66 protein-coding genes are annotated in these 88,986 nt (G+C 60.6%); 33 read left to right on the top strand and 33 right to left on the bottom strand.

Annotated features, from left to right (window positions below; translation table 11 throughout):
- The first annotated feature begins 97 nt into the window (after positions 1-97).
- Positions 98-562, top strand: coding sequence for a GIY-YIG nuclease family protein (locus E0486_RS19350; RefSeq protein ID WP_131852193.1), 465 nt, complete (start codon positions 98-100; stop codon positions 560-562).
- A gap of 22 nt (positions 563-584) precedes the next feature.
- On the opposite strand, the gene E0486_RS10810 is transcribed toward E0486_RS19350, so the two are convergent.
- Complete coding sequence (locus tag E0486_RS10810; RefSeq protein ID WP_131852190.1) at positions 585-1,142, bottom strand: NADPH-dependent FMN reductase; 558 nt, start codon at positions 1,140-1,142, stop codon at positions 585-587.
- A gap of 298 nt (positions 1,143-1,440) precedes the next feature.
- Here E0486_RS10810 and E0486_RS10805 point away from each other — a divergent pair, with 298 nt between their 5' ends.
- Positions 1,441-3,888 (top strand): outer membrane beta-barrel family protein, encoded by a 2,448-nt coding sequence (locus tag E0486_RS10805; protein WP_131852189.1) that lies wholly within the window; start codon positions 1,441-1,443, stop codon positions 3,886-3,888.
- A 99-nt stretch (positions 3,889-3,987) separates the two neighbouring features.
- On the opposite strand, the gene E0486_RS10800 is transcribed toward E0486_RS10805, so the two are convergent.
- Positions 3,988-4,551: a hypothetical protein gene (locus tag E0486_RS10800; protein ID WP_131852188.1), complete on the bottom strand. Its 564-nt coding sequence runs from the start codon at positions 4,549-4,551 to the stop codon at positions 3,988-3,990.
- 74 nt (positions 4,552-4,625) lie between these two features.
- Here E0486_RS10800 and E0486_RS10795 point away from each other — a divergent pair, with 74 nt between their 5' ends.
- The 7 genes from E0486_RS10795 to E0486_RS10765 all read left to right on the top strand — a co-directional run bounded on the left by E0486_RS10795 (position 4,626) and on the right by E0486_RS10765 (position 11,799).
- Entirely contained in the window at positions 4,626-4,982 is a 357-nt protein-coding gene (locus E0486_RS10795) for a c-type cytochrome (protein ID WP_131852187.1), read from the top strand.
- 190 nt (positions 4,983-5,172) lie between these two features.
- A complete protein-coding gene (locus E0486_RS10790) occupies positions 5,173-6,216 on the top strand; it encodes an NAD(P)-dependent alcohol dehydrogenase (RefSeq protein ID WP_131852186.1) in 1,044 nt (347 codons plus the stop codon).
- A 73-nt stretch (positions 6,217-6,289) separates the two neighbouring features.
- A complete protein-coding gene (locus tag E0486_RS10785; protein WP_243697423.1) occupies positions 6,290-6,865 on the top strand; it encodes an RNA polymerase sigma factor in 576 nt (191 codons plus the stop codon).
- Positions 6,849-8,312 carry a porin family protein gene (locus E0486_RS10780; protein ID WP_131852185.1) on the top strand — a complete coding sequence of 488 codons (1,464 nt, stop codon included), beginning with the start codon at positions 6,849-6,851 and terminating at the stop codon, positions 8,310-8,312. The genes E0486_RS10785 and E0486_RS10780 overlap by 17 nt, the downstream gene beginning before the upstream one ends.
- A gap of 49 nt (positions 8,313-8,361) precedes the next feature.
- The gene (locus tag E0486_RS10775) at positions 8,362-9,081 is read left to right on the top strand and encodes a sugar transferase (protein ID WP_131852184.1); all 720 of its coding nucleotides are present in this window, start codon (positions 8,362-8,364) and stop codon (positions 9,079-9,081) included.
- Entirely contained in the window at positions 9,078-10,739 is a 1,662-nt protein-coding gene (locus E0486_RS10770) for an ATP-binding cassette domain-containing protein (protein WP_131852183.1), read from the top strand. Before E0486_RS10775 ends, E0486_RS10770 begins: the two co-directional genes overlap by 4 nt.
- Positions 10,684-11,799, top strand: a complete 1,116-nt coding sequence (locus E0486_RS10765) for a glycosyltransferase family 4 protein (protein WP_131852182.1) — start codon at positions 10,684-10,686, stop codon at positions 11,797-11,799. The genes E0486_RS10770 and E0486_RS10765 overlap by 56 nt, the downstream gene beginning before the upstream one ends.
- Here E0486_RS10765 and E0486_RS10760 read toward each other — a convergent pair.
- Positions 11,703-12,875: a glycosyltransferase family 4 protein gene (locus E0486_RS10760; protein WP_131852181.1), complete on the bottom strand. Its 1,173-nt coding sequence runs from the start codon at positions 12,873-12,875 to the stop codon at positions 11,703-11,705. The two genes, E0486_RS10765 and E0486_RS10760, sit on opposite strands and share 97 nt — an antisense overlap.
- Between E0486_RS10760 and E0486_RS10755 the strand changes: the two genes are divergently transcribed.
- From E0486_RS10755 to E0486_RS10730, 6 genes are read left to right on the top strand one after another with little or no spacing between them, the layout of a single operon-like run.
- Positions 12,868-13,812: a hypothetical protein gene (locus tag E0486_RS10755; protein WP_131852180.1), complete on the top strand. Its 945-nt coding sequence runs from the start codon at positions 12,868-12,870 to the stop codon at positions 13,810-13,812. The genes E0486_RS10760 and E0486_RS10755 overlap by 8 nt on opposite strands.
- A 14-nt stretch (positions 13,813-13,826) precedes the next feature.
- The gene (locus tag E0486_RS10750) at positions 13,827-15,332 is read left to right on the top strand and encodes a B12-binding domain-containing radical SAM protein (protein WP_131852179.1); all 1,506 of its coding nucleotides are present in this window, start codon (positions 13,827-13,829) and stop codon (positions 15,330-15,332) included.
- A 27-nt stretch (positions 15,333-15,359) separates the two neighbouring features.
- On the top strand, positions 15,360-16,034 hold the full coding sequence (locus tag E0486_RS10745) for a methyltransferase (RefSeq protein WP_131852178.1): 675 nt from the start codon (positions 15,360-15,362) through the stop codon (positions 16,032-16,034).
- Entirely contained in the window at positions 16,027-16,722 is a 696-nt protein-coding gene (locus tag E0486_RS10740; protein WP_131852177.1) for a class I SAM-dependent methyltransferase, read from the top strand. The genes E0486_RS10745 and E0486_RS10740 overlap by 8 nt, the downstream gene beginning before the upstream one ends.
- On the top strand, positions 16,719-18,173 hold the full coding sequence (locus E0486_RS10735) for a B12-binding domain-containing radical SAM protein (RefSeq protein ID WP_131852176.1): 1,455 nt from the start codon (positions 16,719-16,721) through the stop codon (positions 18,171-18,173). Before E0486_RS10740 ends, E0486_RS10735 begins: the two co-directional genes overlap by 4 nt.
- Entirely contained in the window at positions 18,170-18,997 is an 828-nt protein-coding gene (locus tag E0486_RS10730) for a class I SAM-dependent methyltransferase (RefSeq protein ID WP_131852175.1), read from the top strand. Before E0486_RS10735 ends, E0486_RS10730 begins: the two co-directional genes overlap by 4 nt.
- On the opposite strand, the gene E0486_RS10725 is transcribed toward E0486_RS10730, so the two are convergent.
- The 10 genes from E0486_RS10725 to E0486_RS10680 form a co-directional block, all read right to left on the bottom strand.
- A complete protein-coding gene (locus E0486_RS10725) occupies positions 18,966-19,814 on the bottom strand; it encodes a glycosyltransferase family 2 protein (RefSeq protein WP_131852174.1) in 849 nt (282 codons plus the stop codon). The genes E0486_RS10730 and E0486_RS10725 overlap by 32 nt on opposite strands.
- Positions 19,814-20,740, bottom strand: a complete 927-nt coding sequence (locus tag E0486_RS10720; protein ID WP_131852173.1) for a nucleotidyltransferase domain-containing protein — start codon at positions 20,738-20,740, stop codon at positions 19,814-19,816. Before E0486_RS10720 ends, E0486_RS10725 begins: the two co-directional genes overlap by 1 nt.
- A complete protein-coding gene (locus E0486_RS10715; protein WP_131852172.1) occupies positions 20,737-22,053 on the bottom strand; it encodes an O-antigen ligase family protein in 1,317 nt (438 codons plus the stop codon). Before E0486_RS10715 ends, E0486_RS10720 begins: the two co-directional genes overlap by 4 nt.
- A complete protein-coding gene (locus E0486_RS10710) occupies positions 22,050-23,204 on the bottom strand; it encodes a DUF1972 domain-containing protein (RefSeq protein ID WP_131852171.1) in 1,155 nt (384 codons plus the stop codon). Before E0486_RS10710 ends, E0486_RS10715 begins: the two co-directional genes overlap by 4 nt.
- The gene (locus tag E0486_RS10705; protein ID WP_131852170.1) at positions 23,201-24,349 is read right to left on the bottom strand and encodes a glycosyltransferase family 4 protein; all 1,149 of its coding nucleotides are present in this window, start codon (positions 24,347-24,349) and stop codon (positions 23,201-23,203) included. The genes E0486_RS10710 and E0486_RS10705 overlap by 4 nt, the downstream gene beginning before the upstream one ends.
- Positions 24,346-25,305: a glycosyltransferase family 2 protein gene (locus tag E0486_RS10700; RefSeq protein ID WP_131852169.1), complete on the bottom strand. Its 960-nt coding sequence runs from the start codon at positions 25,303-25,305 to the stop codon at positions 24,346-24,348. Before E0486_RS10700 ends, E0486_RS10705 begins: the two co-directional genes overlap by 4 nt.
- Positions 25,292-26,854, bottom strand: coding sequence for a hypothetical protein (locus E0486_RS10695; protein ID WP_131852168.1), 1,563 nt, complete (start codon positions 26,852-26,854; stop codon positions 25,292-25,294). The genes E0486_RS10700 and E0486_RS10695 overlap by 14 nt, the downstream gene beginning before the upstream one ends.
- Before the next feature lie 33 nt (positions 26,855-26,887).
- Entirely contained in the window at positions 26,888-28,141 is a 1,254-nt protein-coding gene (locus tag E0486_RS10690) for a lipopolysaccharide biosynthesis protein (RefSeq protein ID WP_131852167.1), read from the bottom strand.
- A 215-nt stretch (positions 28,142-28,356) separates the two neighbouring features.
- Positions 28,357-30,966 carry an MGH1-like glycoside hydrolase domain-containing protein gene (locus E0486_RS10685; protein ID WP_131852166.1) on the bottom strand — a complete coding sequence of 870 codons (2,610 nt, stop codon included), beginning with the start codon at positions 30,964-30,966 and terminating at the stop codon, positions 28,357-28,359.
- The gene (locus tag E0486_RS10680) at positions 30,953-32,128 is read right to left on the bottom strand and encodes an MFS transporter (protein ID WP_131852165.1); all 1,176 of its coding nucleotides are present in this window, start codon (positions 32,126-32,128) and stop codon (positions 30,953-30,955) included. The genes E0486_RS10685 and E0486_RS10680 overlap by 14 nt, the downstream gene beginning before the upstream one ends.
- A 143-nt stretch (positions 32,129-32,271) precedes the next feature.
- Here E0486_RS10680 and E0486_RS10675 point away from each other — a divergent pair, with 143 nt between their 5' ends.
- From E0486_RS10675 to E0486_RS10650, 6 genes are read left to right on the top strand one after another with little or no spacing between them, the layout of a single operon-like run.
- The gene (locus tag E0486_RS10675; RefSeq protein WP_131852164.1) at positions 32,272-33,300 is read left to right on the top strand and encodes a LacI family DNA-binding transcriptional regulator; all 1,029 of its coding nucleotides are present in this window, start codon (positions 32,272-32,274) and stop codon (positions 33,298-33,300) included.
- On the top strand, positions 33,297-34,325 hold the full coding sequence (locus E0486_RS10670; RefSeq protein ID WP_131852163.1) for a glycoside hydrolase family 53 protein: 1,029 nt from the start codon (positions 33,297-33,299) through the stop codon (positions 34,323-34,325). Before E0486_RS10675 ends, E0486_RS10670 begins: the two co-directional genes overlap by 4 nt.
- Positions 34,326-34,333: 8 nt before the next feature.
- Positions 34,334-36,898 (top strand): membrane or secreted protein, encoded by a 2,565-nt coding sequence (locus E0486_RS10665; RefSeq protein WP_131852162.1) that lies wholly within the window; start codon positions 34,334-34,336, stop codon positions 36,896-36,898.
- Between the two features lie 11 nt (positions 36,899-36,909).
- Entirely contained in the window at positions 36,910-40,290 is a 3,381-nt protein-coding gene (gene galA, locus E0486_RS10660; protein WP_131852161.1) for a beta-galactosidase GalA, read from the top strand.
- Between the two features lie 16 nt (positions 40,291-40,306).
- Positions 40,307-41,965: a sodium:solute symporter family protein gene (locus tag E0486_RS10655; RefSeq protein ID WP_131852160.1), complete on the top strand. Its 1,659-nt coding sequence runs from the start codon at positions 40,307-40,309 to the stop codon at positions 41,963-41,965.
- 3 nt (positions 41,966-41,968) lie between these two features.
- Positions 41,969-42,184 (top strand): hypothetical protein, encoded by a 216-nt coding sequence (locus E0486_RS10650; protein WP_131852159.1) that lies wholly within the window; start codon positions 41,969-41,971, stop codon positions 42,182-42,184.
- A gap of 66 nt (positions 42,185-42,250) precedes the next feature.
- Here E0486_RS10650 and E0486_RS10645 read toward each other — a convergent pair whose 3' ends face one another.
- A complete protein-coding gene (locus E0486_RS10645) occupies positions 42,251-43,282 on the bottom strand; it encodes a branched-chain amino acid aminotransferase (RefSeq protein ID WP_165917288.1) in 1,032 nt (343 codons plus the stop codon).
- Between the two features lie 209 nt (positions 43,283-43,491).
- On the opposite strand from E0486_RS10645, the gene E0486_RS10640 reads away from it, so the two are divergent.
- From E0486_RS10640 to E0486_RS18870, 3 genes are all read left to right on the top strand, one after another.
- Positions 43,492-44,931 carry an aminotransferase-like domain-containing protein gene (locus E0486_RS10640; protein WP_131852157.1) on the top strand — a complete coding sequence of 480 codons (1,440 nt, stop codon included), beginning with the start codon at positions 43,492-43,494 and terminating at the stop codon, positions 44,929-44,931.
- 90 nt (positions 44,932-45,021) lie between these two features.
- Positions 45,022-45,171 (top strand): hypothetical protein, encoded by a 150-nt coding sequence (locus tag E0486_RS18875; RefSeq protein WP_165917287.1) that lies wholly within the window; start codon positions 45,022-45,024, stop codon positions 45,169-45,171.
- A 65-nt stretch (positions 45,172-45,236) separates the two neighbouring features.
- Positions 45,237-45,404 carry a DUF6728 family protein gene (locus tag E0486_RS18870; protein WP_165917286.1) on the top strand — a complete coding sequence of 56 codons (168 nt, stop codon included), beginning with the start codon at positions 45,237-45,239 and terminating at the stop codon, positions 45,402-45,404.
- 137 nt (positions 45,405-45,541) lie between these two features.
- Here the strand turns inward: E0486_RS18870 and lpxB are convergent, their stop codons facing one another.
- The 3 genes from lpxB to surE all read right to left on the bottom strand — a co-directional run bounded on the left by lpxB (position 45,542) and on the right by surE (position 47,825).
- On the bottom strand, positions 45,542-46,660 hold the full coding sequence (gene lpxB / locus E0486_RS10635) for a lipid-A-disaccharide synthase (protein ID WP_131852156.1): 1,119 nt from the start codon (positions 46,658-46,660) through the stop codon (positions 45,542-45,544).
- Positions 46,661-46,750: 90 nt separating this feature from the next.
- The gene (locus tag E0486_RS10630; protein WP_131852155.1) at positions 46,751-47,065 is read right to left on the bottom strand and encodes a hypothetical protein; all 315 of its coding nucleotides are present in this window, start codon (positions 47,063-47,065) and stop codon (positions 46,751-46,753) included.
- On the bottom strand, positions 47,037-47,825 hold the full coding sequence (gene surE / locus E0486_RS10625; protein ID WP_131852154.1) for a 5'/3'-nucleotidase SurE: 789 nt from the start codon (positions 47,823-47,825) through the stop codon (positions 47,037-47,039). The genes E0486_RS10630 and surE overlap by 29 nt, the downstream gene beginning before the upstream one ends.
- 260 nt (positions 47,826-48,085) lie before the next feature.
- Between surE and E0486_RS10620 the strand changes: the two genes are divergently transcribed.
- The gene (locus E0486_RS10620; RefSeq protein WP_131852153.1) at positions 48,086-48,835 is read left to right on the top strand and encodes an XRE family transcriptional regulator; all 750 of its coding nucleotides are present in this window, start codon (positions 48,086-48,088) and stop codon (positions 48,833-48,835) included.
- 313 nt (positions 48,836-49,148) lie between these two features.
- Positions 49,149-51,653, top strand: a complete 2,505-nt coding sequence (locus E0486_RS10615) for a DUF5916 domain-containing protein (RefSeq protein WP_131852152.1) — start codon at positions 49,149-49,151, stop codon at positions 51,651-51,653.
- Between the two features lie 22 nt (positions 51,654-51,675).
- Here the strand turns inward: E0486_RS10615 and pdeM are convergent, their stop codons facing one another.
- The 7 genes from pdeM to guaA all read right to left on the bottom strand — a co-directional run bounded on the left by pdeM (position 51,676) and on the right by guaA (position 62,417).
- On the bottom strand, positions 51,676-52,326 hold the full coding sequence (pdeM, locus tag E0486_RS10610) for a ligase-associated DNA damage response endonuclease PdeM (protein WP_131852151.1): 651 nt from the start codon (positions 52,324-52,326) through the stop codon (positions 51,676-51,678).
- A gap of 34 nt (positions 52,327-52,360) precedes the next feature.
- Complete coding sequence (locus E0486_RS10605; RefSeq protein WP_243697422.1) at positions 52,361-54,871, bottom strand: ligase-associated DNA damage response DEXH box helicase; 2,511 nt, start codon at positions 54,869-54,871, stop codon at positions 52,361-52,363.
- Positions 54,868-56,241, bottom strand: coding sequence for a c-type cytochrome (locus tag E0486_RS10600; RefSeq protein WP_131852149.1), 1,374 nt, complete (start codon positions 56,239-56,241; stop codon positions 54,868-54,870). The genes E0486_RS10605 and E0486_RS10600 overlap by 4 nt, the downstream gene beginning before the upstream one ends.
- A 79-nt stretch (positions 56,242-56,320) precedes the next feature.
- Entirely contained in the window at positions 56,321-58,030 is a 1,710-nt protein-coding gene (locus E0486_RS10595) for an ATP-dependent DNA ligase (RefSeq protein ID WP_243697421.1), read from the bottom strand.
- Positions 57,972-59,012 carry a ligase-associated DNA damage response exonuclease gene (locus E0486_RS10590; protein ID WP_131852148.1) on the bottom strand — a complete coding sequence of 347 codons (1,041 nt, stop codon included), beginning with the start codon at positions 59,010-59,012 and terminating at the stop codon, positions 57,972-57,974. The genes E0486_RS10595 and E0486_RS10590 overlap by 59 nt, the downstream gene beginning before the upstream one ends.
- 554 nt (positions 59,013-59,566) lie before the next feature.
- Positions 59,567-60,721 (bottom strand): ABC transporter substrate-binding protein, encoded by a 1,155-nt coding sequence (locus E0486_RS10585; protein WP_131852147.1) that lies wholly within the window; start codon positions 60,719-60,721, stop codon positions 59,567-59,569.
- Positions 60,722-60,884: 163 nt separating this feature from the next.
- The gene (guaA, locus tag E0486_RS10580) at positions 60,885-62,417 is read right to left on the bottom strand and encodes a glutamine-hydrolyzing GMP synthase (protein WP_131852146.1); all 1,533 of its coding nucleotides are present in this window, start codon (positions 62,415-62,417) and stop codon (positions 60,885-60,887) included.
- Between the two features lie 107 nt (positions 62,418-62,524).
- On the opposite strand from guaA, the gene E0486_RS10575 reads away from it, so the two are divergent.
- Positions 62,525-63,241, top strand: coding sequence for a head GIN domain-containing protein (locus E0486_RS10575; protein ID WP_131852145.1), 717 nt, complete (start codon positions 62,525-62,527; stop codon positions 63,239-63,241).
- A 63-nt stretch (positions 63,242-63,304) separates the two neighbouring features.
- Here the strand turns inward: E0486_RS10575 and pbpC are convergent, their stop codons facing one another.
- Positions 63,305-65,566, bottom strand: a complete 2,262-nt coding sequence (gene pbpC, locus E0486_RS10570; RefSeq protein ID WP_243697420.1) for a penicillin-binding protein 1C — start codon at positions 65,564-65,566, stop codon at positions 63,305-63,307.
- Positions 65,567-65,778: 212 nt separating this feature from the next.
- Between pbpC and E0486_RS10565 the strand changes: the two genes are divergently transcribed.
- Both E0486_RS10565 and E0486_RS10560 read left to right on the top strand, forming a co-directional pair.
- Complete coding sequence (locus E0486_RS10565) at positions 65,779-71,202, top strand: alpha-2-macroglobulin family protein (protein WP_131852143.1); 5,424 nt, start codon at positions 65,779-65,781, stop codon at positions 71,200-71,202.
- A gap of 51 nt (positions 71,203-71,253) precedes the next feature.
- Positions 71,254-72,108 carry a diacylglycerol/lipid kinase family protein gene (locus tag E0486_RS10560; RefSeq protein WP_131852142.1) on the top strand — a complete coding sequence of 285 codons (855 nt, stop codon included), beginning with the start codon at positions 71,254-71,256 and terminating at the stop codon, positions 72,106-72,108.
- Here E0486_RS10560 and E0486_RS10555 read toward each other — a convergent pair.
- The 8 genes from E0486_RS10555 to E0486_RS10520 all read right to left on the bottom strand — a co-directional run bounded on the left by E0486_RS10555 (position 72,083) and on the right by E0486_RS10520 (position 78,632).
- The gene (locus tag E0486_RS10555) at positions 72,083-72,871 is read right to left on the bottom strand and encodes a rhomboid family intramembrane serine protease (protein WP_131852141.1); all 789 of its coding nucleotides are present in this window, start codon (positions 72,869-72,871) and stop codon (positions 72,083-72,085) included. The genes E0486_RS10560 and E0486_RS10555 overlap by 26 nt on opposite strands.
- Positions 72,872-73,000: 129 nt before the next feature.
- Positions 73,001-73,399, bottom strand: a complete 399-nt coding sequence (locus tag E0486_RS19290; RefSeq protein WP_131852140.1) for an RNA recognition motif domain-containing protein — start codon at positions 73,397-73,399, stop codon at positions 73,001-73,003.
- A 372-nt stretch (positions 73,400-73,771) separates the two neighbouring features.
- A complete protein-coding gene (locus tag E0486_RS10545) occupies positions 73,772-74,881 on the bottom strand; it encodes a T9SS type A sorting domain-containing protein (protein ID WP_131852139.1) in 1,110 nt (369 codons plus the stop codon).
- A 271-nt stretch (positions 74,882-75,152) separates the two neighbouring features.
- A complete protein-coding gene (gene rplI, locus E0486_RS10540; protein WP_131852138.1) occupies positions 75,153-75,599 on the bottom strand; it encodes a 50S ribosomal protein L9 in 447 nt (148 codons plus the stop codon).
- An 83-nt stretch (positions 75,600-75,682) separates the two neighbouring features.
- Positions 75,683-75,949, bottom strand: coding sequence for a 30S ribosomal protein S18 (rpsR, locus tag E0486_RS10535; RefSeq protein ID WP_131852137.1), 267 nt, complete (start codon positions 75,947-75,949; stop codon positions 75,683-75,685).
- A gap of 2 nt (positions 75,950-75,951) precedes the next feature.
- Positions 75,952-76,308 (bottom strand): 30S ribosomal protein S6, encoded by a 357-nt coding sequence (rpsF, locus tag E0486_RS10530; protein ID WP_131852136.1) that lies wholly within the window; start codon positions 76,306-76,308, stop codon positions 75,952-75,954.
- A 258-nt stretch (positions 76,309-76,566) separates the two neighbouring features.
- Positions 76,567-77,454 (bottom strand): DNA/RNA non-specific endonuclease, encoded by an 888-nt coding sequence (locus E0486_RS10525; protein ID WP_131852135.1) that lies wholly within the window; start codon positions 77,452-77,454, stop codon positions 76,567-76,569.
- A gap of 92 nt (positions 77,455-77,546) precedes the next feature.
- The gene (locus E0486_RS10520) at positions 77,547-78,632 is read right to left on the bottom strand and encodes an endonuclease/exonuclease/phosphatase family protein (protein ID WP_131852134.1); all 1,086 of its coding nucleotides are present in this window, start codon (positions 78,630-78,632) and stop codon (positions 77,547-77,549) included.
- Positions 78,633-78,808: 176 nt separating this feature from the next.
- Here E0486_RS10520 and E0486_RS10515 point away from each other — a divergent pair, with 176 nt between their 5' ends.
- The 4 genes from E0486_RS10515 to E0486_RS10500 all read left to right on the top strand — a co-directional run.
- Positions 78,809-81,409 (top strand): TonB-dependent receptor, encoded by a 2,601-nt coding sequence (locus E0486_RS10515; protein ID WP_131852133.1) that lies wholly within the window; start codon positions 78,809-78,811, stop codon positions 81,407-81,409.
- Between the two features lie 18 nt (positions 81,410-81,427).
- Complete coding sequence (locus tag E0486_RS10510) at positions 81,428-82,858, top strand: DUF5689 domain-containing protein (RefSeq protein WP_131852132.1); 1,431 nt, start codon at positions 81,428-81,430, stop codon at positions 82,856-82,858.
- 45 nt (positions 82,859-82,903) lie between these two features.
- A complete protein-coding gene (locus E0486_RS10505) occupies positions 82,904-84,415 on the top strand; it encodes a DUF5689 domain-containing protein (RefSeq protein ID WP_131852131.1) in 1,512 nt (503 codons plus the stop codon).
- A gap of 72 nt (positions 84,416-84,487) precedes the next feature.
- Positions 84,488-88,986, top strand: a 4,499-nt coding sequence (locus tag E0486_RS10500) for a beta strand repeat-containing protein (RefSeq protein ID WP_131852130.1), incomplete at its 3' end; no start/stop codon positions are given.

Genomic DNA, 88,986 nt, shown 5'->3' with positions numbered 1-88,986 from the left:
GAAGCCTCGCAGAAATGCGGGGTTTTTTTATGCCCCTACCTGAAGGTAGGTTGGCTAGCGCGTCCCGCCTGCGGGCGGGAAGGTCACCGGTTCGACTCTGGTTTCCTCCACCACCGTTCGTGGCGAAGGACGAAGCTTTAAATCGGCCCTACCGAAAGGTGAGGCTTTTTTATGTCCCGTTAAGTCCTTCTGCGGTTACATCATCTATGCCGCGTCGCTCGACCAATACTATCTCGGCTCCACAGGTAACCTGGAAGACCGGCTTTACCGGCATAGGAATTCCGGGAGTAAGGGCACTAAAAAAGCGAAAGACTGGGCGCTTCGTAATACCGAGTCGTGTGCGTGGCGTGCAGAAGCGCTGAACCGGGAAGCGGCATGCCCCTGCAGCATCCGTTCGATACGCGGCCCGGCGACGGCGCCCGGCGGAATAGTATGGGCGCGGATACCCCATTTGCCGGGTTCAATGGAAAGGGTGTTCGTACACCCGATGTTACCCGCTTCGCCCGGGCATAAGGGCTGCGGTTCTCACACCCGAACCAGCCCGCTACCGACGACCTATTGATGATGGCACCGTTCGGCAACCACTATTTTCTGAGGATGGTGGTTACCCAGCCGGCAAACGCCTCCATAAACTTTTTCATGAAGTCACGCGTGGATTCGTTCGTGAGCGTTCCGCTTTCATCGAATAGTTTGGATGCGCCGCCCACGTATGCTTCGGGATGTTGCATCGTGGGTACGTTGATAAAGACGAGCGATTGCCGGAGATGTTGGTTGGCGCCGAAGCCGCCGATGGCACCGGGCGAGACACTTACGACCGCGCCAGGCTTTCCGTTCCACACACTTTTACCATAGGGCCGCGATCCAACATCGATCGCATTTTTCAGTACGGCGGGAACCGAACGGTTGTACTCCGGCGTTACAAACAGGACGCCGTCCATACCTTTTATTTGGTCCCGGAACGAGGTCCAGGCTTCGGGTGCCGACGCATCCAGGTCCTCGTTATAAAGGGGCAATTCGCCGATGCTGATGATCTGGAGCGAAAGGGATGGCGGTGCGAGCTCCTGCAGTGCGCGCGCCATCTTCCGGTTAAAGGACTCCTTGCGTAAACTGCCGACAAGTACGGCGATCTGGTAACGTTCCATGTGCCTGATTATTTGCGGTTATTGCCGGCCGCCACCTTAGGATGGACCTGGTGAAGATGCGGGCGCAGCCATAGATCCTGAAGTTACGGACGTTCCGCACAGTCTGCGATGTCCGTTAACGCTACCGCCGATTTCCCATAGCGCGAAACATCGGTAAGGACGGTCTCGGCATAAGGCGGAGTTCATCATTTGATAAATCGCGCGTTCATACACCGTTTTGCCCAGTCCGGTAAAAAAGTACTTGCCCCGCGCATAACCTACGAGCATCTTCGTTAAAGTAATCACCAAGACCACATTCATGAAGAAAATCACCCTGCTCCTGACCTTGCTGTTCCTGGCAGGAGCCGCCTTCAGCCAATACCGTGTAACCGGCTCCGTGAGCGACAGCAGCCGCAAGGCCCTTCTCCAGGTGAACCTACAGATCAAGAGCGGCGGCAAGGCGGTGTACAGCACCACTTCCGGCGAGTCGGGCGCTTTTTCGTTTGGCGCTGTAGCGGCCGGCAGCTATATCCTGGAAGTTAGCGCAGCGGGCTTCCAAAACTACTCCGAACCCCTGCAGATCGCCACGGGTAGTGGTGAAAAAGCACTGGAGCCCATCCTGCTCGCCGCCGACCGTAAGGAGCTCAGCACCGTAGTCGTTACCGCACAACAGCAGAAGTCGCTCGTGGAAGACAAAGGTGATCGCCTGGTGTACAATGCTTCCGCCGACATCTCGAACGCCGGGGGCACGGCCGCCGACGTGCTGCGCAAAGTGCCGACGCTGACGGTAGACCTCGATGGCAACGTGCAGATGCGCGGCAACGGCAACATCAAAGTGCTCATCAATGGCAAGCCCTCGGCGCTCATGGCGCGCAACCTCGCCGACGCGTTGCGGCAGATGCCGGCCAACATCATCAAGACCGTTGAAGTGATTACCAGCCCGGGCGCGAAGTACGATGCGGAGGGATCGGCGGGCGTCATCAACATCATCACGAAGCGCGGCCTTCGCGGGTTCAACGGCTCGCTCAACGCCACCGCCGGCGACCGCAACCGCAGCATCGGTACGAGCCTAAGCCTCCGCCGGAAGAAGCTCGGGCTCAACTTCTCGGGCAACGTGTACCAGTACCGCAACGTGTCGGAATATTCGGCCGTGCGCACGACGTTGCAGAACGGGCTGCCCGATCGCATCCTGCATACCGGCACCAATGCCGATAACACGGGTACCGGCGCCTACAGCGAGCTCGCGGTCGACTACGACCCCGACTCGATCAACCATATCAACCTCTCCGTGAACATCTGGGGCGGCGACTTTCCGAACAATTCCACCGCCAACATCCGCCTCACCGACGGGGCCGGCAACGTGCTGGAGAATTACCGCAACGAAAGCCACTTCACCAACCCTTACGGCAATGGCCAGATCGACCTCGGCTGGACGCGCTCCTTCAAAAAGCCCGGGCAAGAATTCTCACTGTTGTCGCAGTTCAGCCGCATGCCCGACAACTACTTTTACAACACCGACCGCTTCGCCGGCACGGGCCTGCTCTATCGCGAGGAAAGCGAGAACTACAGCCGCAATAAGGAATACACCTTCCAGGCCGACTACACGCATCCGTTCAAGATCAAGGGCAGGATGGATACGAGCACGCTGAAGCTGGAACTGGGATCGAAAGCCATCATCCGCAACATCGGCAGCGAGGTGCGCGTGAAGACCTCGCCCAACGGCCACGAGGTGCTCACATCCGACCCGTCGCAGAACAACGATTTCGAATACAAGCAGCGCGTATACAGCGGCTACAGCTCGCTGCGGTGGAGCAACAAGAAGCGCTGGAATATCAATGCCGGCCTGCGCCTGGAGCACACCGTCATCGACGGCGCCTTCATTACCAGCAACAGCAGCATCAGCCAGGAATACGACAACCTGATCCCGAGTGCCCTGATCTCCAAAGGCATGGGTAAGCACAGCCTGAAGGTGAGCTACACGCAACGCATCACCCGCCCGCAGATCTGGTACCTCAATCCCTGGATCAACCGCACCAACCCCAAAAGCCTGGTGACGGGCACGCCTGCCCTGCGGCCCGAGCTGAACCACGCCACGGAGCTAAGCCACAGCTACACCACGCCGAAAGGCTTTTCGCTCAACACCGCCTTCTACTGGCGCCAGACCGATAACGCCATCGAATACGTGAGCCGCATCGATTCCACCGGCGCTTATGTCAGCGGCGCCGACAGCGGCAACGTTACGGTCAGCCGCCCGCTAAACGTGGCGCGCCGGGCCGTGCTGGGAGTGAATATGAACGTGTCGGCCAAGCCGAACAAAAACTGGAGCGTCAACGGCGGCGGTGACCTGCGCCATGTAGACATCAACAGCCCCGCAACCGGCCAGCGCAGCGAAGGCTGGACCTGGAACTTCAATACCAACACCAGCTACAAACTGCCCGGCAACTACACGCTGCAGGGCTACGCAGGGGTCTATTCCGGCTGGATCGGGCTCCAGAACCGTAATAATACGGTTGGCTACTGGTATGGCCTTTCGGCGAAGAAAACTTTCTGGAAAGACGCCGGCAGCCTCACTTTTGCCAGCAACATGCCCTTTACGCGCGGCATCCGCCAGCGCAGCGAGGAGCGCGGCATCGGGTTTTATGCCGAATCGCAGAACCTGTGGGTCAACCGCTCCTTCCGCCTCACTTTTGAATGGCGCTTCGGGCAGATGTCGTCGGAAGGCGGCAAGCAGGGGAAGAAGATCGCCAACGATGATAGCGGGCGTTAGGCAGGAGTACGCTTGCTGTAAATAAAAAACCAAAGGCGTCGCTTACGCGACGCCTTTGGCGTCTTTGCAGGCGTCCGCCCATCAGGCGTTCGCTTAAGCTCAGAACCGGATGATGTCGATATGATATTTTCTGCCGATCCGGTACGTGTAGCGTTGCCACTTGTCGATAGCGTAACCCGCTGCAAATACGCCACCGGCGATGGCGAGCTCGGTGCCTTGGCCGGACAGCGAATAGGTTCCTTCCCGAAGCCCGTTGGCCAGGCTCAGTGCGGTGTAGCCCACGGCGCCGATGCGCATCAGCTTGCCGATAAGGTTGCCGCCGTTGCTGATGCCGAACTCGCCATGGCGGAAGTCCACTTCAACACCACGCCGCGGGAAAGCGGTGATGGTATTTTGCGCATAGCCCTGCACCGGAAGGTAAAGCGTGTCGTTGCCGATCTGGTAGTAGCGCACGATATGCGCCTTGATAAAAACGGAGTCGTTGCGCAGGGCGATGAGCTCCCCCTTTTGCCAGGAGCCGTCATTCAATTGAAATGCGATCGTGCCGCCTTCCCAGTACCGGGCCACCGTGCGGTTGCCTCTTTTAAGGAGCAGCAGGTTGCGCTGGGCCTGTGCGGTACACAGGAGGCCGAGCAGGCAGCCGGCAAGCAGGATCGGTTTCATGGTTGCCAAAGTAGCAAAGCCCGCACGGAAGCAGTGCAACGGATTCGTTAAAGTCACGTCCTTATTTTTAGAAAATGAAATCCGTGCTCCTGGTACTTTCCGCGGTTGTATTGATCACCGCCTGTAACAGCAATGGCTCCGGCGCCAACGTTCCTGCCATTCACCGCGCGGGCAGTGATTCCCGTGGCGAGCAGCTCATTGCCCAAAGCGATTGCCTTTCCTGCCACAAGAACGAAGAGCCGCTCGTGGGGCCCTCCTACAAATCGGTAGCCGAACGCTACACCGGGAAGCCGGATGCCGTGCTCCTGCTGGCCGGCAAGATCCTGAAGGGCGGCAGCGGCAACTGGGGACAAACCCCGATGACCCCGCACCCGGACCTGTCGCAGGAAGACGCGGAGGCGATGGCGGAATACATACTGTCGTTGAAATAAATCCGGCAGCGTGTTTGAGCAACAGGTAGATGGCGTTGTCGAAAAGGTGTTTCGCTCCATGCTGCCTCTTTTTTTTAGGAACGTCCAGCGCCCGGCCTTTGCAAAGAAGAGCATCCAATGAAGGTCAGCCGTGCGGATAACACGGTAAACATGCGTTCGGCCGGCCCCTACATTTGCACAAACAGTAAACATGTCCCTGACCAAAGCATACGCCGCCTACGACGCTTCCAGTCCTCTTCGTGATTTTTCGCTCGAACGCCGCGAGCCCGGACCGCACGACGTGCAGATTGAGATTCTGTATTGCGGTGTTTGCCACTCCGACATCCACCAGGTGCGCAACGAGTGGGGCGGATCGATCTACCCGATGGTGCCCGGCCACGAGATCGTGGGTCGTGTGACCGCCGTAGGGGCGCATGTGAAGAAATTCCAGGTAGGCGACCTCGCCGGCGTGGGCTGCCTTGTTGACAGCTGCCGCGAATGCTCCAAGTGTAAAGAAGGCCTCGAGCAATACTGCGAAAACGGCTCGGTGGGTACGTACAATGCTTACGAGCGCGATGGCAAGACCGTCACCTACGGCGGCTACAGCAAGCAGATCGTTACCACCGAAGATTTCGTGCTGAAGGTATCTGATAAGCTCGACCTGAAGGCCGTGGCCCCGCTGCTTTGCGCGGGCATTACTACCTGGTCGCCGCTGCGTCACTGGAAGGTGGGCAAAGGCCACAGGGTGGGCGTGCTCGGTCTCGGCGGCCTCGGCCACATGGCCGTGAAGTTCGCTGCCTCTTTCGGCGCTGAAGTAACGATGCTGAGCCATTCGCCGTCCAAGGAAGCCGACGCCAAACGCCTCGGCGCGCACCGCTTCGCCCTTACCAGCAACCCCGGCACCCTGAAGGAGCTTTCGGGTTATTTCGACTTCATCATCGACACGGTGTCGGCTCCGCACGATTATAATACCTACCTCAACCTGCTCAATACGAGCGGTACGATGATCTGCGTGGGCGCCCCGCCGGCACCGGCACAGATCGCCGTGTTCAACCTCATCATGCAGCGCCGCAGTATCGCCGGCTCGCTCATCGGCGGCATTCCCGAAACCCAGGAGATGCTCGACTACTGCGCCGAGCACGGGATCGTTTCGGATGTGGAAATGATCGACATCAAGAACATCAACGAGGCCTACGAGCGCATGATGAAGGGCGACGTCAAATACCGATTCGTGATCGACCTCGCCACCCTGTAATTTTCCGCTGGCGAGGCAACCTCTGGGGCAAAATCGCGTACTTTATGGGCAACCAACACGAGAATCCGCCCATTTGGACCTGCAATTGACCATAAGAAATTGCCTCGCCCAGAACAGCCGGGAGCAAAAAGCCCTGTACCAGCAGTACTATGGCTATAGCCTCAAGGTCGTGTTCCGCTACATCTTCCACTACGACACCGCCGTGGACGTGGTCAACGACGGCTGGGTAAAGGTGTTCCGCAACCTGGAGCGCTTCCATCCCGAGCCGGGCGTCAACGTGGAAATGATGTTCATGGGCTGGCTCCGTACCATCATGGTCAATACGGCTATCGATCACCTGCGCAAGAACAATTTCCTGCAGGAGATCGGATCGCTGCCCGAGGAAGTATGGCAGCCCGAAGACCCGGGCGCCCGCTCAGACGGGGCGCTGCTGTACAAGGAACTGGTAAAGGAGATCAAGAAGTTGCCGCCGGCCTACCGGGCGGTTTTCAATATGTATGTCATCGACGGCTTCAGCCACCAGGAGATCGCCGACCAGCTCGGGATCGCCGTGGGAACGTCCAAGTCGAACCTGGCCAAAGCCCGGATGTCGCTGCAAAAAATTCTAAAAAAAAATGATTCGGATCTGACCTATGCAATCTGTCAATGACGATATGGACGAATTGTGGCGCAAGGCGGGTAACGAATATCCCCTGAATACCGGTGGCGCCGACTGGGACAAGCTCGCAGCACGCCTCGGACTCCCACCCGAGGAGCCGAAGCGTAAAGACCGCCGCTACCTGTGGCTGCTGCTTCTGCTCCTCGTTCCCGTTGTTTGCATCCGTCCCTTACCGCTAGGCATGGGGACTGCCTCCGACCACGAATCCGCAGGGCCGAAGTCCGCTACGGGAACCGGGGCGCACAATGACCCACAGGATATTCCCGTTACAACTGCCGCACCCGGTCAGGGCGGCGCGCCGGTCCAAACGCCGGACGCTGTTGCCGGTCAAACCACCCCTAGTCGTCAGCACGACGCAGCGACCGGTGATGTACCGGCGCCCAATGCCGGCGCGTCCTCAACCACCCGTGATTCAGCCCCGGACCAACCCGGTGCCGTTCTGCGCGTTGACCGTAGAAATACGGATGGCCGCAACGCGGTAGCGTCGGCTACATCCGCGGCAGCAACGGGCACGCGGACGCAGCAGCGCCCGCGTGTACGGCGCCAAACAGCAGCAACCAATCCACCGATGGCCGGCAGTGCCCGCCAGGCGAGCCGCCACAGCGGCAACGCACCTGTTCCTGTGCGTTCCAATGTAGCCATTGGCGATCCCGTTCCGGTAGACAGTACTTCCCTCGTGAAGTCGGATGTGCCCCCTGCCGAAGTGCCGGTTGTCGTGCCGCCGATCGTAACTGCTCCGGTGCCAACAAAAGATTCGGCTGCGATACAGCGTCCCATGGTTCCTGCCGTTTCCGATTCGGTCCCAAATACTCCGGCGCCGAAAAAGCAGCCATCACAGCGCCGTTCCCACTTTTACGCAGGTATCGTTGGAGGCACGGGCTTTACCACGATCAAGCGCCAGAAGTCGCCGGGACCCGGTTATGATATCGGTATCGCTGTTGGATACCAGCCCAACCGGCACCTGGCCATTGAAGCCGAAGTGCTCTGGAGCCGCAAGCAGTATTTCAGCCATGGTAAATACCTGAAGAACGATCTCAGCTACCTCCCTGCTTATTCGTATGTGCGTGCAGTCAACGGTGATTGCCGGATGATCGAGATCCCGCTCACGCTGCAGTACCATTTTGCGTTCCGCAAAAAAGGGAACTGGTTTGCGGCCGCCGGCTTTTCGAGCTACCTGATGAAGCGCGAGGAATACGGCTATGACGTAAAGAACCTCATGACGACCTATGAAGGTCACTACGACACCACGCTGCGCAATGCCACGCGCGACTGGATGGCCCTGCTGCAGGTGTCGGCCGGTTACCGCTTCGAGCTGCGCCGCCGCTATAGCCTGCGTGTGGAGCCTTACGTGCAATTGCCGGTTGGCGATGCCGGTGCGGGCCGCTTGCCGCTGACGAGCTACGGCCTGCGCGTAGCCCTTTTGAAAAGCCTGTTCTAAGCAACCCGCGCGCCTTTAGCTGCGTATTCATCCGGTGTAAAGCCGCAACATGAAGACAGCATCACTGCCCGCGCGGAAGTCTATCGCACCCTTCACCGAAATACCGGCCGGCGGCTTGCTGAGCCGCCGCCAGCTGGAGCTGGCGCAAGTGCCCTCGCCGCTGGGCCGCCGCCGCAACCGCCTGCTGAAACGCGCAGTGGACGTTGGTGCCACTACCGTATTTATACTGTTGCTCTTCCCGTGGTTCCTGCCGCTGGCTGCGTTGCTCATCTGCATCGATTCGCGCGGTCCCGTTTTTTTCAGGCAGCGCCGGCACAAGCGTAATGGCCGCGAATTCTATTGCCTCAAGCTGCGCACGATGGTGCTCAACCGCGATGCGGACACCTGTGCGGCCTTCGAGGGCGACCGGCGCATCACCCGCGTTGGGCGCCTCTTGCGCCGCACCCATCTCGACGAGCTGCCACAGCTGCTCAACGTGTGGTGGGGCGACATGTCGCTCGTGGGGCCCCGTCCGCATATGCTCAGTGAGAACGAACGCTTCACCCTCGATGTGCCCGGCTACCGCCTCCGGCAACAGGTAAAGCCCGGCATCACCGGTTTGGCGCAGGTGCGCGGCCACGTAGGCGCCACCCACGACCGCGTCGCCATCGAACGCCGTGTGCAATCCGATGTGCAATACATCCGTCATTGGACGCTCGTGCTTGATGCCCGGATCCTGTGGGGCACGGTGGCTTCTTTTTTCACCGGGTCTAAAAACCGGCGCGCATGAGCCTGCTGCGCCGCAGCTGGCGGCTCCTCGAAGGCCCCGAACGGTGGCGCTATGTCCTGCTGTCGCTCGCCGATGCGCTCGTGCAACTCCTCGACATAGCCTTTCTTGCAGCCCTGCTGCTGCTCGTAAAGCGACTGTTGCAAAAGGAAAGCATCGGGCCGTTTCCGGTGCCGCTCCTGTTGCTGCTCTTCTTTGCCGCCTTTCTGGTAAAGAACGGCTGCGGGTTGACGGTCCAACGCGCCCTTCATACACTCGCAGGCCGTGTGTCACTCCGGCTGTCGGGCCGGCAGCTCGAGGCCTGCCAGCAGGCGGCGCACGCCGAGTTCCTGCATAGCGATACATCCGTATTAATACGGAAGGTCAACTTTCACCCTGTGGAGTTCGCGCACTACATCCTGCTCGGCCTGCAGCAGATCGCGGCACAGCTGCTGCTGATCGCCGCATCGGTGGTGGCCGTACTGCTCTACGACCCGGCCCTCTTCGCCCTGGTGGTAGCCGTGCTGCTGCCGCCGGCCTTTTTCCTGTTTCGCGGCATCAAGCGGCGCATCGACCGGAGCAAGGACACCGTAAAAGACGCCAACGAAGCGTCACTGCGCTGCCTGCTGGATGCGCTGAAGGGTCAACCTGAGGCGAAAGTATACGGCCGGCAAGAGTTCTTTCGCGATCGCTACCTCCATGCGCGCCGCCGCTTCAGTAACGCCTATTTCGGGATGATGGGGTGGCAGCAATGGCCGGCCCGCTCCCTGGAAACGGTGGCCGTGCTCGGGCTCCTGTTGCTGCTCGGCTTTTCGCTGCAACGTCCTGACACGGGCGCTTACCTCCTGTTGCGCGCCGGTGCTTTTTTGGCCGCTGCTTACAAGGTAATTCCCGGCCTCGTCAAGATCATCGGGGCGTCGGGCCAGCTTCGCGCCTGGAGCTTTACGCTCGACGACGCGCCGCCGCGGCAGGAGCAGCCGGTCGCTTCGGGTCCGATCAGGAAACTGGAAGTAAGCGGGTTGAGTTATGCCTGGGATCGCAAGCCTCTTTTAGAGAACCTTTCCTTCGAGGCTTTCCCCGGCGACATCGTTTTACTGGAAAGTCCGTCCGGTAGTGGCAAGACGACACTGTTGCATTTGCTGCTTGGCTTCATCGAGCCCCAGGCCGGAGCCGTTCGGATCAACGGGGTGCGGGTGCGTCCCGGCAATGCCGCTGCATTCTGGACGCGGACGGCTTATGTGCGGCAGGATGCATTCCTCATCCAGGATAGCGTGGCGCGCAATATCACGTTGGAAGATGAGCCGCTGGATTCGCAGCGGCTGCAGGTTGTATTGCGCGCTACCGGCCTGTCGCGGATGCTGGCGGCCACCGGTGATACTTTTCACAAGCAGGTGCTGGAGAACGGCCGCAACCTGAGCGGCGGGCAGCAACAGCGGATAGCCCTGGCGCGCGCGCTGTATCGTCGTGCCGACCTGTACCTGCTCGACGAGCCCTTCAATGAACTGGATCGTGCCGCTGTTGACGAGTTGCAGGCATTATTACAGGATGAAGCAGCCGCCGGCAAGATTGTCATCGTAGTTACGCATCAACCGGAAACCATTCCCGGCGCCCGCCGGATACGCATACATGGAAAACAAGCGCAACCTGATCGTACTGATCACGCCCGGCTTCGCAGCCTCTGAAGACGACAGCTCCTGCCTGCCGTTGCAGCAGGCGCTGGTGCGCGCCTGGCTCCGCCTCGCGCCCGGTTGTACCGTGGCGGTACTGGCCCTGCATTACCCGGTCCATGATGGGCGGTACCGGGTTTTCGGAGCAGACGTTTATCCCTTCAACGGACGAAATCGTGGTCATCTTCGCCGCTGGCAACGGGCGCGCTCGGTGTATCGCTGCCTCGACGCACTGCACCAGGAATACCACATCAGGGGCATCGTGTCTTGTTGGTATGGAGAGGCCGCAGCACTGGGCAACCGCTTTGCACATTGCCACGGTTTGCAGCATTTTTGCTGGCTGCTCGGGCAGGACGCGCGTGCCGCAAACCCCTGGCCACGCCGCCTTCGACTGCCGGCAGGTGCGTTAGTGGCGTTGTCAGAATCGTTGCGCGCCACCTTTGCGCAGCATCACGGGATCCGCCCGGCGCATGTTATTTCACCCGGGGTAGAGCCCTTTCAAAGAGTTACGGATACGTCTCGTACGATCGACATACTGGGCGTCGGCTCACTCATCCCGCTAAAGCGATGGACCGTATTTATACGGATCGTCGGCCGGCTGCAGGCAGGGCGGCCCGGACTGCGTGCTGTTATTGCCGGCGCGGGTCCGGAGGAATGTGCGCTGCGCAGGCAGGTGGAGGCGCTCGGCCTTTCTGGTCACTTGCTCTTTGCCGGTGAATTGCCGCACGCCGCCGTGTTGCGCCTGATGGCGCAGGCTCGGGTATTGTTGCATCCATCGGAATACGAGGGCTACTCGGGTGTGTGCCAGGAGGCCCTCACCGTAGGTACACCCGTCGTCAGCTGCTGCAGCCCCGGTGGGGAGGACAGGCGTTTTTGGCAGACCGGCTGCACAGAAGATGCCCTGCAGCAATTGGTGGGAGCTTGGTTGTCGGAAAACGGTATACCGCCGCAACGTTTTTCCATCGACGACACAGCGCATCAATGGATCGCTTTGTTCGCTGCTGGCATCGGTGCGGGATCCTCCACGAATTGGAGTAGTCCCCTTGCGATGGCGGTGAAGGAAAAGTGTTCCTGAAACCGTTCCAGCACAGCGGTTCGCTGTGCCGTTGTATCGAGACGCAATGCCTGACGGAGTGCCTGATGCAGGGCCGCGGCGTCACCCGGTGGAAAGGAAACCCCGCAGGGGCCGGCCAGTTGTCGGAGCGATGGAATGCCCGTGTAGACCGGGATGCAGCCGCAGGAGAGGGCTTCGCAAAAGGCAATACCGCCGCCCTCGTAGTGCGAGGCGCTGACGAAAAAGCCAGCGGCACGGTACCAGGGCTCCAGGTCGCGGTGCGGCAGGGTGCCGAGCAGCTGCACCGCGCCGGAAAGCTTCGGGTCGCCGGCAACAATTGCGCGCAGCTCCGCTTCCAGGGGGCCGCCGCCGAAGGCCATCGCGAGCTTTGCCTGCGGCGCCTCCTGCAGCAGCGCCGAGAAAGCCCGCAGCACCGTATGCGGGTCCTTGTTCGCGTCGAGGCGTCCTACCCAAAGAAACAGGGGCACGTCGATGGGTACGCCGAGCATTTGCCTCGCTTCAGCACGGCTGCCCGGTAGAAATACGGATGACCCATGGAGCAGGTAGTGTACTTTGGAAGCCGGTATGATGCCACGCGCCACCCAGGGCGCCACATTACCGGGTGATGTGAACAGGTAGCCATCCACCGCGCGGTCCGCCATTGCCTGCAGGCGCCCGCGCCAGCCCGGGGCAGGGAGTTCATCGCGGTGCCACAGCAGGATGCGCGGCCCCTGGCCTAACGCCGCCCGCAGCTGCAACACCTGCAGCGGAAAGCTGACGCCATTAACCAGTACAAGGTCGGGGCGCAGGCTGCGGATAAAGCGGTGGCCGGACCAGGGAAAGCGTTGGGACGACAGCGAACGGAAGTGGTAGTGTACGCCCGCTTGCTGCAGACTGGTCCGGGCGTTTATGTGTTCGATGCTGTGCACCTCGTGGTTTGTAGCGAGCGCCTCGAGGATGCCGGTATAGAAATCGATACGCTGCAGCCAGGCTTGCGGGTCGCTGTACGAAAGGGTGGCGTGGTAGCCGCTGCTGAGAATGCGCATGATGGTAATGAATACGGTGGCCGATGGCTGCCGGTTGTCACATATGAACATCGTTTCAAAAATATGGAGACGGGCGGCCCGCCTGCCGTTTGCGCAGGAGTACCTCTGTGTGGATGCGGAGACCTTTGCCGACACACTATTTGTTTACGACGTGCGCGCGGGCCGCGTGCACGCCGATGTCACACGACGCCATAGCCTCGTCGGCTACAGCCCGCTGCTGCTGGCCTTTCCGCCCGGTGCGGATCCGCCGCCGCAGCGCACATTGCTCTTCTGCAACAGACCCTGTGTTCCGGGCGAACGAGCACCCGGTGATGCGGTGCTTGCTACGTTGGAACTGCGGCTCTTTCCGCAAACATCTGATTCCTACTTGCTCTACGAAGGCATCCGCGTGCGGCACCGCCTGCTTCCCTTCTGGAAACGCTACAGTCTCGACGCGTTCAACAACCTCCGCCAAGGTGAAGCCGGCAATGTGCACCTGCCCGGGAATCGTTACCAGCAGGTGCAGGTAACCTATGCTTTGCCGCGCAGCGTTTGTCTCATTTCAGTGTGTAGCGAAGGAGGTTGCAACCTGTTCCCCACCGACCTGCACGGGCCGGTCGGCAACAACCGGTACCTGATTTCACTCCGCATCGGCGGGAAAGCCTGCGCGCAGGTGGAAGAAGCCGGCGGGTTGCTCCTGGCGCAGATGTCGCCCGCGCAGGCCGGGCTCGTCTATAGTTTGGGCAAGAACCACATGCGCTCATTGCGGCCGGCCGAGGAGCTTCCTTTTTCCGGTACCTTTTGCGGGTTGCCGGTACCGGAGGGCGCCGCCTGGTTGCGGCACCTGCGGTTGCGGGAAGCACAGGATGCGGGTATTCATCGCCTGCTTCTCTTCGACGTAGCGGCAGAGCGGTCGGGACACCATCCGGGCCACCTCGCCCATGTGCATGCCGCTTATGCCACCTGGCGCCTGCGCCATGGCCACGCAGGCAACTATTTGACGCGCTGATCGTATGTACCCCTGTGACGCGCCCCAAAGTCCTTTTATTCAATCCCCGCAGTGCCCGCTCAAAGCCCCGCATACCTAACTCGATCCTGAGTATCGCCGCTTCGATCGAAGGTCGCTATGAGTACGTGATCGTGGACGGCAACTGTGAAGCCGATCCGGCAGCGCGCATCTTCGACTACCTGGAAAGGGGCGGCTTTGGGTTCTTCGCCTGCACCGTGATGCCCGGCCCGCAACTCCAGCAAGCCATTCCCATCACGCGCGACATACGCGCGCACTATCCCGGCATCCATACGGTGTGGGGCGGCTACTTTCCGTCCAACCAGCCCCAGGCCGTGCTTGGCTCGGGCTACGTGGATTTCGTGGTGAGCGGCCCCGGCGACAAGTGCTTTCCCGCCCTGCTCGACGCCCTGACAAACGGCAGCTCCTGGGAGCAGGTGCCCAACCTGATCTACGGGAAAGAAGGGGGCATCGTGCGCACCCGCAAAGACGAGCTATACGACCAGGACGCGCTGCCTGACCTGCCCTATGAAAAGCTCGACGGGTATTACCCGCTCGGTCGCTACCTCGGCAAAACTTGCCTCGGCAGCAAGACGATCGCTTACCACTCGAGCATCGGGTGTCCGTTCAAGTGTGCGTTCTGCGCCGTGGTGCCCATTTACAATGCGCGCTGGTCGGGGAAGAGCGCCGAGCGGATCTACGCCGACATCAAGCTGCTCCGCGGGCGCTGGGGCGGCAATGCCATCGAGTTTCACGACAACAACTTTTTTGTATCGGAAAAACGCACGGCCGCTTTCGCGCGCCTCATCGCCCCGGAGGGCATCAGCTGGTGGGGCGAAGGCCGCATCGACACCATTCATCGGTATTCGGACGAGACGCTGGCGCTCATGCGCGACTCCGGCTGCAAGATGATCTTCTTCGGCGCGGAAACCGGAAACGACGAGGTGTTGAAGCGAATGGACAAGGGCGGCACGCAAACGGGGGCGCAGATCAAGGAATTCGCCGCACGCATGGCGCGCTTCGACATCATTCCCGAATACTCATTCGTGCTCGGCACCCCCGGCCCGACGCCGGAGGCAGTGATGAAGCAGATCGATGAAGACATTGCTTTTATCCGGGCTATTAAAGAGATCAACCCGCGCACCGAGATCGTGATCTACGTGTACAGCCCGGTGGCCGTGGAAGGAACGCAATTGTACCGCGAGGCGCAGGCCCAGGGCTTTCGTTTTCCCGAAAAGCTCGAAGACTGGATCGCACCCGCCTGGGCTTCCTTCGACCTCCGCAAGAACCCGCTGACGCCCTGGCTCACCCCGGAGATGATCGACAGGATCAAGGATTTCGAAACCGTGCTGAACGGCTATTATCCCACCGTGTCGGATGTGCGGATGTCTCCGCTGAAGCGACGGGTCATGCGCTCGGTGGCCGCGTTGCGCTACCGATCGGGTCTGTATAAGATGCCCTACGAGCTGAAAGTCCTGCAAAGGCTCTGGAAATACCGCCGGCCCGAAATCGAAGGCTTCTAACCATCAACTCCAAACCCCATACTGATCTTGCGTCGCGTAGTCAAATACCTGGTTTCGATCTCCGTACGGCCCGCACTGGTTCGGTACCTGTCCAGTACGCGCACCTACTGCTACCGCAACATCGTGCTGCAGGTGCCGCCACAGGTATTTCACCCCGGCTTTTTTTCGAGTACGAAAATGCTGCTGCGCTACCTCTGCACGTTGCCCCTGCGCGGACGTACGGCGCTGGAGCTTGGCGCAGGCAGCGGGCTCATTGCGATCGCGCTGGCACAGCAGGGCTCGGAGGTAACGGCGACGGATATCAATGAGATCGCGCTGGGGCAGTTGCAGCGGAATGCAGCTGCCAACGATGTTTCGCTCAACATACGCCGTTCCGATCTCTTCGGCTCGCTGACCGGTGAGCGTTTCAGCCTCATCGCCATCAACCCGCCCTACTACAAGCGCGCAGCACGCAATGAACGTGAGCAGGCCTGGTATTGCGGCCCGAAAGGCGAATACTTTGCCCGCCTGTTTGCGCAGCTGGGCCCACACCTCTTTCCCGACAGCGAGGTGCTGATGGTGCTCAGCGACGACTGCGACCTGGAAATGATCCATCGCCTGGCCGGGCACAACGGCTTCACCCTTCGTTGCGTGCAACGCCGGCGCAACTTCATTGAAACCCATCTTATTTACCGGATTGAAAAAACAGCTGCCGATGCCTGAGTGTGGTTTTGTTGCCGAATACCTGAAGCTGCGCGGAAGCGAAGGCCGTGTGTATCCCGATGAGTGGGTGCGCTGCCTGCCGCATATGCCGCGAGGCGGCGCACATGCTTCCGAATGGCGGTTGCGTGCCCGGTCTGCCCGGCGGTTGCGGCATTACCTGGGGCAGCGCACGCCGTTGCGCCTGCTGGAAGTAGGCTGCGGCAACGGCTGGCTGTCGCACTACCTGTCGCTGCTTCCCGGCACCGAGGTGCTGGGCATCGACATCAACGGTCCCGAGCTCGGGCAGGCCCGGCGTCTCTTCGTGCGCCCGAACCTTTCGTACCGGCAAACAACGCTGGAGGACCTTAGTGCCGGCAGCTTCGATTGCATTCTTTTCGCCGCTTCCTTTCAATATTTCTCCGGCGTGCCGGCGTTGCTGGACGCCTGTTTCCGCCGCCTTGTGCGCGGTGGTTCGGTACACATCATCGATACGCATTTTTACCCGACGCAAAAGCGCGCCGCTGCCCGCGACCGCAGTGCCGCTTATTTTGCCCGCCAGAACGCCGTTACGATGGAGCGCTACTACCAGCATCACAGTTTCGAAGAACTCGACGCCTACCACTTCCGCTTGTGCAATCCGTTCAGCGACCGGCTTCGGCGCCTGGGTGGTACCGTATTTCCATGGATCCAAATCGAACGTCCCTCATGAGCCCGATACTATTCACCCATTCGTACTACCTGCGCCTCGACCCGAAGCAATGGAAGCTGCAGCAGCCCTACGCGCCGCTCGGCACGCTGTACGCGGCGGCGCTGCTGCGCAGCGCGGGCCATGCGGTATCGCTGCACGACGTCACCTTCGAGCAGGGCGTAGGGCGGTTCGGCCAGGTGCTTGCCGACGCCGGCCCGCGTATCGTTGTTTTGTACGACGATGGCTTCAATTACCTCACGAAGATGTGCCTCACCAACATGCGCGCCGCCGCTTTCGAAATGATCGCCGCCGCGCAGGCACAGGGTTGTACGGTGATCGTGCACAGCTCGGATGCGACCGATCATTTCGTGCAATACCTGGAGGCTGGTGCCGATTACGTAATCGTGGGCGAAGGGGAGCAAACCCTCCTCGAGCTGGTCAACGCCCTTCAGGAAGCTGCGCCGGCACTACGCACGATCGCAGGGCTGGTGTTCGGCGACGCGGAAGGCGTGGTGAAAACCGCGCCCCGGCCCGTTCTGCGCGATCTTGACCGCCTGCCTTTCCCCGCCTGGGATCTTGTCGACTTCGCACCTTATCGTTCTGCATGGCTAAAGAGCAGCGGTTATTTTTCAGTCAACATCGCCACCACGAGGGGTTGTCCGTATAAATGCAATTGGTGTGCGAAGCCGATTTATGGGAACCGCTATAACGTGCGCTCACCGCAGCAGGTGGTTGCCGAGATCGCCCGGCTGCGCACCCAGGCAGCGGTGGATCATATCTGGTTCTGCGACGACATCTTCGGTCTCAAGCCCGGGTGGGTTGCGGCTTTTGCCTCGCTCCTGGAACAGGAAGGGCTCCGCATCCCCTTCAAGATACAATCGCGCGCCGACCTGCTGGTGCAACCCGACTACGTGGAGGCACTTGCCCGCGCCGGTTGCGCCACCGTGTGGATGGGTGCCGAAAGCGGTTCGCAGGCGATCCTCGACGCGATGGACAAGGGCATCACCCTGGCACAGATCGCTGCAGCGACGGCACTGCTGCGGCGGCACCGCATCGATCCCTGCTTCTTCCTTCAATTTGGGTACCTCGGTGAACAGAGGGAAGACATCGAAGCTACGATCCGGATGATCGACGAGCTGCAGCCGGCCGAGATCGGGATCTCCGTTTCCTATCCATTGCCGGGTACGTTGTTTTACGAAAAGGTCCGCGCGCAGCTTCGGGAAAAATCCAACTGGCGCGATTCAGACGACCTGTCGCTGATGTACCGCGATGAGCGTACGGCGCTTTTCTATCGCCGCCTGCATCGCTTTGTGCACCATCACTACCGGCAGCAGCGGCACCGTCGCCAGTTAGCAGAAAGCGCGCCGCTGTGGCAACCGGCCAACCTGCGCCGCGTGGCTTCGCTGCTGCGCCTCGCGCCGGCACTGTGGCTCGAACGTATCCGGTTAAACCGCCTGCAGCGCAACCTATGAGCCGGGCAATAACCATATCGGAGCAGCCGGCGGCCGAGGCGTTTAGCCGTCAGGCTCCGCTTTTTGACGGGCTGTACGGCAGCAATCCTATCATCGCCTACAAGCGGGCACGGGTGCGCGCGCAGGTGGAGCGACACCTGGCACCTGCAAGCCGTATCCTGGAACTCAATTGCGGCACCGGAGAGGATGCTCTTTATTTTTCATCGAAAGGTCATTCGGTGCTGGCCACCGATGTGTCGGAAGCTATGCTTGCACAGCTGCGGCAAAAAGCTTTTAGCTTGGACGGTTGCGGGCACCTGGAGGCAAGGCATTGTTCGTATCACGACCTGCGCGCGCTGCCACCCGAAGCCCCGTTCGACCTGGTTTTTTCCAACTTCGGCGGGCTTAACTGCACCGACCGGCTGGCGGATGTTCTGCAATCGGCGGCGGACCTCCTGCGTCCCGGTGGCCTGCTTACGGTCGTGGTCATTCCGCCCTTTTGCCTATGGGAGAGCCTCCTGCTCCTCAAGGGCGAATGGCGAACGGCTACCCGTCGCTGGTTCAGCCGGGGAGGCGCGAGCGCACAGGTAGAAGGGCAGCGTTTCCGGTGCTGGTATTACCGTCCCGTATTTATACGGAAAGCGCTCAGGGCTGAATTCAATGTCTTGGAGCTTGAAGGTTTATGTACGCTGGTGCCCCCGTCTTATCGCGAGCGTTTCCCGAAACGATTCCCGCGTCTCCTGCACCTGTTGCAGCGTTGGGAAGATCGTTGGGCGCATCGTTGGCCCTGGCGCTCGGTCGGCGACTATTTCATTATGACGCTGCAGAAGAGGGGAGGGGCTTGAGTTCTGCGATCATGCAGGCTGCTTCGTCCGGTCCGTTTCGTCCAGGCTGCCGTTCCAGTTTCAATAGACGCTCCCGCTGCCGATGCAGCAACGCATACTTGCGGGCCGTGTACCGGAAGGTTGTCAACGCGAGGCGTGCGCCGATGGCGCCGTCGAGAAAGCCGGCGAGGAGCAAGTAGCTTTTGACCGCGTCAAAGAGCGGCGCTACGAATCGCTTCAACAGCCCGGCCTTCTTTCCCTGCCGCGCATAGGTCAACGCACTCAGCAACGCGTAGTGCTCTTTTTTACGATAATAAAAGTCCGGGTCGGCAATGCCGAAATGCTGAATATTGCCGGGAACGTCCTGTACACGAAAGGCGCCCGTCAGGCGCTCGTGCACGGCGTACCCGTTCCAGCGGGCATCGCCGCGGTGGTATAGGCGCGCAATGCGCTCGAAGCCCAGCGTGCCGAAGCGGATGGGGCGCTCCTCCCAATGATTGCGGCGGCGAAAACGGTACACGCGGCCACGCTCGAGTATCTGGTTTTTCAGTTGGGTGATCAGGTTTTCATCGAGCCGCTCGTCGGCGTCCAGTGCCAGGATCCAGTCGTGGCGCGCCAGCGCGGCGCCGAGGTTGCGGGCGGCGCCGTAGCCCTGCCAGGTATGGATCTGTACCCGGGCCCGGCAGAGTGCGGCCAGCCGCGTGGTGGCGTCGTTGCTTCCACAGTCCACCACAACGATGTCATCGCTCAGCGCGCGCGCTGAGCGCAGGCAGTCCATGATGTTGGCCGCTTCGTTGCGGGTAATGACGACGACAGATATGGGCGTGGCGGCTGGCATCAGGAACGGGCAGGTGAATAGGTTTTCAGCAACGGCGGTTGCAGTTCGCAGATCCGGTTGTCGTAGCGGGCCAGGAGCTGTGCCTGGAAGCGTCGTGGGTCGGGCTTGGCGAAGTGCTTGCCCGCTTCCATGCTGAGCACGATGCCGCGGTTGTTGCGCCGGCCGGCGTCTGTCTTTTTCTTCCAGCGACCGGCGGTGATGCGTTGCAGCGTCGTATCGAGTGCATTGCCGGCCGCGTGGTACAGGCTGCGTTCCAGCAGGCGTGTCCACCACATCGGCTTGCGGTCCTGAACATACGATACGCGCAGGCGGTGGTTGGGCAGGAAGCCGAGGCGCCAGTTGTTGGCGCGGAAAAAGGCATCGAAGGCGGTACTGCCCTGCAGGGGGAGCAGTGTGGCGATCTCGGTTGCCGTGTAAATGTTTTTCTCGCGGATCTCGAGGCCGGCTTCATCGATGAAATAGTTCATGCAGAAATACTGTTCCCGCCCGACGAGAAAGCTCAGTTTTTTCAACCCGTGCAGCAGCGTACGTGCCAGCCAGAGGCGGTTGGGTGCGGTAATGATGAAGAGATCGATGTCGGATCCTTCGTCGGCATAGTTCTTCGACAAGGAACCCGATACAGCGACGCCGCGAACAAAGGGAAAGGCTGAAATGATCCGGGCGACGCGCTTTGCTTTTTGCAGCAGCACCCTTGCTTGCTGGTTGCCTTTGCGGCGACGCGGCACCAGGGCCGGCTCGTCGCGGAGCAGGAAGAGCCCGTCGTAGTGATACACCAGCTTTTCGGTAAGCAGTGCGCGCAGCTCCAGTGCCACGGCCCGTGCCGAATGGGTGCCGGGTGCAAACTGCCGGATTTCCCCCTGCGTTAGCGGGTAGTCGAACAGGTCGAAGTAGGCAAGTGCGGCGATGATGTCCTGGCGTGTATTCACGGGCGGGCGGGTTTGCGGGCTTTCCCAATACGAACGAAAAGGGTGCTGCCCGGGTTGCTCCGTGGTCCGGACGGACCTGGATTTTTATCCCGCGCACCCAGCAGCGTCAGGAAGCAGGCATAAAAGAAAATGCCTTTGTTGACATCCAATATGTTTTCGGACAGGCTGGTGCCGGCAATAAGCAACAGGAAGGCGCCCAGTAGCACATCATGCCGGCGAATGGCTATTTGCGCAAAGTAGCCGAGTGCCAGCATCCAGCAAAGCAAACCTGCGCAGCCATGACGGATCAGTAGGCTCAGGTATTGATTGTGTGCATTGAGCGCATGCAGGTACGAGTCGTACAACCCGTTGCGGAAGTAGGCATCGCGAAGCAGCAGCACTTCTGATCCGCTGCCATGCCCGAGTACCGGCGCCTCACGGCACAGGGCCCAGGCCAGCCTCCAGCGGCTGCCGCGGGGATCGGCCACGAGCCCCGCTCCCCGCTCCGTGCCCAGGTCGGTACCCAGCTCAGTAACGAGCCGTTCATACAGTTCGTGGGCGCGGAAATAGAGGAGGGCAAAGCACGCTGCCGCTGCCAGCCCGGCAAACAGCCACCAGGCTACCCGCTTGCGTCGATCGGCAATGGCGAAGGGCAGCAAGGTTCCGCCGATCAGTAGCTGTGCAATGAGTACGGCCCGGGAAGCCAGTTGCAGCAGTGCGGCGCCGAGGAGCGCTGTTGCCAGCACAAGCAAGAACGACCGCCCTATCGAACGGGGACCGGTCAGTAGTTCAAACAAAGCCGCCGTAATGGAAAGCGCGAAGAAGAGCGAGACGTACGTAGCGTGTATGTCGAGCGGCGCGGAGAAATTATGGCTCAGGTAGGCCGCGGTCCAGAGCATTGCCATGGGCTGCCGGTGATACAAGATGGTGCGCAGGGCATCGCTGTACAGGTAGAGCGCTACAACGGCATTCACCAGCAGGAACAGGTGAAGCAGCAAGCGGCGGTAGCGATGCAGGTCCACAGCGGTGAGCAGCACACAAAGGGGGAACAGGAATAGGGCCAGCTGCCGTTCCCAGAACGGGAAAGCTTCCGTGGTATAGCGACTGCCCGCGGTAAATAAAACCGTCAGCAGCCACGGCACACTGATAGACAGCAGCCAGCGCCAGGGCAACTGCCGGAGGCGTTGTGCGCTAAGTTGAATGGCGGTATGCGCCACCAGGGCAATGAGTAGCAGCTGGCTGTAAAACCGGTCGAAGGGGAGGCTGCCCGCGAAGAGCCCAAGCAATAGTACGCTCACCTTGTTGGCGGTTGTATCGTGGTGCCAGGCTTTCATCGGGGGGCGCGGCAGGTTTGGTAAATGACTTGCTCGTAGAGGTCGATCACCGGCGTCCAGGCATAGTCGCGTTCGATCTTCAGCTGGTGACGCGCGCGCTGTGGTCGGATAGCCGTTTCGTGATGCTCCTTTATCAGTTGCGCTACTTCATCTGCTGTTGTGAAATAGAGACCGTCTTCACCCAAGATCCGGCTGTTGAAGGGGTTGCGGTGTGCCGCGATGAAGGCGCCACTTGCCATCGCTTCCAGCAGCGACGGGTTGGTGCCGCCCACGCTGTGTCCGTGGAAATACAAGGTCGCCTGCGCGCGCAGCTGGTGCACGGTCTCCTGGTCGAACAGCGGGCCGAGAAAGCGGATGCCGGTATGCCGCGAAAATCGTTTTCGCAATATCGAACCATAGCGGTTTGCTGCGTTACCCACCACCAGCATGGACCGGGCGGAGCCGCTGCGTACGTAGCCTTCCAGTATCCCGGCCACGTGGTTTTCGGGTTCCATCCGGGCCATCAGCATGTAGTAGTTGTCGGGCTGGAGGCCATACAACGCGAGCGTTGCCGCATCGTGGTCACGGCGCACTTCGGCGCCATACGGAATGTAAACCGAGTCAATGCCATAACGGGCGTCGAGGTATTCCTTGATCACCGGTGAGTCGGCAATGTGCCGGTGGCTGTAACGCACCGCCCAGGCCTCGGCGCGGCGGAGAAAGCGTCGTACCGGCGCGGCATATTTCGAGCGCTTCCATTCCAGTCCATCCATGTTGGAAAGGATGGCGCAGCCGCGCGGGAACCAGGGACCCCATACGGAACTGCTTGTATAGCCCAAAAACAGCAAGGCATCGTAGCCTTCGCGGGCCGCATGGCGGAGGCAATTGCGGTCGTACAAGAATTGGCCGAAGGTGCCGAGACGCTCTTCGGGGTCGGTGCAAAGCACGCGGCGTACGCCCTGCCAGGATGGGCTTTTGTCGGGGTGTGTGCCGGAGCAATAGACCGTTACCGCATGACCACGGGCGGCGAGGCCTGCCGCCAGCGTTTCGGAGATCTGCTCGAAGCCGCCGTAGCGGTTGGGAATGCCGCGGGTACCCAGCAACGCAATGCGCAGCGGCCCATCTGTGTGAACGGAAAGAACGGTGCGGCCTGTGGTCAGCGCTTCCTTCATAAGTCAACGGTTTGCGCCCGGTGCTGCCGGATCCGGTCCAGGAATAGTTGCGCCGACGACTGCCAGCTGTAGTTTTCGGTAATGAAGTTTGCGCGTTGCTCCAATAGGGCTTCAGGAGTGGGTTGCTGCAACAGCTCGGTCACGCTTTTAGCAAATGCGTTTTCATCAGACGGATCGACAAGGTCGGGGCCGAAGAACCGGAAATCGGAAAGGGCCGTGCGGTCCGAACACAGCACCGGCACGCGGGCCAGGGCCGCTTCGAGGGGCGGGATTCCGAATCCTTCACCAAGCGACGGATACAGGAATAGCTCAGCACCCAGGTACCAATCGCGCAACACATTGCCGGGCACATCCTGCAGCAACAGGATCGCGGCACGTGTGTCTTCGTCCAGGGCGGCAAGGGCTGCATCCAGTTCCGGCACCGGCAGGGAGCGGCTCCCGATCAATACGAGCTGGTAGCCTTGCGGCGCGAGACCGAGCTGGTGAAAGACCTTCACCAGCAGCTGCTGGTTTTTGCGTGGCTCAAGGCGGCTGACGCACAGCAGGTAGCGGCTGGTTCCGTGCTGTGCTTGTAGTCGTTTTCGTGCTGCGCCGCGCAGGTCAGGGGTCCAATCGAAAGGGGTTACTGCGTTGGGTACCAACGTCAGGCTATCGTTGCCGAGGCCGTACCGGCGGGTGATGCTTTCGACGGCATACTGCGATACCGTTGTACGGATGTCGGCCCGCAGCGCCGACCGGCGGAAGAGGTGGCGGCGTAAATGGCGGTACGGACGAGGGAACGCGGCGGGTAGTTCCTCAAACAACAGGTCGTGCGTGGTAACGATGTAGGGACAGGTCCGTAGCAGGGGTGCCACGTATTGGAAATGCGCATAATCGATCTGGTGCCGGCGAAGCAACTGCGGGATCTCCCAGAGCAGGCGTCCGTAACGCGAGCGGCTCCGGTAGGGGAGAAAACCGATTCGGTCGGCGACGGGCGCAAAGGCGCGCCGCAGGGCGCCAATATCCTGCGCGCCGAGGTACACGTCTACTCCGGGTGCTGCGGCCAGCTCTGTATATAAGCCCTGTAAAAAGGTGCGCGTGCCCTGGTACGGCCCGTCAAATACGTGCGCGTCGGCAAAAATTCGTATGGGGGCAGACGGGGTCATCGGCGCCAGTTTTTAAAGGTTTCGTATCCTTTGCGGATCCAGGCCGGCGGCAGGTACGACGCCACGAGCAGCCCGTAGCCCGCGGTGTAAAAGGGGTTGCACGAAAGGGCGCGGCGCAGGCTCGCGCGTGCGCGTTCGGGGTCGTAGTTGTTCCAGAGGTATTTTTTCCCGAGCAGGGCGTGGTATGCGCCTTCCTTCACCAGTGGGTGGCTTTGCCGGCGGATGATCGCGGCGAGTTCGGCAGCGTCTTCCGTAGAAATACGGCCTGCTGCGAGCGCGGCGGCCTTGATCCGGCGAAAGGCGCGCGGGCGCCAGCGTTCGTCGATCGTGACCGACGATACATTAAGACGAACCTGCACCAGCGGCTCTGGGCTGTTGAGGCCCTTGCCGGCCGGGAGCAGGCGCGTCCAGAGCAGGTGGTCTTCGAAGGTATGCGCGCCTTCGGGGTAGCCCCCCGCCGCCAGCACAGCCTCGCGCCGGACGATGACGCTGCTGTGAATAAACGGACAACTGTGGGGCAGCAGGCGTAGCAGCTCGCTGTGTACGTAGGCGGGTGGCTGCCAGCTGAACACCGGCCGCTTGTCGGCATCCACATATTCCACGGCACTGCCGGCGATCACAAGCGCCGGATCCTGTTGCAGCAGGGCCCGCTGCCGCTCGAGGCGCTGCGGGTGACATAGGTCGTCTGCGTCGAAGCGTGCAACGAGCGGCGCTTGTGCTGCGGCAAGGCCACGGTTGAGGGCAGCGGCCACGCCGCCGTTGGGCTGCCGCAGGAGGCGGATGCGCGGGTCGTTGAAGGCGGCGGCAACGGCCGCGGTGTTGTCGGTGGAGCCGTCGTCTATGATCAGCAGTTCAAAATGAGGATAGGTCTGCGCCAGCACGGAGCGGATCGCATCAGCGATGTAGTCGGCAGCGTTGTAGGCCGGCATCAGTACCGTGATCTCAGGCGTTTGCATCAGGCGCAGTCTTTTGAAGGTCCAGGAAAAAAAGGAGCTCGAAGAGCGGCACGATCGACAGTTGCTCCAGCCAATAGTCGGTAGCCAATAGCGCGGCCATCAGTCCAAGCAAGGGCAGTGTGTAGCGCAGCCGGCGCACCTTCCACACCAGGTAGCCCATGTAGGTCATCAGCAGCAGCAGGCCCGGAAGGCCGTATTCACCCAGCAACTGGTCGTACACGGAGTTGGGACTGTGCACCACCGAATGCAGGCGTTCGGAAGCCGCGAAGTAGGAGAGAAACAGTGCGAGGTGTGCTTTTTCAAAATCGGCGCTGCGGTAGGTAAGTCGTTGCGGGTAGTGCCCGGCGATGCCGAGTCCCGCTACCTTGAATGCCATTTTTGAAGAAAAGGCCGCTGGGCCGGCACCCGTAAAAATACGGGCTGGCTTTGCATGCAGGTAGGAGAGCGTCTGTTGAAACGCAACCACTTTTCCCGGGATGCCGCCCTGCTTCCGCGCCGGTGTGGCGCCCACGGCCACAGCAGCGTGGGCCCATTCCTGGTGCCGGGCCCCCGAGTCATCGCGGTGCTGGAACGCGGCCGAGTGAATAGGATCCTGCGGCAGCTCGGGACGCTGAACCTTACGCACGGTGGCCGCCGCCGCGTTTGCCTGGAGCGCGCCCATGCTGTCTATCCAGCGATGGGCGATGACATCGCGCGGGTCTGCGGTGACCGCCCCGGCAATGGAGGCGGACGCTGCTGCAGGCGGCGCTGTTTTCATCCCCAGCACGTTTTCCATGTAGCCTGTATTCTGCGGCGAGATGCGTGCCCAGAAGATCACGAAGGGAAGCGCACAAAGTGCCAGGATGCTTTTTTGCGCGCGGTCGCTGCGGAAGCAGAAGAGCCACAGAAGGCCCGTCAGTACCAGGGCATTAACGAGGTTGCTGGCCGTCAGCACGAGGGTGGCGAGGCAGACGGCCACTACCGCCCAGCGGCGACGTTGCGCGAATAAGAGTATGCCGATGGCGCAAAGGACGGCATTGGTGGTGCAGGTGTCGAAAGAAATGCCTTTGATGTAGTCGCCCGTGTTGATGAAATATTTCTGGTAGTTGCCCTGGTAGCGATAGGGATTGACGGCGCCCGTTTCCTGGATGATGCGGCAAAGCTGCACCCACGAAACAGCGGCGTTCAAAAAGAGAAAGGCTTCGAAGTTGCGTAGGATCTTCGCTTCGTCCGAGCGCCGGGCTTCGGCCCAGAGGCCGATCGAGAGCAGCCCACAGACCATCCAAACGCCTTCACTCCCGGCGAAGGCCCAGGCGTAATGGGGCTCTGAAAAGCGCTTCGTCCATGCGGCGCTGCTCAGGCCCAGCAAGGCAACGGCCGGGTAAAAAAGCGGTAACAGGGGCGGCCGGCGCAGGAGGGTCGGCCAGGCGGTGCGGTGTCGCCAGAGTAGAAGCAGCAGGGCGGCGGCTTTGACGACAAGCTTTACATTGCACAGCAATACGAGGAAGAGCAGAAGCTGCCCGTCGAGCCGGTTTTCCCATCCGCGAAGCCTGCGCCAGAGCGACACCATGATAACGGTCTGATTGAGCTAATGAATACGGACTCAGGAAGTTCCGGTTGCCTCGGGGTGCCAGCGAAGACGGACCCGCCAGCCAGGCTGTGCGTAGTAATGATACAGCCACGTTTGCAGCAGCAGGGCCAGCACAAAAGAAAGTGCCGCCCCTTCCTTATGCCACAAGGGCACCAGCAGCGCGTTGGCTGCCGCGTTAACGGCAAAGGTGAGGGCGAAGAGCCGGAAGATGAGCCCCGTGCGTCCCTGCGCGAAATGCAGCGACCAGAGGAAGTTGTTGTAGTATAGCAGCGGAACGGAAAGTGACAGTATAAATACGGTACCGCGGCAGGCGGCGCCGTACTTGCCCCCGCTGACCCAGTCGGCTACCGGCACCCAGGCGGCATTGAGCAACAGCACGCTGGCGCCGGCAAGCAGGCACTCGGTGCGCAGTAGCTTTTTCAGCGCGCCGGGAGGGGCACCGCCCTGCAGCAACCGGGTAAAGCGTGGCACCAGCAGCGGTGCAATCGCCAGCAGGGGCAGTTGCGCCAGCTCGAAGCCCTTATAGGCAAAGCTGTATTCGGCCACGACGGCCGCGGGGCAGAGAGCTGCCAGGAACAGCCAGTCGAAGCGGGCCAGGGCAGCAGCAAAGACCGTGGTGCCGAATTGCGGCGCCGCTTCGGTCATCAATGTTTTATACCGGCGCGAGACTCCCCGCCAGCGCAAGCGTCCGCCGCCGTGCAGGTACAACCCCACGCAGGAAGCTGCCTCCAGCGCATCGGCGGCGGCGAACACCCACACGGTGTTGGGCAGAGTCAGGTGTCCCTGACGATAGAGCAGCCAGAGACCCAGCGCCTTCACCGTGTTGGCGGCCACCGACATGCCCAGCAGTCGGCGAAAGCGTTCCTGCCCGTTCACGATGCTTTTGAAGGGCTGGCCCAGGAACAGGAGTCCTTTGCCCGCGGCGAGCAGCAGCACTGCGGTTCCGGAGAGCCCGGGCAGCAAATAATAGGAGAGGAGCAGCAGTCCATAAAAAAGTAGTGCCGCTGAGGCATAATGCACAAGCGCTGTCGACAGCCAGGCGTCGCTGTCGGCGCCGGCCGCAGCCTTGCGCACGAGCAGCTGGTCGATGCCAAAGGAAAGAATTCCGAAGCTGAGCAGGAGGAACGCGAGCAGGCCATTGAGGGCGCCAAATTCCGGCTTGCCCAGCTGCCGCGCCAGTAGTAGAAATACGGCCAGGCTGAGCGCCTGGTTCCAAAGTAATTGCCCGGTGTTGGCTGAAAGGGATCTCCACGCGTCGCGCAGCATGGCCTTAAATACGCGAACCCGGCCGGAAAGGTTGCTAGTTGGCCAGGAAGCGCATGACGATAATGGCAATAAGCGTTACCAGAATCAGGAAAAGGGCGAACTGGTACACGGGCCGGTTGTAGCGGCGGCCGTATTTGTCTTTTCTCATAACGGGGGCTAAAGGTAGGGGTTCAAAGGCGGGGCAGGTGTTAATTCAACGTAAACGTACCGGCACCTCATTGCGTGGCCGGCACGGCTACGGTGCGCTCGTTCCATTCCCGGATCAGTTCGGCGATGAGGGCCGTCCAGCCTGTTTGGTGACAAGCGCCGAGGCCCGCCCCGGTGTCGCCGTGGAAATACTCGTAAAACAGCATCAGGTCGCGGTTTTCGTCGACGCTGTAGAAGTCGTTATAGCGTCCGAAGCAGCGCCGCTCGCCCTGCGCGTCACGGGTGAACAGGCTGATCACCCGGCGCGAAAGCTCGTCGGCCACCTGCTCGAGGTTCATCATCCGCCCCGAGCCCACAGGACATTCCACCTGCAAGCTTTCTCCGTAAAAACGACCGTACTTCCGCAGCGACTTGATGATGAGAAAATTGATCGGGATCCACACCGGTCCGCGCCAGTTGGAATTGCCACCGAAAATATCCGAGGTGGAATCGCCCGGGTCGTAGGCGATGCTGTACTCGTTGCCATCGATGTTCACCGAATAGGGATGCTCCTCGTGGTATTTCGACAGGGCACGGATGCCGCCTGGGGAGAGGAACTCTTTTTCGTCGAGCAGGCGTTGCAGCAGGTATACGAGACGCTCGCGCTTTACGAGCGACAGCAGCAGCTCCTCGTGGTCGCCACGCTCTTCGTTGGGCCAGAACTTGTTGTATTTCTTCCGGTAATTCTCAAACCATTCGGTGCGCCGCTTGAAGTCGGGCAACGTATTGAGCGTTTGCCGGCTAACGGTGCTGACGGCAAACAGCGAGGTCAGGCCTACGATCGACTGCACCCGCAGCGGAATGGGCTCCTGCCCCGGCACTGACAGCACATCGTAAAAGAACCGGTCTTCCTTATTCCAGAGGTGGTGCTCGTTGAGCGATTCGGCGATGAGCACGAAGTGTTCGAAGAACTTCGTCGCGGTATCTTCGAAGGATTCATCGTGCAGCGCGATCTCGAGGGCCATGTCCATCATGTTGAGCGCGTAGGTGCCCATCCAGCTCGTGCCATCGGCCTGCTCCAGGCGCATGTGCTCGCCGTAAAAGCTGCGGTTGAACACACCGATGTTGTCGAGCCCGAGGAAGCCGCCTTCAAAGATGTTGTTCCCATTGCGGTCTTTGCGGTTTATCCACCACGTGAAGTTGATCAGCAGTTTTTGAAAGATCTTTTTCAGAAAAAGAATGTCGCCACTGCCTTTTTGTTTTTTCTCGATGCTGTACACTTCCATGGCGGCCCAAGCGTGCACTGGCGGGTTCACGTCACTGAAATTCCACTCGTAGGCAGGCAGCTGTCCATCGGGCTTCATGTACCATTCGCGCATGATCAGCAGGAGCTGTTGCTTGGCGAAGGCCGCATCCACCGGCGCGAAGGCGATACATTGGAAGGCGAGGTCCCAGGCCGCATACCAGGGATACTCCCACTTGTCGGGCATGCAGATGATGTCCTGGTTCTTCAGGTGCTGCCAGTCGTGGTTGCGGCCGTGCAGGCGTTGCGAGGAGGGAATGGTGACGCCGTCGCCGCGCTGCAGCCACTTTTCCACGTCGAAATAATAGAATTGCTTGCTCCAGAGCAGGCCCGCGATCGCCTGGCGAAATACGTTCCGCTGGTCTTCGGAAACGGCTACAGGCAGCAGGCTGCGGTACCAGGCATCTGCCGCATCCTTGCGCTCGGTGAAAACCTCCGTAAAGCCCTCGGGAAAGGGTTGGTCGAGTTCGCGCGTGCTGAGGCGGCAGTAGAGGCTTTTCGTGCCGCCGCCTTTGATCCGCAACAGGTGCAGCGCGCCCAGCTTCGTGCCCGCGCCCCGGGTGCGCAGCTGGCTGATGTTACGCGCATTGACGACGGCGTCGTTGAACGCATCCTTTGCAAACAGGTCGCAGGTTTCCGTTTCGTGCAGCAGCGAGCGGTTGGTAGCGTTATCGGTAAAGAGGAAGACGTCGGAATCGCGGCAGTAGAAATACCAGGCGCCGGTGCGCTCATGCCAGGCCCTTGCGGAATGCGTGCCGGTTGCCGTAATGGCAGGCGACTGGTTCTTTTCCAGCGCAAGCCCCGAGAACCAGAGGCTGGGCAGCACGGTAATGTTGGCCGCGCGGTGGTAGCGGTTGTGAATGTCGATGCGCACCAGCAGGTCGTCGTCTTCGGCACGCGCATAGGTTACGGTTACGTCGAAAAAACGTTGGCCGTCAAACACGCCCGTGTCGAGCAACTCGTACTCGGGTTCCTGCCGCGAGCGCTTCGCGTTTTCGATCTTGAGTTTTTCGTAAGGAAATTCCAGGTGCGGGTATTGGTAGCGAAACGACATGTACGAATGATCGGGCATGTTGTCGAGGTAGTAATAGTGTTCTTTGACGTCCTCACCGTGGTTGCCTTCGTAGTTGTGCAGGCCGAACAGCCGTTCTTTGAGGATCGGGTCTCGGCCGTTCCAGAGCGCGATACCGAAGCACAGGAGCTGCAGCTTGTCGGAGATGCCGGCAAGGCCGTCCTCGCCCCACTGGTATGCGCGGAAGTGTGCATGTTCGAAAGGGAAGTACTGCCAGGCATTGCCGTCGGGGCTATAGTCTTCGCGTACGGTGCCCCATTGGCGCTCGCTCAGGTAAGGGCCCCAAAACGGGTGGTTGTATTCAGTGGGATTATTGCGGTCCATGTGTTTTTGCTTTTGATGAGGCAATGCGCGCCAGCACGAACACCCCGGTGCCCATAACGGCTACGAACAGGAAAGAGGCCCGGAGACTGAAGGCGCCGGCCAGCAGCCCGATGATCGGTGGGCCGGCCAGGAAACCGAGGAATCCGATGCTGGAAACGGCAGCCAGGGCGGCGCCGGTGTTGCGGCTGCCGCGCCCTGCCTCGCTGTATACCAGGGGGACCACGGAAGATACACCGAAACCTACGAGCAGGAAGCCCACCAGGGCGCCGGGCACGGTCGGCCAGGCCACGGCCAGCAAGAGCCCGGCTACCACGAGGCAGGCGCTGGCCTGGATGGTGGGGTAGGTGCCGAAGCGGTGGCTGATGCGGTCGGCCACAAAGCGACCCGTGGCCATCGTGGCCATGAACGCGGTATAGCCCGCGCCGGCCCAGGCGCCGCGGGCATGGACCACCTTTTCAAAGTAGACGTTGCTCCAGTCGAACAGCGCACCCTCGCAGATCATGCTGCAGAAGCAGAGCACGCCGAGCGGCAGTAACTCCTTGCCCGGCAGCACCAGGAGGGGCGTGTCCGCGGTATGCGCGGGCGGTTCCTTGTATAAATACGGGTATACGGCTGCCAGCCCGGCAGCGATGACCAGGGCGATGCCCATGAAGTGTGGTACTGGTGCCAGCTGCGCGCCGATGGCCCAGGTGCCGATGCCCGCGGCCGTAAAGCCGGCCAGGCTCCACAGCCCGTGAAAGGAGGCCAGGATCTTGCGGCCATAGCGCTCTTCCACGCCTACAGCCTGGGTATTCATGGCAATGTTGGTGCTGTTGCCGGCAAAGCCAAAGAGCAGCAATACCGCGCAGAGTGTGGCGACGGACGTGCAGGTGCCGATGAGTAGCAGGACAGCGGCATAGCACAGCAGGCCAATGCCCGAAATGCCGCGGCTGCCGAAGCGCGTCACCAGCCAGCCGGCAAGGAGGAGGCCGAGGAAAGACCCGGCCGGGAGTGCCAGCAGTACCAGGCCCAGAGCGGCATTGCCGAGGCCGAGCGTTTGCTGGATGCTCGGTATGCGCGCCGCCCAGGAGGCGAAGCAAAGACCTTGCAGGAAAAAAAGCCCGCTGACGGCAAGGCGCTGGGCACGAAAGGGAGAAGGTATAGTCGCTGCGATCGGGGGCATAAAAAGACGCGTGTTCCCAAGGGGGATTTTTTTAGAGCAGCAACCGCGGGTTAAAGATAAGGGCGGAGAATCAATGTGTACCAGATACACAAAAACCATTCCATACGCGGACCGGCCCCTACTTTTATGCAAACGATTGCACGTTGGCCCGGAATACGACCCTGCAAGACATTGCCCGCCACCTGAACGTCAACGCCGCCACGGTGTCGCGGGCGCTCAACAACCACCCGGCCATTTCGGCGGAGACCAAGGACGCCGTTCAGCGCGCCGCCCGCCGCCTCCGTTACCAGCCCAACCGGGTCGCCTCCTCGCTCCGCCTCGGCAAAACACGTATTCTCGGCGTCATGATCCCCAGTGCCGAGATCAACTTCTTCGGCTCGGTCATCCACGGCATCGAAAAGGTGGCCAGCGAACAGGGCTACAACGTACTGATCTATCAATCCAATGAATCGGAAGAATGGGAGCGCCGCGGCGTGGATACCTTCCTGCGCTCGCAGGTCGACGGCGTACTCGCTTCCATCGCGAAGCAAACCACCGATAACGCGCACTGGATGGCGCTCCGCGAGCAAAATATCCCGCTCGTGTTGTTCGACCGGGTGAATGCGATGCTGCCGGTGCCCTCCGTTTCCATCGATGACCGGCTCGGTGCGTTCCGCGCCACCAGTCACCTGGCAGAGCAGGGTTACCGGCACATCGCATTCATCGGTGGGCAGGCCCACGTGCCCATCTGGCAGGAGCGCCTCGATGGCTACCGCGCCGCGCTCAAGGCGCACGGCCTCCGCGCCGAAGCGTCCTGGATCAAGCACGGCGACGTGTCGATCGAGTCGGGCGCGGCCTGCATGCAGCAATTATTGAAAGGAAAAAAACGCCCCGATGCCGTGTGCTGCGTGGAAGACTTCACCGCCCTGGGCGCCCTGCAGGTGCTGCGCCAGCACGGCATCTCGGTGCCTGCAGACATGGGCCTGGTGGGGTTCGCCAACGAAACCTTCGGCGCGCACATCACGCCATCGCTTACAACGGTCGACCAGCAAACGATCCGGATGGGCGAGGAGGCCGCGCGCCTCTTTTTCGAAGTGTCGGCCGGTACCGACTTTTATGCGGGCGAACCAAGGCGGCTGGTGCTGGAGCCCCAACTGCTGGTCCGCGAATCAAGTAAACGAAACCCGATATGAAGAAATTCCTGTTGCTGCCGCTGCTGCTTGTGCTGGCCTGTGGTAAGAAAGAAGGCCCCGGCCCCGCACCGGCGCCCACGCCGGCCCCGGCCGATACCTTCCAACTGGTCAAAGGCGCGGACATCAGCTGGGTCACCGAGCTGGAAGCCGCCGGAAAGCATTTTTACGATGCCGCCGGAACCGAGCGCGAAGCCACCGCTCTGATGAAAAGCCTCGGAATGAATACGATCCGTCTCCGCGTGTGGGTGAACCCCGCCAGCGGCTGGAACAACAAAGCCGACGTGCTGGCTAAGGCACAGCGGGCAAAAGCGCTGGGCATGCGCCTGATGGTCGATTTTCACTACAGCGATTCCTGGGCCGATCCGGGCCAGCAGGCAAAGCCCGCCGCCTGGGCCGCCCTGGACCTCGCCGGCCTGAAGACCGCCCTGGCCGCGCATACTACCGATGTATTGTCCACCCTCAAGAACGCAGGCATCGGCGTGGAGTGGGTGCAGGTAGGCAACGAGACCAACAACGGGATGCTCTGGCCTGAAGGAAAGGCGTCCACGAACATGGCCGCGTTTGCACAGCTGGTGACCAGCGGCTACGATGCCGTGAAAGGGGTTTACCCCAACGCCAAAGTGATCGTGCACCTCTCCAACGGCTGGAACAACAGTCTCTTCCGCTGGCTGTTCGACGGACTGAAAGCCAATGGCGCCCGTTGGGACGTGATCGGATTGTCGTTGTACCCGGACATCAGCAGCTGGGGCAACATGAATGTACAGGCGCTGAACAACATGACCGATATGGTGGCCCGCTACGGAAAGGAGGTAATGGTGGTGGAAGCGGGTATGCCCTGGGACAGCCCGGACCGGACTGCGCTTTTCCTGTCGGACCTTCTCCAGAAAGTCCGCTCGGTACCCAACCACCAGGGACTCGGCGTGCTCTATTGGGAGCCCGAAACACCCCCGGGCTGGAACGGCTACACGCTCGGCGCCTTCGACAACAGTGGGCGTCCCACGATCGCTCTGAATGCTTTTCAATAAACAACCTGATGAAACCATTGAAACGGGCCGCGCTCATCCTTTTTGGTCTGCTCCCGCTAGCCGCTTCCGCCCAGAAGAAAGCCGGCAACCTCGTATTCGTCGATGGGCAAGGCGTCATGCGTTATACGAAAGATAATACCGAAGCTGCCTTCTTCGGTGTGAACTATACCGTGCCATTTGCCTATGGCTACCGCTCGCACAAAGCCCTCGGCATCGACCCGGAAAAAGCCATCGATGCCGACGTGGCGCATCTTGCCCGCCTGGGCCTCGACGCCTTTCGGGTGCATATGTGGGACGTGGAAATTTCCGACAGCGCCGGCAACCTGCTGAACAAAGAGCACCTGCGCCTGTTCGATTATTTGCTGATGCGACTCAAAGAGCGGCAGATCAAAATCCTCATAACGCCGATCGCCTTTTGGGGCAATGGTTATCCCGAGCGCGACGAAAAAACACCCGGCTTCGCCACGAAGTATGGGAAAGGCCCGAGTGTAGTAAAGGAAGAAGCGATCCTGGCGCAGGAGCGCTACCTGCAACAGCTGTTTACCCACATCAATCCCTACACGAAGCAAACCTATGGGCAAGACCCCGATGTGATCGCCGTGGAGCTGAACAACGAACCGCACCACAGTGGTCCGCGCGAACGCACTACGGAGTACATCAACCGGCTGGCCGCGGCGCTTCGCGGAACGGGCTGGACGAAGCCCGTGTTTTACAACATCAGCGAATCGCCCTCCTATGCTGGGGCGGTGGCTGCGGCCAACGTGGATGGGCATAGCTTCCAGTGGTACCCGACGGGCCTTGTGGCCAACCGTGAGCTGAGAGGCAACTTTCTCCCGAACGTAGACGAATACCATATTCCGTTCTTCGATTCGATCGCTTCGCTGAAGAAACGCGCGCTGATGGTGTATGAGTTCGACGCCGGCGACGTGCTGCAATCCAATATGTATCCGGCCATGGCGCGGTCCTTCCGCACGGCGGGCTTCCAGTGGGCCACGCAGTTTGCTTACGACCCGGTGTACACGGCCCATGCCAACACCGAGTACCAGACCCACTTTCTCAACCTGCTGTACACACCCGGCAAAGCGATCTCGCTGCTGATTGCCGGCAAAGCCTTTCACCAGTTGCCGCGCGGCAAGAGCTGGGGCACGTTCCCGGCCGACACTTCTTTTGCTGGGTTTCGCGTGAGCTACGTAAACAACCTGAGCGAGTGGAACAGCGATACCGCTTTCTGTTATTCCAACAATACCGGCACGCACCCACGCAATGTGGCCCAGCTGCGGCATGTGGCCGGTGTGGGTTCTTCGCCCGTTGTGCAGTACGAAGGTTCCGGCGCCTACTTCCTCGACCGCTTGCCCAACGGCAACTGGCGCCTGGAGCTGATGCCGGATGCCTTGCAGGTGAACGATCCGTTTGGAAAGGCTTCGCCTGCGCGCGATGTTGTGCGCCTGCTCGCGGCTGCCAACCGCATGGAACTCCTCCTGCCCGGCCTTTCCAGCACATTTAAAGTCGTTGGACTGGACAGCGCGAACCGCGGCGTAACCATCGATGGCGCCGGCGGGTTCTTGCTGAAGCCCGGGGTATACGAGATCGGCGCCGCGCCGAAAGCCGGGCCGGTAGCGCGCTTCGCCGTTCCGAAGATCAGCACCGGCGCTCCCTTCCTGGCTGCCCTGCCGACGGCCGACCGGCCGGCCGGCAAAGCGTTTTCACTTTCTTTCCAGGTTGGTAACGTGGAGGAACGCGACAACGTTTCCGTAGAAATACGGCATTCACTGAACCGCTGGAAAACAGTGCAGCTGCAGCGCCGGGGCAATCATGTTTATACTGCCGATGTTCCGGCCGAGCTCCTGGAGCCGGGCCTCCTGGAATACCGCATCCTGGTGCGCAACGGATCGGGCGACACCTACGTGTTCCCTTCCGGGCAGAAAGAAGATCCCTATTCCTGGGACAATACGAACGACGCCCGCTACACGATCCGGCTCCTCCCCGAAGCGCGTGGACCGGTACTTTTTGACGCTTCCGCCGACCGCAACCGGGTGATGCCCTGGCTTACCGACTGGCGCCGGCAGTCGATCGGGTTTTCGTTTTCCGACGACGGGGGCAACCCGGTGCTCCGGGCCACGATCGCGAAAGCAAAAAGCGGCGAAACGATCCACTGGCGCCTGTTTGCGGGTGACCACGCCATGGATACACCGACGGCTGCGGGGCACTATTTGATCGCTGTTCGCGCCCGCTCGCGGACCGGGCGCTCGCTCACGGTCACACTGGTAGACCGGAATGGAAAGGCAGTGGAAACCAGCATGGCCCTGCGTGATGACCTGGCTACGATCACAGTGCCCCTGACGATGTTTCACCAAACACCGTTTTACCTGCTGCCCCGTCCGTATCCTGGCTTCCAGCCCCTGCAATTCCGGCGCGACGAAGGCACCTTCGATATCCGGCTGCTGGAACACCTGGATTTCAGCTTCGGGGATACCGGCCCGGCCGGCGCCGCCGGAGCCGACCTGGATGTAGAACTGGAACGGGTGCAGCTCCTTTTACCCCGTCCGACACCCCAACCCAACCGGGCAAACTGAAACATATCCATATGCGGAAAATATTTTCGTCCCTCATCCTGATCCTTCTGTATCTGGGATCGGCGGCACAAAGGAGCCACGAATTGCTCGACAACGACTGGCGCTTTCACTTCGGCCATGCAGCCGATCCCGCGAAGGATTTCGGTTTCGGCCTCGAAGCCATCTTTTCGAAATCGGGCCGCACCACCGGCACCGCGCTTGACGCCAAATTCAACGACAGTGGCTGGCGGAAGCTGAACCTGCCGCACGACTGGGCCGTGGAGCTTCCCTTCGACAGCACGGCCAACTTCGACGTACAATCGCACGGCTACAAGCCCGTGGGTGGCCTCTTCCCCGAGACCAGTATCGGCTGGTACCGCAAGCGCTTCACCGTAGCCCGCAAAGACTCGGGTGCCCGTTTCGAGCTGCAGTTCGACGGCATCTTCCGCAACGCGCAGGTGTGGATCAACGGCTTTTACCTCGGCCGGAATGAGAGCGGGTATATTGGGGTGAACTACGACGTCACCGATTACCTGAACTACAACAAGGACAATCTCATCGTGCTGCGCGTGGACGCCACGCAATACGAAGGCTGGTTTTACGAGGGCGCCGGCATCTACCGGCACGTGTGGCTGAACCGATACAACAACCTGCATGTGCCGCAGGGCGGCTCGTTTGTGCACAGCGTGGTCGCCGGAAAGAACGCGGTGCTCACCATGGAGACGGAGCTTCGCAACGACGGCTTCCAGAACGCTTCCGTTACGTTGGACTATTACCTGTTCGACCGCTCCGGTAAGCGCGTCGCCACCGCGAAGGGCGCTGCTGTTAACCTGCCGGCGCGGGGCAGCGGCAGCCGCAAACAAACGATGCGCGTTCCCGGCGTACACCTCTGGGATGTGGACGATCCGTATTTATACCGCCTGCTGACAATCGTGCGCAGTGCCGGCCGCGTGGTGGATTCTTTCGTCACCCGTACCGGGTTCCGCACCCTCCGCTTCGATGGTGCCACCGGCTTTTATCTCAATGGGCGCCATCTCCTGATCAAGGGCACGAACAACCACGGCGACCATGCCGGTGTAGGCGCGGCCCTTCCCGACTACCTGCAGTATTACCGCGTGCGGCTGCTGAAAGACATGGGGGCCAACGCCTACCGCACGAGCCACGGCGCGCCGACGCCCGAGCTGCTCGATGCCTGCGACTCCCTTGGTATGCTGGTGCTCGACGAGCAGCGCCTGCTCAATTCCTCGCCCGAATACGTGGACCAGTTCACGCGCCTGATTAGAAGAGACCGCAATCATCCCTCCGTATTTCTATGGTCGATCGGCAACGAGGAAGGCTGGATCCAGACGCAGGCCTCCGGACGCCGCATTGCACAAAGCCTGCTGGCCCTGCAACAGCAACTCGATCCCACCCGCACCAGTACCTACGCGGCCGATGTGGCCAACGTGTTTTCCGGGGTAAACGAAGTCATCCCGGTGCGCGGATTCAATTACCGCCATGCCGGTGTGGCCGATTACCACCGCGATCATCCCCAGCAGGCGATCATCGGTACCGAGATGGGCAGCACCGTTACCACGCGCGGTGTTTATGTGAAAGACACGATCCGTGCCTACGTGCCCGACCAGGACATCACCGCTCCCTGGTGGGCCTCCACGGCCGAAGCCTGGTGGACGCTGGCAGCCGCCAACCGCTATTGGGCAGGGGGCTTTATCTGGACCGGCTTCGATTACCGCGGCGAGCCCACACCCTACCAGTGGCCCAATGTGTCTTCGCACTTTGGCGTGATGGACGTCTGCGGCTTTCCGAAGAACATCTATTCCTATTATCAAAGCTGGTGGACCGACAAGGACGTGCTCCACATTTCCCCGCACTGGAACTGGAAGGGAAGAGAAGGGCAGCCGATCGACGTATGGGTGAATACGAACGCCGACAACGTCGAATTGTTCCTCAACGGAAGAAGCCTTGGTAAGAAAGATATGCCGCGCGACCGGCACCTGCAGTGGCAGTTTGCCTTCGAGCCGGGGCGGCTCGAAGCCATTGCATACAAACAGGGACGCAAGCTCACCGCGCAGGTGGAAACCACCGGCGCTCCGGTTGAAGTGGTCGTCACGCCCTACAAGACGACGATGCTTGCCGACGGCCGCGACGCTACGGTGATCAATATTTCGGTGGTGGACCGCCAGGGTCGCGAGGTGCCCGATGCGCAACAGCTGGTCCGCTTTTCGGTGAAAGGCGATGCGCGGATCATTGGGGTCGGGAACGGCGATCCGAGCAGCCACGAGCAGGACAAATACAACGACACCGCGGCACAGCGTCACCTGTTTAATGGCAAGGCGCAGGTGATCGTGCAGTCGGGAACCACGCCTTCCTTCGTTTCGTTCGTTGCCCGCGGCGAAGGACTTTGGGACGGTGCCACCGATATACACACGGTGCCGGTTCAGGGCGGCGGCAACGCGGATCCTTCGGCATACCAGCCGCGTCGAGCGCCGGGGCGCATGCTCGGCGCCGACATTTCCTTCCTGCCCGAGCTGGAAGCCCGCGGCATCCGTTTCCGCGACAGCGTGAACGGGCACTTGGCCGAACGCGATGCGATTGCGATCCTGAAAGACCACGGCATCAACTACATCCGCCTCCGGCTCTTCAACGACCCCGCGCGCGACAGCGGCTACTCGCCCCGCAAAGGCTTCTGCGACCTGGCGCACAGCCTCGCCATGGCGAAGCGCATCAAGGCCGCCGGACTCCGCTTCCTGCTCGACTTTCACTACAGCGACTACTGGGCCGACCCCGGCAAGCAATACAAGCCCGCAGCCTGGACGGGACTCCCTTTCCCGCAGCTGCGCGACTCCGTGTATGCCTTTACGAAACGCGCCCTGCTGGCGCTGAAAGCGCAGGGTACCTTGCCCGACATGGTGCAATGCGGCAACGAGATCAACCACGGGATGGTATGGCCCGAAGGGAGCGTGCAGCACCTCGACAGCCTGGCAGCGCTCATCAACGCCGGCAACCGCGCCGTGCGCGAAATAGCTCCCCAATGTCTTCTGATGCTGCACATAGCGCTCGGCGGGCAGAACGACGAGTCGGTGTGGTTCATCCAGAACATGCTGGAGCGCGGCGTGCAGGCGGATGTCCTCGGTCTGTCGTACTACCCCAAATGGCACGGCACCCTCGCCGACCTGCGCTACAACCTGAATGACCTCGCACGCCGCTACAACCGCGACGTTGTTGTGGTGGAATACTCGCAGCTGAAACAAGAAGTGGCCGATATCACCTTCGGGGTGGAGGGTGACCGCGGGCGCGGCACTTTCATCTGGGAGCCGCTCAATACCTGGGAATCGGTGTTCGACAAAGAAGGAAAGCCTACCCCGTACCTGTATTTCTACGACCGCATCCGCCAAAAACATTTCAAACACTAACGCTTTAACCCATCACATGAACCTGACCCTGAAGCCGATCGACTACGGCATTATTGCACTTTACTTTCTCTTCGTGATCGGTATCGGCCTGCTGCTCAAGCGGCGCGTGCGCACCGGAAACGACTTCCTGATGAGCAACCGCTCCATCCCGCTTTGGATCACCTCTCTGGCCTTTATCTCGGCCAACCTCGGTGCGCAGGAAGTGCTCGGAATGGCCGCCAACGGCGCCAAGTACGGCCTCTACACGACACACTTCTACTGGCTGGGCGCCGCCTTCGCCATGGTGTTCCTCGGCATTTACATGATGCCCTTCTACTACGGCAGCCACGCGCGTTCTGTTCCGGAATACCTCAAGCTGCGCTTCGATGAGAAAACCCGCACCTTCAACGCCGTCACCTTCGCGGTGATGACGGTCTTTTCCTCGGGGGTATCGCTATATGCGCTGGCGATCCTGATGCAGACGATCCTCGGATGGGACTTCAACTACTCTATCTGGATCGCGGCGGGCATCGTGCTGGCCTATACGTACCTAGGCGGACTTACCAGCGCCGTGTACAACGAGGTGCTGCAGTTCTTCCTCATCGTGCTGGGCATTGCGCCGCTGGTGTACATCGGCATGCAGCAGGCCGGCGGCTGGGAAGGCATCGTGCACAACGTCGACAACGCAAAGCTGCACCTCTGGAAGGGTATGGGTTCGTCTACTACCAACCCTATGGGCGTGGATGCCTTTTCGATGATCTTCGGCCTCGGCTTTGTGCTGGCCTTCGGTTACTGGTGCACCGACTTCCTCGTGGTGCAGCGGGCGATGATCTCGCGCAACCTCAACGAAGCACGCCGCACACCCATCATCGCCGCCGTGCCCAAGATCCTTATGCCCGCCGTAGTGATCCTGCCCGGCATCATCCTGCTGGCACTGCAGAAAACCGGCGTGGGCTTCGATCTTCCGAAGAACGCCTCGGGCGATACGGACTACAACATGGCCCTGCCGCTGCTGCTGTCGAAGCTGTACCCGAGCGGTATTCTCGGTGTCGGCATCACGGCGCTCATCGCCTCCTTCATGAGCGGTATGGCCGGCAACGTGACGGCCTTCAACACCGTGTGGACCTTCGACATCTACCAGTCGCATATCAGGAAGAACGCTTCCGAAGCGCATTACCTCGCGGTGGGTAAAGCCACTACCGTAGTGGGCATCCTGCTTTCTATTATGACGGCATACGTTGCCCGCGGGTTCAACTCGATCATGGACCTGCTGCAGCTCGTCTTCTCTTTTGTCAATGCACCCCTGTTTGCTACCTTCTTCCTCGGAATGTTCTGGAAGCGTACTACGGGTCATGGGGCGTTCTGGGGACTCATCGCCGGAACCGGTGCTGCCGCGCTCACACACGGCCTTACGGTTGCTGAAGGCAAGGGCGGCTGGATCGCCAACCTGCATACCTTCTACTCGGGCACCTCGCAGGCGTTCAACATCGCCTGGATCGCCTTCGTCGTGTGCCTGCTGGTAACGACGCTCGTGAGCCTGGCCACGAAGCCCGCTGCCGAAAGCGAACTGCGCGGACTTGTATACAGCCTTACCCCCAAACAATACGACCGTGCGAAAGTGTGGTACAAAAACCCGCTCTGGCTCGGCATTGCCGTACTGATCGTTACCCTCATCCTCAACGTAATTTTCTATTAAGCCATGGAAAGACTATTCGACCTCCGATTTGTGATCGGCGCCTTCTTTACGGTGTCCGGCATCTTGCTGCTGATCTACGGATTTTCCGAAGGCGCAGGCATCAACAAGGCGTGTGGCGGCGTATTTCTCGTTTTCGGCCTGCTGATGGTAGCGCTCACCTACCTGCGCCCGCTGCGCGACGCGAACACCGAAGCGGCCGCGGATCAGATCCTGCACTAGGACCGTATTCTCGCAACAAAAAGCCCCCGGCATCAGCGCCGGGGGCTTTTTTCTAAACCGGGAGATCTATACGTCCACGATCGTATTCCAACCGTAGCGGTCGGGCGCCAGTCCGCGGCGCATATCGCCCAAGTAGCGCTTTGCGCGCAGGCAGAAGGCGTTTTCGGAGAGTGGAGGCAACCGGAGCTCTTTTTCTTTCACGGCGATGACCGAGATCGGTGCCACCACGGCCGCGGTACCAAAGCCGAAAGCTTCCTGCAGCTGTCCCCGTTCCTGTGCATCCACCAGTTCCCATGCCGACAACCTGCGCTCTTCTACCGGAACGCCCCAATCGCGGGCAATGGCCAGGAATGAGTCGCGCGTAACGCCATCGAGAATGGTATCGGAAAGAGGCGGAGTGACCAGCGTGCCGTTGATCACAAAGGCCACATTCATCGTGCCCGACTCCTCGATGTTCAGGTCGGGCGTGCCGTCGGTCCACAGTACCTGGTCGTAGCCGGCTGCTTTCGCGAGTTGCGTCGCGTAGAGCGCACCGCCGTAGTTGCCGGCGCACTTTGCATAGCCTACGCCGCCGGGAGCCGCGCGGATGTAGCGGTCTTCGACCTTCACGCGCAGCGGGTTTTCGTAGAGGCTCCGCACCGGGCCACTGAACGCCAGGAACTGGTATTGTTCCGACACGCCTACGCCGAAGCGCTCTTCCGTAGCAAAAAGGAAGGGACGCAGGTACAGCGAGCCTTCGGGCGCGTCCGGCACCCAGGCCGCGTCGCGGGCCACAAGCGCTTTCAATCCTTCGGTAAACAGCTCCTCGGGAACGTGCGGCATACACATCCGGTCGGCCGATGCACAGAAGCGCTGCCAGTGCTTTTTGACCCGGAAGATCGACACGCGGCCGTCGGCCATGCGGAAGGCTTTCATGCCTTCAAAGATGCTTTGTCCGTAGTGGAAGACCATAGCGGTGGGAGAGATGCTGAGCGGGTGAAAACCTTCCACCTGCCAGGGGCTCCAGGTGCCCCGGTCGAAGGTTGCCGAGAGCATGTGGTCCGCTACAGTAGTGCCGAAGGCCAACTTTGCCGGGGCCGCAGTGCTGGGTGTGTTCATAACGAATATTTTAAGCAATCCAACCCGGATTACATCCCAAAAGTGGAAAGAAAAAGTCGACCGGTACAGATACAAACGGAGTAATTTTGACCAGAACAGTTTGGAAATCTCAGATCCCGGATTTGGATGTCGGATTTCCCGTTGATCGTAACCATTCATAATAAATCTGCGTTCTTTCTCCCGGGAAAGCCGCACGTAAATCCCAGGCTATGGCACTTGTCAAGACTCCGCGCACGGGTTTCGTTTACCAACAGCTTGCCCGCACCATCGAGCAGCAGATCCACAACGGCGTGCTCAAGGCCGGCGACCGCCTGCCCTCCGTGCGCACGCTCTGCCGCGAGCAGGGCATCTCGATGAGTACCGTGCTGCAAGCTTACCTGGAGCTGGAAAAGAAAGCCCTCATCGAATCGCGGCCGCAGTCGGGGTACTACGTAAGCTACTGGCACCAGCGCATCGCCCCTGTGCCCGATACCAGCAAACCCCCGCTGTGGACGGAATCCAACGAGCCCGACGAAATCATCCGAAAGGTGTACAATTACATCGGCTCGCGGCAGGGCACCCTGCTCTCGCTCGGCGTGCCGGCGGCCGACCTGCTGCCCATTCCACGGCTTAACAAGGCCATCGTGCAGGCCCTGCGCGACCTGCCCGGTTCGGGCACCGAATACGAAGAAGTGCAAGGCAACCGGAAGCTGCGCCGCCAGGTGGCGCGCTGGGCCATCACCTGGCAGGGACGCCTCAGCGAAGAAGATATCGTTACCACCGCGGGCTGCATGAACGCACTATCGTTTTCACTGATGGCCGTAGCCAAGGCGGGTGATACGATCGCGGTGGAAAGTCCGGTGTATTTCGGCATCCTCCAGCTGGCCCGTTCCCTCGGGCTGAAGGTGCTGGAGCTGCCCACGCACCCACAGACCGGAATCGACATCGAGGCGCTCACCGCGGTGGTGAAGACCGGGAAAATACAGGTTTGCCTGCTGGTGTCGAACTTCAACAACCCGCTCGGTTCCTGCATGCCCGATGCACACAAAAAAGAGGTCGTGCAACTGCTCGATCACTACGGCGTGCCCCTCATTGAAGACGACTTGTATGGCGAAGTGTACTTTGGCGCCTCGCGTCCGAAGAGCTGCAAGACCTACGACGAAAGCGGCAACGTGCTCTGGTGCGGATCGGTGTCGAAGACGCTGGCGCCGGGCTACCGCGTGGGCTGGGTGGCGCCGGGCCGCTACAAGGAAAAGATCATCAAGCTGAAGATGTTTCATTCCGTTTCCTCCAACACCATTACGCAGGAAGTGATCGCCAACTTCCTCGAGAACGGCCGCTATGAAACCCACCTGCGTCGGCTGCGCCAGACGCTGCAGGCGAATTCCTTCCAATTTATCCGCGCCGTCAGCGAGTACTTTCCCGAAGGCACCCGCGTCAGCCGGCCCCAGGGTGGCTTCGTGCTCTGGATTGAGCTCGATAAGCGCATACACGTATCGTCGCTCTACGAGTCGGCGCTGAAGCAAAAGATCTCGATCGCGCCAGGGCGGATGTTTACGCTGCAGGACCAGTACCAACATTGCATGCGCCTTAGCTATGGGCATGTATGGAATGAAAAGCTGGAAGGCGTGCTCAAAACGCTGGGCCGACTTGCGAAGCAGGAACTCTGACCGTAGGAATACGGTCGGCAGGACAGGGTGGAGGATATGGAACTCCAGGAAACAGGCCCGGAAACCAGGCTTTCCCTCGGTTCATAGCGGATGAGCCTGCACCGGGCTTCCCTATTCCCCGACCTCGACGGCTATGCGGCGGCGGCGCACCTGCGCTATGACAGCCGGCGCTTGCCGGACGAGTTGCTCACCGAACAGCTTCAAAAGCCGGGCGACAAAGGCTACCGCTTGCTGCTGTAGCGAAACTTTTTTCGCAATTGCCTGTTTAAAGGGGGAACTTTACCGCATCTTTCAACCGAATCGTTATGGGCGTATTACGTCAGCTGGCCGAGTACCTGTATCTCCGCAAACCCGATCCCAACCGGCCCAAAACTTCCTTTGTGCGTTACATGCACGGCATCAACCGTATCAGCATCCTGCTGTTCCTGCTGGCGCTGGTGATCCTGGTGATCAAATTGAGCCTGCGGCATTAAAGAACTGACGCAGTCCCGGGGCTTCGGAACCGCAAGCGGGATACGCAGCCCTATTAAGATACACTATGATTTTGCTGACGCACGCTATAGTCTATCAGCGTTAATCATAAAAATTATATCGAATCTCGTTCTTTCTCTCATGCTGATTGCGGCTTCGCGGTTGCAATAACGGCTGCTGCTGCCTTTTCGGATGCGTTGCCGCCTTGCTGCAACAGTTGCTTCAGCTCGTAATAGTCGTTCTTTACCTGTGCTTTCTTTTGCTCGTCGAAGAGCAGCAGGCGCAGCTCGCGCTCGATGGCGGTGGGGTTACATTCGCCCTGGATCAGCTCGGTAACAACCGGCCGGTCCATAATCAGGTTGACGAGGGAGATATATTTGATCTTCACCAGCCGCTTGGCGATCTGGTAGGAGATGTTGGATCCTTTGTAGCAGACCACCTGCGGCACACCGAAGAGGGCCGTTTCGAGCGTGGCCGTTCCCGAGGTCACGAGGGCCGCCGTCGCTTCCGCCAGCAGGGCGTAGGTGTCGTTGCGCACCGACAACACGCCGGGGTGCTCTTTCAGGATTTCCTGGTAAAAAGCTTCCTCGAGCGATGCGGCTTTGGCCACCACGAACTGGTAGTCGGGAAATGCGCGCGCGGCTTCGAGCATTACCGGCAGCTTCACCGCCACTTCCTGCTTGCGGCTGCCGGGCAACAGCGCGATCACGGGTTTCAGGTATTCGGCTTCGGGACGGTGTTCGGCCAGGAACTCGTTGACGACCTGCATCAGTGGGTGACCTACGAACTCTACGCCATAGTCCCAGCGCGTTCGGTACCAGTCCTGCTCGAACGGCAGGATCACCAGCATCTTGTCGACGGTGGCGCGGATCTTTTTGACGCGGCTTTCCTTCCAGGCCCATACCTGCGGCGAGATGTAATACACCACCCGGATGCCCTGCGTCTTCGCCCATTCGGCCACGCGCAGGTTGAAGCCCGGGTAGTCGATCAGCACCAGCACGTCGGGGCGGTGGCGAAGTATGTCTTCTTTACAGAAGGCGAGGTTGCGCAGGATGGTGCGGAGATTCATCAGTACTTCAACAAAGCCCATGAAGGCGAGGTCGCGGTAGTGCTTCACCAGGGTGACGCCTGCCGATTCCATGAGGTCGCCACCCCAACCGCGGAGGTCGGCGTTTTCGTCCTGACGGCGCAGCTCTTTAGCCAGGTTGCTGCCGTGCAGGTCGCCCGAGGCTTCACCGGCGATGAGATAATACTTCATGAGGTAAAGTTAGGAAGTCGGAAGTGGGAAGTGGGAAGTCGGACGCCGGACCCTGCCCTGCTTTCCACTTCTGCCTTCCCACTTGATTACTTACATGATGGCCTTAGCAAGTAACACACCAATGCCGTAAAGCAGCGTGATGATAAAGATGCCGCGGGCCGTGGCGTGGCGACGCGTGTTGGTATAATAGGTAAACAGCGCGATGTTGCCTACGAGGCACCAGGCGCCAAAGAAGGTGAGGAGGCTGCGCTCGCGGGCAAAAAGGCCGAGGAAATCGCTGAAGCCGTAGGCGCGGAACCGGAAGGCGTAGATCAGCAGCAGTACCAGCACCGGCGCGAGGATGCCGATGCCAAGACCGAGTTTCAGGTTGTCGCGTTTAAGAAAAAATGTTCCAGCTGCTTTCAAGTTGTTCTTTTTGACGGTAATGAGTGAGGTCGAACTGCACGGGCACCACGCTGACGTAGTTGTTGGCCAGCGCCCACACGTCGGTATCGGTTCCTTCGTCGAAGTTAATGAACTCACCTGTAAGCCAATAGTATTTGCGGCCGTGCGGGTCGGTGCGCTCGAGAAAATCCTCCTCGTATTTCGCATAGGCCTGCCGGCAAAGCTTCACTCCTTTGATCTCGTCGGGTGTGGCGATGGGAAAGTTGACATTGAGCACCGTGTGCTTGTCGAGGGGATGGGCCAGCATCTGCTCCACGATCTGTCGGATGTATTGGCGCGCCGCGGTAAAGTCGGCCTCGAGGCTGTAATCGAGCAGCGAAAAGCCGGCCGAGGGAATGCTTTCGATGGCGGCTTCCACAGCTGCCGACATGGTGCCGGAGTAGATCACGTTGATACTGTGGTTGGCGCCGTGGTTGATGCCGCTGAGGCAGATGTCGGGTTTCGAATGGTGCAGCACTTTGTCCACGGCCAGCTTTACGCAATCCACCGGGGTGCCGGTGCACTGGTAGGCTTCGATGTCGCCGAAGTAGTGTACACGGTGCAGGCGGAGCGGGAGACCGATGGTGATGGCGTGACCCATGCCGCTCTGGGGCTTGTCGGGGGCCACCACGACCACCCGGCCGAGGTCTTTCACTGCTTCCACGAGGTTCTGTATGCCGGGTGCCGTCACGCCGTCGTCGTTGGTGATAAGGATGACGGGTTGCTTTTTCTCTTCTGCCATGCTTCAGTTGTTGCTTCGCGCAAATTTGCTGCAATAATTTGGCCGGGCCAATGGAAGTTTCCCAGGTGCCTGGCCAGCGGGTAGGCGCTCGTGCCGGAATCGGTGCAGGCGCGAAGAAGCGCCTGCCGATGATCGTGACCACCGGGTAATTCCGAGCAGCGGGCCGGTTCCGTACAGGCACTTTTTTTAACCGGTGCGCGGCGTCAAAAAGTTTGTTCTTCTAAATAAATTAGTATTTTGCGGCTAAATAACTTAGTCGCATGGGCGTCTCCAACAAAAACCTCAAGTACCTGCGCAAGCTGCGCGGTTGGACACAGGAAGAATTTGCCAACAAACTTTCCATCAAGCGCTCCCTGCTCGGCGCCTACGAAGAGGAACGCGCCGATCCGCGCATCGATGTGCTGGAAGTGGTGGCCGACCTGTTCAAGCTCTCGCTCGACGACCTGCTGCGCAAGGACCTCAGCGAAAGCAAAGGCAACTACCTGTCGCGGCGCCGCGCCCAGAAGCTGGCCGCCGGCCGTGCGGACATCGCCTTTGTCCCGGTAAAGGCCGCCGCGGGTTACCTCGCCGGCTACTCCGATCCCGAATTCATCGACGAGCTCAACACCTTTACCCTCCCCATGCTCGCCGGCGGCGACTACCGCGCCTTCGAGATCGTCGGCGACTCGATGATGCCGACCCCCAGCGGCTCGGTCATCGTGGGGGAGAAGATCGAAAGCCTCGACGACATCAAAACGAACGGTACCTATATCGTGGTGTCCAAGACGGAAGGTATCGTGTACAAGCGGATGTCGAAGAACAACCGCTCCAAGAACAAGTACACCATGATCTCCGACAACCCCGCCTACCAGCCCTATACGCTGGCGGCCGAAGATATTGTTGAAGTGTGGCAGGCCCAGATGATCATCTCGCGCGCCAACCAGCAGCAGCGCTGGGACGTGAACCAGATCGCCTCCCTGGTTACCAACCTGCAGCAGCAGGTAAGTGTGCTGAAGAAGAAAATGAACTGACCCCACCCCGGCGCTGCGCACGCATCCTTTGCATCGCCCGGATGTCTCCGAAGACAAGGGGATCTGTACTGCTAACCAAACCCCGATGCCAAAGGCGTCGGGGTTTGGTTTACTGAGGCTTTCCAGCTAAAAGCAGCTGCGGGTAGGAAGAATTGACCGGATAGGCGCCCTTCGCTTTGGGAAGGCAGGGGATGCGCCGGGCGGGTTCGTAAAAACCCCATCCCGGCAACGTAAAAACCACAAAAGAGGGGTGAAAAGCCCGGCCTTTTCGGCCGGGCTTGCTATATTTATACCTTAACTCCGAGCTAACCGAATGTTGAGGCGCCTCTTCTTTTTGCTGATACCGACCCTGCTGCTGCTTGCCGCTTCCGCCCAAAAGCGGTCCCTATCGGCCGTGCGCACTACAGTCGCTCCGAAGATCGACGGCAACCTCGATGAAGCGGCCTGGCAAGCGGCCGACACCGCTACCGGCTTCGTTCAGAATTATCCCAACTTCGGCAAACCTTCGCGGTACCGCAGCCAGGTGCGCCTCCTGTACGACGATGCAGCGCTCTACGTCGCGGCCTACCTATACGACAACCCCGCCCTCGTGCGGCGGCAGCTGACCGCCCGCGACGGCGAAAGCCGCCAGGACGTGGATTATTTCTCCATTTTTCTCGATACGTACAACGACCAGCAAAACGGTTTTCAGTTCCTGGTCACCTCCGCTAATGTGCAGACCGACGCGCGCCTCAGCGCGGGCGGTAACAGCGGCTTCGGCGACTTCGGCGACAAAAGCTGGGACGCCGTGTGGCAAAGCGCCACCTCGCTGAAAGCGGATGGATGGGTTGTAGAAATGCGGATTCCCTACATCTCGCTGCGCTTTACCAAAAAAGAGGTGCAAACCTGGGGCCTTCAGCTGCTGCGGCAGTCGCGGCGCGACAACGAGATCTCCTATTGGAACACGCTCAATCCCAACGTCAACGGCTTTGTCAACCAGTTTGGGCGCCTGGAGGGGCTGCAGGATATCCGTCCCCCGCTGCGCCTGAGCCTGTCGCCCTACCTGCTGGGCGGCGTGCGCCTCAACCCCGAAGGCAGCCGCAAGCGCACCGAGTTTTTGCGCAGCGGCGGCATGGACGTAAAATGGGGGCTGAGCAAAAGCTTCACCCTCGACGCCACGCTGATCCCCAACTTCGGGCAGGTGGTTTCCGACAATGTGGTGAACAACCTCACGCCCTACGAGCAGCGCTTCCAGGAAAACAGGCCTTTCTTTACCGAAGGCACTGAGCTGTTCAACAAATCGGGGATCTTCTACTCCCGCCGCATCGGCGCCACACCCTACGGCTACAATGCCGTGGAAGCCGCATACGGCAACCACCCCGATTACGAGATCATTAGTAACCCTTCGGTGACGCAATTGTACAACGCCATCAAGCTGTCGGGCCGCACCGGGCATAAGCTCGGCATCGGCGTTTTCAACGCGCTCACGGCGCCGATGTACGCCAAGTTGCGCCGCATCGATACGAAGCAGGACAGCCTTATCGAAACCGAGCCGATGGCCAACTACAACCTGCTCGTGCTCGACCAGGCGCTCCGCGGCCGCTCCTCGCTCACGCTTACGAGCGCCAACGTCATCCGCAACGGGGAGCACCGCGATGCCAACACCACGGCATTCGACTGGGCGTTGTATGATAAAAGCAACACACACCTGTTCAGCGGCTCGGTACGCAGCAGTAATATCTTCGGCTACACGCCTTACAGCGCCTCCTATTTTTACTATACCGACACGGTCACCCGCGATGGGCGGCGCTACCTCAAGCCCTATAGCGGCTTCGCTACCCGGGGGCGCTATGCCAAGGTGAGCGGCCGCTGGCGCTATTCTGCGGCGGTCAACGTAGAGTCCGACAAGTACGATCCCAACGACCTGGGCTACCTGCAATCGCCCAACGAAGTGACGTACTCGGGTTCGGTTTCGTACAATGTGTACGAGCCGACAAAAAACTTTATTAACTACAGCTACTCACTGTCGGCTTACCAGAGCAACCTGTTTCGCCCGTATAAATACGGGCTGACCGAGTACACGGCCAACTTCTTCGCGATCTTCCGTAACTTCTGGGACCTGTCGCTCACCCTCGGTGCGGTGCCGCAGGCGCAGCACGATTTCTTCGAGTTGCGCAACCTGGCCTACGAGCTGAAGCGCCCCGCTTTTTATTACTCCACGCTCTCAGGCAGCAGCGACAGCCGTAAGAAGCTCTACGTGGCGGTTCGTGCGGGCTACGAGCACAGCCAGCTGGCACACAGCCCGTATTACGAATTATACCTCGGCACGCGCTACCGCTTTTCCAACCGCTTCTTGCTCGAGATCGACCTCGAGCGCAGCGAAGACGCCCTGCAGATCGGCACCGCCTACCAGTCCGACCCGGCCATCATCGGCTACCGCAATACGATCGACATGAGCTCCGTGCTGTCCGGCTCCTACAGCTTCACGCCGCGGATGAACCTTACGCTGCGCGCCCGCCACTACTGGAACCAGGTGCGCTACCTGAGCTTTCACCGCGTGGATGACAAGGGAGAGCCGATGCCGGTTGCCTACATTCCCGGGCAGGACCTGAACTACAACGTGTTCAACCTGGATGCTTTTTATACCTGGGATTTTCGTCCGGGCAGCCGGATCATTCTCGGGTGGAAAAATGCCGTTCCCGAAACCTATGGCATCAACGGCAACGCCTACGGCAACTACAAGCGCAACCTCACCCGCACCTTCGACCTCGCGCACAGCAACGAGTTCTCACTCCGGGTGATCTATTTCCTGGATTACAACCAGCTGCGGCGGAAGTAAAGTTCCGGTTTCCTCTTTCCGCTTATACGATTTTCATGACCTTTTCCTCGGCGATGACAAACACCGTTTCGTCGGTGCGGGGGCGCACCGTGGCCAGGCCGGTAAACCGCCCGAAGGCCGGGAGGATGCAATGGTCTTTGGCGAAGTAGAAGCAGGGCAGGCGCAGCGACTGGCGGGCCAGGCCGTTGAGCACCACGCCGGGGTGGACGTGTCCGCAGAACGTATAACGGCCGGGGATCGCATCGGCCGGATCGTGCGCGAGGCAAAAGTCGCCGACGGAAAGGGAGCCTTCCACTACGTCGATGCCGTTGTCCCGGTACCAGTCGTCGGGTAGAATGTCGTGGTTGCCCCGTATTAATACGATACGCTGCTCTTCGATATCGGCACGCCAGCGGCGAAAGAGCTCCAGTTCCACGTTGGCGCGGCTGTGAAAGAAGTCGCCTACGACCACCAGCTGGCGGGGACGGAAATGCTGGATGAGCGTCATCAGCCGCTGCATGTCTTCCTTCATGACGGCGCCCGGTACGGCGATGCCTTCCTTGCGGAAGTGGCCGCTCTTGCCGAGGTGCAGGTCGGATAGGAGCAACAATCCTTCGTCTTCCCAAAAAAGGCAGCGCTGGCCGGAAAGCCAGAGGCGCTGCTGTCGGAACTCAAACAATACCGGTGCCTGCATCTGCCGCAAAGGTAGGAAGGGAGGGCGTCTGCCATCAGCGGTTGCCTTCGAGCTGTTGCTGCATTTTCTTGATCCGGTCTTCGAGTTTTTCAGAGGTGAGGTTCTCGCGCATGCTGTCTACCTTAATGGGAAAGCAGAGCGGCGTCAGTCGTTGCGGAAAGGTGAGCACGATGCGCGAGCGCTGGATGCGGTCGAGCATGGCGCGGAGGCGGCGCTCTTCCATTTGCTGGTCGAACACTTCCTGGTAAGCCTGCCGCACGAGCACGTTGTTGGGCTCGTATTCGTTAAATACGTTGAACAGGAGACCCGCTGAAGACTGCAGGTGCCGCGCCTTTTTGTGCTCGCCCGGAAAACCCTGGAAAATGAGGCCGCCGATCACGGCAACATCGCGGAACTTCCGGCGCGCCATTTCCGTGGCGTTCACGCTGTGCTGGATATCCGCCAGCAGGTTGTCGGGAGAAAAGAGGGCGTACACATTGCTGTCATCCACGGGTATGGGCTGGTCGCTCAGCAGCTCGAAGCCGTAGTCGTTCATCGCGATGGAAAACGTGATGGGCAACAGCTTGCTGATGCGGTAGGCCAGCAGCGCGGCGGCGGCTTCGTGCACCAGGCGTCCTTCGAAAGGATATACGAACAGGTGGTAGCCGTCTTCGGTTTCGATCTGTTCGATGAGCACCTCGGACGCGGAGGGGATGTGGGAGAGTTCCTGTTGCAAACGCAGGAGCGGCTTCAGCGCTTTCACCTCCGGTTGGCGACTCCCGGCTGCCGTTCCGAATTGCTCCCGCAGCACGGCTCCGAGGCTTGCCGACAGCGGCAGGCGCCCGCCGTTCCAACTGGGCACCACGGCTTTCTTTACGTTCGACTTGCGCACCAGCACGGTCATGTCCTTGATCATCACCAGCTCCAGTTGCCGGCCTGCGAGGGTAAAGGCATCGCCGGGCTCGAGGCGCGAGATGAAATACTCTTCGATCATACCGATATAGCCGCCGCCCATGAATTTTACTTTCAGCATCGCATCGCTCACGATGGTGCCGATGTGCATCCGGTGGCGCATCGCGATGCGTCGTCCCGTGATCTTGTAAACGCCGTCGATCACTTCCACTTTCTTGTATTCGTCGTATTGCCCCAGCGCCTCGCCGCCCGAAGTGATGAAGTGGAGCACGGCATCGAAGTCTTCGTCGCTGAGGTCGCGGAAGCAATGCGTGCTGCGGATCTCGGGCAGCACCTGCGCGGGCACGAAGCCGTCGGAAACCGCCAGGGTGCACAGGTATTGGGTGAGCACGTCGTAGCAAAGGAGGTAGGGCTCGCGGCTTTCGATCTGCTGACGCCCGACGGCTTCCTTCAGTGCGGCGGCTTCCATCAGTTCCAGCGAATGCGTGGGCAGGAAATAGATCTTGCTCACCGCATCGGGCTGGTGGCCGCTGCGCCCGGCGCGCTGCAGGAAGCGCGCGACGCCTTTCGGCGAGCCCACCTGGATCACCGTTTCCACGGGACGGAAGTCTACCCCGAGGTCGAGCGAAGCGGTACACACAACGGCCTTCAGCTTGCCTTCGTGGAGGGCTTCCTCCACCCAGGTGCGCAGCTCCATGTCGATGGAGCCGTGGTGCAGGGCGATGGCGCCCGCCAATTCGGGAGCGATGGCGAGGAGGCGGTGATACCACTGCTCGCTCATGCCGCGGGTGTTGATGAAGATGAGGGTCGTGCGGCTTTGCTCGAGGATGGGCAGCACCTTTTCGGCGAGCCGTAACCCGAGGTGGCCCGCCCAGGGATATTTCTCAATCTCGTCGGGCAGGATCGAATCGATCTCGATCTGTTTGCGCAGGTTCGTCCGTACGATCACCGCCTTGGTTCCGTACCGCTCCACCACGGGCGCCAGCAGTACGTCCATCGCCTGGTCGAGGTTGCCGATCGTTGCCGAAATCCCCCAGACGGAAAGCCCTGTTGGATCGTTCTTGCCGGCCTTGCCGGGCGGAACCTGCCGCAGGCCCACGATGCGGCTGATAGCCAGCTCCACCTGCACGCCGCGCTTGGAGCCGATCAGCTCGTGCCATTCGTCGACGGCCAGCAGGCGCAGGTGCTTGAACACGTCGGGGTAATTCTTTTGCGCCAGCAGCAGGTGCAGGCTTTCGGGCGTGATGAGCAGCACCTCGGGCATGTGGCGCTTTTGTTTCTGCCGGTCGCTCAGCGAGGTGTCGCCATTGCGGATACCCACTTTCCAGGGCAGGCCGAGCTCGGTAAATACTTCTTCCATCGCCCGCCCGATGTCCTTCGCCAGCGCACGCAGCGGCGTGATCCAGAGCAATTGAAGCCCGTTGCCCCCACGGCTGCGGAAGTCAGTAGGGTGTTCGTTGATAAAGCGGATGACAGCGCCGAGGAACACCGAATAGGTCTTGCCGGTGCCGGTAGGAGCGTTCACGAGCCCGCTGCGGCCCTGCAGGATATGTCCCCAGGCTTCTTCCTGGTAGGCGAAGGGGCGGAAGTCTTTGGCGGCGAGCCATTCGGCCACGATCTTATAGCCCGGTGTTTGCTTCAGGTTCTTGCTCACAATGTTTTTAGGTATTCGATGACCGCTTTCCGCTCCGCATCGGTGAGCGCATCGCCGAAATAGTGGCCGCGGTTGCTGTACCCGGTAAGGTCGGTATTGTAAATATCCGGTTTGCCACCGGCGCTTTCTTCTTTATACACCCAGCCCGGGTTCCCGTAGTTATACTGGGGCCGCTTGAAGTCGCGCGACCAGTAGCGCGGGCGGAGGCGGCTGTTCAGCAACGCTTCCAGCGTGGGCACCGACCCGTTGTGCAGGTACGGCGCGCTGATCCAGATGCCGTCGAGGGGTGGCGCCACGTACCCGTTGGAAGGCGCCAGCTCAGCGGGATGATCACCGCTGCGGAACCAGCTGCGGTTGAACCAGGCCACGAACTGCGGGGTGGAATAATTGCTGGCGTACAGCAGCGAGTCGGTCTGGATGATCGAGCCGGGAATGAGCAGGTTGGGATAGCTGCCTTTAGGGCCATAGGTGCCGTGGCAGGAAGCGCAGCGGGCTTCGAACAGCGGCTTCCCCTTCGCGGCCAGCGGCCGGTCGATCGCTTTCGGGTAGGCGGGCGCCTTCAGGGAATAGATATAGGCCAGCAGGTCGGGCATTTGTTCGTCAACAACGCGCGACTCGGCGGTGTCGCCGGTGGTGAGCAGGTTGGAGGCCATCAGGAAGCGCCCGAAGTCGCCCCGGCCGAAGCCGTTGTAAAACATGGCGTTCTTCTTCTTGAGCAGCCACCAGGGCGGCGTGTCGGTAGGAATCACGGCGTGGTTCTTTTCCATCAGCGCCGTATCGCTCCAGCGGAAGGTCACCGGGTCGCGGTGGGCCACCAGCAGGGCCGCGAGGTGGTCGGCCAGGTTCACGCCGCGCACGTCGGCCACGAGGTCGGGGGCGATCGTCTTGGTGACGGTCAGGAAGGTCCTGGCCGCTTCATAGTCTTCCGGGGAGTTGAGCTTCAGGATCCGCTCGATCATCGACACGCTACCGGCATTGATGCCGCGGCTTTTGGTAAAGTCGACACCCGCATTGCCAAGGCCCATCACGAGCTTCCCTTCGAAGGGCATCGCGTGGCATTGCAGGCAGTTGGGCGCCACGATCACCTGGCCGTTCTTCTGCCGCAGCGCGTTGAAATCGTACGGGATATTTGAATTGATGCCGGTGCGCGGGAGCAGCGACGAATCGAAGCGCGTGAATCCCATCCGGAACACATTGATGGGAAGCCCGCTGCGTACATAGTCGCCGTACACGAGGTATTGGAAGCCTTTCTTCGGGTCGCCGCCGCCGCGCTGCTTACTGGGCGGGATCTGCACGGGACCGTCGTTGAGCCCGTAGTAGCCGAAGGCCATCAGGGCGAGGCAGGTGAGGAGAATGAGGGTTTTTTTCATGAGCCGGTGAATGTAAGCAGAGGGGACGTGTAACAGATTGCTTCGCTTCGCTCGCAATGACGTGCCCAAGGAGCTATTTTTATTTACCGTAAAGTTCGAGGAGTTGCTTCAATTCGTCAAGGGTATTGATCTCGTCGGGCTTTTTATCGTGGCGCCAGCGGCTGATCCGGGGAAAGCGCAGCGCTACGCCCGACTTGTGGCGGTTAGAGGCGGCGATGCCTTCGAAGGCGATCTCGAACACCAGTTCGGGCTTGACGGTACGCACGGGGCCGAATTTCTCGATCGAATTCCGTTTGACAAACGCGTCCACCTGGGCGAATTCCTTGTCGGTAAGCCCCGAATAGGCCTTGGTAAAGGGGATGAGCTTTTCCCCGTCGCGCACGGCAAAGGTGTAGTCGGTGTAGAGGTTGCTGCGGCGGCCGGCGCCCTTCTGGGCGTAGATCATCACCGCATCGATGGTGAGCGGGTCGATCTTCCACTTCCACCAGTCGCCGCGCTTGCGGCCCACCTGGTAGGTGGACGACAGGCGCTTGAGCATAAAGCCCTCCGCGCCCCTGTCGCGCGAGCCCTTGCGCAGCTCGGCCAGCTCGGTCCAGCTGTGAAACGGCACGGCCTCCGACAGCAGGAGAATCGGGTGTTGCGCCGACCGGATGATGGCCTCCAGTTGGGCCCGTCGCTCGGAAAGCGGGCGCGTGCGCCAGTCTTCTCCTTCGTATTCCAGCAGGTCGTAAGCAAAGAACGCGATGGGCGCTTCCTGCAGTTGCTTCTTCGTAACGTTCTTGCGGCCGATGCGGGTTTGCAGCAGGGCAAAGGGGAGCGGCATTCCGTCCTTGCTCGGGATGATCTCGCCGTCGAGCACGACCCCGTCGGGCAGGCGCTCGAGGAGTTGGGCATATTCGGGAAATTTTTCCGTCATCAGCTCTTCGCCGCGGCTCCATACGAAGAGCTCGTTGTTGCGTTTGATGAGCTGGCCGCGGATGCCATCCCACTTCCATTCGGCCTGCCAGCCCGAAGGGTCACCGAGTTTTTCGAGCTCTGGTTCTTCGATGGCATACGCAAGGTAGAACGGGTAGGGCTTCGACTGGTCGTTGGCCTGCGCTTCGGCGCTGAGCAGCTCGCTGAACGCAATCGTGGATGGGTCCCAATTGCCGGAGATGCGGTGTGCGATAACGGAGGGTTCCGCCTGCACCGTTTTGGCCAGCGCGTTGACCATCAGCTTTTGCGACACGCCGATGCGGAAGCCGCCCGTGATCAACTTGTTGAACACGAAGCGTTCGGCGAAGCCCAGTCCCTGCCAGGTTTCCAGGATAAAGAACTTGCGGGCTTCCTCGCTTTGCTTTTCCAACGCTTTCAGTTGCTCGATGTAATAGTGCAGCGGCTCGGGATGTGCGGGCAGCGCGTTTCTTTCCGGGAGCAGGAGGGCGATGGTCTCGGCCAGGTCGCCCACGGTGTGGTACGACTCTTCGAAGAGCCAGAAGGGCAGGTCGCCCAGCTCCACGGCCCAAGTGGCCAGCTGCGTGCTGTTTACCACCCGCTTCGGCCGGCGGCCGCTGAAGATGGCGATCATCCACACCTTGTCTTTGTCGTCCGCACTGTAGAAATACTGTACGAGCGCGTCGAGCTTCTCGGTCGTCTTGGTGCTGCTGCCGATGCGGAGCACGAGCTCCGAAAAGGCGCGGAAGCCTTCCGGGCCTTCGCCGGCAACGGGCAGCGGGCTTCCTGGTTTTGATTTATTCGGCATCGGGTGATAGCAGGGATTGTTCTTCTTCGGAAGGAGTGGGGCCGGCATCTTCGTCGTTACCGTATTCGGTGATCACCTCGCGGGCCTGGATGCCCTGCTCGGTAAGGTAGCGGCTGAAGGCGGCCTGGAAGCCGTGGGTTACGTACACGCATTCCGCGCCGGTGGCTTTGCAGGCTTCGAGCAGCCCGCTCCAGTCGGCGTGATCGCTGAGGGCGAAGCCGGCGTCGGCGTTCTTGCGGCGCGTGTTGCCGCGCACCATCATCCAGCCGCTGCAGATGCCCACGCCATGGGGACTGAAGCGCCGGACCCAGCTTGTTCCCTCGGCGCTCGAAGGCGCAATGACCACGGCGCCTTTGAGGTGTTCTTTCGGTGTGTCGGGCGTGACGCGCTCCACCGGCGGCAGCTTGTGCCCGGCATTCACAAGGGCCATGTGCATGTTGTACACGGCGCCGTGCACCAGGATGCGTTCGCTCACTTCGCTGAGGGGCTGCAGCAGGCGCTGGGCCTTGCCGAGGCTGTAGGCGATGAAGATGGACGATTTGCCGATCGCCTGGTTCTTGCGGATCCAGTCCTGCATCCCCGCGTAAATCTCGGCCTGCGGCTTCCACTTGTAGATGGGCAGCCCGAAGGTGGACTCGGTCACGAAGTGGTGACAGCGCACGGGCTCGAAGGCGCCGCTGATGCCGTCGTTCTCCAGCTTATAGTCGCCGCTCACGACCCAGATCTCGCCCTCGTACTCCACGCGGATCTGCGCGGAGCCGATGATATGTCCGGCGGGATGAAAAGACACGCGGACGCCATTGATGTAGGTTGTCTCGCCATAGGCGGTACCCTGGTAGTGGTTGGGCCCGAGGCGGACCTGCATGATGGGAATGGAGTCGTGCTGGGCGAGGTAATACTTGCTGCCCCAGCGCGCGTGGTCGCTGTGCGCATGGGTAATGAGCGCGCGGTCCACCGGTTTCCAGGGATCGATGTAAAACCCGCCGGCCCGGCAATACAGGCCTTTATCGGAAAATTCGATCAGGGGCATAGGGAATCGTTACCCGAACCGGCAGAAAGAACTGTGCCATCGGCTCAAGCCCATCCCCCGGCCCCTTCCTGAAGGGAAGGGGGAGTAGACCGCACCCCGCTCCAGGGGAGCGGGGAACGCAGCCTGCGCTGCCAATTTTGTCACCGGGGTTCCGGAAAGGATCTATGCCATTTACGATTTTGTCAGGGGCCATCCGCGGCTACTTCAGGCCACTGCCGATTTTGTCAAGGGCATCCGGGAAGGGATTGATGCCATTTCCGATTTTGCAAGTGGCATAGATCCGCCGCGGGTTGGCACTGCCGATTTTGCACGTGGCATCGCGGAGTGGATTGGTGCCCCTGCCGATTTTGTCAACGGCATAAACTGCTTGCGGAAGGCACCTGCCGATTTTGTCAAGGCCGCGAAGCAAAGGCCGCGTGCCCTGGACACTTTGCAAATGGTTTTTGCAGGGAAATGTGTCCCCCTTCCCTTCGGGAAGGGGTTAGGGGATGGGTCGGCTCCCCTTCCCTTCAGGAAGGAGGCCGGGAGGATGGGTCTGTGTGGGGATGGGCTGCCTACGGCAGCACGCTTCTCGTCCCGTTCGTCACCTTCACGAGGTAGAGGTGCTTGTTCTCGAAATAGTCGAGGGTCGGCTCCTTGTGGTTGAGGAAGACGGGCTGTACGTCGAACTGGGTAAATACGTTGTTGCCCTTGCGCGACAGGTTGGAGGCGGCATCGCCGCGGGTGTCGAGCAGCAGGAGGGCGAAGCGCAGCGTCGTTTCGTAGCCGCGGAAGTAGAGGTCGGTGGGGCGGCCGTTTTGTTTCGCCGTAAAGCTTTTGCCCACCGCCGCCTGGAGGGGCGTTGCCCGGGCATAGTAAAAGGGAGTCGTGTACAGGATGTCGAGGCCGCGGAATTCGGTTTGGCGCAGGTTGAACCCCTCCCAGGTGGGCATGCCCGCCAGCTGGATGCGGTACTCCTTGCCGGCGCTGCCCAGGCCGGCGGCGAGCTCGGAGGCAAACTCCTCGTCGAGCGAGCCGGTGATGCAAATGTTGCGCTTCGTGCTGTCGAGGGCCGACAGCACGCGTTCGTCGTTGAACTCGGCGCCGAGGTCTTCCACTACGATCCGGAGCGGCGTGCCCGTTGCCGTCTTGGCAATGTCTGCAAAATATTCTTTCACCTGGGTCTCCTGCGTGCCGGGGCGTGTGAACAGGAGGATCCGCTCGTTGGGCGCCGTGCGCTGGTAGTATTTATACAAGGCTTCGCAATGGCTCCGGAGCGTGGAGTTGAGCACCACGTAATAGGGATTGTCGCTCACGCCGGCGTCGTTGGGCAGGGTGGTCGATATAAAGGGCACCTTGCGGCGCAGGGCTTCCTCGGCCAGGAGGCGCGTTTCGGTGGCGTTGGTACTGCCGATGAACAGCTCGGCGTCGCGCAGCTCGGGCGCCTTCAGCTCCTGGGCGAGCCCGTGCTTCGAGCGGCTGTCTACCACATATACGTCCAGCGGTGCGCCGGCTTTGTTCAGCGAGTCGAGCGCGGCCTGCGCGCCGAGGTAAAACTCCAGGCCCGGGTTCAGGTATTTCGGAAAGCTGGTGTTGAAACGATAGTTGTTCGACGCATCGAAGGCCGAGTCGAGGTACAGCGGCGTTACCAGCGCGATCTTGTGCCGCTTCTGCGCGAAAAGCGAGAGGCTGCAAAGGAGTGTAAAAAACAGGATAGGGATTCGTTTCATAAGATGCTTTCTTGAAGGTGGCTATTGGTCAATTAGTCGATTGGTCTGTTAGTAAGGCTTGCTCTTCGCAGGTGCGCGCGCAAGTGCAAGTATTACGCCAAACTCCCTTCGGCGATGCTCAGGGTGACAATAGCCGCTCTGTCAGGCTGAGTGCAGCCGAAGCCTACTCCCATTCGATCGTTGCCGGCGGCTTCGAGCTGATGTCGTACACCACACGGTTGATGCCCCGCACGGAGTTGATGATCTCGTTCGAAACGTAGGCAAGAAAATCGTACGGCAGGTGCGCCCAGTCGGCGGTCATGCCATCCACGGAGGTCACGGCGCGGAGGGCCACCGTAAACTCGTAGGTGCGTTCATCGCCCATCACGCCCACGCTTTTCACCGGCAATAAGATGGCGCCGGCCTGCCACACCGTTGCGTACAGGTTGTGGTCTTTCAGCGCTTTTACATAGATGGCGTCGGCGGCCTGGAGCAGTTTCACTTTTTCTTCGGTGATCTCGCCCAGGATGCGGATGGCGAGACCCGGCCCGGGGAACGGGTGGCGGCTCAGCAGGTCCTCGGGAATGCCGAGTTCGCGGCCCACGCGCCGCACTTCGTCCTTGAACAGGTAGCGCAGCGGCTCCACGAGCGCCAGGTGCATTTTCTCGGGCAGCCCGCCCACGTTGTGGTGGCTCTTGATGGTCACCGAGGGGCCGTGTACCGACACGCTTTCAATCACGTCGGGGTAGATGGTGCCCTGGCCCAGCATCGACACATTTTCGATGCGCGTCGCTTCTTCCTGGAATATATCGATGAACAGCGCGCCGATCGCCTTGCGCTTTTGCTCGGGGTCGCTTTTGCCGGCAAGGGCGTCGTAAAAACGCTGCCGCGCGTCGATGCCGGTAACGTTGAGGCCGATGGCGTTGTACGTATCGAGCACCTGCTGAAACTCGTCCTGGCGCAGCACGCCGTTGTCTACGAAGATGCCGTGCAGGTTCTTGCCGATGGCGCGGTGGATGAGCGTGGCCGCCACCGTGGAGTCAACGCCGCCGCTGAGGGCCATGACCACCTGCCGGTCGCCGATGGTCCGCTTCAGCTCCGCCACGGTGTCGGTCACGAAGTGCGCGGGCGTCCAGTCCTGCTGGCAACCGCAGATCTCTACGAGGAAGTTCTTCAGGATCTTTTTGCCTTCGATGGAATGGTATACCTCCGGGTGAAACTGCAGGCCGTAGAGCGGGTGCGCTGCTTTCTGGGCTTTGAAGGCGGCCACCGGGATAGAATCCGTAGTGGCCAGCACGGTGAAGCCGTCGGGCAGTTGGAGGATCGAATCCCCGTGGCTCATCCACACCTGCGACAAAGGCGTCAGTCCCGCCAGCAGTGGGTCGTCGGCCTCGAGGTGCAGGTAGGCGCGGCCGTATTCGCGCTTGTTGCTGCGCTCCACGCGCCCGCCGTAGACTTTCGCGGTCAGCTGCGCACCGTAGCATACGCCCAGCACGGGTGTATTCGCTACCAGCGTGGCCACCTCTACGTGGGGGGCGTTGCTGTCGTTTACCGAGAACGGCGAGCCCGACAGGATGACGCCTTTGATAGAGGGATCGACGGGCACCGGTTTGTTGAAAGGAATGATTTCGCAGTAAACGTTGGCTTCGCGGACAGCGCGGGCAATCAGTTGCGTGTATTGAGAGCCGAAGTCGAGGATCAGGATCTTTTCGGTCATGGCAAGGCGAAGGTACGCAATGACGGAAAAGCGGGTAAAATCCTTAATTTTCGGTGCGAACCGTAACCCGCGGCCTGCGCCGCGCATCATATACCAAAACCTTTTCTATGCGCCTTTTCTCCGGCTTGCTCTTCCTGCTTCTTTTCAGCGCCTGCCAGCTCATGGGCATCCGCAGCGTCAACGGCAATGGTGTGCGCAGCACCCAGAGCCGCTCCGTCGGGTCTTTCGACCGCGTGGAGATCACCGGCTCCGTGGACGTTGAGCTTGCCCAGGCAGCCGCGCCCGGCGTGCGGGTGGAAACCGACGAAAACCTGCAGGAGTACGTAGAGACCGAAGTGGACGGCAACACCCTGCATATCCGCACGCGCAGCGGTGTCAACCTCCGCGAGCACGCGGGGTTGAAGGTGTTCGTCAGCGCGGCCAGCTTCCGCGAGGTGGAAGTGACCGGCAGCGGCAACGTGGCCGGCGCCGGCAAGCTGAGTGGCGATAAAATGCAGCTGCGCGTCACCGGTAGCGGCAATGCCCGCCTTGATGTAGACGTGCCCCAGATGGAGGTGGAAGTAACCGGCAGCGGTACCGTGTTGCTCAGCGGAACTACGCGCGTCTTCCGTTCCGAAACCCACGGCAGCGGCACCATCAAAGCTTTCGGCCTGCTCTCGGAAGAAACCCGCGTGGAAGTATCGGGCTCCGGCGACGCTGAAGTATTTGCCAGCAAGAAACTCGAAGTGGAAGTGTCGGGTTCCGGCGACGTCGCTTACAAAGGCACCGCGGCGGTCGTGCACCAGGAAGTACACGGCTCCGGGAGCGTGCGAAAAGTGCAGTAAGCCGTTTCCCCGTCGCTGCATGGACAGCATCCACCTAATCGCCAACGCCAAACTTTAAACCCCTCAGAACGCCGTCTTCACCTCAATGCGGATCGTTCGGACGCGGCCTTTGTCGTCGGTGCAGGTGATCTTCAACGGCCCGTCGCTTTCGGGCAGGAAGAACAGCTTTTCGCCGGGCGCCGCGCTTTTATAAAAACGGTCGTTGAGGTACCAATACAAGCGGCTGACATCGTTGGCCGCACGCGCCGTCAGTTGCAGCGGCTCGGGATCTCCTTTTTCCAGGAAATATTCGGTTCCGTTCACCGGCGAGGTGATCGCCGGTCCATCGCCGCCGCCCAGCTTTTCGCAGGCGGGGTTGTGTGGTGGAATCCGCGCGTAGGGCTGGTTGCGCGCGGCGTAAAAATCCTGCATCTCGGGGGGCACGGCGCGGTACTGCTTCCGGATGTACCCGGTGGCCGGGGCGCAGGCAACGCAATAAGACATCGATGCATCCGGCGACACCTTTACTTCCTGCAGGTGCGTACAGGTGCTGGTGCCGCTGACGAGGGGCAGAAATTCGTCCAGCACCAGGTTGCTGCAAAACGGGCCGGGTGGCAGCCCGCTCTCGCTGCATACCAGCCGCTGTTCCAGGCCTTTGGGGGGCGCGAACCAGGCGCCGTCGTTGTTGTAGTCAATGGTATTGAAAATGCGGAACAGCAGCGGCGTGGCCGTGTTGGCGCCGCTGAGCCCCGGTACGCCCTGCCCGGAAAAATTCCCGACCCATACGCCGATGGTAAAGCGCTTGTTATAGCCGATGCTCCAGGCATCACGCCGGCCATAGGAAGTGCCCGTTTTCCAGGCCACCTTCGGCAGGTATTCCGTAGCGCTCCAGCTGAGCGGAAAGTCGGGGCGCGCAACCTGCGACAGGATATCGGTGACGAGGTAGGTCGCTTCCGGCGACAGCAGGCGCGTGCTGTTCCCGGCGCTGTCGGTCAGCCGGTAGCGCAGCGGCCTGTATACCCCTTCGTTGGCAAAGGCGCAGAAGAGGCCGGTGAGTTCTTCCAGCGTGGCGCCGCAGCCGCCGAGGATGAGCGACAGGCCGAGCTTTTGCCGGTCTTTGGCTACCTGCCGGAAGCCGGCGTCGGTGAGCTTGGCGATCATCGTTTCGGTGCCGAGCCGGTTGAGGCTTTTTACGGCAGGTATGTTGAGCGAATTTTCGAGCGAATAGGTGACGGTTACATAACCGTTGAATTGCTGATCGTAGTTCTCAGGGCGGTAACCGCCGTAGTTGACCGGCACGTCGGTGAGCACCGTTTTGGGCGTCAGCAGGCCTTCGTCGAAGCATAGCCCGTAGAGGAGCGGCTTCAACGTGCTGCCCGGCTGGCGGATCGCCGCGGCGCCGTTTACCTGGCCCGCGTCGCTCGTATCGCCGAAGTCGGCCGAGCCCACGTAAGCCAGCACCTGGCGGGTCTGGTTGTCCACCACGATCACGGCGGCATTGCGGATGTTCTGCAGGCGCAGGCTCCGGATATAGTCGGCCGTGAGCTTTTCTACTTTCGATTGCGTGTTGGGTTGCAGCGTGCTCTGCACCGTAGTGGCGGCCGCGCCGCTTTTCAGCTTCCAGGAAAACTGCGGTGCGGCCTGCGGCAGCGTACCCCGGCGGGCGGTCAGCGGCTCGGCCAGCGCGTCTTCGATCTCGCGGTTGCTGAAAATCTTTTGGTCGGCGAAGCGGTGCAGCCATTCGTTGCGCGACCGCACGATGGCGTCGTTGTGGCGCCCCATCACCAGCGACGAGGGCCGGTTGGGAATGATCGACAGGGCCGTGATCTCGGCGAGCGAGAGGTGGTCGGGCGCCTTGTTGAAATACAGCAGCGACGCGGCCTTCACGCCTTCGATGTTGCCGCCGTAGGGCACTACGTTGAGGTATAGCTGCAGGATCTCGTCCTTGCTGTATTTCCATTCTAGCTGCAGGGCGCGGAAGCTCTCAACGAACTTACTGCCCAACGTGCGCGGGCGGCGTTCCAGCGCGCGGGCTACCTGCATGGTGATGGTGGACGCGCCCGATGTGCGATGGCCCCGCGCCAAATTGTTACAGGCGGCGCGCAGCACGGCCAGCGGGTTGATGCCCGGGTGCCCGTAGAAATACTGGTCTTCCTTCGCCACGATGGTGCGGCGCAGCAGCGGCGAGATTTCACTGAGTTCGGTCTTCATCCGCCACTTCTGGTCGCGGGTGAGGTAGGCGTGCAGCAGCTCCCCCTTCCGGTCGGTGATCACCGTGGTATAGTCGATGTTGTCGGGCAGCGGGAACAACCAGTTCAGCAGCAGGAAGAAGGCAAGCCCGTGCACCGTTACAATTAGTAATCTTTTAACAAGGGCCCTTGTTCTTTGTACTGTAATTTTCGGGAGTAATCGTTTATATGGACTCATCGAGTCATCCTCCGTAGCGTTTCTTTAGCTGCACCTAAATTCCGGTTTCCGCCGCACAATCTGCACGGCCGCCGTCAATTTAACAAATCTCCTTTCTTCGCTCCAACCCAACTCAAATCAACGCCTCCTTTATGCGTAACCGCATTTTATTGTCGCTCCTGCTCGGGGCGGCCCTCCTGTTTACTGCCTGTAAACGAAATTCCGTTCAATTGACCCGCACGACCGCCGAAGGCGAGGTGCCGCGGCAGGGCAACCTGGTCTTCCAGTTCAGCAAGGCGCTTGTGGCCGATTCGCTGCTCAACACCTGGGATTCTACCGAATACGTGCGCTTCGAACCTGCCATCCGCGGCCGCTTTCGCTGGGAAGCGCCCGACCGCCTGATCTTCTCGCCCGAAGGCAACCTGGCCCCAGCAACCGACTACCGCGCCCGCGTTACCAATGAAGTGCTGCGCTGGAGCCGCTTCAACGATGTGCAGAACGGCGACGCCCTCCGTTTCCACACCCCGCTCCTTCAACTTAACGACGCCCAGGTGACCTGGGTGCTCCCTGAGGGCAATGGCAGCAGCGCCCTGCCGCAGGTAGCGCTCGATTTCAACTACCCCGTAAAAGCGTCCGAACTGCGCGAAAAGCTGAAGCTGCAGGTGGACGGCAAAGACGCGCCCTGGGAGCTCGTCACCGCTTCCTCTTCTTCGACGATGCTGCTGCGCCTTACCGGTTTTAAAAGCGAGGACCGCGACTACGAAGCCAACCTGCAGATCGATGGCGGACTGCTGCCCGAAGGGGGGCGCAGCGCCTCGCCCGAGCCGATGAAGGCGCAGCTCACGATCCCTTCGCCCTACGTGCTTAACATCAACAACGTGGAATCCGAGCACGACGGCACCGAAGGACTGGTGCGCATCTACACAAGCCAGCAGCTGCAGCCACAGGCCCTCACCTCGCTCATCCGCTTCGAGCCGGCCGTACGCTATACCGCTGAATACACCGATTACGGCATCGCCCTCCGCAGCGAGCAGTTCACGCCCGAGAACAGCTATTCGCTGGTGGTTGCCCGTGGCCTGCGCGGACGCATCGGCGGCGTGCTGAAAGAAGAAAGCAACAACCAGGTGGTATTCGGAGCGCTGGAGCCCGACATTCACTTTACAAGCAACAAGGCCCTCTACCTGTCGAAGCGCGGCAGCGGCAACATCGAAGTACGCATCACCAACCTGCCCAAAGTGAAGCTGGTGATCTCGAAGATCTACGAAAACAACATCCTGCAGGTGCGCCGCAACGGCTATTCACCGCGCAGCGCCGACGTGGACGGATCCGCGCAGACCGCTTCCTACCGCGAGGACAGTGAAGGCGGCGAGGAGGGCTACGAAGAAGCCAGCGCCATGGGGGGCGATGTGATCTACAGCCAGGAGATCGACACGCGCAGTCTGCCCAAATCGGGCCATGGCCGCTTGCTCAACCTGGCCCAGTTTCGCGACCGGCTGCCCGACTTCCGGGGCATCTACCATGTAGAAATACGGTCTTCTTCCGAATACTGGGAAAGCGACAGCCGCCTCATTTCCTTCTCCGACATCGGCCTCATTGCCCGCCAGGGCGGCGATCACCTGTACGTGTTTGCCAACTCGATCAAGACCGCAACGCCGCAGGCCGGCGTGACCATCAGCGCCTACGGCAGCAACAACCAGCTCCTTGGCACCGGTACCACCAACAACGACGGGGTGCTGGAACTAAAGCTGGCGCGCCGCGAATTCAGCGGCTTCCGGCCGGCGCTGCTCATTGCCCGAACTGCCGACGACATGAACTACCTGCCCTTCAGCGGCACCCGCGTGGGCACTTCGCGCTTCGATGTGGGCGGCAAGCGCCTCAGCGTAGCCGGTCTCGATGCCTTTATCTGGGCCGAACGTGACATTTACCGCCCCGGTGAAACCCTTCATTTCGCGATGCTATTGCGCGACCGTGCCTGGAAAAGTCCCGGCGAGCTGCCGCTGAAATACAAGTTCCTTTTTCCCAACGGCAAGGAATTCCGCAGCGGGCTCAAGAGCCTCAACGAAGGCGGGATGGCTGAAGGCGCTATCGAGCTGCCCACCTCCGCCATCACGGGCTCGTATACGCTGGAGTTGTACAGCAGCAACGACGTATTGCTGGCGACGCAGACCTTCAACGTGGAGGAGTTTGTTCCCGACCGGATCAAGGTGAGTGCGAAGCTGGATAAGAGTGGCTATCGTCCCGGCGAGGTGGCTGCCCTGGCGATCAATGCGGTGAACTTTTTCGGGCCGCCGGCCGCTAACCGCAATTACGAGCTCGAGGTGCAGGTGCGCGGCGCCACTTTCCGTCCGAAAGGTTTCGGCGAATATGATTTCAGCCTGTCGGAAGCAGGCAACATCCACGACAAGGAGGTGAAGGAAGGACGCACCGATGCGTCGGGCAACGCCTCCGAAAGCTTTGCCATCCCGGCCCTGTACAACGAACACGGACTGCTGCAGGCCTCTTTCTTCGCAACCGTATTCGACGAAACGGGCCGCCCCGTAGCGCGAAAGGCGGTGGCCGACATCTTTACGCAGCCCGTGTTTTTCGGCTTGCAGGACGACGGTTATTCCTACTACACGCTGAACCAGCCCGCCACGTTCAACCTCGCCGCCGTTAGTCAGGACGGGGCCGCAGTCGCCGCCAGCGCCCAGGTGCGGGTGATCAAGCACGAATACAAAACCGTGCTCACGAAAAGCGGTGAATACTTCCGCTACGAATCGCAGGAGCAGGACAAGATATTGCACGACGCACCGCTGATGCTGCGCGGCAAAGGCGTGTTCACCTTTGTGCCGCGAACACCGGGCTCCTACGAGTTGCGGGTGTATCGTCCCGGCGCGGACGCTTACGTGAGCAAGAAGTTTTACAGCTACGGCGCCTGGGGCGGCGACAACAGCTCTTTCGAGGTGAACAACGAAGGCCAGGTGACCATCGAGCTGGACAAGGATTCGTACAAGACCGGCCAGAGCGCGCGTGTGCTGTTCAAGGCGCCGTTCAGCGGCCGTATGCTCGTCACCGTGGAGCGGGACGGCGTGCTGTCGTACCGCTACCTCGACGTAACGCGGCGCAGCGCCTCGATGGACCTTAAGCTCGAAGCGGCGCACGTACCCAACGTATACATCACGGCGACGCTGTTCAAGCCCCACGAGGTAAGCGACATCCCGCTTACCGTGGCCCATGGCTTCCGCAGCGTGGCGGTGGAAGAACCGGGGCGTCATATGGACGTGCGCATTGAAGCCAATAAGACCTCACGCTCGAACCGGAGGCAGACGGTGCGCGTAAAAGCCGCGCCCGGTAGCTACGTGACGCTGGCCGCGGTGGACAACGGTGTGCTGCAGATCACCGATTTCAAAACGCCCGATCCCTACGGCTATTATTACCAGAAGCGCGCGCTCGAAGTGCAGGGGTACGACCTCTACCCGTTGCTCTTTCCCGAGCTGCGCGCCCGCCTCAGCTCCACCGGCGGCGATGGGGGCAACGATATGAACAAACGGGTGAACCCGATGCCCGCCAAACGGGTGAAGATCCTTTCGTACTGGAGCGGCATCCGGCGTGCCGACGGCAGCGGCTGGGCCGACTTCACCTTCGATGTGCCCCAGTTCAGCGGACAGGTGCGGCTGATGGCGTTGACGGTCAGCGGCGACCGCTTCGGTTCTGCTGAAGGCACGATGCAGGTTGCCGACCCGGTGGTGCTCAGCACGGCCCTGCCGCGCTTCCTGAGCCCGGGCGACACGGCCTACGTGCCGCTCACGATCACCAATACGACGTCCCGTAGTTCTACGGGTACGGCGTCGCTGCAGGTGAGCGGGCCGCTGCAGGTGGCCGGCGCCGCCAGCCAAAGTGTGACGCTGGCGCCCAACAGTGAGGCGCGCGTGCAGTTCCGCGTGGTGGCCAACTCGCTGGGTGTAGGCAAGGTGACGAGCCGGGTGGAAGCGCTCGGTGAAACGTTTACGGAGGCCATCGAGATCTCCGCGCGGCCGCCGTCCACATTGCAACAGCGCAGCGGCTCCGGCTCGGTGACCGGCGGCGTTCGCCAGCGCATCGATATTCCCGAAGGCGACTTCCTGCAAGGCAGCAGCAATTTCCAGTTGCTGGTAAGCCGCTCGCCCGTGGTGGAGCTGGCCGACCAGCTGCGTTGGCTCGTACAATATCCCTACGGTTGTACGGAGCAAACGGTGTCGTCGGCCTTCCCGCAGCTGTATTACGGCGACCTGGCTACGCTGGTGAACGACCGCAGCGACCGGCGCAATGGCGCCGCGGCCAACGTGCTGGAGGCGATCCGCAAGATCAAGATGCGGCAGCTCTACAACGGCGCCGTAACGCTTTGGGACGGCGAACATTCCGAGGACTGGTGGACCACTGTGTATGCCGCGCACTTTTTGGTGGAAGCGAAAAAGGCTGGTTACGAAGTGGACAACAGTTTGCTGAAGTCGATGATGGGCTACCTCCAGGCGAAGCTGAAGAATCGCAACTACATTACGTATTTCTACAACCGCAACCAATCGCGGCGCATTGCGCCCAAAGAGGTGCCCTACAGCCTGTACGTGCTCACGCTTGCCGGGCGGCCCAATGTGCCGGCGATGAACTTCTATAAAGCCAACCCCGACTACCTGGCTCTCGACGGCAAATACCTGCTCTCAGCGGCTTATGCCCTTGCCGGCGACCGTCGCTCCTTCGGCGCGTTCCTGCCACGCTCTTTCAGCGGCGAAGTATCGCTGCCGCAAACGGGCGGTGCGTTTTACAGCGAGGCACGCGACGAGGCGCTGGCGCTGAACGCACTGCTGGAAGCCGATCCGGGCAACGCACAGGTGGGCCAGATGGCGCGCCACGTAGCCGACCGCCTGAAGACGCAACGCTACCTCAATACACAGGAGCGGATCTTCTCTTTCCTGGCGCTGGGAAAGCTGGCCCGCGGCAGCGCCGCGTCGGACGTGTCCGCAGAAATACGGGTCGGCGGCCGGTCGGTGGCGCGCGTGGCGGATGGCGCCTGGAAGGGCACCCGCGCGCAGCTCGGCGCAGGGCCGATCGAGCTCGTTACAAGAGGGAACGGCCGCTTGTATTACAGCTGGGTCGCCGAAGGCATCAGCCGCAGCGGTGCCTACGTGCAGGAAGACAGCTATGTGCGCATCCGGCGCCAATACTTCGATCGCTATGGCAAACCGGTCAGCGGTAACAGTTTCCGCCAGAACGAACTTGTGGTGGTGGCGCTGACGGTGGAAAAGGCTTATAGCAACACGCTCGACAACCTGGTGCTCACCGACCTGCTGCCCGCGGGCTTCGAGATCGAGAACCCGCGCACCAGCGAAGTGCCGGGGCTCGACTGGATCAGGGATGGACGCCAGCCCGATGCCCTCGATGTGCGCGACGACCGCATTCACTTTTTCGTGGACCTGCCCGGTAACCGTCAGACCTACTACTACGCCGTGCGGGCGGTGTCGCCGGGTGTGTTCCGGCAGGGGCCGGCCAGCGCCGACGCGCTTTACCGGGGCGAAATCCACTCCTACCACGGCGCGGGCAGGATACGGGTGCTGCCCCAATAATCTTTATTTTAGCGGGAGGGCTTCGGCCCTCCCTTTTTTGTATTTCCCGCTATGGAAGATTGTATCGCCCTTTTCTGCAACCCCACGTCCGAGAACGCCCGCGCCTTGCGCCTCACCAAAGAGATCATGGGGCTTCTTGGGCAGCGCGGGCTTGCCTGCCAGGCCTTCACGGCTTCCTGGCCCGATACGCTCGACGGCTTTACACAAGCCTGGATCGTGGGCGGCGACGGCACACTCAACTGGTTCATCAACCAATACCCCGATTGCCACCTGCCCCTGGCGGCCGTTCCCGCGGGCAGCGCTAACGACTTTCACTGGAGCCTGTACGAAGGCACGCTGAACGAGCCTGCGCCGCAACTGATCGAGCGCTTCCTCGGCCGCCGGCCACGCCTTGTCGACGCAGGCGTCTGCAACGGACGGCTCTTTCTCAACGGTGTGGGCATCGGCTTCGACGGCGCCATTGTGCGCGACCTGATCGGGAAGAAAAAGCTCGCGGGCAAAGCGTCCTACCTGCTGTCGGTGCTGAAGCACATCATGACCTACCAGGAAAAATTCCTGTCGCTGACGGGAGAGGGCCTGAGCATGTCGGGCGACTGCCTGCTGTTATCGGTCGCCAACGGCCGCCGCTATGGCGGTGATTTCCGCGTAGCCCCGGCCGCGGTGCTCGACGACGGCTTGCTCGACCTGAATTTCGTGGGCCGGATCGCGCCCCTGCAACGGATGCGCTACCTCCCGGTGATCGAGCGCGGCGAGCATGGGGCCTTACCCTTTGTGTGGCAGGAGCGCAGCGCCGCACTCGTGGTCGCATGCGCACAGGAACTGCCCGCCCACCTCGATGGCGAATACCTGAGCGCGGCCCGCTTCGAGATCAGCTGCCTGCCTAAACGATTCTGCTTCTTCGTCTGAGGCTGTATTCGCGCCGCTCGCGGTACAGCGCCAGGTCGCTGGGGCGTACAAACAGCCGCACCAGCAGCAGGCCAGCTACAAAGCCGCCGATGTGGGCCGCATAGGCCACGCCGCTGCCGGCATCCGACCCGAGGGCGCCCGCGCCGTTGATCAATTGAAACAGGAACCACAGCCCGACGCAAAGCCAGGCCGGAAAGGGCCAGAAGCCCAGGATGAACCAGATGCGGATGCGGTGGTTGGGAAAGAGCAGCAGGTAGCCGCCGAGCACACCCGATATAGCCCCAGAGGCACCGAGGCTCGGCACGAATGGGTTTTGCCCGAAGAACACCGTCGCGGCTACATGGGCCAGCGAGGCGACGACGCCGCACAGGAGGTAAAACGCGAGATAGCGCAGGTGCCCCATCACGTTCTCGAGGTTGTCGCCGAAGATGGCGAGGTAAAGCATGTTGCCGAAGATGTGGGCGATGCCGCCGTGGAGAAACAGCGCGGTGAACAGCGTGAGGTAAATCGGGTAGGGGGAAGGCTGCAGGCCGGGCATCAGTTGCCGTACGCCCGACACCTGGTCTACAACGATGCGGGATTCGGAAATGATGTCGTGGCCGCTGAGGATCTCGGCGGGCACCGTGGCGAAACCGTAGGTAACGGGTACATCACTGCCGAGCTGTTGCCAGTACACAAACACGAATATGTTGAGCAGAACGAGGCCGTAGTTTACAAACGGAGTGCGGATGCGGCCCAGGTTGTCGTCGCCGATTGGTAGCATGAGGATGCTACTTGCAGGAAATATACCACGACCCGCGAAGCCCGTCATTACGAGCGTGCAAGGACGCTTTGGCGCACAAAAAAGTCCCGCCGAAGCAGGACTCTGAATTATCTCGGGGATAGGACCACCTTAGTAGCTGTCGCGGAAACCGCCGCCACCGCCGCGATTGCCACCGCCGTAGCCGCCACCGCCGCGGTTGCCACCGCCGCCATAGCCGCCACCGCCGCCGAAGCTCTTCTTCTTGAAGCCGCCGCCACCGCCGCCGAATCCGCCGCCGGAGCCGCCTTCTTTGGGACGCGACTCGTTAACCACCAGGTTACGGCCGTCGATCTCGGAGCCGTTCAGCTGCGCGATTGCAGCCTGGGCTTCGGAGTCGTTCGCCATTTCCACGAAACCGAAGCCTTTGCTGCGGTTCGTCATTTTGTCCTGGATGATTTTGGCAGAAGAAACTTCGCCAAAGGGGGCGAACAGGTCGGCCAGGTCCTGGTCTTTCAGGTTCCAGCTGAGGTTGCCTACGTAAATGTTCATGATCAAAAAATTTAAAAAATGAAATGTACCGTCAGCTGACAAGGGATCCGGACAGGAAAGGCGAAACCACGATGTGAGACTGAAAGAACATGTGAACACAGTAAAAATAAGCTTTTCCACAGAAAGTTCCTAAAATCTTACAGAAGGCCGGAGGCGACCAAAAAAGGGCCGGCGGGCGGGGGCGTGTTGAATGGTCAATCGGTAATGAGTAATGAGTTCACGCGGGCAAAGTGCGTAACGCGTTCGACTGGCTTAACACGTAGGTAGGCCCCTGTTACCAACTAGCCAATGGAGCAATCCACCAATAAACAAGAACCCCCGCGAATGCGGGGGTTCTTTCCGTGCGAGTGTTGTCAATAGCGCGTCACGTTCTTACTGCTTCACCACTTTCATGCTTTCGACGTTTCCGTTGCCGTCATCTACACGGAGTATGTAAAGGCCGGGGGTGAGCCCGTTGAGGTCGATCTGGGTCTGGATGCTACCCGAGGCGGCTACCAGGTTGCGTACGATGCGTCCGTCGGCTGTGGCCAGGGAGAGCATGCCGCCGGTCATTTTATCGTGCTGCACGGTGAGCTGGTTGTGTGCCGGCAGGGGGAAGGCTTTGAGTACGATGCTGGAGCTCTTGCCGGTGAGTTTGGCGATGCTGCTGTATTTGAAGCGGCCGTCGATGTCTACGTTCTTCACGCGGTAGTATACGGTGCCGGAGGAGGCATTAGCGTCGGTGAAGTTGTACGCGGGCTTCTTGTTGGCGGGCACGGTGCCGATGCGGGTAAAGTTGCGGCCGTCTTCGCTGCGCTCGATCTCGTAGCGCTGTACGTCTACTTCATCAGCCACATCCCATTGCACCCGGGTGCCGGCGGTTTCCTTGCGGGCGTTGATACCCATGAAGGTTACCGGGAGGATGATAGCGCCCTGGTCGCCGCCGAGCGAGATGTCGTCGAATTCCCAGTCGCAGGGCACGTTGCCGCGGTAGGAGATCTCGATGCGGAACTTCTGGCCCTGGTACAGGTCGGCATCGTTGATGCGGATGCAGAGGCGGCCGGAATCAGAGGGGAAGTTCGTCCATACGGGACCGTTAGCAGTAGTGCCTACGATGTCGTAGCCGGCTACGCAGTTGCAGGCCACGTTGATGATGCGTACGCGGTACTGGCCGCCGGCGCAGGCTTTATAGCGCCAGCCGATGTCGATACCGCCGCTGGGCTGCTGGTTGATATACACGCAGGAGATGATCGATGCGCTGCGTACGGCGAGGCCGCTGCGCTCCACCCACATGCCGGCGGTGGAATCCCAGTTGAACTCAGTGTAGTCCGACTCGGTGAAGATCGAAGGAGAACGGTAATCGCCGCTGCGGTCGTTGAAGTCCTCGATCACTTCGCATTTGTTGCTCGGGGCAACGGAAGTGGGGTGCTGGGCGAATACAATAGAGCTGGCGAGGACGGTCAGGCCCATAAAGAGCCCTTTCAGGGTAAAAGTGTGTTTCATGGTTAGCAAAAGTTAGATGTCAAAAAAATCGGTTACAGGTTACTCCCTGGGAGGGTCTTCAGAGGGGATTGGACGGTTTGTTGGGTGTTTTTCGTGATGCGCTGTGTGCCGCATTCGTGTAGTATAATTTCCAATGCCGTGCCGATTTTTAACAAGTTGCCTGATACCCCGCTTGTGTTTCCCGATTTTCCACACTTTGTTTCCGGATAGGGACAGAAATGAAAAAGTCCACACCGGGCGGTGTGGACTTTTTCAGAAAATACTGTGGCGCTTATTCAGCAACCACGTCAAAAGCAACTTCCGAATGGTGACCGTTGCCGAAATCGATGGCTGCTTTGTAGGAGCCGAGTTCTTTCACGTCGTCGGTGATGCTGATTTTTTTGCGGTCGATGTCGTAGCCTTTCTGGTCGCGGATGGCGCGGCTGATTTGCAGGGCGGTAACCGAACCGAAGATCTTGCCCGAGGTGCCGGTCTTGGCGCCCACCGTAACGGGGCCTTCCTGCAGTTTGGCAATTACTTCCTGGATCTGGGCCAGCATGGCGGCTTCCTTCTTGGCAGCCACTTTCTGACGCTCCAGGAGCTGCTTGCGGGCAGAGGGGGTCGCCTCCACGGCAAAGCCCTGGGGGATGAGGAAGTTACGGGCGTAGCCGTTCTTCACCTTCACCAGTTCGTTCTTGCCACCGAGGTTGTCTACGTCTTGAATGAGAATGATGTCCATTGTTTGTTGTTTTTTCCCAGTGAATTTCAAAATGGGGCTTCACTGTTCCCCACCTTTCGGGAGGGGTTAGGGGTGGGCCGGGTTTACTTCATCAGGTCCGTAACATACGGAAGCAGGGCCATCTGGCGGGCCTTCTTGATGGCCTCGCTCACCAGGCGCTGGTACTTCAGGGAGTTACCGGTGATACGGCGGGGCAGCATTTTGCCCTGGTCGTTCAGGAACTTCTTGAGGAACTCGATGTCCTTGTAATCGATGTAGCGGATGCCATACTTCTTGAAACGGCAGAATTTCTTCGGGCGCTTCTCCTGCTTGATGGCGGTCAGGTATTTAATCTCGTTTTGGCGTGCCATGATTAAGCCTCCTGTACTTTTTCGGTTCCGGTAGGTACGCCGCTTCTCTTTTTGTTGTTGTACTCGACGGCGTATTTGTCGAGTTTGGTGTACATGTGACGGAGCACGCTCTCGTCACGCAGAAGCTGAGTCTTCAGCTTCTCATTGAAGTCGGATGACGCACTGAATTCCATAACCCAGTACAGACCGGTGGTCTTTTTCTGGATGGGGTACGCCAGTGATTTCAGGCCCCAGGGGTTCTCGCCTACGATGGAACCGCCATTGTCGGTTACCAGGGCAGTGTACTTGCGCTGAGCTGCTTTGAACTCGTCGTCGCTGAGTACCGGGGTAAAAATCACCATCAATTCGTAATTGTTCATTACTCGTGATTTGGTTGTATTGATAAAATTTCCCCTTCGGGCAAGGCACAGGCCTGCCGATGGGAGCGCAAAGGTAGGACTTCCGGGGCAAATTTGAGCACCCGACCTTGTTAATTGGCACGCAGATCACGTGGAGCCAGCGGATCCTGCCGGTTGCCGTTAAATCAGAAAAGCCCCGCTAGGCGGGGCTTTTCCAAATATCTGCGTTCTCCGCGCGGGCTGCGGGCAGCCATTTGTCAGGCTGAGCGTTGCCGAAGCCTAGCGCGAAGCCTTCTTCTTCAGGTAGGCACGCACCTCGGGTTTCGCCACCTCCGTGAGGAAGTCGTGCGGGCGGCCGGCGCGGGCCAGGCGGGCTTCGATGGAGTCGATGGGCACTTTGTAGTTCTGCCAGATCGTAACCGGGGCACTCGTGTAGAGGGTGTTGTCGTTGGGCATGTCCACCGCCAGCACGCGGGCCGAGGTGTCGATGCGGTTGCGGTCGTCCGAACCCTTGGGCAGGATCACCACGATCTTGTATACCATTTTGGGAACGGTCACGTTGCCGAATCCGATGGTGCTCGTGGGCACCCCGTTGTTGCCGGCGCCGCCCACTCCGTAGTTGCCCATATAGATATAGGCTTCGTTGTTGGGGAGCACCTGGGTGCGGATGTAGTTTTCCATATCCGCCCAGGGACCCTGGTTAAAGCGGGGCGCCTGCGGGATCATGTTGGTCATGAGAAAGGTGCTGGAGTTGGCAGCTACCGTATTGGTGCGGTCTTCCGACGGGCAGTTGTGGCCCTTGTCGAAATTCGCCGTATAGTCGCTGGTGCGCACGTCGTAGTAGGAAGCCGGCAGTTTGGGGTTCGGACGGAAGTCGTCCTGGCGCTGCACGGGGCCCTGGTCTTCGGTCTGCAGGTGCCAGGCCACCCACACGGGGATGCCGCGGGAGGCGCTGTAGGCTTCCGAATAACCGATCTCACGCATCAGGTAGTTTTCCGAGAATTCAGCCGACAGGCGGGCATTGGTGGGGTTGCCGAGGTAGAGCGGGTCGTTTTCCTCGATGATGAGCTGCTGGTTGGCGGCCGTCACGTCTTCGACGCTGTTCTTTTTGCAAGCAGTGGTGACGAGCAGCAGGGCTGCGGCCGCCAGTTTCAGTCTGTTATTCATTGTTAGAAAGGTGTACTAGGGAACAGTAAAGGTATCGGTTAAATCCGATCCGGCCCAAAAGGGGCGCCGGAAGCGGGCTTTTTGCCGGCGAATCATTTTTTCCGCAGGAAGATGAGGTAGGTAGGGAAGTGGTCGCTGTAGCCGCCTCGGTACGACATCCCGTCCCAGGTGCGCATCGGGTAGCCCCGGTAGCGACCCTGGTTTTCGGTGAGGTATTCCTTGTTGAAGATCTTTTGCTGGAAGAAGAAATAGCCTTCCTGCTGGCGGGGCAGCCAGGCCTGCGAGATCATGATCTGGTCGAAGAGGCTCCAGGCGTCCTGGTAGGCAAGGGTGCCGATGCCGTTGTTGTACATATGCACCCAGGGGTTGAAGATGCCGCCGGGCTGTACGTCTTTCGCATCGCCTTTGGCGCCAAGCACTTTGGCCACGGAGGGCGAAATGGGGTCGTCGTTGAGGTCGCCCATGATCACGAACTTCGTATTCGGGTCGATCTTCAGCAGCGAGTCGGAGTGCTGCTTGCTGACCCGGGCAGCGGCGGCGCGGCCGGGAGCGGAGCGTTCTTCGCCACCCACCCGCGAAGGCCAGTGATTTACGTACAGGTTGATCGGCTCGCCATCAAGCTTGCCTTTCACCCAAAGCACGTCGCGGGTAAAGCGGCGGCCTTCCTTGGCACCCACGGGCAGGTTCACCTGCAGCGGCGCGCTGGCCTCGGGCGTGAAATATTTCGGGTTGTACAACAGGGCCACGTCCACGCCGCGGAGGTCTTTGGAATCGTAGTGCACAATCTGGTAGCCGCGGGCCTTGAGCTTCGGGTGGTTCACGAGGTCGTGGAGCACGGTGTCGTTTTCGATCTCCGCCACGCCGATGATGGCCGGTCCGTCGGGACTTACCTCGGTGCCGATCTCCGACAGCACCGTGGCCAGCTTGCCCACTTTGTCCATGTAGATCTTCGTATTGTAGTTCCGTGCGCCGGAGGGCAGGAACTCCTGGTCGTCGACGATCGGGTTGTCGGTAGTGTCGTAAAAGTTTTCGAGGTTATAGAAAGCGATGACAGCCACTTTATAGGTTTGCTTGCCGCCGGAAGCCGCTTCCGAGGTGCGTCCCTGGGCGGGCGGTTGCTGTGCGAAAGCATTAAATAAAAGAATAATAAAGAGGGGGAGGAGGCAAGCTTTTTTCATAATTTGCACGGAATTCAAGAAAACAAGGGATCAAAAGTACAGAATCAGGACGATCGCCCCGACGAAAAGGATGCCTCCGGAATTATTTCATAGTTAATAAAGGTTAACCGGCCGAAAACATCGCCACGGAAGCCAAACCGAATCAGTAGCTTTGCCTCCCCTCTAATAACTGCTTTATGTCAAAATCCCGATTGCTGCCCGTACTGCTTTGTGCAGGTATTGCCGCGCAGGCGCAGCAAACCAAGCCCGCCGATAGCACCAGCCGCGCCACGCGCGATACCACCATCGAGGAAATGAAACAGGGCGTGCTCGACAACATCCCCGTGATCACCCTCGACGAGAACGATATGGGCGACGCCGGCACGCAGAACATCTCCTCGATCCTCACCGCCGGACGCGATCCGTACTTCAACGCCACCTCGTTCAACTTCAGCGCCGCCCGCTTCCGCGTGCGCGGCCTCGAGAACGACCACTTCTCGACCTATATGAACGGCGTGCCGATGGACAACCTCGATAACGGCTTCGCACCCTACGGTCTCTGGGGCGGCCTCAACGACGTGATGCGCAACCGCGACGTCGAGTACGGCCTTCGTCCCAACACCTTCGCTTACGGCGACATCGGGTCCAATACCAACATCGACGTGCGCGCTTCCAAGCAGCGTGCGCAGACCAGCATCAACTACGCGCTGGCCAACCGCAACTATACCCACCGCATTATGCTGACGCACGGCACCGGCCTGAGCAAGCGCGGCTGGGCCTTTGTCGGCTCCGTATCGGCCCGCTGGGCCGATGAGGGGTATGTGCCCGGCACCTATTATAAGAGCTTCTCGTTCTTCGCCGGCGTAGACAAACGCATCAACAGCCGTAACCTGCTGTCGCTGGTGGCCTTCGGCGCCCCCACTGAGAATGGCCGTGGCGCCGCCGCCACCCAGGAAGCGATGGACCTGGCCGGGTCGCCCTACTACAACCCCAACTGGGGCTACCAGAACGGCGTGAAGCGCAATGCTTCGGTAGGCAAGACCAACCAGCCCGTACTGATCCTGACGCACGACTTCCGCATCAAGAACAACATGAGCCTGCTCACGGGCGCGGGCTTCTCGTTCGGCGACCGCAGCGTAACGGCCCTCGACTGGTACAACGCTCCCGACCCGCGCCCCGACTACTACCGCAACCTCCCCAGCTACCTGGATCGCTTCGCCTCGGTGATCGACCCGGTGCAGGCCGCGGCCGTACGCGACGCCTGGATGAACGACGAGAACGTGCGCCAGATCAACTGGCAGCGCCTCTACGACGTAAACCGCGCCTCCTGGGATACGATCCGCACCGTGGACGGCAAGAGCGGCAATGACATCGCCGGCCGCCGCTCGCGCTATGTGCTGCAAGACCGCGTCATCAACACACAGCGCCTCAACCTCAACACGACCTTCAACGCCCGCTTCGGCAACCACGTGGACTTCACCGGCGGCCTCACCGCCCAGTTGCAGAAGAACCACTACTACCAGAAAATAGCCGACCTGCTGGGCGGCGACTTCTATGTAGACCTGAACCAGTTTGCCGAGCGCGCCTATCCCAACGATCCGAACGTCAACCAGAACAACCTCAACGCTCCCAACCGCCTCGTGCGCGAAGGCGACCGCTACGGTTACGACTATAACATCAACCTGAAGCAGGCGACTGCCTGGGCACAGGGTGTGTTCAAGTTCAAAAAGGTAGACTTCTTCGCCGCCGCACAGGTAAGCCACACGAGCTACCAGCGCGAAGGCTTTGTACGCAGCGGTCTCTTCCCGAACGAGTCGTTTGGAAAGGGCCAGCTGAACGAGTTCACCAACTACGCGGCCAAGGGTGGCGTTACCTACAAGTTCAACGGACGTAACTATATATATGTAAATGGTTCGTACCAGACCCGCGCTCCTTTCTTCGACAACGTGTACATCTCCCCCCGCACGCGCAACACGCAGCAGGCCAACCTGCAGAGCGAAGAGATCCAGACCGTGGAAGGCGCCTACATCCACGTGGCTCCGAAGCTGAAAGTGCGCGTTGGTGGTTACTACACCAACATGGACAAGCAGATGGATGTGATGTCGTATTATGACGACCTCGTTCAGAACTTCGTGAACGTGGCTATGAGCGGCGTCAGCCGCAAGCTGTTCGGCGCCGAGCTCGGCGTGGAATACACCATCGGCTACGGGCTGTCGGTGAATGCCGCCGCCGCTGTTGGCCGCTACTATTACGACAGCAACCCGGTTGCCGTGATCACCGCCGACAACACCGCTGAAGTGCTCGGCTCGCGCCAGACCTACATCAAGAACTTCCGCCTGCCCACGCCGCAGGAAGCCTATAGCCTGGGCGCTACCTACCGCTCGGCCCGCTACTGGTTTGTAAGCCTCACCGGCAACTACTTCAACCAGTCGTACCTCACGATCAACCCGCTCCGCCGCACCTGGGATGCCGTTCAGAACGCCAGCAGCCCCGCAGAGTACAACCGCATCTTCGACCAGACGCAATTCGACAACCAATACACGCTCGACTTCTTCTTCGGGTATACGAAGCGCCTGCCGCGTGCCTTCAACCTGCACGGCAAGCCGACCACGTTTGTGTTCAACGCCGGCGTGAACAACCTCACCAACAACCGGAGCCTCATCACCGGCGGCTATGAGCAGCTGCGTTTCGACGGCACCGCCGGTGCCGACAACAGCCTGCGCGTGGACAAGTTCCCGCCGAAGCTGTACTATGCTTACGGCATCAACTTCTTCACCAGCGTCGGCATCCGCTTCTAAACCCATTAAAAAGCTTATATGAAATCCCTCACCTTCTTCACGAAAACGAAGGGCGTCCTCGCCGCTACGGCGGTATTGCTGCTCGCCGCGGCCTGCGACAAGCAGCCCGTGGGACCGGTTTGCCCCGATCCCTACAACGCGTTCAACTACACCGACCTCGCTGCCATCCGCGCCCTGTACAACGGCCAGTCGGCCGCCATCCCGGCCAACAGCAAAAAGGTGCGCGCCGTAGTGGTGTCCAACTATAAGAACGAAGCCGCCGGCAACTTCCGCGTGCAGGACATCTCCTCCGGCCGCGGCATCGACCTGTTCCTCGGCTCATCGTTCACCGACACCGCCAAGCTGCGCTTCGGCTCGATGATCGACATCAACGTCAACGGCGGCAACGTAGCCACCTTCAACGGCGACATGCAGATCGGTGGTCTCTCCGCCACGGCGTTTTCGACCGTAGCCTGCGCCGACGTTACTGCGATCACCCCTCGCGTTGCCACTGTGCAGCAGGCGCTCGACAGCCTCCAGCTGTGGGCTTCCTCGGTAGTGACCCTCGAGAACGTAACGATCACTGCCGGCAGCACCAACTCGACCGGCGCCAACTTCAACATCACCGACGCTACCGGCACCATCGTGACCTTCGTCCGGAATACCTCGGGCATCACCGTACCCACGGGCAACGCCCAGTCGGTAACGGGTTACCTGTCGATCTTCCAGTCGGCGACCACCGGCGTCATTACACCGCAGATCATTCTGCGCACCAACAGCGACGTGGTCCCCGGAGGTTCGGGTTCCAACGGCACGGGCATCACCCTGGCCACCTCGCCGTTGACCCTCGACTTCAACGGCATCGGTGGCGGCTCGCTGCCCGCGGGCGTATCGCTCCGCACCGGCGCCCGCGCCGATACGATCGGCGCCCCGGCCACGCTCAACACGGCGCCCTCCACGAGCCTGTGGAAGACGTTCACCTCCGGCTTCAAGAACTATGCTTCGGCCACCGGCCTCGCGATGGGCACCGACTCCGCTACCCAGGTAGCCGCCACGAACCGCGCCGTAGGATTCCGCCAGACAGGCACGGTAGGAGCAGGGGGCGACCCCGGCGCCGCCTTCGTGTTCCTCATCGGCAACACTACCGGCAAGAACAACCTGAAGATGGATTTCCAGCTGCAGTCGCTCGACACGGCCTCGAATGTGAACCGCGCCACGACCTGGGCGGTGGACTACGGCTTCGGCGACAACCCGACGACCTTCACGGCCGTACCCGCCGCCAGCATCAGCGGCAACCTGACCACCGGAAACCACGTTTTCAGCAACAACGCCATCTCCGTCACCTTCCCCGCCCCGGTGAACAACCAAGGTCAGAAGCTGTGGATCCGCATCGTGGCCCTGACGCCGAGCACCGGCACGCAGAACCGCGGAACCGCCGCCATCGACGACGTGAAGTTTACCTGGAACTAACAACAGACGCATCCCGGCGGCGACGCCGGACCTAATAAAAAAGCTATGACCCGCATTTCCCTGAAACATTTCCTGGCCGCCGGCTTCGCCCTCTTTATGGGCACGGTGGTGCTGGTTTCGTGCAAACGCACTTTCGACGACCCGCCCGCGCCTTCGGCACCGGGGCTGTCCGCCAACATTTCCATCAAGGACCTGAAAGCGATGGATACCGCACCTTACAGTGTGACCCACATCACACAGGACCTCGTGATCCGCGGTATCGTGAACATGGACGACAAGAGCGGTAATTACTACCAGCAGATCTCCATCCAGGATTCCACCGCCGGTATCATCCTGCGCCTCGCCGGCTCCAACCTCAACACCTCGTACCCCGTGGGCCGCGAGCTGTTCGTAAAAGTAAAAGACCTGTATCTCGGTGAATATGGTGGCGTTATCCAGCTGGGTGGCGGCGCCGATTCCATCTCCGGCGGCGTGACGATGCTTTCGCCGGTGCTGCAGGACCGCCACATTTTCAAGGGCGCCCTCAACCAGCGCATCGAGCCGAAGGTGGTGAACGTGGCCAACCTCCTGACCACCGAGCGTGACCGCAACACTATGTCTTACGCCAGCATGCTGATCCGCGTGGTAGGCTACGAGTTCCAATCCTCCGATACATCGAAGACCTGGGCCGACGTCGGTGCTTCGGGCAACCGCGTTGCCAAAGGCTGCAGCCTGCCCACGGCCGCCAACCTCACCGTGCGCACGAGCAACTTCGCCAACTTCGCCACCCAGCCCGTGCCGAACGGCAACGGCTCGCTGACCGGCATCTATTCGTTCTTCGGTTCTACCAAGCAACTGACGATCCGCGATACGAGCGACGCGCAGATGTGGGGACCCCGCTGCGGCGGCGGTTCGACGCCCCCGCCCGCTGGCGGCGGCACGAGCAACCCTACGATGACCCTGACCGGCACCTCGCCGCTGACCATCGACTTCAATGGCCTCGGCTCCGCGCTGCCCAACGGCGTGCGCCTGGGCATGAGCCAGACGACCTCGGCCACCGACACCAACGACGTGCTGGTAACGACCGCCACGCCCTGGGCTACGTCTACGGCCAACTTCCGCAACATTGCTTCGGCCACCGGCGCCTCCCAGGGTGCGGATGACGCTACGCAGAGTGGTTATACCAACCGTGCCCTCGGCATCCGCCAGACGAGCTCCGTCGGCGACCCCGGCGCCGGTGTGGTCTTTATCCTCGCCAACACCACGGGCAAAACGCTCACGCAAATGACCTTCCAGCTGCAGTCGCTGGATGCCGGCTCGGGGCGCACCACGACCTGGGCGGTGGAATACGCCGTCGGCGATGCCGTGCCGACCAGCTATACGGCTTTAGCCCCGACGGGTACGCTCACTACGGGCGGCGCCGCTTACTCCAACAACCTGGTAACCGTGCCGCTCCCCGCCGCACTGAGCAACCAGGCGCAGAAGGTGTGGATCCGCATTTATGCCAAGTCCGGAACCTCGGGCTCGGGCAACCGCGCCACCTCCGGTATCGATGACGTTAAATTCTTCTGGAACTAAATAAGAGAAAGAGAGGAGCCGCAACCGCGGCTTTTTCTCTTTGGACACACCAAGCCGATCAAAAACGACTTTATGAGAAAACTCTACTTTCTGCTTTGCCTGCTGCTGACTTCTGTAGCCGGTTTTAGCCAGGCATTGATGACCGAGCCGTTCGATTACACCCCGGACCCGGCTCTTGGCCTTTCTGCGCAGAGCGCGAACGTTTGGAAGATCACCAACGGTGGCGACTCCATCCTGGTGGATGCAGGATCGCTTTCGTACCCGGGTCTGCCGGCATCTACCGGCAACAAGGTAGCCTTCTCGGGCGCGGGTACCGACTACTACCGCAACTTCGGTACACAAACCTCCGGAACGGTGTATGCTTCCTTCCTGTTGAATGTGACCTCCCTGGGCACCCTCAACGCTACCGGCGGCTATTTCTTTGTACTGACCGAAGGCACGAGCTCTTCCAACCACGCCTCCACGGTTTGGGTGCGCCTTTCGGGTACGGGTTACAACATTGGTATCAACTCACGCACGACAGCTGCCAACACCAACTGGCTCCCTACTGTGTATACCCCGGGAACGACCTACCTCGTAGTCGTTTCGTATAACATTGTTGCCGGTGCGACCAACGACTTTTCCGAGATCTGGGTGAATCCTGCTTTGGGTGCTGCTACGGCGCCCGCTCCCAATGCACAGGCTGTTCCGGCAACCGCCGACCTCGCCAGTGTTGGTCGCGTGATGCTACGCCAGGATGCCACCAACACCACGCCCCCGATCAACGTCGACGAAATCCGTGTAGGCCTCGACTGGGCTTCGGTAACACCGTCCAACGCCGGCACACCTACGCTTTCCACAACCGTTCTTCCTGCCTTCGGAAATACCTGCGTCAATACAACCGCAGGGCCCAACAGCTTTACACTGACCGGCAGCAGCCTCACTGCAACCGACGTGGTAGTAGGCCCACTGGCCGGCTACTCGTTCAGCAGCACCTCGGGCGGCACGTACAGCAGCTCGCTGACGATTACACCGGCTTCCGGTGCCATCAACCAGGACGTGTTTGTGAAGTTTACCCCCACGGCCGTCCAGAGCTATAGCGGCAACATCCCCGTATCGGGCGGTGGCGCCACGGCCACTAGTGTAACCGCTTCGGGCTCCGGAGTCGCGCCCAGCGCACCTACGGTAGCTACGGCCGCCTCCAGCGGTACCAACAGCGTCGGCACCACCCTCAACGGCACGCTGTCGTCCACGGGTTGCGCCAACGTTACGAGCTACGGCTTCATCTACAGCACCACGACCGGCTTCGACCCCGCCACGTCGGGCACGACGGCCGCCAGCAGCAACCTCGCCGGCACCACGTTCTCCACGACGCTGAGCACGCTCAACCCCAGCACCACCTATTATTATGTAGCCTTCGCCACCAACAGCGTAGGCACCACCTATAGCACGCAGTCCCAGTTTACCACGACGGCCCTGCCCGCGCCCACGGCGCCTGTGGCCACTGCCGCTACCAACATCACCGGCTCGGGCTTTACCGCCAACTGGAACGCCGCCACCGGCACCACCACCGGTTACTTCCTCGACGTATATACGCAGGGCCCCGGCACCGTTGTGGGCGGACGTCTTGCCGGCTGGGATATTCCCACCAACAACGACGCAGGCCGCCTCGCCAACACCGGTACGGCTGCCAACCTCAATACGGCGGAACTCCTCGCCGTTGGGGCCGTAGCCACCTATACCTATCCCTCGGGCCCGAGCGGCAGCCAAAGCACCTATGCCGTTTCTACTACCGGCTGGGATGCCGGTGTGGATACGAAATATTGGATGGTTGCCGTGAACACTACCGGTGCCAGCAACATCACGGTTTCTTCGCTGCAGGCCAGCTCCAACACCGGTCCGAAAGACTGGAAGATCCAGTACCGTGTTGGCAACTCCGGAAGCTGGATCGATATTGCGGGTGGCGCAGTGAGCATCGCTACCTCTACAAGCGTTACGCCCGTCCAGTACTACGGTCCGAGCAACCTCGCTCTTCCTGCCGACGCGGCCAACCAGCCGCTGGTGCAGATCCGCTGGGTGGTGAATTCCACCAGCGCGGTGAACGGAACGACCGTCGTCAGCGGTGGCACGAGCCGCATCAGCAGCGTCTATGTAAAAGGCGACTACCCCGGTACCGTCAACACCTACCTCCTGCAAAATGCAAACGTGGGCACCGTCACTTCCTACAACGTCACCGGCCTGTCGTCGAACACGACGTATTATTATGTAGTACGCGCCGACAACGGCGGCAGCACTTCGGCCAACTCCAACGAGATCCAGGTGGTAACAACGGCAGCCGCGACTCCTTCGCTGAGCGCTACTGTGTTGGCCGACTTCGGTAACATCTGCCTCGGCAGCACCGCCGGCCCCAACAACTTCACCATTACCGGTACCGACCTCACGGGCAGTAACGTAACGGTCAACTCCCTGCCCGGCTTTACGTTCAGCACCACCGCGGGCGGCACCTACACGAGCACGCTGACGCTGACCCCCAGCGCCGGCAGCCTGAGCCAGACCGTATACGTGCACTTCGCACCCGCCGCGGTGCAGAACTATGATGGCGATATCATCGTCAGCGGCGGCGGCGCCACGGCCATCAACGTGCATGCAGCCGGCGCCGGCATCAACACGCCCGCCATTGTGACCACGAACAGCGCCAGCGGCGTGACGACGAGCGCGGCTACGCTGCCCGGAAGCATCACCGCCGGTTGCTCGGCCACCACGGCCTACGGCATCGTGTACAGCACTACGAGCGGTTTCAACCCCGCCACTACCGGCACCACCGTTACCGGCAGCAACCTGTCGGGCGGCAACTTCACAGTGACGCTCAGCAGCCTCGCCGCCAACACTACTTACTATTATGTAGCCTACGCCACCAACGGCGCGGGTACGACCTACGGCACCCAGCAGTCGTTTACCACCAACAGCAACCCGAGCCTGAGCGCGGGTGCGCTGAGCAACTTCAGCAACACCTGTATTAATACGGCTTCCGCCGCCAACAGCTTTACTGTTACCGGTTCCAACCTTACGGGCGACGTTTCGGTAAATGCCCTTGCCGGCTATACCTACAGCACGACCTCCGGCGGCACTTACACGAACACACTCACGCTGAGCCCCACGGCCGGCGCTCTGAACACGACCGTGTTCGTAAAATTTACGCCCACCGCTGTTCAATCGTATAACGGAAACATCCAGCTCACGGGTGGCGGCGCCACGGCCGTCAACGTTGCTGCGAGCGGTGCTGGCGTCAATACGCCGCCCTCGGTTTCCACAACCCAGGCCAACAGCGTAACGGCTACTTCGGCTACGCTCCCCGGTGGCATCAGCTTTACGGGCTGCTCGAACGTGACGGCCTACGGTTTCGTGTACAGCACGAGCAATGGTTTCAACCCGGCTACAACCGGTACGAACGTGCCTTCCACCAACCTGGCTTCACCTTTCTTCAGCGCAGACCTCAGCGGCCTGACGCCGGGTACCACCTATTATTATGTGGCTTATGCCACCAACGCCGGCGGCACCAGCTACGGCGGCCAGGGTACCTTCACGACACTGACGCCCGCACTGAGCGCCACAGCCCTCACGGCTTTCGGCAATACCTGTATCAACACAACCACGGCTGCCAACAGCTTCACGGTTACCGGCTCCAACCTGACCGGCAACGTGACGGTGAATGCACTCGCCGGCTACACGTTCAGCACGACCTCGGGTGGCACATATACGAGCACCCTCACGCTGACGCCTTCGGCCGGTGCGCTCAACAGCACCGTGTTCGTGAAGTTCACGCCGACGGCTGTTCAGAGCTATAACGGCAACATTTCCGTATCGGGTGGCGGTGCCACGGCGATCAACGTAGCCGCCAGCGGTGCCGGTATCAATACCCCGCCCTCGGTTCCGACGGCCGCCTCCAGCGCCATCACGACCACATCGGCCACGGTTACGGGTAACGTAGCAACGACCGGTTGCTCGACCCTGACGGCTTACGGTGTGATCTACAGCACGACCAGCGGCTTCAACCCCGCCACTTCCGGCACTACTGTCAACGGCAGCAGCATCAGCGCCGGATCCTTCCCGGTAAACCTGACCGGCCTGACCGCGGGTACGACCTATTATTATGTTCCCTTCGTGACGAACGCGGCCGGTACCACAGTATACGGAACGCAGCAAACCTTCGCCACGACCAGCGGCGCCACGATCCCGACGGCACCGGTTGCCACGGCCGCCACGGCTGTTACGGCCACGGGCTTCACCGCCAACTGGAATGCAGTAACCGGCGCCACGGGCTACTTCCTCGACGTATATACCCTCGGCGGTGGATCGACCGCGATCGCCGGCTGGGATATGGCTGGTACGACCGATGCCAATCGCATCGCCAACCAGGGTAATGCCAACAACATCAACATCGCTACGCTGGCCGCCACAACCGGTGCTTCCACCGTTACCTACTCATACCCTGCTGGCCCTTCGGCCCTCGGCGGAACCAACCCGCAGTCGGTATCGACGAGCGGTTGGGACAACGGTGTGGATACGAAATACTGGATGATCGGTGTGAACAC

The organism is Flaviaesturariibacter aridisoli (assembly GCF_004343705.1).
GTDB classification, from domain to species: Bacteria; Bacteroidota; Bacteroidia; order Chitinophagales; family Chitinophagaceae; genus Flavisolibacter; species Flavisolibacter aridisoli.
The sequence above is the reverse complement of the archived record's forward strand: the minus strand, read 5'-3'. Positions and strand labels throughout refer to the sequence as shown.

What these genes read in the sequence shown, in the direction of transcription:
- E0486_RS10810 (WP_131852190.1), bottom strand. Translation starts at nt 1,142, where the DNA reads ATGGAACGTTACCAGATCGCCGTACTTGTCGGCAGTTTACGCAAGGAG.
- E0486_RS10805 (WP_131852189.1), top strand. Translation starts at nt 1,441, where the DNA reads ATGAAGAAAATCACCCTGCTCCTGACCTTGCTGTTCCTGGCAGGAGCC.
- E0486_RS10800 (WP_131852188.1), bottom strand. Translation starts at nt 4,551, where the DNA reads ATGAAACCGATCCTGCTTGCCGGCTGCCTGCTCGGCCTCCTGTGTACC.
- E0486_RS10795 (WP_131852187.1), top strand. Translation starts at nt 4,626, where the DNA reads ATGAAATCCGTGCTCCTGGTACTTTCCGCGGTTGTATTGATCACCGCC.
- E0486_RS10790 (WP_131852186.1), top strand. Translation starts at nt 5,173, where the DNA reads ATGTCCCTGACCAAAGCATACGCCGCCTACGACGCTTCCAGTCCTCTT.
- E0486_RS10780 (WP_131852185.1), top strand. Translation starts at nt 6,849, where the DNA reads ATGCAATCTGTCAATGACGATATGGACGAATTGTGGCGCAAGGCGGGT.
- E0486_RS10775 (WP_131852184.1), top strand. Translation starts at nt 8,362, where the DNA reads ATGAAGACAGCATCACTGCCCGCGCGGAAGTCTATCGCACCCTTCACC.
- E0486_RS10770 (WP_131852183.1), top strand. Translation starts at nt 9,078, where the DNA reads ATGAGCCTGCTGCGCCGCAGCTGGCGGCTCCTCGAAGGCCCCGAACGG.
- E0486_RS10765 (WP_131852182.1), top strand. Translation starts at nt 10,684, where the DNA reads ATGGAAAACAAGCGCAACCTGATCGTACTGATCACGCCCGGCTTCGCA.
- E0486_RS10755 (WP_131852180.1), top strand. Translation starts at nt 12,868, where the DNA reads ATGAACATCGTTTCAAAAATATGGAGACGGGCGGCCCGCCTGCCGTTT.
- E0486_RS10760 (WP_131852181.1), bottom strand. Translation starts at nt 12,875, where the DNA reads ATGTTCATATGTGACAACCGGCAGCCATCGGCCACCGTATTCATTACC.
- E0486_RS10740 (WP_131852177.1), top strand. Translation starts at nt 16,027, where the DNA reads ATGCCTGAGTGTGGTTTTGTTGCCGAATACCTGAAGCTGCGCGGAAGC.
- E0486_RS10735 (WP_131852176.1), top strand. Translation starts at nt 16,719, where the DNA reads ATGAGCCCGATACTATTCACCCATTCGTACTACCTGCGCCTCGACCCG.
- E0486_RS10730 (WP_131852175.1), top strand. Translation starts at nt 18,170, where the DNA reads ATGAGCCGGGCAATAACCATATCGGAGCAGCCGGCGGCCGAGGCGTTT.
- E0486_RS10725 (WP_131852174.1), bottom strand. Translation starts at nt 19,814, where the DNA reads ATGCCAGCCGCCACGCCCATATCTGTCGTCGTCATTACCCGCAACGAA.
- E0486_RS10715 (WP_131852172.1), bottom strand. Translation starts at nt 22,053, where the DNA reads ATGAAAGCCTGGCACCACGATACAACCGCCAACAAGGTGAGCGTACTA.
- E0486_RS10710 (WP_131852171.1), bottom strand. Translation starts at nt 23,204, where the DNA reads ATGAAGGAAGCGCTGACCACAGGCCGCACCGTTCTTTCCGTTCACACA.
- E0486_RS10705 (WP_131852170.1), bottom strand. Translation starts at nt 24,349, where the DNA reads ATGACCCCGTCTGCCCCCATACGAATTTTTGCCGACGCGCACGTATTT.
- E0486_RS10700 (WP_131852169.1), bottom strand. Translation starts at nt 25,305, where the DNA reads ATGCAAACGCCTGAGATCACGGTACTGATGCCGGCCTACAACGCTGCC.
- E0486_RS10695 (WP_131852168.1), bottom strand. Translation starts at nt 26,854, where the DNA reads ATGGTGTCGCTCTGGCGCAGGCTTCGCGGATGGGAAAACCGGCTCGAC.
- E0486_RS10690 (WP_131852167.1), bottom strand. Translation starts at nt 28,141, where the DNA reads ATGCTGCGCGACGCGTGGAGATCCCTTTCAGCCAACACCGGGCAATTA.
- E0486_RS10685 (WP_131852166.1), bottom strand. Translation starts at nt 30,966, where the DNA reads ATGGACCGCAATAATCCCACTGAATACAACCACCCGTTTTGGGGCCCT.
- E0486_RS10680 (WP_131852165.1), bottom strand. Translation starts at nt 32,128, where the DNA reads ATGCCCCCGATCGCAGCGACTATACCTTCTCCCTTTCGTGCCCAGCGC.
- E0486_RS10670 (WP_131852163.1), top strand. Translation starts at nt 33,297, where the DNA reads ATGAAGAAATTCCTGTTGCTGCCGCTGCTGCTTGTGCTGGCCTGTGGT.
- E0486_RS10665 (WP_131852162.1), top strand. Translation starts at nt 34,334, where the DNA reads ATGAAACCATTGAAACGGGCCGCGCTCATCCTTTTTGGTCTGCTCCCG.
- galA (WP_131852161.1), top strand. Translation starts at nt 36,910, where the DNA reads ATGCGGAAAATATTTTCGTCCCTCATCCTGATCCTTCTGTATCTGGGA.
- E0486_RS10655 (WP_131852160.1), top strand. Translation starts at nt 40,307, where the DNA reads ATGAACCTGACCCTGAAGCCGATCGACTACGGCATTATTGCACTTTAC.
- E0486_RS10650 (WP_131852159.1), top strand. Translation starts at nt 41,969, where the DNA reads ATGGAAAGACTATTCGACCTCCGATTTGTGATCGGCGCCTTCTTTACG.
- E0486_RS10645 (WP_165917288.1), bottom strand. Translation starts at nt 43,282, where the DNA reads ATGAACACACCCAGCACTGCGGCCCCGGCAAAGTTGGCCTTCGGCACT.
- E0486_RS10640 (WP_131852157.1), top strand. Translation starts at nt 43,492, where the DNA reads ATGGCACTTGTCAAGACTCCGCGCACGGGTTTCGTTTACCAACAGCTT.
- E0486_RS18875 (WP_165917287.1), top strand. Translation starts at nt 45,022, where the DNA reads ATGAGCCTGCACCGGGCTTCCCTATTCCCCGACCTCGACGGCTATGCG.
- E0486_RS18870 (WP_165917286.1), top strand. Translation starts at nt 45,237, where the DNA reads ATGGGCGTATTACGTCAGCTGGCCGAGTACCTGTATCTCCGCAAACCC.
- lpxB (WP_131852156.1), bottom strand. Translation starts at nt 46,660, where the DNA reads ATGAAGTATTATCTCATCGCCGGTGAAGCCTCGGGCGACCTGCACGGC.
- surE (WP_131852154.1), bottom strand. Translation starts at nt 47,825, where the DNA reads ATGGCAGAAGAGAAAAAGCAACCCGTCATCCTTATCACCAACGACGAC.
- E0486_RS10620 (WP_131852153.1), top strand. Translation starts at nt 48,086, where the DNA reads ATGGGCGTCTCCAACAAAAACCTCAAGTACCTGCGCAAGCTGCGCGGT.
- E0486_RS10615 (WP_131852152.1), top strand. Translation starts at nt 49,149, where the DNA reads ATGTTGAGGCGCCTCTTCTTTTTGCTGATACCGACCCTGCTGCTGCTT.
- pdeM (WP_131852151.1), bottom strand. Translation starts at nt 52,326, where the DNA reads ATGCAGGCACCGGTATTGTTTGAGTTCCGACAGCAGCGCCTCTGGCTT.
- E0486_RS10600 (WP_131852149.1), bottom strand. Translation starts at nt 56,241, where the DNA reads ATGAAAAAAACCCTCATTCTCCTCACCTGCCTCGCCCTGATGGCCTTC.
- E0486_RS10595 (WP_243697421.1), bottom strand. Translation starts at nt 58,030, where the DNA reads ATGCCGGCCCCACTCCTTCCGAAGAAGAACAATCCCTGCTATCACCCG.
- E0486_RS10590 (WP_131852148.1), bottom strand. Translation starts at nt 59,012, where the DNA reads ATGCCCCTGATCGAATTTTCCGATAAAGGCCTGTATTGCCGGGCCGGC.
- E0486_RS10585 (WP_131852147.1), bottom strand. Translation starts at nt 60,721, where the DNA reads ATGAAACGAATCCCTATCCTGTTTTTTACACTCCTTTGCAGCCTCTCG.
- guaA (WP_131852146.1), bottom strand. Translation starts at nt 62,417, where the DNA reads ATGACCGAAAAGATCCTGATCCTCGACTTCGGCTCTCAATACACGCAA.
- E0486_RS10575 (WP_131852145.1), top strand. Translation starts at nt 62,525, where the DNA reads ATGCGCCTTTTCTCCGGCTTGCTCTTCCTGCTTCTTTTCAGCGCCTGC.
- E0486_RS10565 (WP_131852143.1), top strand. Translation starts at nt 65,779, where the DNA reads ATGCGTAACCGCATTTTATTGTCGCTCCTGCTCGGGGCGGCCCTCCTG.
- E0486_RS10560 (WP_131852142.1), top strand. Translation starts at nt 71,254, where the DNA reads ATGGAAGATTGTATCGCCCTTTTCTGCAACCCCACGTCCGAGAACGCC.
- E0486_RS10555 (WP_131852141.1), bottom strand. Translation starts at nt 72,871, where the DNA reads ATGCTACCAATCGGCGACGACAACCTGGGCCGCATCCGCACTCCGTTT.
- E0486_RS19290 (WP_131852140.1), bottom strand. Translation starts at nt 73,399, where the DNA reads ATGAACATTTACGTAGGCAACCTCAGCTGGAACCTGAAAGACCAGGAC.
- E0486_RS10545 (WP_131852139.1), bottom strand. Translation starts at nt 74,881, where the DNA reads ATGAAACACACTTTTACCCTGAAAGGGCTCTTTATGGGCCTGACCGTC.
- rplI (WP_131852138.1), bottom strand. Translation starts at nt 75,599, where the DNA reads ATGGACATCATTCTCATTCAAGACGTAGACAACCTCGGTGGCAAGAAC.
- rpsR (WP_131852137.1), bottom strand. Translation starts at nt 75,949, where the DNA reads ATGGCACGCCAAAACGAGATTAAATACCTGACCGCCATCAAGCAGGAG.
- rpsF (WP_131852136.1), bottom strand. Translation starts at nt 76,308, where the DNA reads ATGAACAATTACGAATTGATGGTGATTTTTACCCCGGTACTCAGCGAC.
- E0486_RS10525 (WP_131852135.1), bottom strand. Translation starts at nt 77,454, where the DNA reads ATGAATAACAGACTGAAACTGGCGGCCGCAGCCCTGCTGCTCGTCACC.
- E0486_RS10520 (WP_131852134.1), bottom strand. Translation starts at nt 78,632, where the DNA reads ATGAAAAAAGCTTGCCTCCTCCCCCTCTTTATTATTCTTTTATTTAAT.
- E0486_RS10515 (WP_131852133.1), top strand. Translation starts at nt 78,809, where the DNA reads ATGTCAAAATCCCGATTGCTGCCCGTACTGCTTTGTGCAGGTATTGCC.
- E0486_RS10510 (WP_131852132.1), top strand. Translation starts at nt 81,428, where the DNA reads ATGAAATCCCTCACCTTCTTCACGAAAACGAAGGGCGTCCTCGCCGCT.
- E0486_RS10505 (WP_131852131.1), top strand. Translation starts at nt 82,904, where the DNA reads ATGACCCGCATTTCCCTGAAACATTTCCTGGCCGCCGGCTTCGCCCTC.